Annotated in this window: 98 protein-coding genes, 2 tRNA genes and 3 pseudogenes (2 of these 103 only partly in view); 44 read left to right on the top strand and 59 right to left on the bottom strand. The window is 69.8% G+C overall.

The genetic code is table 11. The annotated features are described in order from the left end of the window. Window positions 1-478: the 5' end (the start) of an alpha/beta hydrolase gene (locus tag ACIPEK_RS23390; protein ID WP_401999221.1), read on the bottom strand. It extends 644 nt beyond the left edge of the window; only the first 478 of its 1,122 coding nucleotides appear in the window; it begins with the start codon at window positions 476-478; its stop codon lies beyond the left edge, outside the window. 139 nt (window positions 479-617) lie between these two features. Here ACIPEK_RS23390 and ACIPEK_RS23395 point away from each other — a divergent pair, with 139 nt between their 5' ends. The 6 genes from ACIPEK_RS23395 to ACIPEK_RS23420 all read left to right on the top strand — a co-directional run bounded on the left by ACIPEK_RS23395 (window position 618) and on the right by ACIPEK_RS23420 (window position 5,555). Then, window positions 618-2,459 carry a phosphatidylglycerol lysyltransferase domain-containing protein gene (locus tag ACIPEK_RS23395; RefSeq protein WP_401999224.1) on the top strand — a complete coding sequence of 614 codons (1,842 nt, stop codon included), beginning with the start codon at window positions 618-620 and terminating at the stop codon, window positions 2,457-2,459. Between the two features lie 94 nt (window positions 2,460-2,553). Further along, a complete protein-coding gene (folP, locus tag ACIPEK_RS23400) occupies window positions 2,554-3,351 on the top strand; it encodes a dihydropteroate synthase (protein WP_401999492.1) in 798 nt (265 codons plus the stop codon). Then, window positions 3,348-3,830 carry a nuclear transport factor 2 family protein gene (locus ACIPEK_RS23405; protein ID WP_327274493.1) on the top strand — a complete coding sequence of 161 codons (483 nt, stop codon included), beginning with the start codon at window positions 3,348-3,350 and terminating at the stop codon, window positions 3,828-3,830. The genes folP and ACIPEK_RS23405 overlap by 4 nt, the downstream gene beginning before the upstream one ends. Before the next feature lie 191 nt (window positions 3,831-4,021). Further along, the gene (gene folB / locus ACIPEK_RS23410; protein ID WP_189546133.1) at window positions 4,022-4,381 is read left to right on the top strand and encodes a dihydroneopterin aldolase; all 360 of its coding nucleotides are present in this window, start codon (window positions 4,022-4,024) and stop codon (window positions 4,379-4,381) included. After that, window positions 4,378-4,989, top strand: a complete 612-nt coding sequence (gene folK / locus ACIPEK_RS23415) for a 2-amino-4-hydroxy-6-hydroxymethyldihydropteridine diphosphokinase (protein WP_401999228.1) — start codon at window positions 4,378-4,380, stop codon at window positions 4,987-4,989. The genes folB and folK overlap by 4 nt, the downstream gene beginning before the upstream one ends. An 83-nt stretch (window positions 4,990-5,072) precedes the next feature. Next, a complete protein-coding gene (locus ACIPEK_RS23420) occupies window positions 5,073-5,555 on the top strand; it encodes a DUF3180 domain-containing protein (RefSeq protein ID WP_383067325.1) in 483 nt (160 codons plus the stop codon). Window positions 5,556-5,592: 37 nt separating this feature from the next. On the opposite strand, the gene folE is transcribed toward ACIPEK_RS23420, so the two are convergent. From folE to dacB, 6 genes are all read right to left on the bottom strand, one after another. Next, on the bottom strand, window positions 5,593-6,198 hold the full coding sequence (gene folE, locus ACIPEK_RS23425) for a GTP cyclohydrolase I FolE (RefSeq protein ID WP_327274490.1): 606 nt from the start codon (window positions 6,196-6,198) through the stop codon (window positions 5,593-5,595). 154 nt (window positions 6,199-6,352) lie between these two features. Then, complete coding sequence (gene ftsH, locus ACIPEK_RS23430; protein WP_383067322.1) at window positions 6,353-8,383, bottom strand: ATP-dependent zinc metalloprotease FtsH; 2,031 nt, start codon at window positions 8,381-8,383, stop codon at window positions 6,353-6,355. 224 nt (window positions 8,384-8,607) lie between these two features. Further along, the gene (gene hpt, locus ACIPEK_RS23435) at window positions 8,608-9,147 is read right to left on the bottom strand and encodes a hypoxanthine phosphoribosyltransferase (protein WP_072487175.1); all 540 of its coding nucleotides are present in this window, start codon (window positions 9,145-9,147) and stop codon (window positions 8,608-8,610) included. A 99-nt stretch (window positions 9,148-9,246) separates the two neighbouring features. Further along, window positions 9,247-10,329, bottom strand: a complete 1,083-nt coding sequence (tilS, locus tag ACIPEK_RS23440) for a tRNA lysidine(34) synthetase TilS (RefSeq protein ID WP_383067320.1) — start codon at window positions 10,327-10,329, stop codon at window positions 9,247-9,249. 199 nt (window positions 10,330-10,528) lie between these two features. Beyond that, window positions 10,529-11,662 (bottom strand): zinc-dependent metalloprotease, encoded by a 1,134-nt coding sequence (locus ACIPEK_RS23445; RefSeq protein ID WP_401999232.1) that lies wholly within the window; start codon window positions 11,660-11,662, stop codon window positions 10,529-10,531. A 49-nt stretch (window positions 11,663-11,711) separates the two neighbouring features. After that, window positions 11,712-13,217 (bottom strand): D-alanyl-D-alanine carboxypeptidase/D-alanyl-D-alanine-endopeptidase, encoded by a 1,506-nt coding sequence (gene dacB, locus ACIPEK_RS23450; protein ID WP_401999235.1) that lies wholly within the window; start codon window positions 13,215-13,217, stop codon window positions 11,712-11,714. 86 nt (window positions 13,218-13,303) lie between these two features. Here dacB and ACIPEK_RS23455 point away from each other — a divergent pair, with 86 nt between their 5' ends. Further along, window positions 13,304-13,798, top strand: coding sequence for an inorganic diphosphatase (locus ACIPEK_RS23455; RefSeq protein ID WP_003968257.1), 495 nt, complete (start codon window positions 13,304-13,306; stop codon window positions 13,796-13,798). A gap of 227 nt (window positions 13,799-14,025) precedes the next feature. Beyond that, entirely contained in the window at window positions 14,026-15,741 is a 1,716-nt protein-coding gene (locus ACIPEK_RS23460; protein ID WP_383067314.1) for a threonine/serine exporter ThrE family protein, read from the top strand. Between the two features lie 214 nt (window positions 15,742-15,955). On the opposite strand, the gene ACIPEK_RS23465 is transcribed toward ACIPEK_RS23460, so the two are convergent. Beyond that, window positions 15,956-16,669, bottom strand: coding sequence for a DedA family protein (locus ACIPEK_RS23465; protein WP_383067312.1), 714 nt, complete (start codon window positions 16,667-16,669; stop codon window positions 15,956-15,958). Window positions 16,670-16,817: 148 nt separating this feature from the next. Between ACIPEK_RS23465 and ACIPEK_RS23470 the strand changes: the two genes are divergently transcribed. Further along, window positions 16,818-17,183 (top strand): YbjQ family protein, encoded by a 366-nt coding sequence (locus ACIPEK_RS23470; RefSeq protein WP_327274483.1) that lies wholly within the window; start codon window positions 16,818-16,820, stop codon window positions 17,181-17,183. Window positions 17,184-17,210: 27 nt separating this feature from the next. Here the strand turns inward: ACIPEK_RS23470 and ACIPEK_RS23475 are convergent, their stop codons facing one another. Continuing rightward, complete coding sequence (locus ACIPEK_RS23475; protein WP_401999240.1) at window positions 17,211-17,921, bottom strand: TipAS antibiotic-recognition domain-containing protein; 711 nt, start codon at window positions 17,919-17,921, stop codon at window positions 17,211-17,213. On the opposite strand from ACIPEK_RS23475, the pseudogene ACIPEK_RS23480 reads away from it, so the two are divergent. The 3 genes and pseudogenes from ACIPEK_RS23480 to ACIPEK_RS23490 form a co-directional block, all read left to right on the top strand. Further along, window positions 17,829-18,146 (top strand): annotated as a pseudogene (locus tag ACIPEK_RS23480) (ion channel protein); the annotation flags it as partial. The gene ACIPEK_RS23475 and the pseudogene ACIPEK_RS23480 sit on opposite strands and share 93 nt — an antisense overlap. 135 nt (window positions 18,147-18,281) lie before the next feature. Further along, entirely contained in the window at window positions 18,282-18,905 is a 624-nt protein-coding gene (gene wrbA / locus ACIPEK_RS23485) for an NAD(P)H:quinone oxidoreductase (protein ID WP_401999243.1), read from the top strand. A gap of 69 nt (window positions 18,906-18,974) precedes the next feature. Next, a complete protein-coding gene (locus tag ACIPEK_RS23490; protein ID WP_401999246.1) occupies window positions 18,975-20,399 on the top strand; it encodes a glutamate decarboxylase in 1,425 nt (474 codons plus the stop codon). A 16-nt stretch (window positions 20,400-20,415) separates the two neighbouring features. On the opposite strand, the gene ACIPEK_RS23495 is transcribed toward ACIPEK_RS23490, so the two are convergent. The 6 genes from ACIPEK_RS23495 to ACIPEK_RS23520 all read right to left on the bottom strand — a co-directional run bounded on the left by ACIPEK_RS23495 (window position 20,416) and on the right by ACIPEK_RS23520 (window position 25,920). Next, window positions 20,416-21,201, bottom strand: a complete 786-nt coding sequence (locus ACIPEK_RS23495; RefSeq protein WP_383067302.1) for an ABC transporter permease — start codon at window positions 21,199-21,201, stop codon at window positions 20,416-20,418. Further along, window positions 21,198-22,145: an ATP-binding cassette domain-containing protein gene (locus tag ACIPEK_RS23500; protein ID WP_401999496.1), complete on the bottom strand. Its 948-nt coding sequence runs from the start codon at window positions 22,143-22,145 to the stop codon at window positions 21,198-21,200. Before ACIPEK_RS23500 ends, ACIPEK_RS23495 begins: the two co-directional genes overlap by 4 nt. 77 nt (window positions 22,146-22,222) lie before the next feature. Beyond that, window positions 22,223-22,864 carry a PadR family transcriptional regulator gene (locus ACIPEK_RS23505; protein ID WP_401999250.1) on the bottom strand — a complete coding sequence of 214 codons (642 nt, stop codon included), beginning with the start codon at window positions 22,862-22,864 and terminating at the stop codon, window positions 22,223-22,225. Between the two features lie 18 nt (window positions 22,865-22,882). After that, window positions 22,883-23,434, bottom strand: coding sequence for a DinB family protein (locus tag ACIPEK_RS23510; RefSeq protein ID WP_401999253.1), 552 nt, complete (start codon window positions 23,432-23,434; stop codon window positions 22,883-22,885). Between the two features lie 92 nt (window positions 23,435-23,526). Further along, window positions 23,527-24,984 carry an aldehyde dehydrogenase family protein gene (locus ACIPEK_RS23515; RefSeq protein ID WP_401999256.1) on the bottom strand — a complete coding sequence of 486 codons (1,458 nt, stop codon included), beginning with the start codon at window positions 24,982-24,984 and terminating at the stop codon, window positions 23,527-23,529. Window positions 24,985-25,038: 54 nt separating this feature from the next. Further along, window positions 25,039-25,920 carry a helix-turn-helix domain-containing protein gene (locus ACIPEK_RS23520; protein ID WP_401999499.1) on the bottom strand — a complete coding sequence of 294 codons (882 nt, stop codon included), beginning with the start codon at window positions 25,918-25,920 and terminating at the stop codon, window positions 25,039-25,041. A 326-nt stretch (window positions 25,921-26,246) separates the two neighbouring features. Here ACIPEK_RS23520 and ACIPEK_RS23525 point away from each other — a divergent pair, with 326 nt between their 5' ends. After that, window positions 26,247-26,747 carry an ATP-binding protein gene (locus ACIPEK_RS23525; RefSeq protein ID WP_401999259.1) on the top strand — a complete coding sequence of 167 codons (501 nt, stop codon included), beginning with the start codon at window positions 26,247-26,249 and terminating at the stop codon, window positions 26,745-26,747. Window positions 26,748-26,807: 60 nt separating this feature from the next. Here the strand turns inward: ACIPEK_RS23525 and ACIPEK_RS23530 are convergent, their stop codons facing one another. Continuing rightward, window positions 26,808-27,050 carry a DUF397 domain-containing protein gene (locus tag ACIPEK_RS23530; protein WP_037690973.1) on the bottom strand — a complete coding sequence of 81 codons (243 nt, stop codon included), beginning with the start codon at window positions 27,048-27,050 and terminating at the stop codon, window positions 26,808-26,810. Window positions 27,051-27,302: 252 nt separating this feature from the next. Here ACIPEK_RS23530 and ACIPEK_RS23535 point away from each other — a divergent pair, with 252 nt between their 5' ends. Then, window positions 27,303-27,764 carry a hypothetical protein gene (locus tag ACIPEK_RS23535; RefSeq protein ID WP_401999261.1) on the top strand — a complete coding sequence of 154 codons (462 nt, stop codon included), beginning with the start codon at window positions 27,303-27,305 and terminating at the stop codon, window positions 27,762-27,764. A gap of 20 nt (window positions 27,765-27,784) precedes the next feature. Here ACIPEK_RS23535 and ACIPEK_RS23540 read toward each other — a convergent pair whose 3' ends face one another. Both ACIPEK_RS23540 and ACIPEK_RS23545 read right to left on the bottom strand, forming a co-directional pair. Further along, the gene (locus ACIPEK_RS23540; protein ID WP_401999263.1) at window positions 27,785-29,938 is read right to left on the bottom strand and encodes an FUSC family protein; all 2,154 of its coding nucleotides are present in this window, start codon (window positions 29,936-29,938) and stop codon (window positions 27,785-27,787) included. 101 nt (window positions 29,939-30,039) lie between these two features. Further along, window positions 30,040-31,230 carry a DUF2786 domain-containing protein gene (locus tag ACIPEK_RS23545; RefSeq protein WP_401999265.1) on the bottom strand — a complete coding sequence of 397 codons (1,191 nt, stop codon included), beginning with the start codon at window positions 31,228-31,230 and terminating at the stop codon, window positions 30,040-30,042. A 107-nt stretch (window positions 31,231-31,337) separates the two neighbouring features. Here ACIPEK_RS23545 and ACIPEK_RS23550 point away from each other — a divergent pair, with 107 nt between their 5' ends. The 6 genes from ACIPEK_RS23550 to ACIPEK_RS23575 all read left to right on the top strand — a co-directional run bounded on the left by ACIPEK_RS23550 (window position 31,338) and on the right by ACIPEK_RS23575 (window position 40,377). Then, entirely contained in the window at window positions 31,338-32,150 is an 813-nt protein-coding gene (locus ACIPEK_RS23550; RefSeq protein WP_401999267.1) for an ABC transporter ATP-binding protein, read from the top strand. 62 nt (window positions 32,151-32,212) lie between these two features. Continuing rightward, the gene (locus ACIPEK_RS23555) at window positions 32,213-34,408 is read left to right on the top strand and encodes an FtsX-like permease family protein (RefSeq protein ID WP_401999269.1); all 2,196 of its coding nucleotides are present in this window, start codon (window positions 32,213-32,215) and stop codon (window positions 34,406-34,408) included. A gap of 92 nt (window positions 34,409-34,500) precedes the next feature. Next, window positions 34,501-35,502: a DUF1259 domain-containing protein gene (locus ACIPEK_RS23560; protein WP_401999270.1), complete on the top strand. Its 1,002-nt coding sequence runs from the start codon at window positions 34,501-34,503 to the stop codon at window positions 35,500-35,502. A gap of 238 nt (window positions 35,503-35,740) precedes the next feature. Beyond that, window positions 35,741-36,946 (top strand): cytochrome P450, encoded by a 1,206-nt coding sequence (locus ACIPEK_RS23565; RefSeq protein ID WP_401999273.1) that lies wholly within the window; start codon window positions 35,741-35,743, stop codon window positions 36,944-36,946. 485 nt (window positions 36,947-37,431) lie between these two features. Beyond that, window positions 37,432-38,487 (top strand): type III polyketide synthase, encoded by a 1,056-nt coding sequence (locus ACIPEK_RS23570; protein ID WP_401999276.1) that lies wholly within the window; start codon window positions 37,432-37,434, stop codon window positions 38,485-38,487. 195 nt (window positions 38,488-38,682) lie between these two features. Then, window positions 38,683-40,377: a bifunctional 3'-5' exonuclease/DNA polymerase gene (locus ACIPEK_RS23575; protein ID WP_401999279.1), complete on the top strand. Its 1,695-nt coding sequence runs from the start codon at window positions 38,683-38,685 to the stop codon at window positions 40,375-40,377. Window positions 40,378-40,392: 15 nt separating this feature from the next. Here the strand turns inward: ACIPEK_RS23575 and ACIPEK_RS23580 are convergent, their stop codons facing one another. Together ACIPEK_RS23580 and ACIPEK_RS23585 are read right to left on the bottom strand one after the other, a co-directional pair. After that, entirely contained in the window at window positions 40,393-40,638 is a 246-nt protein-coding gene (locus tag ACIPEK_RS23580) for a hypothetical protein (protein ID WP_401999282.1), read from the bottom strand. 123 nt (window positions 40,639-40,761) lie between these two features. Beyond that, window positions 40,762-41,320: pseudogene (locus ACIPEK_RS23585) on the bottom strand (carbohydrate-binding protein); the annotation flags it as partial. Between ACIPEK_RS23585 and ACIPEK_RS23590 the strand changes: the two are divergent. Beyond that, entirely contained in the window at window positions 41,280-41,507 is a 228-nt protein-coding gene (locus ACIPEK_RS23590) for a DUF2804 domain-containing protein (protein ID WP_401999285.1), read from the top strand. The pseudogene ACIPEK_RS23585 and the gene ACIPEK_RS23590 sit on opposite strands and share 41 nt — an antisense overlap. A 38-nt stretch (window positions 41,508-41,545) precedes the next feature. Further along, on the top strand, window positions 41,546-42,226 hold the full coding sequence (locus ACIPEK_RS23595; RefSeq protein ID WP_401999288.1) for a phosphotransferase: 681 nt from the start codon (window positions 41,546-41,548) through the stop codon (window positions 42,224-42,226). 32 nt (window positions 42,227-42,258) lie between these two features. Here the strand turns inward: ACIPEK_RS23595 and ACIPEK_RS23600 are convergent, their stop codons facing one another. The 13 genes from ACIPEK_RS23600 to ACIPEK_RS23660 all read right to left on the bottom strand — a co-directional run bounded on the left by ACIPEK_RS23600 (window position 42,259) and on the right by ACIPEK_RS23660 (window position 60,946). Next, complete coding sequence (locus ACIPEK_RS23600) at window positions 42,259-42,384, bottom strand: hypothetical protein (protein WP_401999291.1); 126 nt, start codon at window positions 42,382-42,384, stop codon at window positions 42,259-42,261. A 183-nt stretch (window positions 42,385-42,567) separates the two neighbouring features. Next, window positions 42,568-43,722: a glutathione-independent formaldehyde dehydrogenase gene (locus tag ACIPEK_RS23605; RefSeq protein ID WP_401999294.1), complete on the bottom strand. Its 1,155-nt coding sequence runs from the start codon at window positions 43,720-43,722 to the stop codon at window positions 42,568-42,570. Window positions 43,723-44,091: 369 nt separating this feature from the next. Beyond that, window positions 44,092-44,165: transfer RNA gene (locus tag ACIPEK_RS23610), tRNA-Thr, on the bottom strand. A 119-nt stretch (window positions 44,166-44,284) separates the two neighbouring features. Continuing rightward, a complete protein-coding gene (locus ACIPEK_RS23615; RefSeq protein WP_401999297.1) occupies window positions 44,285-45,811 on the bottom strand; it encodes an alpha/beta hydrolase in 1,527 nt (508 codons plus the stop codon). A gap of 93 nt (window positions 45,812-45,904) precedes the next feature. Next, window positions 45,905-47,110, bottom strand: a complete 1,206-nt coding sequence (locus ACIPEK_RS23620) for a DNA polymerase III subunit delta' (protein WP_401999300.1) — start codon at window positions 47,108-47,110, stop codon at window positions 45,905-45,907. A 171-nt stretch (window positions 47,111-47,281) separates the two neighbouring features. Beyond that, window positions 47,282-50,455 (bottom strand): dTMP kinase, encoded by a 3,174-nt coding sequence (gene tmk, locus ACIPEK_RS23625; RefSeq protein ID WP_401999303.1) that lies wholly within the window; start codon window positions 50,453-50,455, stop codon window positions 47,282-47,284. A gap of 241 nt (window positions 50,456-50,696) precedes the next feature. Further along, window positions 50,697-53,552, bottom strand: a complete 2,856-nt coding sequence (topA, locus tag ACIPEK_RS23630) for a type I DNA topoisomerase (protein ID WP_401999306.1) — start codon at window positions 53,550-53,552, stop codon at window positions 50,697-50,699. Window positions 53,553-53,882: 330 nt separating this feature from the next. Next, window positions 53,883-54,080: a hypothetical protein gene (locus ACIPEK_RS23635; protein ID WP_401999309.1), complete on the bottom strand. Its 198-nt coding sequence runs from the start codon at window positions 54,078-54,080 to the stop codon at window positions 53,883-53,885. Window positions 54,081-54,450: 370 nt separating this feature from the next. Next, window positions 54,451-55,965 carry a methyltransferase gene (locus tag ACIPEK_RS23640; protein ID WP_401999312.1) on the bottom strand — a complete coding sequence of 505 codons (1,515 nt, stop codon included), beginning with the start codon at window positions 55,963-55,965 and terminating at the stop codon, window positions 54,451-54,453. 92 nt (window positions 55,966-56,057) lie between these two features. Continuing rightward, window positions 56,058-56,675: a small secreted protein gene (locus ACIPEK_RS23645; protein WP_401999315.1), complete on the bottom strand. Its 618-nt coding sequence runs from the start codon at window positions 56,673-56,675 to the stop codon at window positions 56,058-56,060. A gap of 306 nt (window positions 56,676-56,981) precedes the next feature. Continuing rightward, window positions 56,982-59,423, bottom strand: a complete 2,442-nt coding sequence (locus tag ACIPEK_RS23650) for a sodium-translocating pyrophosphatase (protein WP_401999318.1) — start codon at window positions 59,421-59,423, stop codon at window positions 56,982-56,984. A 294-nt stretch (window positions 59,424-59,717) separates the two neighbouring features. Then, window positions 59,718-60,200, bottom strand: coding sequence for an ATP-binding protein (locus tag ACIPEK_RS23655; protein WP_401999321.1), 483 nt, complete (start codon window positions 60,198-60,200; stop codon window positions 59,718-59,720). Between the two features lie 392 nt (window positions 60,201-60,592). Continuing rightward, window positions 60,593-60,946: an STAS domain-containing protein gene (locus ACIPEK_RS23660; RefSeq protein WP_003967428.1), complete on the bottom strand. Its 354-nt coding sequence runs from the start codon at window positions 60,944-60,946 to the stop codon at window positions 60,593-60,595. Between the two features lie 78 nt (window positions 60,947-61,024). Here ACIPEK_RS23660 and ACIPEK_RS23665 point away from each other — a divergent pair, with 78 nt between their 5' ends. Then, a complete protein-coding gene (locus ACIPEK_RS23665; protein WP_401999324.1) occupies window positions 61,025-63,562 on the top strand; it encodes a DEAD/DEAH box helicase in 2,538 nt (845 codons plus the stop codon). Here ACIPEK_RS23665 and ACIPEK_RS23670 read toward each other — a convergent pair. Genes ACIPEK_RS23670 through ssd form a run of 7 tightly spaced genes read right to left on the bottom strand, consistent with a single transcriptional unit; the run spans window position 63,444 to window position 68,478 of the window. After that, window positions 63,444-64,055: an Rv3654c family TadE-like protein gene (locus ACIPEK_RS23670; protein ID WP_401999327.1), complete on the bottom strand. Its 612-nt coding sequence runs from the start codon at window positions 64,053-64,055 to the stop codon at window positions 63,444-63,446. The two genes, ACIPEK_RS23665 and ACIPEK_RS23670, sit on opposite strands and share 119 nt — an antisense overlap. Then, window positions 63,947-64,357, bottom strand: a complete 411-nt coding sequence (locus ACIPEK_RS23675) for a TadE family type IV pilus minor pilin (protein WP_401999330.1) — start codon at window positions 64,355-64,357, stop codon at window positions 63,947-63,949. Before ACIPEK_RS23675 ends, ACIPEK_RS23670 begins: the two co-directional genes overlap by 109 nt. Next, entirely contained in the window at window positions 64,344-64,544 is a 201-nt protein-coding gene (locus ACIPEK_RS23680) for a DUF4244 domain-containing protein (protein WP_327274451.1), read from the bottom strand. The genes ACIPEK_RS23675 and ACIPEK_RS23680 overlap by 14 nt, the downstream gene beginning before the upstream one ends. Before the next feature lie 58 nt (window positions 64,545-64,602). Further along, window positions 64,603-65,397, bottom strand: coding sequence for a type II secretion system F family protein (locus tag ACIPEK_RS23685; RefSeq protein ID WP_401999335.1), 795 nt, complete (start codon window positions 65,395-65,397; stop codon window positions 64,603-64,605). Beyond that, the gene (locus ACIPEK_RS23690) at window positions 65,394-66,275 is read right to left on the bottom strand and encodes a type II secretion system F family protein (protein ID WP_401999338.1); all 882 of its coding nucleotides are present in this window, start codon (window positions 66,273-66,275) and stop codon (window positions 65,394-65,396) included. The genes ACIPEK_RS23685 and ACIPEK_RS23690 overlap by 4 nt, the downstream gene beginning before the upstream one ends. After that, window positions 66,272-67,420, bottom strand: coding sequence for a TadA family conjugal transfer-associated ATPase (locus ACIPEK_RS23695; protein WP_401999341.1), 1,149 nt, complete (start codon window positions 67,418-67,420; stop codon window positions 66,272-66,274). Before ACIPEK_RS23695 ends, ACIPEK_RS23690 begins: the two co-directional genes overlap by 4 nt. Next, window positions 67,417-68,478: a septum site-determining protein Ssd gene (ssd, locus tag ACIPEK_RS23700; RefSeq protein ID WP_401999502.1), complete on the bottom strand. Its 1,062-nt coding sequence runs from the start codon at window positions 68,476-68,478 to the stop codon at window positions 67,417-67,419. The genes ACIPEK_RS23695 and ssd overlap by 4 nt, the downstream gene beginning before the upstream one ends. A gap of 567 nt (window positions 68,479-69,045) precedes the next feature. On the opposite strand from ssd, the gene ACIPEK_RS23705 reads away from it, so the two are divergent. After that, window positions 69,046-69,885, top strand: a complete 840-nt coding sequence (locus ACIPEK_RS23705; protein WP_351259950.1) for an HAD-IB family hydrolase — start codon at window positions 69,046-69,048, stop codon at window positions 69,883-69,885. 529 nt (window positions 69,886-70,414) lie between these two features. Here ACIPEK_RS23705 and ACIPEK_RS23710 read toward each other — a convergent pair. Further along, window positions 70,415-71,239, bottom strand: coding sequence for an oxidoreductase (locus ACIPEK_RS23710; RefSeq protein WP_401999344.1), 825 nt, complete (start codon window positions 71,237-71,239; stop codon window positions 70,415-70,417). 102 nt (window positions 71,240-71,341) lie between these two features. On the opposite strand from ACIPEK_RS23710, the gene ACIPEK_RS23715 reads away from it, so the two are divergent. After that, window positions 71,342-72,337, top strand: a complete 996-nt coding sequence (locus tag ACIPEK_RS23715) for an ATP-binding protein (protein WP_383072465.1) — start codon at window positions 71,342-71,344, stop codon at window positions 72,335-72,337. Window positions 72,338-72,453: 116 nt separating this feature from the next. Here the strand turns inward: ACIPEK_RS23715 and ACIPEK_RS23720 are convergent, their stop codons facing one another. Beyond that, window positions 72,454-73,797 carry a hypothetical protein gene (locus tag ACIPEK_RS23720; RefSeq protein ID WP_401999348.1) on the bottom strand — a complete coding sequence of 448 codons (1,344 nt, stop codon included), beginning with the start codon at window positions 73,795-73,797 and terminating at the stop codon, window positions 72,454-72,456. Between the two features lie 283 nt (window positions 73,798-74,080). Here ACIPEK_RS23720 and ACIPEK_RS23725 point away from each other — a divergent pair, with 283 nt between their 5' ends. The 6 genes from ACIPEK_RS23725 (at window position 74,081) to ACIPEK_RS23750 (ending at window position 82,655) form a co-directional block, all read left to right on the top strand. Further along, entirely contained in the window at window positions 74,081-76,852 is a 2,772-nt protein-coding gene (locus ACIPEK_RS23725) for a bifunctional SulP family inorganic anion transporter/carbonic anhydrase (RefSeq protein WP_401999351.1), read from the top strand. Between the two features lie 204 nt (window positions 76,853-77,056). Next, on the top strand, window positions 77,057-79,057 hold the full coding sequence (gene acs / locus ACIPEK_RS23730; RefSeq protein WP_401999354.1) for an acetate--CoA ligase: 2,001 nt from the start codon (window positions 77,057-77,059) through the stop codon (window positions 79,055-79,057). Window positions 79,058-79,275: 218 nt separating this feature from the next. Beyond that, window positions 79,276-80,685, top strand: a complete 1,410-nt coding sequence (gene nhaA / locus ACIPEK_RS23735) for a Na+/H+ antiporter NhaA (protein ID WP_401999357.1) — start codon at window positions 79,276-79,278, stop codon at window positions 80,683-80,685. A 47-nt stretch (window positions 80,686-80,732) separates the two neighbouring features. Further along, on the top strand, window positions 80,733-81,266 hold the full coding sequence (locus ACIPEK_RS23740; RefSeq protein WP_401999360.1) for a phage holin family protein: 534 nt from the start codon (window positions 80,733-80,735) through the stop codon (window positions 81,264-81,266). Beyond that, window positions 81,263-82,354, top strand: coding sequence for an alpha/beta fold hydrolase (locus tag ACIPEK_RS23745; protein ID WP_401999363.1), 1,092 nt, complete (start codon window positions 81,263-81,265; stop codon window positions 82,352-82,354). Before ACIPEK_RS23740 ends, ACIPEK_RS23745 begins: the two co-directional genes overlap by 4 nt. A 106-nt stretch (window positions 82,355-82,460) precedes the next feature. After that, complete coding sequence (locus ACIPEK_RS23750; RefSeq protein WP_383072458.1) at window positions 82,461-82,655, top strand: hypothetical protein; 195 nt, start codon at window positions 82,461-82,463, stop codon at window positions 82,653-82,655. Between the two features lie 117 nt (window positions 82,656-82,772). Here ACIPEK_RS23750 and ACIPEK_RS23755 read toward each other — a convergent pair whose 3' ends face one another. The 3 genes from ACIPEK_RS23755 to nth form a co-directional block, all read right to left on the bottom strand. Then, window positions 82,773-83,978 carry a MarP family serine protease gene (locus tag ACIPEK_RS23755; RefSeq protein WP_383072457.1) on the bottom strand — a complete coding sequence of 402 codons (1,206 nt, stop codon included), beginning with the start codon at window positions 83,976-83,978 and terminating at the stop codon, window positions 82,773-82,775. Between the two features lie 88 nt (window positions 83,979-84,066). Beyond that, the gene (locus ACIPEK_RS23760; protein ID WP_401999367.1) at window positions 84,067-84,897 is read right to left on the bottom strand and encodes an NUDIX hydrolase; all 831 of its coding nucleotides are present in this window, start codon (window positions 84,895-84,897) and stop codon (window positions 84,067-84,069) included. Between the two features lie 62 nt (window positions 84,898-84,959). Beyond that, on the bottom strand, window positions 84,960-85,979 hold the full coding sequence (gene nth, locus ACIPEK_RS23765) for an endonuclease III (RefSeq protein WP_401999370.1): 1,020 nt from the start codon (window positions 85,977-85,979) through the stop codon (window positions 84,960-84,962). 184 nt (window positions 85,980-86,163) lie between these two features. Between nth and ACIPEK_RS23770 the strand changes: the two genes are divergently transcribed. Further along, entirely contained in the window at window positions 86,164-86,838 is a 675-nt protein-coding gene (locus tag ACIPEK_RS23770; RefSeq protein WP_014046869.1) for a Crp/Fnr family transcriptional regulator, read from the top strand. A gap of 87 nt (window positions 86,839-86,925) precedes the next feature. On the opposite strand, the gene ACIPEK_RS23775 is transcribed toward ACIPEK_RS23770, so the two are convergent. The 4 genes from ACIPEK_RS23775 to ACIPEK_RS23790 all read right to left on the bottom strand — a co-directional run bounded on the left by ACIPEK_RS23775 (window position 86,926) and on the right by ACIPEK_RS23790 (window position 89,551). Further along, window positions 86,926-87,756 carry an MBL fold metallo-hydrolase gene (locus tag ACIPEK_RS23775; protein ID WP_401999373.1) on the bottom strand — a complete coding sequence of 277 codons (831 nt, stop codon included), beginning with the start codon at window positions 87,754-87,756 and terminating at the stop codon, window positions 86,926-86,928. After that, complete coding sequence (locus ACIPEK_RS23780) at window positions 87,753-88,661, bottom strand: NUDIX hydrolase (RefSeq protein ID WP_401999376.1); 909 nt, start codon at window positions 88,659-88,661, stop codon at window positions 87,753-87,755. Before ACIPEK_RS23780 ends, ACIPEK_RS23775 begins: the two co-directional genes overlap by 4 nt. A gap of 261 nt (window positions 88,662-88,922) precedes the next feature. Further along, a complete protein-coding gene (locus ACIPEK_RS23785) occupies window positions 88,923-89,393 on the bottom strand; it encodes a RidA family protein (RefSeq protein WP_114245273.1) in 471 nt (156 codons plus the stop codon). Beyond that, window positions 89,393-89,551, bottom strand: coding sequence for a DUF4177 domain-containing protein (locus ACIPEK_RS23790; RefSeq protein ID WP_003967454.1), 159 nt, complete (start codon window positions 89,549-89,551; stop codon window positions 89,393-89,395). The genes ACIPEK_RS23785 and ACIPEK_RS23790 overlap by 1 nt, the downstream gene beginning before the upstream one ends. A gap of 71 nt (window positions 89,552-89,622) precedes the next feature. Between ACIPEK_RS23790 and ACIPEK_RS23795 the strand changes: the two genes are divergently transcribed. Both ACIPEK_RS23795 and ACIPEK_RS23800 read left to right on the top strand, forming a co-directional pair. Beyond that, on the top strand, window positions 89,623-90,609 hold the full coding sequence (locus tag ACIPEK_RS23795) for an ArsA family ATPase (protein WP_401999379.1): 987 nt from the start codon (window positions 89,623-89,625) through the stop codon (window positions 90,607-90,609). Next, window positions 90,606-92,009 carry an ArsA family ATPase gene (locus tag ACIPEK_RS23800; protein WP_401999382.1) on the top strand — a complete coding sequence of 468 codons (1,404 nt, stop codon included), beginning with the start codon at window positions 90,606-90,608 and terminating at the stop codon, window positions 92,007-92,009. The genes ACIPEK_RS23795 and ACIPEK_RS23800 overlap by 4 nt, the downstream gene beginning before the upstream one ends. A gap of 13 nt (window positions 92,010-92,022) precedes the next feature. On the opposite strand, the gene ACIPEK_RS23805 is transcribed toward ACIPEK_RS23800, so the two are convergent. Beyond that, on the bottom strand, window positions 92,023-92,373 hold the full coding sequence (locus ACIPEK_RS23805; protein WP_401999505.1) for a WhiB family transcriptional regulator: 351 nt from the start codon (window positions 92,371-92,373) through the stop codon (window positions 92,023-92,025). 386 nt (window positions 92,374-92,759) lie between these two features. Between ACIPEK_RS23805 and ACIPEK_RS23810 the strand changes: the two genes are divergently transcribed. Continuing rightward, window positions 92,760-95,003 (top strand): transglycosylase domain-containing protein, encoded by a 2,244-nt coding sequence (locus tag ACIPEK_RS23810; RefSeq protein ID WP_401999385.1) that lies wholly within the window; start codon window positions 92,760-92,762, stop codon window positions 95,001-95,003. 96 nt (window positions 95,004-95,099) lie between these two features. On the opposite strand, the gene ACIPEK_RS23815 is transcribed toward ACIPEK_RS23810, so the two are convergent. Beyond that, the gene (locus ACIPEK_RS23815; RefSeq protein ID WP_327274430.1) at window positions 95,100-95,564 is read right to left on the bottom strand and encodes a GatB/YqeY domain-containing protein; all 465 of its coding nucleotides are present in this window, start codon (window positions 95,562-95,564) and stop codon (window positions 95,100-95,102) included. Window positions 95,565-95,643: 79 nt separating this feature from the next. Between ACIPEK_RS23815 and ACIPEK_RS23820 the strand changes: the two genes are divergently transcribed. After that, window positions 95,644-96,582 carry a metallophosphoesterase gene (locus ACIPEK_RS23820; RefSeq protein ID WP_327274429.1) on the top strand — a complete coding sequence of 313 codons (939 nt, stop codon included), beginning with the start codon at window positions 95,644-95,646 and terminating at the stop codon, window positions 96,580-96,582. Between the two features lie 101 nt (window positions 96,583-96,683). After that, window positions 96,684-96,757, top strand: a tRNA-Pro gene (locus tag ACIPEK_RS23825). A gap of 269 nt (window positions 96,758-97,026) precedes the next feature. On the opposite strand, the gene ACIPEK_RS23830 is transcribed toward ACIPEK_RS23825, so the two are convergent. The 7 genes from ACIPEK_RS23830 to ACIPEK_RS23860 form a co-directional block, all read right to left on the bottom strand. Continuing rightward, the gene (locus ACIPEK_RS23830; protein WP_401999389.1) at window positions 97,027-99,327 is read right to left on the bottom strand and encodes an MMPL family transporter; all 2,301 of its coding nucleotides are present in this window, start codon (window positions 99,325-99,327) and stop codon (window positions 97,027-97,029) included. A 133-nt stretch (window positions 99,328-99,460) separates the two neighbouring features. Continuing rightward, window positions 99,461-99,730, bottom strand: a complete 270-nt coding sequence (locus ACIPEK_RS23835; protein WP_383072447.1) for a hypothetical protein — start codon at window positions 99,728-99,730, stop codon at window positions 99,461-99,463. Continuing rightward, the gene (locus tag ACIPEK_RS23840; protein WP_401999392.1) at window positions 99,727-100,056 is read right to left on the bottom strand and encodes an ArsR/SmtB family transcription factor; all 330 of its coding nucleotides are present in this window, start codon (window positions 100,054-100,056) and stop codon (window positions 99,727-99,729) included. The genes ACIPEK_RS23835 and ACIPEK_RS23840 overlap by 4 nt, the downstream gene beginning before the upstream one ends. A gap of 847 nt (window positions 100,057-100,903) precedes the next feature. Then, window positions 100,904-102,298, bottom strand: a complete 1,395-nt coding sequence (locus tag ACIPEK_RS23845; protein ID WP_401999395.1) for a hypothetical protein — start codon at window positions 102,296-102,298, stop codon at window positions 100,904-100,906. 63 nt (window positions 102,299-102,361) lie between these two features. After that, window positions 102,362-103,318, bottom strand: coding sequence for a class I SAM-dependent methyltransferase (locus ACIPEK_RS23850; protein ID WP_401999398.1), 957 nt, complete (start codon window positions 103,316-103,318; stop codon window positions 102,362-102,364). Beyond that, window positions 103,315-103,992 (bottom strand): DUF2064 domain-containing protein, encoded by a 678-nt coding sequence (locus ACIPEK_RS23855; RefSeq protein ID WP_401999401.1) that lies wholly within the window; start codon window positions 103,990-103,992, stop codon window positions 103,315-103,317. Before ACIPEK_RS23855 ends, ACIPEK_RS23850 begins: the two co-directional genes overlap by 4 nt. Further along, on the bottom strand, window positions 103,989-104,735 hold the full coding sequence (locus tag ACIPEK_RS23860) for a glycosyltransferase family 2 protein (protein WP_401999404.1): 747 nt from the start codon (window positions 104,733-104,735) through the stop codon (window positions 103,989-103,991). Before ACIPEK_RS23860 ends, ACIPEK_RS23855 begins: the two co-directional genes overlap by 4 nt. 114 nt (window positions 104,736-104,849) lie before the next feature. Here ACIPEK_RS23860 and ACIPEK_RS23865 point away from each other — a divergent pair. Beyond that, window positions 104,850-105,143, top strand: a pseudogene (locus tag ACIPEK_RS23865) (response regulator); the annotation flags it as partial. Here ACIPEK_RS23865 and ACIPEK_RS23870 read toward each other — a convergent pair. Next, a complete protein-coding gene (locus ACIPEK_RS23870; protein WP_401999508.1) occupies window positions 105,119-106,204 on the bottom strand; it encodes an NAD-dependent epimerase/dehydratase family protein in 1,086 nt (361 codons plus the stop codon). The pseudogene ACIPEK_RS23865 and the gene ACIPEK_RS23870 overlap by 25 nt on opposite strands. A gap of 356 nt (window positions 106,205-106,560) precedes the next feature. Between ACIPEK_RS23870 and ACIPEK_RS23875 the strand changes: the two genes are divergently transcribed. The 6 genes from ACIPEK_RS23875 to ACIPEK_RS23900 all read left to right on the top strand — a co-directional run. Further along, window positions 106,561-107,382 (top strand): hypothetical protein, encoded by an 822-nt coding sequence (locus tag ACIPEK_RS23875; protein WP_401999407.1) that lies wholly within the window; start codon window positions 106,561-106,563, stop codon window positions 107,380-107,382. 398 nt (window positions 107,383-107,780) lie between these two features. After that, window positions 107,781-109,784 carry a hypothetical protein gene (locus ACIPEK_RS23880; protein WP_401999410.1) on the top strand — a complete coding sequence of 668 codons (2,004 nt, stop codon included), beginning with the start codon at window positions 107,781-107,783 and terminating at the stop codon, window positions 109,782-109,784. Window position 109,785: 1 nt separating this feature from the next. Next, window positions 109,786-111,552: a hypothetical protein gene (locus ACIPEK_RS23885; protein ID WP_401999413.1), complete on the top strand. Its 1,767-nt coding sequence runs from the start codon at window positions 109,786-109,788 to the stop codon at window positions 111,550-111,552. 15 nt (window positions 111,553-111,567) lie between these two features. Next, window positions 111,568-112,245, top strand: a complete 678-nt coding sequence (locus ACIPEK_RS23890; RefSeq protein WP_327274417.1) for a hypothetical protein — start codon at window positions 111,568-111,570, stop codon at window positions 112,243-112,245. Window positions 112,246-112,601: 356 nt separating this feature from the next. Next, a complete protein-coding gene (locus ACIPEK_RS23895; RefSeq protein WP_401999416.1) occupies window positions 112,602-113,573 on the top strand; it encodes a protein phosphatase 2C domain-containing protein in 972 nt (323 codons plus the stop codon). Continuing rightward, window positions 113,570-114,821: the 5' portion of a hypothetical protein gene (locus ACIPEK_RS23900; RefSeq protein WP_401999419.1), read on the top strand. It continues 401 nt past the right edge of the window; only the first 1,252 of its 1,653 coding nucleotides appear in the window; the start codon lies at window positions 113,570-113,572; the stop codon falls past the right edge of the window. The genes ACIPEK_RS23895 and ACIPEK_RS23900 overlap by 4 nt, the downstream gene beginning before the upstream one ends.

Consider the following 114,821-nt stretch of genomic DNA (forward strand, 5'->3'; position numbering starts at 1 on the left):
CGGTGAGGACGACGACCGCGGGGAACTTCCGGCGGGCGAAAGCCGCCTGGAAGTACTCCGGCGGGAGGTACACATACGCCGAACTCTCGATCTTCGACTTCCGCCCTGATATCACGACCTTGTCGATCCGGCCGCCCATCGTGGGCCGCGAGCCGCCCGGCACGTCCGGCCGCTGCATCCCGACCCGCACGATGTTTTTCGATGCCAGTGTTCCGGCCGCCTGGTCCGTGACCACGCCCAGATCCTGCTTCTGGCCGAACAGATCGGCCCAGGAGCCGTAGAAGAGGAACGAGTTGTTGGCCACCAGACCGACGGAGACGAAGACCGCCACCTGAGTCGCCAGCAGCAGGCCGACCCTGCCGAACACCGCGGACACGCTTCGCCGGGCCAACCGCGGCCAGAGCCAGACCGTGGCGGCGAAGAACACCACGGCCAGCACGATGGCCATGGCCAGAAATGTCTTGCTGGTAAGACCCATGGGGGGTGAGCTTTCTTATCGGGAAATTTCCGGTCGGCGGGTGAACCTTCGCCCCGGAAGCCTCGTCCTACAGATCGCACATCGTCCGGAAGGCCTCGGCCGAAGGACTCAAGAATCTCTCGCGGAACCACGGGAAGCGATGTCTGTCACGCTAGATGGGGATAAATCAGGATCGGTTCCGAGTCCTGTACGCAAGTTCGTACGCGGCCCGCGTCCCGAATCCGTACCGACGCTGGTCGGTACCGCCTGCGCCGTCGTCGGCCTGATCGATGTCGCCGCGGGCGTCTTCCCGCGCTTCCGGCACAGCCGGATGCACACTCTCGCCGAGGTGCTCCCCGGCGCCCTCGGACCGTTCGCCGCCGCCCTCTCCCTGAGTGCGGGCGTCCTGCTGCTGCTTCTCGCGCACGGGCTCAAGCGGCGCAAGCGGCGGGCCTGGCGCGCGGCCGTCGCACTCCTGCCCGCCGGTGCGCTGGCGCAGTTCGTCTACCGGCACTCGGTCATCGGCACGCTCGTCTCGCTGGCGCTCTGCCTGCTGCTGCTTCGCCATCGCGGTGAATTCGCCGCGCTCCCCGACCCCAGGAGCCGCTGGCGGGCCCTGGCCAATTTCGTGCTCCTCGGCGCGGGTTCGCTGGGTCTGGGCCTGATCATCGTCAGCGTCCACCCCGGCCGGGTCGTGGGGAACCCCAGCATCGCCGACCGGCTCCAGCACGTGCTGTACGGACTGTTCGGCTTCGAGGGCCCCGTCGAGTACGCCGGAGTCACCTCCTGGACCGTGGCGTTCTCGCTCGGCGCCCTCGGTCTGCTGACCGCCGTCACCACGATCTACCTCGCCTTCCGGCCCGAGCACCCGGCCGCCCGCCTCACCGAGGACGACGAGGCCCGGCTGCGCGCCCTGCTGGAGAAGCACGGTGGCCGCGACTCGCTCGGCCACTTCGCGCTCCGCCGCGACAAGGGCGTCGTCTTCTCGCCCAGTGGCAAGGCCGCCGTCTGCTACCGCGTCGTGTCCGGGGTGATGCTGGCGAGCGGCGACCCGATAGGCGACGTAGAGGCCTGGCCCGGTGCCATCGAGCGCTTCATGGACGAGGCCAAGGCCCATTCCTGGACCCCCGCCGTGATGGGCTGCAGCGAGACCGGCGGCGAGGTCTGGACCCGCGAGACCGGACTCGACGCACTGGAACTCGGCGACGAGGCGGTGGTGGATGTCGCGGATTTCTCGCTCGCCGGGCGCGCGATGCGCAACGTACGCCAGATGGTGAAGCGCATTGAACGTCTTGGCTACGAGACGCGGGTCCGGCGCATCCGCGACATCGGCGAGGCCGAGCTGGCCCGCATCCGGCGGGCAGCCGCCGACTGGCGCGGCACCGACAACGAGCGCGGCTTCTCCATGGCGCTCGGCCGCATAGGCGACCCGGCCGACGGGGACTGCATCATCGCCACCGCCCACAAGGCCGACGAACACACCGCCGACTCCCCGTACGGCGACCTGAAGGCCGTACTCCACTTCGTCCCGTGGGGCAGGGACGGCATGTCCCTCGATCTGATGCGCCGCGACCGCTCCGCCGACCCGGGCATGAACGAGCTGCTGATCGTCGCCGCCCTGCAGGCCGCCCCCCAGCTCTCCGTCGAGCGCGTCTCGCTGAACTTCGCGATGTTCCGCTCGGCACTCGCCCGCGGCGAGAAGCTGGGCGCGGGACCGGTGCTGCGGACCTGGCGCGGACTGCTGATCTTTCTGTCGCGCTGGTTCCAGATCGAGTCGCTGTACAAGTTCAACGCCAAGTTCCGGCCCCGCTGGGAGCCCCGCTTCGTCGTCTACCGCGCCGCTCGTGACCTGCCGCGCATCTCCCTCGCGGCCATGCAGGCCGAGGGCTTCGTGAACCTCGCGCTGCCCCGCCCCCTCGCCCGCCGGTTCCCGCGCCGCCGGCCCCGCCCCTGCGCCCACACCCCGGCGTCGGGCCAGGAGCACCACGCCCGCGCGGCGTAACGGCATGCCGTACGGGGCCTACGCTGGTCGCATGAGTACCTTGCGTGGACGAGGCACGGTCCTGGGCCTGCCGGAGTGGGACCGCTGTGCGGTCATGGGTGTCGTCAATGTGACCCCGGACTCCTTCTCCGACGGCGGCCGCTGGTTCGACACCACGGCCGCGATCAAACACGGCCTCGGCCTGGTCGCCGAGGGCGCCGACCTGATCGATGTGGGCGGCGAGTCCACCCGCCCCGGCGCCAGCCGGGTGGACGCGTCGGAGGAATTGCGACGCGTGGTCCCGGTGGTCAAGGGCCTGGCGTCCGAAGGGGTCACGGTCTCCGTGGACACCATGCGGGCCCGTGTCGCCGAGGAGTCGGTCGCGGCCGGAGCCGCCCTGGTCAACGATGTGAGCGGCGGCCTCGCCGACCCGGACATGGTCGGGGTCGTCGCCGCGGCCGGCACGCCGTTCGTCGTGATGCACTGGCGCGGCTTCAGCGAGTCCATGAACAGCCGGGCGGTGTACGAGGACGTCGTCGCCGAGGTCGTCGCGGAGCTGCGGGAGCGGATGGACGCCGTGATCGCGGGCGGTGTCGCCCGGGAACGGATCGTGATCGACCCCGGTCTCGGCTTCGCCAAGGACGCCGGCCACGACCTCTCCCTGGTCGCCCACCTCGACGAGCTGCGCGCCCTGGGCCGCCCGCTGCTGGTCGCCGCCTCCCGCAAGCGCTTCCTCGGCCATGTGCTGGCCGGCGAGGGTGCCGTACCGCCGCCCGCCCGCGAACGCGACGCCGCCACTGCGGCAATCTCCGCGCTCTCCGCCCGCTCTGGTGCCTGGGCCGTCCGTGTCCACGAGGTACGGGCCACGGCCGACGCGGTACGGGTCGCCCGCGCCGTCGAGGGAGCCGCGTGAGCGGGCCCCGCGACGAGCACGCGGAGGCGGCCGCCGACATCGCGGCCGTCGAGCAGGCCAACACCGCCTTCTACGAGGCGATGGAGCGCGGCGACTTCGACGAGCTCTCCGGGCTCTGGCTGCCGGGCGAGGACCTCACCGTCTCCTGCGTCCACCCCGGCTGGCCGGTCCTCACCGGCCGCGGCGAGGTGTTGCGCAGTTACGCCCTGATCATGGCGAACACCGAGTACATCCAGTTCTTCCTGACCGATGTCGGGGTCGCGATGACGGGCGACACGGCCCTGGTGACCTGCACGGAGAACATCCTCAGCGGCGGCCCCGCGGAGGACGGCAACGCGCTCGGACCGCTGGTCGGCCAACTCGTCGTGGCCACCAATGTGTTCCGGCGCACACCGGACGGATGGAAGCTCTGGTCCCACCACGGCTCGCCCGTCCTCACCGAATCCGGAGAGGACGAGGACGAGGACACATCCTCCTGACCGAGGCATCCGCCCGACAGGGGTTGGAATCCGGAACCGCGGGTAGAAGCGGCTACCAGCCCCGCAAGGTCCTGTCCATAGCCCCGCGGGCGGGCACTGTCGGTGCTCGCAGGTAGATTCGAAAGAGGGCACCCAGCCGTCCGCACGCGGCACCGTGTCTCTACGCCCCAACGACAGCAGGAGTGATTCGCGTGGATCGTGTCGCGCTGCGCGGCCTCAAGGCCCGTGGACACCATGGCGTCTTCCCCCGAGAACGGGAAGAGGGCCAGACGTTCATCGTGGACCTGGTGCTCGGCCTCGACACCCGCCCCGCGGCAGCCGCCGACGACCTGACGAAGACCGTGCACTACGGCATCGTCGCGGAGGAAGTCGTCGACGTGGTGCAGGGGGAACCGGTCGATCTGATCGAAACGCTCGCGGAGCGCATCGCCCAGAAGTGCCTCAAGCACGAAGGAGTCGAGGAGGTGGAGGTGGTGGTGCACAAGCCGGATGCGCCGATCACCGTCCCCTTCGACGATGTGACCATCACCATCACCCGGAGCCGAGTATGAGTGCATTTTCTACCGAGGGGCGGAGCGACCCGACCGTACAGCCGGTTCCCGCCTCCGTGGTCGAGCAGGTGGACGCCGCGGACGTCACCCTCTCCAACCCCAAACGCGCCGTGATCTCCCTGGGCTCCAATCTGGGCAACCGCCTGGAGACCCTCCAGGGCGCCATAGACGCCCTGGAGGACACCCCCGGCCTGCGGGTCAAAGCGGTCTCCCCGGTGTACGAGACGGAGCCCTGGGGCGTCGCTCCCGGCTCCCAGCCCTCGTACTTCAACGCGGTGATCGTCGTGAAGACGACGCTTCCCCCGTCCTCCCTCCTGGAACGCGGCCAGGCCGTCGAAGAGGCCTTCGACCGGGTCCGTGAGGAACGCTGGGGCCCGCGCACCATCGACGTCGACATCGTGGCGTACGCGGATGTCGTCTCCGACGACCCGGCGCTCACCCTGCCTCACCCCCGTGCCCATGAGCGTGCCTTCGTGCTCGCCCCCTGGCACGACGTCGACCCCGAGGCTCAGCTGCCCGGCGCCGGCCCCGTCGCGGAGCTGCTCGCCGGTGTCGGCCGGGAGGGTGTTCTGCCCCGGGCCGATCTGGAACTCCGTCTGCCCGAGTAGTCGTTAGGCTCAACGGAAACGGATCACTGGCTACACGGACCACTGGTGACACGCACCACTGGCGGCGAAGGGCGGATCACTCGGTGAAGCAACTACGGCTCGGGGTACTGGCCGGCCTCTTCGCCGCAGCCGGGGTGCTCTCCTGGGGCGGTGCCCGCCTCTGGGACTCCCTGGGCAGTCTGCCGAGCGTTCCCCTCGCCGCGCCGATCGTGCTCGCGGTGATCGCCGCCATCCTGCTCGCGACGGCGCTCTCCATCCGTTCCCGGCTGCGCGCCCAGCGTGAGCGCCGGCCGGGAGCCAAGGGCGTCGAGCCACTGATGGCGGCCCGCGCAGTCGTCTTCGGCCAGGCCAGCGCGTTGGTCGTCTCCCTGGTCTCCGGCATGTACGGCGGCACGGGCGTCTTCCTGCTCGGCTCGCTCGACATCCCGGCCCGCCGCGACCAGGCGATCTACGCGGGCTTCGCGGTCCTGGCCGGCATCGCGGTGGTTGCCGCGGCCCTCTGGCTGGAGCGCATCTGCAAACTCCCGGAGGACGAGGACAACGACAAGAGCTCGGCGGCCGCGTAGCGGTCACCGAGCTCTCCCCTCACAACCGCTCCGGAACTCAGCGCGCCATGATCAGGCTCATGGCCTCGGCGCGCGTCGCGGGGTCGCGGAGCTGGCCGCGTACCGCCGAGGTCAGCGTCTTCGCACCGGGCTTGCGGATACCGCGCATCGACATGCACATGTGCTCGCACTCGACGACGACAACGACCCCGCGCGGCTCCAGAATCTCCATGAGCGAATCGGCGATCTGCGTGGTGAGCCGCTCCTGGACCTGCGGGCGCCGGGCGAAGACATCGACGAGGCGGGCCAGCTTCGACAGACCGGTGATCTTGCCGCTGGTCGCCGGGATGTACCCGACATGCGCGACACCCCGGAACGGCACCAGGTGGTGTTCACAGGTGGAGAACACCTCGATGTCCTTGACCAGCACCATCTCGTCGTGGCCGAGATCGAACGTGGTCGTCAGAACATCCTCGGGCACTTGGTAGAGGCCCGCGAATATCTCCTTGTAGGCCCGTGCCACCCGCCCCGGCGTCTCGCGCAGTCCCTCACGGTCCGGGTCCTCGCCCACGGCGAAGAGGAGTTCGCGTACGGCCGCCTCGGCCCGCTTCTCGTCGAACTCACCGATCGAACCCTGGCCGTCCAACGTCACCGGGTCGGTCATCTGTGCCTCGTTCCTCTGAGCTGTCACCCGCGCAAGCCTCCGCACGGGCGTACGAAAAAGCCGCGCCCCCACAGGCTAGAACCTGCGGGGGCACGGCATCCATTCCGGGTCCGGTGCGGGTCCCGTGACAGGGGCCACACCGGGGTCGCGGAACTCAGCTCTCGGTGCGGTCCTCCGGAAGCACCTCGGTGGCCGGGACGGTGTCCGTAGGGACGACCGAGCCGTTCGCCGTGGTGGCGCCGTTGGTGAGGGCGAGCTCCTTCGGCGAGAGCACCGGCGGCCGCGTCGACGGGGTGCGTCGGGCGGAACCGGTCCATGCCGGACGGGACGGACGCTTCACGATCGGGGCGAAGATCTCGGCGATCTCCTCCTTGCCGAGCGTCTCCTTCTCGAGAAGCTGGAGAACCAGGGCGTCCAGCACGTCGCGGTTCTCGACGAGGATCTCCCACGCGTCGTTGTGCGCGGTCTCGATGAGCTTCTTGACCTCTTCGTCGACGAGGGCCGCGACCTCTTCCGAGTAGTCGCGCTGGTGGCCCATCTCCCGGCCCACGAAGGGCTCGGTGTTGTCGCCGCCGAACTTGATCGCGCCGAGCCGCTCCGTCATGCCGTACTGCGTGACCATCGCGCGGGCCGTTGCGGTGGCCTTCTCGATGTCGTTCGCAGCGCCGGTGGTCGGGTCGTGGAAGACCAGCTCCTCGGCCGCGCGCCCGCCCAGCATGTAGGCCAGCTGGTCGAGCATCTCGTTGCGCGTCGTGGAGTACTTGTCCTCCTCCGGGAGCACCATCGTGTAGCCGAGGGCGCGGCCGCGGGAGAGGATCGTGATCTTGTGGACCGGGTCCGACTGGGGGGAAGCCGCCGCGACCAGGGCGTGTCCGCCCTCGTGGTACGCGGTGATCTTCTTCTCCTTCTCGGACATGATCCGGGTCCGCTTCTGCGGACCCGCCACGACGCGGTCGATGGCCTCGTCGAGCATCTTGTTGTCGATCAGCTTCAGGTTGCCGCGCGCCGTGAGGAGCGCCGCTTCGTTCAGCACGTTCGACAGGTCGGCACCGGTGAAGCCGGGCGTACGACGGGCAACGGCGCCGAGGTCGACGTCCTTTGCGACCGGCTTGCCCTTCTGGTGCACCTTGAGAATCTCGAGACGGCCCTGCATGTCCGGCCGGTCGACCGCGATCTGCCGGTCGAAACGGCCCGGTCGCAGCAGCGCCGGGTCGAGGATGTCCGGCCGGTTCGTGGCGGCGATCAGGATGACGCCGCCCTTCACGTCGAAGCCGTCCATCTCGACGAGCAGCTGGTTCAGCGTCTGCTCGCGCTCGTCGTGACCGCCGCCCATTCCGGCACCGCGGTGCCGGCCGACGGCGTCGATCTCGTCGACGAAAACGATCGCCGGAGCGTTCGCCTTGGCCTGCTCGAAGAGGTCACGGACCCGGCTGGCACCGACACCGACGAACATCTCGACGAAGTCGGAACCGGAGATCGAGTAGAACGGGACGCCCGCCTCGCCCGCGACAGCGCGTGCGAGCAGCGTCTTACCCGTACCGGGAGGCCCGTAGAGCAGGACACCCTTCGGGATCTTGGCACCGACGGCCTGGAACTTCGCCGGCTCCTGGAGGAACTCCTTGATCTCCTGGAGCTCCTCGACGGCCTCGTCCGACCCCGCCACATCGGCGAACGTCGTCTTCGGGGTGTCCTTGGTGATCAGCTTCGCCTTGGACTTCCCGAACTGCATGACCCGGGAGCCGCCGCCCTGCATCTGATTCATCAGGAACAGGAAGACGACCACGATCAGGACGAAGGGCAGCAGCGAGAGGAGGATCGAGATGAACGGGGACTGCTTCGACGGCGAGACAGTGTAGCCCTTGTCGATCTTGCCGCTCTCGAACTTCTGCTGCAGCCTGTCGGCCAGCTGGACACCCTGGTCGCCGATGTAGCTCGCCTGGAACTTGCTGCCGGACTCGCCCGAAAGCTTCTGGCCCTTGTTCAACTCGATCTTGATGATCTGTTCGTCACCGGTGGTCAGCTTGGCCTGCGCCACCTGGTCCTTGCTGATCGCCTGGATCACCTTGCCGGTGTCCACCGATTTGTAGCCGCCCGACGAGCCGACGACCTGCATCAACACGACCACGGCGAGGACGGCCAGCACGATCCACATGACCGGCCCACGGAAGTATCGCTTCACGTCCATCCATACGGGGCGATGACGCCCCGTCCCTCCTGCCCGTAGGTAAATGCTGCTGTGAGAAAAGACTGTTCTTCGGACGGTACCCCAGCATTGTCGCCTGCGGCTGCCGAGGACGTCTGTCAAAACCCGCCTTCAAAGGCTCAACGGCGGGAATCCGGTGAAAGGTTCCCGTCGTCCGCCCCGGACGGGCCGGGCACCCCGGCCGGGCGAGAGGTGCCGGGAGGCGGTCAGCCCCCGTAGACGTGCGGAGCGAGCGTGCCGACGAAGGGCAGATTGCGGTACTTCTCCGCGTAATCCAGCCCGTATCCGACGACGAACTCGTTGGGGATGTCGAAGCCGACCCACTTGCAGTCGAGCGCGACCTTGGCCGCGTCCGGCTTGCGCAGCAGGGTGCAGATCTCCAGGGACGCCGGCTCACGCGAGCCGAGGTTCGACATCAGCCAGGACAGCGTCAGGCCCGAGTCGATGATGTCCTCGACGATCAGGACGTGCTTGCCCTTGATGTCGGTGTCCAGGTCCTTGAGGATCCGGACCACTCCGGAGGACTGGGTGCCCGCGCCGTACGACGAGACGGCCATCCAGTCCATGGTGACGGGGGTGGACAGCGCGCGCGCCAGGTCCGCCATCACCATCACTGCGCCCTTGAGGACGCCGACGATGAGCAGGTCCTTGCCCGCGTACTCCGCGTCGATCTTCGCGGCCAGCTCGACGAGCTTCGCGTCGATCTCTTCCTTGGTGAGGAGCACCGACTGAAGGTCGGTGCCCATGTCCTTCTCGTTCACCCGCGTCTCTTTCTTTGCCTGCCGGATCCGGGGTATTGACCCGGATCTGCGCGGCCGCTCGCCTGCATGTCAGCCGCTCGTGCTTCAGCTCTGCCGAATCACCAGTCTGCCACCCTGCCGCATGGCTTCGACCCGGCCCGGCAGGTTGATGGCCCGCTGGCCGCGCCAGCCGGTGATCAGACGGTCGACTTCCTCGATGTGCCGGGCGAAAAGCGAACCGGCCGGGGAGCCCGCCTCCATGGCGGCCCGACGCAGTACCCGGCGGCGCACGGCGGGCGGCAGCGCGTACAGCTTGGCGCACTCCAGCCGGCCCGCGTCGTCCCGCACGGCGCGGTCGGCCTCGGCGGCCCAGGTGTCCAGGGCGTCGGCGTCGTCGCGGGAGAGCTGCGCCGTCCGGGCCAGGGCCTCGACGACGCCCTTGCCCAGCGCCTTCTCCAGGGCGGGCAGGCCCTCGTGGCGCAGTCGGGAGCGGGTGTAGGCGGGGTCGATGTTGTGCGGGTCGTCCCAGACGGGCAGCGACTGGACGAGGCAGGCCTTGCGGGCGGTCTGCCGGTCGAGCTGGAGGAAGGGGCGGCGGTAGCGGCCGGCCGGGCCGGATGCGGCGGCCATGCCGGAGAGGGAGCGGATGCCGGAGCCGCGGGCGAGGCCCAGCAGCACCGTCTCCGCCTGGTCGTCACGGGTGTGGCCGAGCAGGACGGCGGCGGCGCCGTGCCGCTCGGCCGCCGCGTCCAGGGCGGCGTAGCGGGCGTCGCGGGCCGCGGCCTCGGGTCCGCCTTCCTGGCCTACCTGAACGGCGACGGACTCGACCGGGTCGAGGTGCATGGCGGTGAGGCGGTCGACGACCTCGGCGGCCCGGGTGTCGGATCCGTCCTGGAGGCCGTGGTCGACGGTGATGCCGCCGGCCCGGACGTCGAGTTTGCGGGCCTCGAAGGCGAGGGCGGAGGCGAGCGCCATGGAATCGGCGCCGCCGGAGCATGCCACCAGCACCAGCGGGGTATCGGGGCCTTCGGGGAGTGCGGCGCGCTGCCTGCCCGCACCGGCTTCGGCGAGCTCGGGGTGCGGGGTGCGCCGGGTGTGCTCGGCGCTCCGGGTGTGTTCGGTGAGTACGTCGTGGAGTACGCGGCGGACCGCCAGGCGTATCGCCGCGACCGCAGGATGGGGACCCATGTCCGGTGCCCTTCGTGAAGTTTTGGGAGGTGCCTCGGAGTGCCGGGACAGGAAAAGTGCCGTCACTCAGAGTGCGTCGATGGTGACAGAGGCAAGCCGTCCATCGAGCATTGCACGCCTTCCCATGCCTCTACGGTCCCTCGGATGGGTGAATACCGGCGCGTTCGTGTCCTGTCGTCCGTCGTCGGGCCCGTCGTGATCAGGACTCTGCCTTACGGTGCACCCTCGCGATCCAGTCAGCCGGTTTCGCGATCTCCGCCTTGGTCGGGAGGGTGTTCGGCGAGGTCCAGACCCGGTTGAAGCCGTCCATGCCGACGTTGTCGACCACGGCACGGACGAATCGCTCGCCGTCGCGGTACTGGCGCAGTTTGGCGTCGAGTCCGAGAAGCTTGCGCAGCGCCTGGTCGAGACGGCTCGCACCGCGCGCCCTGCGCTGCTGGAACTTCTCCCGGATCTCGCCGACGGAGGAGACGACCTCGGGGCCGACGCCGTCCATCACATAGTCGGCATGGCCTTCGAGCAGGGACATCACGGCGGTGAGCCGGCCGAGGATCTCGCGCTGGGCGGGTGTCTGGACCAGTTCGACGAGGCTGCGGCCGCCGTCCTCCCCGTCCTCGCCCTCGGGGCGGCCCCCGGCCAGGGACTGGGCGGCCTCACGGAGCCGTTCCAGCACGGTCATCGGGTCGACGTCGGTCTCTTCGAGGAACGACTGGATCTCACCCTGCAGATGGTCGCGGAGCCAGGGCACACCGGTGAACTGGGTGCGATGGGTCTCCTCGTGGAGGGCGACCCAGAGCCGGAAGTCGTGCGGGTCGACCTCGAGTTCGCGCTCGACATGGACGATGTTCGGGGCGACGAGCAGCAGCCTGCCGCCGCCGTCGGCCGAGGCCGGGAACTCACGGGTGGCGGGGGCGAACGTCTCGTACTGGCCGAGGACCCGGGAGGCCAGGAACGACAGCAGCATCCCCACCTCGACGCCGGTCACCTTGCCGCCGACCGCACCGAGCACGGCGCCGCCGGGGCCGTTGCCGCGCCGGTCCTGCATCTTCCCCAGGAGCGGGCGGAGCAGTTCGCGGAAGCCCGCGACATTGGCCTTGATCCAGCCGGCCCGGTCCACGACCAGGACCGGGGTGTCCTCCGGTTCGGTCCCCTCAGGGATCATCCGGGTGAAGGAACGGACGTGCTCCTCCGCGGCCTTGGCATGCCGGCGCAGCTCCGCGACGACCTCGCGGGCGTCCTCGCGGCTGATCTCGGGCCCCGGCCGCACAAGTCGGGTCGCGGTCGCGACCGCGAGATTCCAGTCGACCATCTCGGCACCACCGATGCTCGTCATGCGTCAACCGTACGTGCTCGGGTGCGTCCGCGGTGTGGTGTTGACCGGCTCATCGGGTACGGGCGGCGAGGCTGGTGGCGAGGGCGTCGAGGGAGGACTGGGCCTCGGACGGGGATGTCGTACCGGATGCCAGGAAGGCGAAGGCGAGCAGCCGGCCCTGCCTGTCGACGACCGTCCCGGCGAGGGTGTTCACACCGGTGAGGGTGCCGGTCTTGGCGCGGATCAGGCCGGTGCCTGCGGACTTCTGGGTGTACCGGCCGCTGAGGGTGCCGCTGAACCCGGCCACCGGGAGGCCGGTGAGGACGGGGCGCAGTTCGGGGTGGTCCGGGTCGGCGGCGCGGGCGAGGAGGCCGGCCAGCAGTCCGGCGGTGACCTTGTCCTTGCGGTTCAGCCCGCTGCCGTCGGCGAAGTTCGCACCCTTCAGCGGCAGGTGGAGCTTCTTGAGCTGTGCGGTGACGGCCCGTCGGCCGCCGTCGAAGTCGGCCCGTTCGCCCGCGGCCAGGGCGGTCTGCCGGGCGAGTGCCTCGGCGATGTCGTTGTCGCTGTTGGTCAGGGCCCTTTCGACCAGTGCGGAGATCGGGGTGGAGAGGTGTTCGGCGACCGGCCGGGACTTGGCGGCCGGCCGGCCGGGCACAGGGCCGGACCGGGTGGCGATCCCGGCATCGTCGAGCAGCTCGCCGAAGGACCGGGCGGCGTCACCGGCCGGGTCGTCGCTGCGTGGGGCGGGTCCGCTGTCGGTGCTGTCCAGCCTGCCCTCATCGGTCATCAGGGCGCTGACGGGCGCGATGTTCTCGTTGGGGCCGATCGGGTGCCGGGCCGGGCCGGAATAGCGGGAGGTGTCGTACGTGAGGCGGACCGTCTTTACGCCCCGGTCCTTCAGGGTGCGGGCGGTGTCAGCGGCCAGTGCGCGCAGGGCGGCCTTGTCGAGGGTGGGGTCGCCGCCGCCGACCAGGGCGATGCTGCGGGAGTCGGGGGACGCCTGGACCGTCGTGGCAATGCGGTGGTCGGGGCCGAGCGCGCTCAGGGCGGCGACCGCGGTGGCGATCTTGACGGTGGAGGCGGGTGTCATGGGCGTGTCGGCGCCCTGGCCGTACAGCCGCTCGCCGGTGGCGGTGTCGATGACGACGGCGGTACGCACGGTGCCCAGGGCGGGGGCCTTCAGCAGCGGGCCCAGGGTGGCGCGGAGGGCGGCCGCTGCGCCGTCCGGGGCGTCTCGGGCGTCCGGGGCGGCGTTGTCGACGACGGAGGAGAGGGGCGCGAGGACGGCCGGGGCGCTGGGTGCGGGCTCCGGTCCGGACGGTGCGCCGGGTTCGTGATGTACGCCACCTGTGCGGCTCCGGGCGGCAGCCCAGTCCCGCTCGGCCTTACGCTGACCCGAGTCCCAGGGGCCGGCGGCAAGGACGACGCCGGCTGCGAGCGCCAGGCCGAGGCCGGCGGAGACAGCCGTGAACTGCCGATCGTTCAGCCCCTTCGACCTGATCACGCTGGCCTGCCGGGTGAGCCTGCTCAGCTTGTCGAGCGGATCGACCGACGGTCTTTTCACCGGCTCGTCCACCGTTGACCAGCCCCTTTCGCGAGCACACATCTGCGTGGGGGACACTTAATCACCAGTCTTATGTCTTGATCATGGAGGAGCCACCCGTGGAGTTCGACGTCACCATCGAGATTCCGAAGGGTTCGCGGAACAAGTACGAGGTGGACCACGAGACCGGTCGGATCCGCCTGGACCGTCGACTCTTCACCTCGACCAGCTACCCGGCGGACTACGGCTTCGTCGAGAACACCCTCGGCGAGGACGGTGACCCGCTGGACGCGCTGGTCATCCTGGACGAGCCGACCTTCCCCGGCTGCCTCATCAAGTGCCGCGCCATCGGCATGTTCCGGATGACGGACGAGGCCGGCGGCGACGACAAGCTGCTGTGCGTGCCGGCCTCCGACCCCCGGGTGGAGCACCTGCGCGACATCCACCACGTGTCGGAGTTCGACCGCCTGGAGATCCAGCACTTCTTCGAGGTCTACAAGGACCTGGAGCCCGGCAAGTCCGTCGAGGGTGCCGACTGGGTCGGCCGCGCCGAGGCCGAGGCCGAGATCGAGGCCTCCTACAAGCGCCTTGAGGCACAGGGCGGCGCGCACTGACCCAAGGGTCGCGGCCGGATTCCGGCCGGGATACATCGCGCGGTTCCGTTTACGGTTCCGCGCCGGAAACGGGCGGCACTCCATCCCACAGGGCGCCGCCCGTTTCGTATGCCCGCCCGCGTGTCAGTCCGGTCCGGTTCCGCCCGCCTCGCATCCGCACCCTTGCCCGTGGCCATACTGGGCAGAGGCGCAACCGAAGACGCGCAGCCGATGAGGAGCGAGGTCGAGTGGTGGCGGAACCGGGCGGTCCGGAGGACCAGAAGCCCCAGTCCGACGAGGCGCGCAGCGCCTTCGTCCCGCCGGCCGGGGTAGGGAGGCCCACGTCTGCCTCCGACGACGACCACCCGACGTCGGAATTCGCCATTCCGACCGGTCTGACAACCGAGCCCCAGGGGTCGGCGACAGGTTCCGCTTCGGGCTCCGGATCGGGTTCCGGTCCGGCCTCAGGCCCGGACACGATCGGCTCCGCCTTCGCCCCGCCGCGCACCTACAGCGCCCAGCATCCGCCACCCGCGTTCACTCCGGCGCACGGCAGTCCGATGATCCGGCTGACCAAGGAGGCCCCTTGGCAGGACCGGATGCGCACGATGCTGCGGATGCCGGTCGCCGAGCGCCCGGCACCCGAGCCGGTGCAGAAGCCCGACGAGGCGGGGCCCGCGGTGCCGCGCGTGCTCGACCTGACGCTGCGTATCGGGGAGCTGCTGCTCGCCGGCGGTGAGGGCGCCGAGGACGTCGAGGCGGCGATGTTCGCGGTGACACGCAGCTACGGCCTGGACCGCTGCGAGCCCACGGTCACCTTCACCCTGCTGTCGATCTCGCACCAGCCGTCGCTGGTCGACGACCCGGTGACGGCGAGCCGTACCGTACGCCGCCGCGGCACCGACTACACCCGGCTGGCAGCCGTCTTCCGGCTCATCGACGACATCACCACCGAGGATGTCGAGGTCTCGCTGGAGGAGGCCTACCGGCGCCTGGCAGAGATCCGGCGCAACCGGCATCCGTACTCCGGCTGGGTGCTGACGCTGGCCGGCGGCGGTCTTGCGGGGGCGGCATCGGTGCTGGTCGGCGGTGGTCCGCTGGTGTTCCTGGTGGCGGCGATCGGCGCGATGCTCGGCGACCGGCTTGCCTGGCTCTTCGCCGGGCGGGGGCTGCCGGAGTTCTACCAGTTCGTGGTGGCCGCGATGCCGCCCGCCGCGATGGGCGTGGCGCTGACCCTCACCCACTGGTCGGACGTACGGCCGTCCGCGGTCATCACCGGTGGGCTGTTCGCGCTGCTGCCGGGGCGGGCCCTGGTGGCGGGTGTGCAGGACGGGCTGACCGGTTACTACATCACCGCCGCCGCGCGTCTGCTCGAAGTCATGTACTTGTTCATCGGCATCGTCGTCGGTGTGCTGCTGGTCCTGTATCTGGGACTTCAGCTGGGCGCCCAGCTGAACCCCGAGGCCAGGCTCATCGCCCCCGACCGGCCGGTGGTGCAGATCCTGGCATCGATGGCGCTCTGTTTCGCCTTCGCGATCCTGCTCCAGCAGGACCGGTCCACGGTGCTGGCGGTGACCCTCAACGGCGCCGTGGCCTGGGTGATCTACGGGGCGATGGCCAGGACCGGCGGCATCTCGCCGGTGGCGGCGACCGCGACGGCGGCCGGTCTGGTGGGCCTGTTCGGGCAGCTGCTCTCGCGCTACCGGTACACCTCGTCGCTGCCGTTCATCACGGCGGCGATCGGCCCGCTGCTGCCCGGCTCCGCCACGTACTTCGGTCTGCTCGGCATGGCACAGGGCAACGTGAACACCGGGCTCGCCTCGCTGTCGACCGCGGTGGCGACCGCGCTGGCCATCGCGATCGGGGTGAATCTGGGAAGCGAGATCTCCCGGCTGTTCATGCGGGTGCCGGGGGCGGTCGGCGGGGCGAACCGCCGCGCGGCCAAGCGGACGCGCGGCTTCTGAGAGCCTGTCGGGTGACCTCCGATCGGATAGCGGACGCGGTCTGGTGCGTGCGGTTCCAAGGCGGAGGAGGGAGTCGTGAAGGGGGTCCCCCATGCCTTCAGCTATGGGGGAGTCGGTGACTGACGACAACGCGGGAAGCGTGCGTGCCAGGGCGTGGCCGCCCGGTCGGAGGTCACCCGACAGGCTCTGAGGCTGCCGCCGGTACGGCTCCGGGTCAGCGCTTGGCGTGGCGGCCGCGCTGGCCGGAGACCGGGCTGCCGCCGGCGGACGGGCCATGGCCCTCGCCGCCACCGGCCGCCGCTTCCTTCTTCGACTTGGAACGGGCCCGCAGGAACTCGATCGCGATCGGCACCACCGAGATGAGCACGATCAGGATGAGCATCGCCTCGATGTTCTCGTGGACGAAGTCGATCTTGCCGAGGGCTGCGCCGAGCAGCGTGACCCCGACTCCCCAGAGCACACCGCCGATGATGTTGAACGTGATGAACGAGCGGTAGTTCATCCGGCTCACACCGGCGATGATCGGCGTGAATGTACGCACGATGGGCACGAAGCGGGCCAGGATCAGCGACTTCGGTCCGTACTTCTCGAAGAACTCGTGGGCCTTCTCGACGTTCTCCTGCTTGAAGAGGCGGGAATCCGGGCGCTTGAAGAGCGACGGACCGACCTTGCGGCCGAAGAGATAGCCCACCTGGTCGCCGATGATCGCCGCCAGCGCCACCAGCACGCAGACCAGCCAGAGCGGAGACTTCAGCTGGCCCGTGGTCACCAGCAGACCCGTGGTGAACAGCAGGGAATCGCCGGGAAGGAAGAAGCCGATCAGCAGTCCGGACTCGGCGAACACGATGAGGAGGACGCCGGGAAGTCCGAAGGTGTTGATCAGATAGTCCGGGTCCAGCCAGCTCGGTCCGAGCGCAAGCGTATTCAAGGGTCCGGGCTCCTGGATCGATCGATGGCGGCTGTGTGGCCGCCCAAAGCTATCAACGCAGGATGACATCCCCGGGTTCCAGTGGCCCGTGCGAGGATGCACACCCCGGCGAACCGGGGAAAAAGCTTTCTCCAGGAGGTGCCACACGATGGGCATTGAAGAATACGGCGGCGGACAGCCGGCCCAGTCCGATGTCCTGGTCGTCACCACGAACGACGTACCGGGCTATCAGGTGACCCAGGTGATCGGTGAGGTGTTCGGCCTGACGGTCCGTTCCCGCCACCTCGGCAGCCAGATCGGCGCCGGGCTGAAGTCCATGATCGGCGGCGAGCTGAAGGGGCTGACCAAGACCCTCGTCGAGACCCGTAACCAGGCGATGGAACGGCTCGTCGAGCAGGCGAAGGCCCGGGGTGCCAACGCGGTGCTGATGATGCGCTTCGATGTGACCGAGGCGGCCGACGTGGGCACGGAGGTCTGTGCGTACGGAACGGCCGCCGTGATCAGCAGGAGCTGAGCGGCGCGGGCACGGGGGTGAGGGCCCTCACCCCCGTGCCGGTTGCACGAGGCGCTCCGCGTTGGCGTCGATCGCGTCCCGCAGGTGCTCGGCCAGGCCCGGCCGCATCGACTCGTAGTACGCGCGGAACTGCGGGTCGGACACATACATCTCGCCGAGTCCCCGGTGGATCTCGGCGGTGCACTCGTAGAACCACTTGGTGATGTGGAGCCGGTGGGCCTCGGCGAGGTCCATCGCCCGTTCCCCGGTGGCCGGTTCACCGGCCTCCATCAGCGCGTTGCAGGCGGCGCCCCAGTGGGCGACCTCCGCCTGCATCCGCTTCCAGTCGTCCTTGGTGTACCGGGCGACCCGGCGCTGCGACTCGGCGTACGTGGCAGTGCCGCCCCAGCGGCGTTCGGCCTCCTCCGCGTGCTCTTCGGGGTCCTTGCCCCCGAAGACCTCGAACTTCTCCTCGGGCGTGAGGTTGATGCCCATCTTCCGTGCCTCCATGGCTGTTTCGACGGCGGCGGCCATCTTTCGCAGTTCGGCGATCCGGTCGGACAGCAGCCGGTGCCGGCGGCGCAGATGCTCCTGCGGGTCCGCGTCCGGGTCGTCGAGCAGTACCGCGATCTCGTCGAGCGGGAAGCCGATCTCCCGGTAGAACAGGATCTGCTGCTGGTCGCGGCGGGCTGCGGCTTCCGGGGCGGGCGGATCTTCCCCGCCGTCTTCGTGGGTGTCGCGCTGGGGCTGTGCGCCCATGCCCTGGTCACGTCGGTGCCGATGGCGCTCGCGGTGGCCTGTGCGGTGCTGGGGGTGCTGCTGGCCGTCACCCGGCAGGGCTGGCTGAGTCTGTTCACCGCGGTGGTGCTGGTCGGTGACACTGCCCTGCTCCCGATGCTGTGCATCGCCTCGCTGCCGGCCTGGCTGCTGGTGACCGGGCGGCCGCAGATGCAGCTGGGCGAGGACGGTACGCCGCTGAGGTGAGCGCGGACCCGACCCCCCTTGCCCGACCCCTGATCCCCACCGCTCGACGCGCCGGATGCCCCTGCTTTCCGTATCGTCACATCCGTATTGATTCGCATGGATACGTCCCGTAAGGCCCTGTCGGAGGATTCCGCAATGCCCACGTCCGTCAACGTCGCCGTCATCTACTACTCCTCGACCGGCACCGTCGCCGCGATGGCCAAGGCCATCGCGCAGGACACCGAGAAGGCCGGTGCGGAGGTACGGCTGCGCAAGGCCGGCGAGCTCGCCCCGCGGGCGGCCATCGACTCCAATCCGGCCTGGGCCGCCAACGTGAAAGCGACCGCGGACATCGCCGAGGCGTCGAAGGACGACATGCTCTGGGCGGACGCAGTGATCTTCGGTACGCCGACCCGGTTCGGCAATGTCGCCGCCCAGCTCAAGCAGTTCATCGACACCCTCGGCAGCCTCTGGCAGGCGGGCCGTCTCGCCGACAAGGTCTACAGCGGCTTCACCTCCACCAGTACCGCGCACGGCGGCCAGGAGTCCACGCTGCTCGCGCTCTACAACACGATCCACCACTTCGGCGGCATCCTGGTCGCCCCCGGCTACACGGACCCGTCGAAGTTCGTCGACGGCAATCCGTACGGCACTTCGCATGTCGCGGGGCAGGGCGACATCCCGGTCGGTGTGCAGACCCTGACCGCCGCCCGGGTCCAGGCCGAACGGGTCGTGAAGTTCACCCGGGCCATCAAGGACGGCCTCGCCGCCGAGAACTGAACCACCGCACACCGACAGGACCGTCGCGGGTCACGATGACCGCCGAGAGCCGAGAAGGGCTGTCCGCCGATGCCTCTCCACAAAGGTTCACCCAAGGGCACGGAGCCGTCCGAGGAGCGCCGCAGGCTGGCCCTCAACCCGTTCTTCGGGGAGGCCGACCCGACCGCCGGGATGGAGTCGGCACCGCCCCGGCACCGGCTGCCCGACGGGCCGATGCCGCCCTCGACCGCGTACGGCCTGGTCCATGACGAGCTGATGCTCGACGGCAATTCGCGGCTCAACCTCGCCACCTTCGTCACCACCTGGATGGAGCCCCAGGCCGGGATACTGATGGGCGAGTGCCGCGACAAGAACATGATCGACAAGGACGAGTACCCGCGCACCGCCGAGCTGGAGCGGCGCTGTGTGGCGATGCTCGCCGATCTCTGGAACGCCCCCGACCCTTCGGCCGTCGTGGGCTGTTCGACCACGGGCTCCAGCGAGGCCTGCATGCTCGCCGGCCTGGCGCTGAAACGCCGTTGGGCGGCCAGGAACGCCGACCGCTACCCGGCGGCCGCCCGGCCGAACCTGGTCATGGGCATCAATGTGCAGGTCTGCTGGGACAAGTTCTGCAACTTCTGGGAAGTCGAACCGCGCCTGGTCCCGATGGAGGGCGAGCGCTTCCACCTCGACCCGCAGGCCGCGGCCGACCTCTGCGACGAGAACACCATCGGCGTCGTCGGCATCCTCGGTTCCACCTTTGACGGTTCGTACGAGCCGGTCGCGGAGCTCTGCGCGGCCCTGGACGCCCTTCAGGAGCGCACCGGTCTCGACGTCCCCGTCCATGTGGACGGGGCGTCCGGCGCGATGGTGGCGCCGTTCGTGGACGAGGACCTGGTGTGGGACTTCCGGCTGCCCCGGGTCTCCTCCATCAACACCTCCGGGCACAAGTACGGCCTGGTCTACCCGGGCGTCGGCTGGGCACTGTGGCGCTCGCCCGCACAGCTGCCCGAGGAGCTGGTCTTCCGGGTCAACTACCTGGGCGGCGACATGCCGACCTTCGCACTGAACTTCTCCCGGCCCGGCGCACAGGTGGTGGCGCAGTACTACACCTTCCTGCGGCTGGGCCGGGAGGGCTACCGGGCCGTTCAGCAGGCGTCCCGGGATGTCGCCTGCGGGCTCGCGAAGCGGATCGAGGAGCTCGGGGACTTCCGGCTCCTCACCCGCGGCGACCAGCTGCCCGTCTTCGCGCTGACGACCGCGCCGGATGTGCGGGCGTACGACGTCTTCGACGTCTCGAGGCGGCTGCGCGAGCACGGCTGGCTGGTGCCCGCGTACACCTTCCCCGCCAACCGGCAGGACCTGTCGGTGCTCCGGGTGGTGTGCCGCAACGGCTTCTCGTCGGACCTCGCCGAACTGCTGCTTGAGGACCTCGGGCTGATCCTGCCCGACCTGCGCCGCCAGCCACACCCGTTGAGCCGCGACAAGCAGGCGGCGACATCCTTCCACCACTGAGAGCCGGGCAGCGGCCCTAGCGATCGATCCGGGCGAACCTTCGCACCGCCAGCGGGAAGAAAACCGCGACCAGCGCCAACGGCCAGGCCACTGCCAGCAGTTCGGCGTGGCCGGACGCCCAGGTGCCGCCGGGCCCGCCCGGGTTGCCGAACAGGCCGCGTACCGCCGTGGCCGTGGCCGACATCGGATTCCATTCGACGACCGCGCCCAGCGGGCCCGGCATCGACCCGGGGGTGGCGAAGACGTTGGAGAGGAAACCGACCGGCCAGACCAGGATCTGCACCGCCTGCACCAGCTCCGGCTTCCCGGCCACCAGCGCCAGCTGGATGCCGATCCACAGCATCGCGAAGCGCAGCAGCAGAAGCAGCCCCAGCGCCCCCAGCGCCGCGGCCGGCCCGTGGTGCCAGCGCCAGCCGACCGCGTATCCGACGCCGGTCATCACGGCGAGCGCGGCGGCCGACTGGAGCATGTCCGCGACGCTGCGGCCGACCAGCACCGAACCGGAGACCATCGGCATGGCGCGGAACCGGTCGATGACGCCCTTGTTGAGGTCCTGGGTGACCGCGAGCATGGTCGACTCCAGGCCGAAGGCCATGGTGAGCGCGAGCATGCCGGGCACCAGGAACTCGGTGTTGTCGCCGTCGACGCCCTGCCCGCCGCCGACCAGGTAGTTGAACATCAGCAGCAGCATCACGGGAAAGACCAGGCCGACGACGATCCGCACCGGCTGCCGCGCCCAGTGCGCCAGTTCACGTCGCGTCATCGTCCAGGAATCGGACACCGCCCAGCTCATCGCGCTCATGCCGTCACCTCCGCGTGCTCCGGCCTCCGGTCGGTCAACGAGAGGAAGACCTCGTCCAGTGTCGGGCGCCGCACCGCGATGTCCTCCGCCTCGATGCCCGCCTCCTCCAGCGCCCTCACGGTCCGGGTCAGGGTCGCCATCCGGTCCGGTGCCGGCGCCCCGATCAGCCGCCGGTCCGCGTCGACGACCGCGCCGTCACCCAACAGCAGGGCAGCGGCCGCCAGTTGCGAACCGTCCCGGACCACGACATCGATGCGGTCCCCGGCCACCATCGCCTTCAGCTCGTCGGCCGTCCCCTCGGCGGCCACCCGTCCGGCGTCGATCACCGAGATCCGGTCCGCCAGCTGATCGGCCTCCTCCAGATACTGCGTGGTCAGCAGTACGGTCGTGCCGCCGCCCACCAGTGAGCGCACCGCCGACCACACCTCGGCCCGGCCGCGCGGGTCGAGTCCGGTGGTCGGCTCGTCCAGGAAGAGCACCTCCGGGTCGGTGATCAGCGAGGCGGCGAGATCGAGCCGTCGCCGCATGCCGCCGCTGTACTCCTTGACCGGCCCCCGGCCGGTGTCCGCGAGCCCGAAGCGGGCCAGCAGTTCGTCCGCCCGCGCACCCGCTCTGCGTACGCCCAGGTGGTACAGACGGCCGAACATCTCCAGGTTCTGCCGGCCGCCGAGCTCCTCGTCGACCGCCGCGTACTGTCCGAGCAGCCCGATGCGGCGCCGGACCTCGCCGGCCCGGTCCCGTACATCGAACCCCGCCACCTCGACCCGCCCCTCGTCGTGCCGCAGCAGCGTCGACAGGATGCGTACGGCCGTGGTCTTGCCCGCGCCGTTGGGGCCGAGCACGGCATGGACGGCGGAGCGGCGGACCGTGAGGTCCAGGCCGTCCAGGGCGAGCTTCTCCCCGTATCGCTTGCGCACACCTTCGACAACGATCGCGTCGGTCAAAATCGCCACACCCTCCCGTAGTCAAACTTGACTAGCGGGTCGAAGATAACCGCACCGATCCCATTCGTCAAACTTGATTACTCGTCGTCGCCGGGATCATGGACACCCGTCGCGTACGGGTTCTCCTGCCCCTCGGCGAGCACGCCGACGAAGGGTTCACCCTCCCCCGCGAAGGTGTACGCCCCGCCCTCGATGCGGGCGATCAGCCCGCGCGTCCACTCGGCCCCGGCATCCGCCGAGTTGACCCACATGTTCATGATTTCGCCGATGTGACCGATCGACTCGAGCCCGGCCTCCGGCGTGTAGTACTCGGTGACCGAGGCCCGCCAGGCCGCGAGGCCGGCCACTCGCTCCTTGAGCAGCGCGACCGCCTCGGACCGCTCCAGGTCGACGATGCCACCGAGGCCCGCCGACAGCACGTCCAGCTTCTGGTCGTACGAGGTCAGCGCCGCGCGCAGCAGAGTGAGGTACTCCTCGTTGCCCCGTTCGGTGATCTCGTACTCGGTACGGGGCGGGCCGCCCGCCGCACTCGGAGCGGTCTCATGCGCGACCAGCAGCCCCTGCTTCGCCATCTGCTTCAGTGCGTGGTAAACCGACCCGGGCTTGGCGTTGGACCACTCGTGAGCGCCCCAGTACTCCAGGTCGTTGCGGACCTGATAGCCGTGCGCCCGGCCGTGCTGACGCACGGCGCAGAGGACCAGCAGCCGAATCGCGGACATGTCACGCACCCTTTCTATTCAACTTTGATTAGAGTATCCCCCCGCCTCGGCGACCAGCTCGAACGCCGTTCGGCCGTCCAGGGACTCCCGGATGATGTCGGCGTGCCCGGCGTGCCGGGCGGTCTCCTCGACGAGATGGACCAGCAGCCAGCGCATCGAGCAGTTCCCGTCCTTCGGGAACCAGGGCGCCTCGGGCAGCGGGAACGTGTCGTTCATGCTCTCCACCGAGTGGATGAACTCCTCGGTCTCCGCCGCGACCTTCGCCCAGAACTCCAGCATCTGCGGGACGGTCTCGTCCCCGACGAGACGGAAGCTGTCCGCCCAGGTCTCCTGGGTGCGGGCCTTCTCGTTGGGGCGCTGCTGGGCGAGGCGCAGCCAGTTCAGCTCGGTCTCGGCGACGTGCTTGAGCAGCCCGGAGAGGGAGAGTTCACTGGCGCTGGGCCGGCTCGCCGCCTGCTCCTCGGTCAGCCCGATGAGCGAGCGCCGGATCGCGCCGCGCTGCGCCTCGACGAAGGAGAGGAGGGCGCCGCGCTCGTCGCCGGAGGCTTCTGCGGGAACGTGAGTGACCATGATGTCCGCCTTGGGGAACCGTGTCGGTTTCTTCCTGACACCGGCCAAGCTACGGACTCTTGCGGTCAGCTCCTGTCCTCAACTCATCGGTGTCAGAAGGGGAATGCAGTCCGGCCGTGCTGAATGGACATCCACTTCTGGGTGGTGAAGGCGTCCACGGTCGCCTCGCCGTTCAGCCGGCCGGTCCCGGAGGACTTCTCGCCCCCGAAGGCCACCAGCGGATCGTCCTGGACGGTGGAGTCGTTGACGTGGAACATCCCGCTGACGACGCGCTGCGCGAACCGCACACCGCGTTCGGTGCTGCGGCTGTGCACAGCGCCGCTGAGTCCGTACGGGGTGTCGTTGGCGATCCGTACGGCATCGTCCTCGCCGTCGAACGTCACCAGCAGCGCCACCGGCCCGAATATCTCCTGGGACAACAGCGGGGAGTCCTCGGGGAGCCCGGTGAGCACGGTCGGTTCGACGAGGTTGCCGCGGGTCCGGCCCCGTACGAGCGCGGTGGCCCCCTCGGCGAGTGCCTGGTCGACCAGGGCGGTCAGGGCGTCGGCCTGGAAGGTGTTGATGACCGGGCCGATCTGGGTCTCCGGGTCGCGCGGGTCGCCGGTCCGCAGCGCGGCCACCCTGGCGGTGAATTTCTCGGCGAACTCCCGCTCGACCCGTCGGTCCACCAGGATGCGGTTGGCGGCCATGCAGACCTGCCCCTGGTACACGAAGCGGCTGAAGACGGCCGCGTCGACCGCGTAGTCGATATCGGCGTCTTCCAGCACCACCAGGGCGCTGTTGCCGCTGAGTTCGAGGATCGTCCGTTTGAAGTGTCCGGCCGCGATCGCGCCGACGTGGCGGCCGACCCGGTCCGTGCCCGCGAAGGAGATCACCTTGGGCACGGGGTGCTCGATGAACGCGTCCCCTATCTCGGCGACATCGGTGATCAGGATGTTGAGGAGTCCGGCAGGCAGTCCGGCTTCCTCGAAGATCTTGGCGATCAGCCCGCCGCCGACGACCGGGGCATTCTGGTTGGGCTTGATGACGACCGCGTTGCCGAGCGCGAGGGCCGGTGCGACGGATTTCATCGTCACCAGGAAGGGGAAGTTGAAGGGGCTGATCACCCCTATGACGCCGACGGGCTGCCGGAAGAGACGGTTCTCCTTGCCGTCCACCGGGGAGGGCAGGATGCGGCCCCGGGGGCGCAGCGCCTGCCGGCTCGCGTCGCGCAGGAACTCCTGGGCGACGCGCACCTCGTACTCCGCCTTGAGACGGGTGCCGCCCAGCTCGTCGACGATCGCCTCGACGATGTCGTCGTGCAGCTCCTCGGTGATGCGCAGGGCGCGTTCCAGGACGCTGCGGCGCTCGTACGGGCCGGTGGTGGACCAGGACCGCTGGGCGCGCTCGGCGGCGCGGTAGGCCAGGTCGACCTCCTGCGCGGTCGCGATGGTGATCGCGGCGAGTTTCTCCCCGTTGTAGGGATTGAAATCGATGACGTCCCACGAGCCGCTGCCGGTCCGCCACTCACCGTCGATGTACTGGTCGGCCAGCTCGTAGAAGAAGGACATGCGATCCCTTAACTCAGGTGCAGACTCCCGTCGAACCGCCATCGTACTGATGAATCAGATGAGTTGGAGTAGACCACGGAGCAGATCGCGGCTCTCCTCGGGGCCGGGGCTGTCCTCGTGCAGCCGCACCATGGCCTTTTCGTACTGAGCGACTTCTTCGGCCTTGTCCAGATAGAGCGCACTTGTCAGCTGCTCCAAATAGACAATGTCCGACAGATCGGATTCCGGGAATCGGAGCATCGTAAAAGAACCGCCCTCCCCCGCATGCCCGCCAAAACTGAAGGGCATCACTTGAAGAGTGATGTTGGGCTGTTCCGACATTTCGATCAGATGCCGCAATTGTCCGCGCATCACTTCACGGTCGCCGTACGGCCGGCGCAGCGCCGCCTCGTCCAGCACGGCGTGGAAACGGGGTGCGCGTTCGGAGACGAGGGCCTTCTGACGCTCCAGCCGCAACGCAACCCGGCGGTCGATCTCGACGGCCGGGGCGTCACCCATGCCCCGGGTGACGACCGCGTGCGCGTAGGACTCGGTCTGCAACAGGCCGTGGACGAACTGGACTTCGTACACCCGGATGAGCGACGCCGCCCCCTCCAGACCGATGTACGTCTGGAACCACCCGGGCAATACATCTCCGTAACTGTGCCACCAGCCCGCCACATTGGCCTCGCGGGCCAGGCCGAGCAGGGCGTCGCGCTCCGCTTCGTCCGTGACGCCGTAGAGCGTGAGCAGGTCCTCGACATCCCTGGCCTTGAAGCTCACCCGTCCCAACTCCATGCGGCTGATCTTCGATTCGGAAGCCCGGATGGAGTAGCCGGCCGCCTCGCGGGTGATCCCACGCGAGTCGCGCAGCCGCCTGAGCTGCGAGCCCAGCAGGATGCGCCGCACCACAGATCCACTCGACTCGCCTGCCGCCACTGGTCCGGTCCTCCCCATCGCTTCCTGGACACCGGGGCTCCCCCTGAACCCCAAGTGCCGGATTCTGCCATCAAAACGCTTCAGCCCGTACTCATTCGATTACGGAAATGAGAAGACTCCCAGAAGGCTACGAAAATACACCCAGGAAGAAATGACCAAGAACCGGCATGGGTTCGGACAGGTCAGGCGCGTGCACGTGCATCTGCCCTTGCATCTGCCCTGCGCATTCGGAAGCATGGTCCTCGCGCACCTGCGTGCTCGTTCGTGTTGTGCCGCTGTACCCCGCAGTACCGATACAGCCACGAATCCTGGGAGTGCCTCGCATGGGGACGAATGGATCGACGATGCTCGAGCCGTTACGGCAGGGGCTTCCCCCCATCGATCCCTCAGCCGTCTCCGGATCGGCCACCTGCACCCTGCCCGCCCGCTACGAAGCCGTAGGCGGGGCACGGCAGTTCACCAGGACGACGCTGAACGGATGGGGACTGGACGAGCGCTTCGACGACGTCGCACTGGTCGTCTCCGAACTGGTGACCAATGCTCTGCGGCACGCCCTGCCTGCGGACACCGCACCGGAGCCTCAGGAACCTCCCGTACGGCTGCACTTGATGCGCTGGAGCTCACGCCTGGTGTGCGCCGTGCGCGACCCCAGCCAGGAGAGCCCCATAGCCTCCGAGGCTCCCGACTCGGCGGAGTCGGGCCGCGGCCTCTTCCTGGTGGAGTCCTTCAGCGACTCCTGGGGCTGGCACCCCTCTCCCGCTCCGGGAGCGGACAGCCCGAACGCCGCGGCGATACCGCGCGGCAAGGTGGTCTGGGCGCTGTTCCGGCTGTCCGACGACGTGTGACCCGCGCGGCAGCCGCGCGGGCTGCCGGCGGGTGGTGGGACACCGCCCTGCGGGACGCGGTCAGCCGCCCGCTATGAGGTGGTCGAACTCCCCGTCCTTCACCCCGAGCAGCAGCGCCTCTATCTCTGCCGGCGTATAGACCAGGGCCGGCCCGTCGGGGTGGCGCGAATTCCGCATCGCCACATCCCCGTCGGGCAGTTTCGCGAACTCCACACAGGATCCCTGGGAGTTGCTGTGTCTGCTCTTCTGCCAGACGACTCCGCGAAGCTCTGTGGCCGCCATGCCGTTGTACACGTGGTGCACAGGACGCTCCCCGAGTTGCAAGGTGCAAGTGTCAACAGTCTCGGATCATAGCTCTGTTCAATTTTCCCTGCATGAGCAGATGCATGAGCGGATGCACGTGCACACGGGGTGTTCCCGCGATTACAGCTTTGGACGCAGGGATAGACGTACGGGATGCCTGTTCGGCTCCGCCTACCCCGAGTTGGGCCGTCCATCCCGGTGGCGCGCGCTGGTAGCTTGGCGCGGTCTTTTGCCGACAAGGGGGAATTCCACATGCCCGAAGCCGTACGTACCGGTGCCGTAATCATCGCCGGACTCGTCACCGCCGCAGCACTGACCGGCTGCAGCATCGACGGCAGGAAGAGCGACCCGGACGGCAGCTCCGACGCCGCGAAGTCCAGTCGGGCTCCCGGCGACAGCGGCAGCGACGCCGCGGCGCTGGAGGGCGGCTGGGCCGGGAAAACCGACGGCAAGGCCGTGGTTCTGTCCATCGCGTCCGGGAAGGCCGTGCTCGTCACCGAGCAGCGTGCCTGCACGGGCACCGTGAAGGGCACGGGGAAGGTGATGCTGGCGTTGAAGTGCGCCGACGGCGACACCGACCGCACCATGGGGTCCATCGAGTCGAACGACGGCAGGACCGTCGTCGTGTCCTGGGACGGCGGGACGAAAGACACCCTGGCCAAGACCGAACCGGGTGCGATCCCGTCGGGTCTGCCGGACCTGCCGGCACCCTGACGGCCGGCCGCCCCGTCGCCTCAATCGGCTCGATCCGAGGGAGGGTTCTGCTTCGACGTCCCGTCCAGTCCCCGGGAGAACTCCTCCAGGGCTTCGAGGAGGAGGCCGGCCCCGTTCCGTACGAACGGATCCGCCTCCTCCTCGCCCGTCCGCTGCTGCTCGTCCCACTGGGCCAGCGCCTCACGTACCTCCGCCCAGTCCGGTACGCGCCGCTCCCGCACCTCCTTCGCCCCCTGTTCGGTGGCCCGGCGCAGCGCCTCGGCCAGGCGCGCTGCGGCCGGTACGGGGGTGGCGCTGCCGCACGGGAGGTGGGCCTCCAGCAGCATCGCGACCCGGCCGAGCTGGGCGAGGGCGTGCTGGCTGTCATCGGCGGCGGCGCGGGAGAGGCCGCGGTTGCGCACCGGTTCGTGCTGGGCGGTGGCAAGCGCCTCCTGCCAGGCGACGCGGGCCTCGCGGGTGTCGAGCAGGGCGGAACGGACGTCGTCCTGGCCGCGCTCGGCCGGTTCGGCGTACTGGTCGACGACCACGGCCGCGTACCGCCCGTCCGCCTTCAGCCAGTCGCCGAGCCTGCCGCGAAGCCTCGGGGTCTCCCACGCCGGGTAGGCGGCGTACGAGATCATCGCGAGGAGGCCGCCGACGAGGGTGAGGACGACCCGTTCGTGTACGGTCTGCGACCAGTTGTCGCCCGCCATGCCGAGCAGGAAGACGACGTACGCGGAGACGCACGCCTGGCCGACCACGTACCCGGTGCGCATCAGCAGATACATCAGCAGGGCGCAGAGCACGGCGAGCATCGCGGACCCGGTCACACCGGGGTCGGTGGTCCGGCCGATCGCGGTGGCGAGCGAGACGCCGACGATCGTGCCGCCGAAGCGGGCCACGGAACGCCCGTACGTCTGGGAGAACTCCGGCCGCATCACCATGACGGCCGCCATGGGCGCCCAGTAGCCGTGGCCGAACGGCAGCGCGGCACCGATGAGATAGCCGACGGCGACGACGACGGAGACCCTCACGGCGTGCCGCAGGATCGGTGAACCGGGGCGCAGTTCGGCGCGCACCGCCCTCCCGACGACGGGGACCAGCCGCAGGAGGGTGGGGCGGCGGCGGTGCGGAGCGCCGGGTGTCCCGTCCCCGGTGGCCCTGATGGTCTCGGCGGCCTCCTCGGCCTCCGCCTGTTCCTCCTTCGTCCCCTCGCCCTCGGCCGTCTCGATGACATCGGAGAGCAGCGCGCCGAGCCGGGCGGCGGCGCGGCGGGACGGGCCGGTGAGAAGAGTGCCGGTGTCGGGGGTCTTCAGCGCGGCGACGGCGGACGGAGAGAGCTTCACCGGGTCGCCGCCCCGGATCGCCCGGGCCGCCGAGTCGAGCACGGATCCGGCGGCGGCGAGGAGCTCGCGGACCCGGTCCCGTTCCGGACCCTCGGACGGGACGCCCATCGCCGGGTCAGCGAGCGAGGCGAGCACCGGTCTGATCCGTTCGGCGACGCCGCGGGAGCCACGCAGCTCGGGCGGCCGGTGGCGGGCCTGCCGCGGGGTGACCGCGGCCGCGCTGCGGGCCGTCATCAGCGGTACCGGATCGAAGGCGGCGAGCGGGTCCTGGCGCAGCCGGCGGGCGTAGTCGGCCTCGGCGGTCAGGGCGTCGGCGAGGGCATCGCGCTGGGCGCCCCATCTCCGTACCGGGAACAGGACGATCAGCGCCGCCTGCACCACACCGCCGAACAGGATCATCACGACATGCACGGCCGAGTTCGTGACGGAGGTGGGCAGGGTGACCGTCACCAGCATGATCGCCACGTTGGACGACGCGATGAGGCCGCCCGTCGGTCCCGCCGCCCAGGCCAGGCCCGCGAGGAACGTCCAGAGCACCAGCAGGGCCACGAACAGAGGCATTCGGGGGCCGGCGAGATAGCCGAGGAATGTCGATACGGCGAGGCTCGCCCCGGAGACCAGGGCGAGGACGGGCCGGGGGCGCCAGCTGCGCTGGAACGTGGCTATGGCCGCCTGGAACGCGCCGAACGCGGAGCTCGCGGCGACCACCGGCCCGAAGAGCGCGAGGCCGACCCCGATGACGAGGGCGAGACCGGCCGCACCGCGGATCGCGATGAGCGGTTCGAGACGCCGCCGCTCGATCGTCAGCCCCGAGCGGGCGGTCTGCTTCAGCGCCCGCAGCCAGCTCATGTCCAGAGCCTAGCCGGAATCACCGATAAGCCCGAGTTGCCCTAATTCAGGAGGCATCTGAGGTTTCTACCGGCTCCTGATTCAGAAGGCATCCGAGGTTTCTACCGGTTCCTGCGCCTGCCGTGGATCTCCGGCCCGGTCCCGCTCATCCTCGCCCGGTCCGCGGCAGCCGTTCCATGGGTCCATCCGTCGAGGTCCGTGGCACCCCGGACACGCGTGGTCGTGGTCTCGGGGAACATCCGCCCGGCGGTGTCCGTGACGGCCATGTCGCGGGCGGCGAGGACCGGGAGCAGATGGGGTGCTGCCACCCCTGCGGCTTCGGCTTGGGTCTCGGCTTCGGCGGCCGCTGTGACGCGGGCGGTGTCGGCGGCGAGCCGGCTGCCCAGGCGCTGGGCGTACGCCATCAGGAAGGACTGCCGGAACGTCTTGGTCCGCTTGCGTCCGCCGGCCCGCTGGCCCGCCTCCGCCTTCGTCATCGCCACCGTGCCCTGGACCAGCAGGGAGGTGTACAGCAGCTCCACGGCCTCCAGGTCCGGCTCGAAGCCGACCGCCGTGGAGAAGCCGAGGTCACTGTTCCACACCGCACGGCAACGGTTCGCGGAGGCGACCGCGTCGAGCAGGATCGCCTTCGCCGTCTCGTACGGGGCATCGACCCCGATCCGGCACGCTCCCGGCGCCTCCTTGCTGTGGCTACGGGCGGCGAGCAGGGCCTCGTCGATGGAGTGCCGGGCCATCAGCTCCTGCGCCTTGGTGGTGAGGGCCTCCGCCTCCTCGGGGAAGCCGGTCGCCTCCGCCTTGGCGAGCAGGGCACGGATCCGGGTCAGCATCCGGGGTTCGTCGTGCGCGGGCGGCAGGTGGAGCCCGTGCGGGGAAGTGCCGGGCGGCGGACCGACCGGTTCGATGGCGGGGAGCCCGAGCAGCAGCCGGTACAGGCCGAGGAGCGCGGAGACGTAGGAGAACCGGTCGGGCCGGTTCCGGGGCGGCGCGGCGGGGAGCCCGTCGAGCTGGGACCGCCAGCGGGGCGGCAGCTGCTCATACCGTCCGGTCTCCGATGCGATCAGCCCGGCGGCGAGACCGACCGCGGTCTCGTCGAGTTCACGGCGGACGACGCGTACGACATCGGCGGGCTGCCAGCCGCGCCCCCAGGCACGGCGGACGAACTCCTCGCCGCGCCGGAACAGTTCCGTGTCGGCCGTCGGATCGGCGGCCAGGAGGGAGGCTCCGGTGTCGAGACCGTCGTCGCCCTCGGAGTAGAGGGCTGCCGCGAATGCCTGGTCGATCACCGGTTCCATGAGGCCAGGGTAGGCAGGGGCAGTGCGGCCGGGTATGCCTGGCCCCACCCCGAGGACGGGCTCTGGTGGTCGTGATCGCGGAGCGCGGAAACGGTTCGATCGAGAACATGACTTCCCCGCATGCGTCCGCTGCATCCGCGAGTGCCACCGATGCCGTACGGCTCCGCTCCGTACGCCGTACCTATGGTGAGGTCGACGCCCTCGACGGCATCGACCTCACCGTCCGCTCCGGCACCTTCACCGCCGTCATGGGCCCGTCCGGCTCCGGCAAGTCCACGCTGCTGCACTGCGCGGCCGGACTGGACCGGCCGACGTCCGGCACCGTCGAGGTGGGCGGGGTGGAGCTGACCGGGCTGAGCGAGCGCCGGCTGACACTGCTGCGCCGGGACCGGATCGGCTTCGTCTTCCAGGCGTTCAACCTGGTCCCTTCGCTGACCGCCGCCCAGAATGTCGCGCTGCCGCTGCGCCTCGCGGGCCGCCGCCCGTCCCGTACCGAGGTGCGTGCATCCCTGGCCCGGGTCGGTCTCGCCGACCGGGCGGGGCACCGGCCGGCCGAAATGTCCGGCGGACAGCAGCAGCGGGTGGCACTGGCACGGGCCCTGATCACCCGGCCCGCGGTGCTCTTCGGCGACGAGCCGACCGGTGCACTGGACACCGCGACGAGCCAGGAGGTGATGGTGATGCTGCGGGAGCTGGTGGACCGGGAGGGACAGACGATCGTGATGGTCACCCATGACCCGATGGCCGCGGCCTGTGCGGACCGGGTGGTCTTCCTGGTCGACGGGCGGGTGGCGGACGATCTGACCGGGCTGCCGGCCGGGCGGATCGCGGCCTGGATGGCGTCGGGACGTACCGCGGCACGCCGCACGACGGCCGCCGTAGCAGGTGTCGCGGGCCGTGCGGGGGTGGCATCGTGCTGACTGTCGCGGGCCGTGCGGGGTGGCATCGTGCTGACTGTCGCGGGCCGTGCGGAGGTGGCGTCGTGCTGACCGTCGCCCTGGCCACCCTTCGTACCCGCTGGACCACGCTCATCGGCACCTTCGTCGCGCTCGCGCTGGGCGTGGGGCTGATCGCGGCCATGGGCCTCGGCCTCGCCTCGACCTTCGACGCCCCGGACCGGGCGCCGCAGCGGTTCGCCGGATCGCCGGTGGTGGTGATGGGCGACGACACCTTGACCGTGGAGGTGCGGCGCGGGCCGTCCACGACGGAGGCCAGCCGCAGGCTCGCTCATCCACACCCTGTGGATATCGCACTCCTGCGCGACCTCCGGGCGCTCGGCCAGGTGACCCGGGACGACGGAAACGGAGCGCACCGCGGCCCGGACGCCGTCGGCGTGGACGCGCCCGTCGCCGAGGTGCGCCGCGTCGTCGGCGACCGCGCCCTGGTCCTCACCGGCGACGGCCGCCGCCGCGCCGACCCGGCCACGGAGCGGGACGCCGAGGGGCTGCTGACCGTGAACGCCCTGCTCGGCACGGCGGGCGGCGTCACCGCCTTCGTCTCGGTCTTCGTCGTCGCATCGACGTTCGCCTTCGCGGTGGCGCTGCGCCGGCGCGAGTTCGGGCTGCTGCGCACGGCCGGCGCCACGCCGGGCCAGCTGCGGCGGCTGCTGCTGACGGAGGCGGCCGTGGTCGGCACGCTCGCCTCGGCTGCCGGGTGCGCGCTGGGCCGCTGGGTCGCGCCGCTGTCGGCCGGGCTGCTGATCGACGAAGGGATGGCGCCGTCCTGGTTCACCGTCCGCCCGGTTGCCTGGCCGCTGCACGCCGCCTTCTGGACCGGCCTGATCGTGGCGTTCGCAGGGGTCTGGGCGGCCTCGCGGCGGGCGGGCAGAACCGGCCCGGCCGAGGCGCTGCGCGAGGCCGATGTCGATACGGGCGTGCTGCCGCCGGCCCGTCGACTGCTGGGTTTCGCCCTGCTCGCGGGAGCCGCGTTCCTCATGGCGAAGTCCCTCGCCACGGACCCGTCCGCGCTGCTGAAACGGAAGACGTACACCACTCAGCCGATGGTCCTGATCACGGCCGCTGCCCTGCTCGCGCCGCTGCTGGTACGCCCATTGGCCCGGCTGATCCGGCTGCCCGGGGCGACCGGAATGCTCGTGACCGCGAACACGTCGGCTTCGCTGCGGCGTACGGCGGCAGTGGCCGCTCCGGTGCTGATCACCGTGGCGCTGGCGGGTTCGGTGGCCGGCTCCGCGATGACGGTGTCGGCGGTGAAGGCCGCCGAGGCGCGCGAGCACACCCGGGCCGATCTGGTCGTGACGGGCGAGGAGTTGAAGGTACGGCCGGTGCGCGGCGCAACGCTGTCCGCGTCCGCCTCGACAGCCGTCTACGTACGCGAGGAGGACACCGCTCTGATCACTTCCGAGGCGCGGGCGGTGGACGACGCGAAGGCCCTCGCGACGGTCGGGCGACTGCCGGTGGCGGCGGGCGACATCCGGGATCTGGACGACCGCTCGATCGTGGTGAACGAGGAGTGGGAGCAGCACACGGTGGGCTCGACGGTACGGGTGTGGCTCGGCGACGGACGGCCGGTCGCGCTGCGGATCGCGGCGGTGCTGGCGCGCGGGACGGGGAACAACGGGGCCTATGTCACGAGGGCGAACGCGCCGGCGGCTCCGGTGGACCGGATCGACGTACGCCTCTCGCCGGGCGCGAACCGGGCCGCTGTCGCAGCACAGTTGCGCGACACCGGCGGCGAGGTGCGGTCGACGGAGCAGTGGCTGGCCGCGACACACCCGCGTACGAGTCCGCAGACCCGGCTCGGCCTGACCGTGATCCTGGGGATCGCGCTGGTGTACACGGCGATCGCCCTCGCCAACACGATGCTGATGGCGGGGTCCGTACGGTCCTCGGAGCTGAACGCCCTCCGGCTGGCCGGGGCCGCCCGGCCGCGGGTCCTCGCGGTGGTGGCCGGGGAGGCCCTGTTCGCGGTCGGGCTCGGGGCACTGCTCGGACTGGCCGTGACCGCGGTCAACCTGGCGGGCCTCGCCGCCGCGCTGGCCTCGCTGTCCGCACCGGTGGAGATATCGGTGCAGTGGCCGCTGACGGCCGGGGCGGCCGGGGTGTGCGCGGTGGTCGCGGCCGGAGCAGCGCTGTTGCCGAGAGCGGTGCGGCGCCGCTCGGTGCCGGTGCGCCGAAGGTCCGGACGGGCTGTACGGAACCGGTCCGGACAGCGCGCTTAGTCCATCCAGCCCTACCCGCTGACGATGCGTCCGCTTTCATCCTTTCATCCATGTTTCGCATGGTTTCATCTCGCCATGGAGGCGAATAAGTGATGACTGGGGACCGACAGCAGGACACGAATACACGGGCGATCACGTCGCGGCGACGCGTACTGGCCGCAGCCGCACTCGCACCGATGCTGACCGCCGCGGGGCCGGCCGCCGCTCGCGCCCTGCCCCACGGGACGACCGGGCCGGGGCACGGCAGGCGGGTCAGGCCGGTGCCGACCGGCCTGACGGACTGGGCGGGCGTGGCGAGAGCGCTGGGCCGCACCGGCAACATGCTGCGCGGAACGACCTACCACACGGGCTTCCCCCGTCGGGACCTTCACGTGGTCTCCGACGGCGTGGTCGTCACACCCGGGCTCGCGCTGGGCACGCATGTGGCCTTCGTCCGTTACGCCGACGGCAGCACGATGCTGATGGGCGACGTGGTGGTCACCGAGGACGAACTGCAATGGGTGACCGATGCCTGGCAGGCGCACGGAATCGAGCAGACCGCGCTCCATAAGCACCTGCTCGCCCAGACCCCCGACATCTGGTGGACCCATGTCCACGCACACGGTCACGACGCGGTTGCCCTGGCCCGCGGTCTGCGCGCCGGATTCGACCGCACCGGAACCCCGCCCGCCCTGCCGCCGGGACCGCCGACCCCGGTCGATCTGGACATCGCCGGAATGGAGGCGGTACTGGGCGCCAAGGGTTCCATCGAGGACGGGCTCTACAAGAGCATCTTCGTCCGCCGCGAGACCATCGCGGACGGCCATCTGATCCTGCCGCCCGGCCTGGGATCGACCAGCGCGTTCAACTTCCAGCCGCTGGGCGGCGGCCGGGCCGCGCTCAGCGGTGACTGCGTCATGCTCGCCAAGGAGGTGCCGAACGTGCTGAAGGCACTGCGGCGCGGCGGGATCAAGCTCGTCGAGCTGCACAACCATCACCTGGCGGAGGACCCCCGCCTGTTCTTCACCCACTTCTGGGCCGTGGGCGACGGCGTCGAGCTCGCCCGGGCGGTGCGCCCCGCGGTGGACGCCACCGACGTCGTACCTTCCGGCTGAGACCGGCCGTTCACTCCGATCCCGGCGAACGCGCCGACCCCGCCGGACAGACCGGACAGACCGGAGACGGTCGCTGGACCGATTGCGCCGGTCCAGCGACCCCGGCTGTCGAATCCGTTCTGCATATGGACCAATCGGCCCGGAGTGGCGCGTGCCTGTGCGGGTGACCGGGCACCCATGTCCCGTCCAGCCCGCAGATTCCTCGAACCGCCCGTCAGATCCCCCTCTGGAGCTCCGTATGGAACCAGTCGCCGGCGCACGGCACTGCCCGTTCGACTATGCCGAGGCCCTCGAATTCGACCCGGTGCTCAGGCACTTGATGACCGAAGAACCCGTCTCCCGCATCCGGCTGCCGCACGGCGACGGCGAGGCATGGCTCGTCACCGGCTATGACGACGTGCGCACGGTGACCACCGACCGGCGCTTCAGCCGGAGCGCCATCATCGGCCGGAACTTCCCGCGCATGACCCCCGAGCCGATCGTTCAGGACGAAGCGATCAACGTGATGGACCCGCCGGGCAGCAGCCGCCTGCGCAGCCTGATCTCCAAGGGCTTCGCGCCTCGTCACATGGAGCGCATGAAGGTGCGTACCCAGCATGTCGTGGACGAGCTGCTGGACCGGATGGAGGAGCACGGAGCCCCCGCCGATCTCTTCGAGCATCTGGCGGCCCCGCTGCCCCTGACCACCATCTGCGAGGTCCTCGACATTCCCGACGCCGACCGCGCTCAACTGCGTGCCCATGCCCGGACCATGATGGACACCACCGTCGAGAACAAGGACGCCGCGGTACGCGCCAAGGCCGATCTCCGCGCCTACTTCCAGAAGCTGACGGCCGAGCGGCGCGCGGACCCCGGCGACGACCTGATCAGCGCGCTGGCCACGGCTCGCGACGGGGACGAGATCCTCAACGACCAGGAACTGACCGTGATGGCCATGGTGCTGCTCATCACGGGCCAGGACACCACCACGTACGAGATCGGCAACATCGCCTACACGCTGCTCACCAGGCCGGCCGAGCTCGCCATGCTGCGCGAGCGCCCCGGCATGCTCCCGCAGGCCATGGAGGAACTGCTCCGCTTCATCCCGTTCCGCAAGGGCGTCGGCATCCCCCGGGTCGCCTTGGAGGACGTGGAGCTGAGCGGGGTGCTGATCCGGGAAGGGGACATCGTGCACGTCTCCTATCTGACGGCCAACCGCGACCCCCGGAAGTTCGACCGGCCCGACGAGCTGGATCTGGAGCGCGAGAATCCGTCCCACATGACGTTCGGCTGGGGCGGACACCACTGTCTCGGCGCGCCGCTCGCCGCCACGGAGCTCCAGGTCGCCATCGGAACCCTGCTGGAGCGCTTCCCCGCTCTGAAGCTGGCGACGCCGGCCGAGGAAGTGCGCTGGAACAAGACCTCGATCTGGCGCTATCCCCTCGAACTGCCTGTCACCTGGTGACAGGGGAGGTCCGGCAACGCACCGGGCCTCTGTGCACGGACAGTGATGCTCATTGATGATGCGTCGCACCAGGGCGCCCGGCAACCCGGAACAATCCCGGGGCACCGGGCGCCTCGCATTGCCCTGCTGCGCACCGGGCGCCTCGCTTTGCCCTGCTGCGCACCGGGCGCCTCACTGTGTCCTGCTGCGCGCTGTGCGTCGGCTCGACATGCGGCTCCGATCCGCCTGCCGTAACGTGATCCCGACGGCCACCCACCCAAGCCGTGGCGGATCAGTATCCGCCCATGAACGGCTAGAACTCAGTCTTCGACGGTCGGCCCGTCCGCGCCCGTATCAGGGGTACCGAACCCGGCGCAGGAATCCACCAAAGTTCTGCGCGCGCAACCGCGCGTGCGGAGCCGTGGTGGCCACTCCCGCGTCGGCGGACACCCCGTAACCGTTCCGGGCCCGGCGGTGTGGACCAAAAGTCCGCTAGGAGGAGTTCCATGGCGGTTCTCTGCAAGCCGGCAATCGAGGTTCCCGAGTATGTCATCACCAACGAGGAAACCCTGGAGCTGGCCCAACGGTTGCACGGCGACCATCCGCAGATCGACCTGGTCCTTCGTCTGATCGAACATACCGGGGTGCAGAAACGGCACCTGATCCAACCGATCGAGAAGGTGCTGCAGCACCCGGGCTTCGACGCCCGCAGCATCACCTACGAGCAGCAGACCAAGGCCAGGGTACCGGCGGTGGTACGCCGGGCACTCGATCAGGCCGGACTGGAGCCGCGGCAGATCGACTTGATCGTGTACGTCTCCTGCACCGGCTTCATGATGCCTCCGCCGACCGCGTGGCTCATCGGCAAGATGGGCTTCCGTCCGGAGACGCGACAGCTGCCGATCGCCCAACTCGGCTGCGCAGCGGGCGGCGCAGCCGTCAACCGGGCCCACGACTTCTGCACGGCGTACCCCGACGCCAATGTGCTGATCGTCGCCTGCGAGTTCTGCTCGCTGTGCTACCAGCCCACCGATCTGGGTGTCGGATCCCTGCTGTCCAACGGCCTGTTCGGCGACGGCATAGCCGCTGTCGTGGTCCGCGGCAGCGGTGGCACCGGAGTCCGACTGGAAAGCAACGGCTCGTACATCATCCCGGACACCGAGGACTGGATCTCCTACGCGGTCCGGTCCACCGGATTCCACTTCCAGCTCGACAAGCGTGTGCCAGGAACCATGGAGCCCCTCGCCCCGGCCCTGAACGCCGTCGCGGAGGAGCACCAGTGGAACGCCGGGAAGATGGACTTCTACATCATCCACGCGGGCGGCCCGCGCATCCTCGACGACCTGAGCCGCTTCCTCGACGTGCCGCCGGAAGCGTTCCGCTTCAGCCGCGCCACGCTCACCGAGTACGGCAACATAGCCAGCGCGGTGGTGCTCGACGCCCTTGGCCGCATGTTCGACGAGGCTTCGGTCCTTGACGGCCACCGCGGCCTCATGGCGGGCTTCGGCCCCGGCATCACCGCCGAGATCTCCCTGGGCACCTGGACGACGGACTCCGATTAGGTTTCGGCCCGTCCGGCGCTTGTGGCTCCGGCCCCTCCAGCCCGTCCGGCGTTCGAGGACCGGGGTCCTGGGCAGAGCCCTCGGTTTCGGGAAAGGGCGGGGGTGGGGTGAAACCCCGCACAGCGGCCCACCCCACCCCGCGCCCCCGCCCCACGCCCCACGCCCCTGTCAGTGCCGGGTGCCAGACTCGACAACATGACCGAACGTTGGGCTCTGGCCACCACGGAGACCGGCGGCGCCCTCCTCGCCCCGCTGGACTCCACCGGCCTGCCCACCGCCCCGGTCCTGACCGAACCCGACCTCGTGGAGGCGGTCCGCTCCCGGCCTGATGTCACACGCTGGGTCTGGCGGTCCACCGCCGAGATCTACCCGCGTCTGCTCGCCGCCGGCGTCCCCGTGGCCCGTTGTTACGACATCGAGGTCGCCGAATCCCTCCTCCTCGCCCACGAGGGCCGTCTCGGCGAACCCCGTTCCGCAGCCGCCGCCCACGCCCGCCTGCGTAACGCCCCCGTACCCCCCGATCCTCCGCCCCGCTCCGCCGAGCCCGGCTCACAGTCCTCCCTCTTCGAACCGCAGTCCGGCACGGACCTGCCCTTCGACGACCTGCTCCAGGTGTACGCCGACCAGCTCCGCCGCCACGACGCCACCGCACACCCGGGCAGGATGCGCCTGCTGACGGCCGCCGAATCGGCCGGCATGCTGGTCGCCGCCGAGATGAACCGGTCAGGCCTCCCCTGGCGCGCCGACGTGCACCGGGACGTGCTCCACGAACTGCTCGGCGAGCGTTACGCGGGCGGCGGCGAGCCCCGCAGGCTGGCCGAGCTGGCCGACGAGGTGTCGGCCGCCTTCGGCAGACGGGTCCGCCCCGACCTGCCCGCCGACGTGGTGAAGGCGTTCGCACAGGCCGGCATCAAGGTGAAGTCCACCCGGCGCTGGGAGCTGGAGGAGCTGGACCATCCGGCGGTGGAACCCCTCATCCAGTACAAGAAGCTGTACCGGATCTGGACGGCGCACGGCTGGGGCTGGCTCCAGGACTGGGTGCGCGACGGCCGTTTCCGCCCCGAGTACCAGCCGGGCGGCACGGTCAGCGGCCGCTGGACGACCAACGGCGGAGGAGCGCTGCAGATCCCCAAGGTGATACGGCAGGCGGTCGTCGCCGACGAGGGCTGGCGCCTCGTCGTCGCGGACGCCGACCAGATGGAGCCCAGAGTGCTGGCTGCGATCTCCCGCGATCGCGGTCTGATGGAGGTGGCGGGCCATGACGGCGATCTCTATACGTCGCTTTCGGACCGGGCCTTCCACGGCGACCGGGACCACGCCAAGCTCGCCCTGCTGGGCGCGATCTACGGCCAGACCTCGGGCGACGGCCTGAAAAACCTGGCAGCCCTGCGCCGCAGATTTCCGCTGGCCGTGGCCTACGTCGACGATGCGGCAAAAGCCGGCGAGGAAGGACGTCTCGTACGGACGTGGCTGGGCCGGACCAGTCCACCCGCGGCCGGGAGCGAGGAGAACGACGAGGCCGGCATCCCGCAGGAGAACACGGAACAGCCCTCCGCCGAGGGTGAATTCACCCCTGGTTACGCATCGTCGAACGCTCGCGCGCGGGGCCGCTTCACCCGTAACTTCGTGGTGCAGGGCAGCGCGGCGGACTGGGCGCTGCTGCTCCTGGCCGCCCTGCGCCGGTCGCTCGGCTCCGCCTGTCTCCGGGCCGAGTTGGTCTTCTTCCAGCATGACGAAGTGATCGTGCACTGTCCACAGGAGGAGGCAGAGGCGGTCGTGGAGGCGATCCGGGCGGCCGGCGACCTGGCCGGGCGGACCGCCTTCGGGGATACGCCGGTGCGTTTTCCGTTCACGACGGCGGTGGTGGAGCGCTACTCGGACGCGAAGTAGCCCGCCACCTGCGGATCACCCGCCAGGGCCGGGCGTACCGGGCCCCCCCGGCCCTCCGCTCCCCCGCTGTTCGCCCGAACCCCCCGGGGCAGGTCCCGGAGCAGGTCGTGCGTCCGGTCCGTCGTCGAACCCGGCCAGCCCGTGATCGTAGTGCGCGGGACGCAGATGCTGATGCCGATGCCTGGCATTGAGCATGTGGATGACGAACGCTGCGATCGCGATCATCGCGAGGACGACCACGACGGTGACCAGGGTGTCCATGCCGTACCGGCCCCCTTCGATGCGCAGGCCGACAAAGGCGGCTCACCGGGAGCCGTACACATCCAGGCTACTCCGCAGACCGGTACCCGCCCCCGGACAGCGGCCCCACCGCGTGCGCCGTACCTACCCGCGTTCCCGCAGCGCGGGGACGTTCGGCGACTCCCAGCCGATCATGGCCGAGTGCGCCGGCAGACAGCGGTACGTGACCCCGCCGTACGTGACCCGGTCTCCCGCGTTGCAGAACGCTCCGGCCGCCCGGTCGGAGCCGCCCGGGTCGGTCGGCGGGTCCCTCGGGTCAGTGGGCGGGTCCGTCGGAGTGCCGCTGGTGACCAGGGTGAGCCCGTACGCCTGGAGCGCCGGGTTCACCGGCTGGAAGTACGTCGTACCCGCCCTGGGAGCAGTTGCCGGAGCCGCCGGAGGTGACGCCCTGCGCCTGGCTGCCGGAGATGAACGAACCGCCGGAGTCGCCCGGTTCGGCGCACACATTGGTGCGGGTGACCCCGGAGACGGCGCCCTCCCGGTAGGTGACGCCGGTGTTGCGCTGCCGGACCGTTCCGCCGTGACCGGCGCCGACGAGACCGGACTGGCTGCTGCCGCGCTTCACGGGGAAGAAGCCGATGGAGCAGCGCCCCGAGCCGTTCATGCAGTACGCGTCACCGCCCGGCCGGTCCGCGGACGACCGGCCCCTGGTGGACCTCACCTTCACCCCCTTCCACAACCGCTCCACCCGCACCGGCGCCGGCCTGATCGCCAACCGCACCGGCCAATGCTTCGGCCACTGCACCGGCCGCATCCGGGACGACAAGGGCCGCGAGATCGCCGTGGACCGGCTCCTCGGCTGGGCCGAGGACGTCCATATGCGCTGGTGATCTCCCCGTGCCGCCGCCCGCACCCATAAGTTCGTCCCATGCGAATAGGTGAGCTGCTGGGTGCCGGACGATCCGCCGATGTGTACGCGCTCGACGAGAAGTGGGTCCTGCGCCGCTACCGCGACGGCATGGACACCACCCACGAGTGGACGGTCATGTCCTACCTCAGCGCCCACGGCTACCCGGTCCCCCGCCTCGGCCCCCGCAACGCCGAGGCGGCGCCCGGCGAACTGGTGTTGCAGCGCCTGACCGGCCCGACGATGCTGCAGTCCCTGCTGTCCGGCGATCTCTCTGCGGCCGAGGCCGGCACCATGCTGGCCGGTCTCCTCGCCGAACTGCACAGCGTCCCCGCCCGGCTCTCCCCGCACCCCGAGGACCGGATCCTCCACCTCGACCTGCACCCGGACAATGTGATGCTGACGGACCGGGGCCCGGTGGTGATCGACTGGAGCAACACCAGGGAGGGCGTACCGGCCGCGGACCGGGCCATGTCGACCCTGATCCTCGCCCAGGTCGCGGTCGACGCCCGTGCCCCCGCGTCGGCGGGCGCCCGCGCCCTGCTGGATGCCCTGTTGCCGCACTTCTCCGCCTCCGGCGGCATCTCCCACCGCCACCTCGCCGAAGCCGCCTCGCACCGCGCGGCCAACCCGACGATGACCCCGCACGAGGTGGCCCTCATCGGCCGGGCGACGTCACTGATCACCGAGTTGACGGACTGAGCACCGGACCGCCGACCGGCCCACCGACCCGTTCACCGCCCCGCCGACTGGGCCGGCAGTGTGTAGATGTGCTGCGGGGTCACGACGCGGGTGACCACCTCACCGAAGAGGGTGCTCGGTTCGGAGCCCTGGTGATCGGTGTCCGTGTTGAGGTGCACAACCAGCGTCCTCGGTCCTGTCGCTCGCCGTCCGGTCGGTGTATCCGTGGGCGTGCGGGGCCGGGAACTCCGCTCCCCGCGGCAGGAACGTGTGATTCAACAGAACAGAACCCGGGACCCAAACCCCCGAAGCCCTCCACAAGAAACGTGGGCCCGGCCCCCGAGCGGGCGACCCAGCCGGATTCAGCCCATGCCGCCGGGGTGGAGGACGACCTTGGTCCAGCCGTCGTCCCGGTTGTCGAAGTGCTCGTAGCCCCGCGCCGCTTCCGAGAGCGGAAGCTCGTGGGAGACGATCCACGACGGCTTGGCCTTGCCCTGCTGGATGAGGTTGCACAGCTGGCGGTTGTAGGCCTTGACGTTGGCCTGGCCGGTACCCATCGACTGGCCCTTGAACCAGTACATGCCGTAATCGAAGGCGATCTCTCCTTCGTCCTTGTAGAGCTTGTCCGGGCTGCCGGGGTCATGAGGGAGAAAGACGCCGACCACGCCGATGGTGCCGGTGAACTTCACCGACTGCACCAGATTGTTCAGCGTCAGGTTCGGCTGCTCGTGCCCCTGGGCGTCATGTGCCTGGTAGCCCACACACTCACAACCGCGGTCCGCACCCAGCCCGTTGGTGTGCTCGTTGACCTGATCGATCGGTGAGCCCTTGGAGTCGTCGATGGGGATGGCGCCGATCTCCTCGGCCAGACGCAGCCGGTCCGGGTGACGGTCGACAACCATCACCTTGGCGGCGCTCTTGAGGTTCGCCGACAGGGCGGCCATCAGACCGACCGGCCCGGCACCATAGATGACGACGGTCTCGCCCGGCCGCACACCCGCGAGTTCGGTGCAGTGCCAGCCGGTCGGGAAGACATCGGACAGCATCACGTAGTCGGTCTGCTTCTCCCGCGCCTCTTCCGGCAGCACCAGGCAGTTGGAGTCCCCGTACGGAACCCGCAGGAACTCCGCCTGGCCGCCGTTGTACGGGCCCATTCCCGCGAAGCCGTACGCGGCGCCGGCCATCCTCGGATCCGTCGGCGTGGTCAGACAGAACGCCGTCAGCCCGTTGTCGCAGTTGCGGCAGAACCCGCAGCTGATGTTGAACGGCAAGCAGACCAGGTCTCCCACTCTCACCCGGTCCACGCCGTCACCGACCTCGATCACCTCACCCATGTTCTCGTGGCCCAGGACGCGCCCCGTCTCCATGTCGGTGCGCCCCTCGTACATGTGCAGGTCAGAACCGCAGATGTTCGTCGAGGTGATCCTCACCAGCACATCCGTCGGCCGTTCGATCCTCGCGTCCGGCACGTCCTTGACGCTCACCGAACGCGGTCCGTCGTACACCAGTGCCTTCATGGAATTGCCTCCGTATTCCGCATTCCCCGATCGCGCCCTCCGCGTCCACCGCGTTGAAAGGTCTGGCGAGGAAAACCGGCCACGCAAGGATGAAGGAAGGCATGCACTGCCGTCGGATCCCCGGAGTGCGGATCCGACGGAACTCCGGATCACTGGATCGTTGGATCACTGGATCCGCAAAAGCCGCGAGCCGCTGCTCCCGGTGGCCGTCCGACCGCTCCGGACATATCGGTCTCGGGCGGGGCTTGACGCCTCTTCCACCCTCCCACCGGGTCGCCGCATGTCAACCGGAGGCCCCGCGCTGCAGTAGTCGAACAAGCGCATAAGAAAAACCCCAGGTCACGGCGAGTGAGTCCTGGGGTTAATCCGAGCCGCCTTCGGGATTCGAACCCGAGACCTACGCATTACGAGTGCGTTGCTCTGGCCAACTGAGCTAAGGCGGCACGCCCTGTCGCACCATGGTGCGATCAGCAGCGTCGCCAAGTCTACACAGATTCCCAGGGTGCTCCGTACCAGCCCGGTTTTGGCCCGTTTTCGCAGGTCAGCGGCAGTCCGGATGCGATCAGGAGCACATCTTGCCCTCGGTCGGCGGGGTGCCGTCCAGGAGGTAGGTGTTGATCGCCGTGTCGATGCAGTCGCTGCCGCGGCCGTACGCCGTGTGGCCGTCGCCGCGGTAGGTGAGGAGGGTGCCGGAGGAGAGCTGGCCGGCCAGGGACTCGGCCCACTTGTACGGAGTGGCCGGGTCGCGGGTGGTGCCGACCACGAGGATCGGGGCGGCGCCCTTCGCCTCGATGCGGTGGGGGGTGCCGGTGGACCGGACCGGCCAGTGGGCGCAATTCAGGGCGGCCCAGGTGAAGGTCCTGCCGAAGACCGGGGATGCCTTCTCGAAGACGGTGAGTGCCTGGGCTGCGGCATCGGCGTCGGCGAAGGCGGGCGGCAGATCCAGGCAGTTCACGGCGGCGTTGGCGAACATCAGGTTCGCGTATGTGCCGTTCGGCTCGCGTTCGTAATAGCTGTCCGACAGGGAGAGCAGGCCGGAGCCGTCGCCCTTTTCGGCCCCGGTGAGGGCAACGCGGAGCTGGGGCCAGGCCGACTCGTCGTACATGGCGGCGATGACTCCCGTGGTGGCGAGGGATTCGGTGAGCTCGCGGGAGGCGCCGGTGGGGATCGGCCTGGCGTCGAGGCCGGCGAAGAGCTGCTTCAGGCGGGTGGCCGCGTCGGTGGCGGAGGTGGTGCCGAGCGGGCAGTCCGCCTTCTTCACGCAGTCGGCGGCGAAGGACTGGAACGCGGTCTCGAAGCCCGCGGTCTGGTCGCGGTTCGCGTCGACTGCGGGGAGCGACGGATCCATCGCGCCGTCCAGGACCAGGCGGCCGACCCGGGCGGGGAAGAGCTCGGCGTACGTCGCGCCGAGATAGGTGCCGTACGACGCCCCGACGTAGTGCAGCTTCTCGTCACCGAGCAGGGACCGCAACATGTCCATGTCGCGGGCCGCCTCGGCGGTGGAGACATGCGGGAGAATCTTGCCCGAGCGCTGCTCGCAGCCGCTGGCGAACTCTTTGTAGGCGTCGCTCAGCCTGCTGACCTCGGTGGCGTCGTCCGGGGTCTGGTCGACCTGGGTGTAGGCATCCATCTGCGAACCGGTGAGGCATTCGACGGGCTCGCTGCGGGCCACTCCGCGCGGGTCAATGGCGACCATGTCGTAACGGGCCCGGACCTGGGCGGGATATCCGATGGCCGCGTAACTCTGGAGATAGCCGACGGCCGAACCGCCGGGGCCGCCCGGATTCACCAGGAGGGAGCCGATCCGCTTGCCCGGCCCGGTGGCCTTCTTACGGGAGACGGCCAGCGCGATGTCGCCGCCGTCCGGCTTCGCGTAGTCCAGGGGCGCCTTCATCGTCGTGCACTGGAACCCCTCGACGCCGCAGTCCCGCCAGTTCAGCTGTTGTGCGTAATACGGCGCGAGCGCGGCGGGGACGGATGCGGCGGACGGCGAGGTGCTCGTCGAACTGCCACTGCTGCAGCCGGAGATGAGGAGGCCGGCAGTGCCGAGCGCGGTGCCGAGGATGCGGAGCGGGCGCCTGGTGTCCATCCCCGGAGCGTAGTCGCCGCGTGACGGTTCGCCCGCTTGTCTGCTCGTACGGGTGAAAAAGCAGTGATAAGCGGCGATAAGCGATGAGTGGGGTCAGCCCGCTCGGAGCGCCATCGTCATCGCCTCCACCGCGAGCAGCGGCGCCACATTGCGATCCAGCGCCCGGCGGCAGGCAATCACCGCCTCTATCCGGCGCAGGGTGCGCTCGGGCGTGGAGGAGCGGGCGATGCGGTCGAGGGCGTCCTGTGCGTCCGCGTTGGCGATGGCGATCCGCGAGCCCAGCTGGATGGCCAGTACGTCGCGGTAGAAGCCGGTCAGATCGGTGAGGGCGAGATCGAGGCTGTCGCGCTGGGTACGGGTCTTGCGGCGCTTCTGTCTGTCCTCCAGCTCCTTCATCACCCCCGCCGTGCCGCGCGGCATCCGCCCCCCGGCGGCAGCGCCGAGGGCGGCCTTCATCTCTTCCGTCTCCTTGGCGTCGACCTCCTCCGAGACCTGTTTGGCGTCATCGGTGGCGGTGTCGATCAGCTCCTGGGCGGCCTTGAGGCAGCCTCCGATGTCCTCAACCCGCAGCGGGAGCTTGAGCACGGCGGCGCGACGGGAGCGGGCCCTCTCGTCGGTGGCGAGGCGGCGGGCCCTGCCGATGTGGCCCTGGGTGGCACGGGCGGCGGACGCGGCCCGCTCCGGATCGATGCCGTCGCGCCGGATCAGGACATCGGCGACAGCGTCGACCGGGGGCGTGCGCAGCGTGAGGTGACGGCAGCGGGAACGGATGGTGGGCAGCACATCTTCGAGGGAGGGTGCGCAGAGCAGCCACACCGTGCGCGGCGCGGGCTCCTCGACGGCCTTCAGCAGGACGTTCCCCGCGCCTTCGGTGAGCCGGTCGGCGTCCTCCAGAACGATGACCTGCCAGCGGCCGACGGCCGGGGAGAGCTGGGCGCGGCGGACCAGCTCGCGGGTCTCCTTCACACCGATGGAGAGCAGATCGGTACGGACCACCTCTACGTCGGCGTGCGTACCGATGAGGCTGGTGTGACAGCCGTCGCAGAAGCCGCAGCCCGGTGCGCCGCCCAGGGCGCGGTCGGGGCTGGTGCACTGGAGGGCGGCGGCGAAGGCCCGGGCGGCGGTGGAACAGCCGGAGCCCGGCGGGCCGGTGAACAGCCAGGCGTGGGTCATCTTCGACCCCGGAGGCACCTGCTCCCCCGCGGAGTGGGCGGTGACCAGCGCATCGGCGTCCCGGGCGGCGGCGCCGAGCTGCTCCTGCACCCGGTCCTGACCGACCAGGTCGTCCCATACGGTCATGGGTCACCGCCCTTCCGGTGGTGTGCGGCTGCGCGGCTGCTCTGCGATGCGGCCGCACAGCTGTGATGTCACTGCTTGTCGATCCGGCTCCCATTGTGGGGGACGGGTCTGACAATCCCGGCAGCACCGCAGTCCGGCTGCCGGGCAGACCCGCCCGGCAGCCTCCGCGGATCAGCGGCGCGGGCGCCGTCCCCGGCCCGAGGGGCCTGAGTCCTCGTCGTCACGGTGGTCGCCCAGCAGCTCGTCCGCCAGCGTCGGAAGATCGTCCAGCGGTGTCTCCTCGGCCCAGTCGGGACGAGGGCGCCGGCCCCGGCGCTCCTGGTGTTCCTGACCGTCCCAGTGGTCCTGAACCGGCTGCGGAGCGACCGCATGCGGGTCGCCGATCTGCGGAAGCTCGCGCGTGCGCTCGTTCTCGCTCTCCCGGACGGAGTCCGCCGGGCGCTCGTCACGGAAGATGCCCCGCGGAACCCGGTCTGCCGGATTCGCGTCCCGGGCGTCACGAGCGGCCCGGGCGTCGCGTACGTCCTGTACCGGGGGAAGAACCGCCGTCTCGTCCGCGGCACCCGCCACGCCAGGGCGCTCGGACCGGTCATGGATCTTCGGAATCATTGCCGTCTCGGCCTCGTCGGAGGGCGAGGGCGGGGTGACCGGCGAAGGCACCGGCTGCGTCACATCGTTCGGGTTGACGATCGGTGTCGGCACCGTGATCTCGCTGTCCGGCACGGACGCCGCCGCAGCCGCCTCCGCCCGGGCTGCCTCCGCCGCCGCAGCCGCCTCGGTCTCGGCCTGCCGGCGGGCTTCCTCGGCCCGCAGCAACGCCTCTTCGGCCTTGCGCTGCTTCTCCAGCCGCCGCGCCTCGGCCTCCTTGCGCAGCCGGGCCTCCTCCTCGGCCTGCCTGCGCAGCCGGGCCTGCTCGGCCTCGCGGGCCGCTTCCTCGGCCGCCAGCCTGGTCCTCTCCTCCTCGGCCAGACGCCGGGCTTCCTCGGCCCGCTGCCGGGCCTCCTCCGCCTGGCGTTCGGCCTCGCGCTGGCGTGCCTCCTCCAGCTCGCGGCGCTTGCGCTCCTCCTCCTCGGCGCGGAGCTTGGCGAGCTGTTCCTGCCGCTCGCGCTCCAGCCGCTCCTCCTCGGCCTTGCGGGCCGCCTCTTCCTCGGCCTTGCGCCTGGCCTCTTCCTCGGCGGCCTTGCGCGCCTCCTCCTGGGCCTTGATCTCGGCCTCGGAGAGCGGGAGAAGCTGGTCGAGCCGGTGGCGTACGACCGTGGTGATCGATTCCGGATCCTGGCCCGCGTCCACCACCAGGTAGCGGGTCGGGTCGGCCGCGGCCAGCGTCAGGAAGCCGGACCGCACCCGGGCGTGGAACTCGGGCGGCTCGGACTCCAGCCGGTCGGGCGCCTCGGTGAACCGTTCGCGCGCGGTCTCCGGGTCGACGTCCAGCAACACCGTCAGATGCGGTACGAGTCCACTCGTCGCCCAGCGCGAGATCCGGGCGATCTCGGTCGGGGAGAGGTCACGGCCCGCGCCCTGGTAGGCAACGGACGAGTCGATGTAGCGGTCGGAGATGACGATCGCGCCCCGCTCCAGCGCCGGACGGACGACCGAGTCGACGTGCTCGGCGCGGTCGGCGGCGTACAGCAGTGCCTCGGCCCGGTTGGAGAGCCCGGCCGACGACACATCGAGCAGGATCGAGCGCAGCCGCTTGCCGACCGGGGTCGCACCCGGCTCGCGGGTGACGACGACCTCGTGGCCCTTGGCACGGATCCACTCGGCGAGCGCCTCGACCTGGGTGGACTTGCCGGCGCCGTCGCCGCCCTCCAGGACGAGGAAGAAGCCGGTCGCGGCGGGGGCGACGGCCGGGTCGCCGCCGCGCAGTGCCTCGCGCAGATCACGGCGCAGCGGCACTCCGGAGCGGTCGTCCGTCTTGGCGAGGACGATCACGGAGACGGGCAGCAGCAGTGCGCCGATCAGCATCAGCGCGAAGGCCGCCCCACCGTGGGCGAAGACGAAGCCCCCGGAGGTCAGCCGGTGCTCGCCGATCGCGGCGGCCAGCAGCGGGCCCGCGAGCGCGCCGAGCGCGATGAGGACCCGTACGACGGCCTGGAGGTGTTCGGTGGTCCTGGCCCGGCGGAACTCCTCGGTCTCCTGGTCGACCAGGACATGACCGGTGCCGGCCGCGACACCCGCCGCGTATCCGGCGAGCACCGCGATCATCAGCACGGTCGCCGTGTCCGGCACGAGTCCCATGGCAAGGAGTGCGATGCCCGTGACGGCGATGGCCAGCGCGAGCAGCCGGCGCCGTGACAGCGCGGGCAGCACCTTCCCCGCGGTTCGGATGCCGACACCCGTGGCTCCGGTCAGGCCGAGGATCAGCAGGGCGAAGGTGGCGGGGCCGCCGCCCAGGTCGACGGCGTGGAGTACGGCGACGGCGGCAGCGGCGGCAATGGCTCCGGCGACTGCGGCAGAGACGCCGACGATCAGCGGCACGGATCCGGTGCGGCCCTTGTCGGGTCCGCTGCCGGTCGACGGCCGGCGCAGGCCCTCCAGCGGCGAGCGCGGGCGGGGCGTCTGCGAACCGGGCAGTTCCAGGAAGTACAGGGTGGAGACCGAGGCCGAGAAGAGCCCGGCCGCGACGTACGAGCCGAGGGCCGCCTGGTGGAGTGAGAACCACTCAAGGCCCGAGCCCAGCAGGTTGCCGATGAGCGTGGCGATCAGCAGGACGGCCGCGGCGGCCGGAATGGCGGCGAAGTCGGTACGGATGGAGAGCCGGCGCAGTGCGCCGAGATGGTCGGGCAGCGGACGTACAGCGGCGCCTTCGGGGGGCGGGGCGGGCAGCAGCGCCGGGGCGGCACCGTCCTTCGCAACCGTCCACAGGCGTTCGGCTGCGCCGATGACGAAGACGGTGATGAGGATCATCATGAGCGCCTTGTCGGGCATCCAGTCGATCCACAGCGGTGCGACGACCAGCAGCGCGAGCCGCAGCCCGTCCGTCCCGATCATCAGCCACCGCCGGTCCAGCGGTCCTCCTGGCGCGGTGAGCGTCGTCAGCGGCCCCAGGAGTACGGCTCCGAAGAGCAGGGTGGCAAGGATCCGGGCACCGAACACCGCGGCGACGGCAAACGCCGCCCCTCGGTACCCGGCTCCGAATGAGCCCTCAAGGACCGCCGCTTGCAGCGACATCAGCACCAGCACGAGAAGGGCGAGTGCATCGCCGATACTGCCGACGAGCTGGGCGCTCCACAACCGCTTCAGCGGGGGAACACGCAACAGGGCTCGTACGGCACGCTCGCGTGAGTCTGCGGCAAGTGTGTCGGAGGTGGGGCTCACGACCGTTGGCTGCTCGGCTCGCGTCATCCGCCCAGCCTATCCGGAGCGGCGGGGTCCCCGGAGGCCCCGCCCGAACATATGGGCGTCCCGGGGGGTGAGCGTCTCCAGCACCGCCGGCGATTGAGAGGCATTCCCAGCCTCTCCGGTGCTTGAGGAGCGGGGTCCGGGGCAGAGCGCCGGTTCCGGGAAAGGGCGGGTAGGTGACCAGCCCCGCCGCAGGCGCCGGAGGAGCTGGAAAGCCCAGCCCCTCCGGCGATCGGTCGTACGGTCAGTCCTCCACGGACGCCGCAGTCGTCTTCTTCGCCGCAGTCGCCTTCTTCGCGGTCGTCGTCTTCTTCGCGGTCGTCTTCTTCGCCGCGGTCTTCTTGGCTGCCGCAGTCGTCTTCTTGGCCGCCGTCTTCTTCGCGGTCGCCTTCTTGGCCGGGGCCTTCTTGGCCGTCTTCTTCTTGGCGGGCCCCTTGGCACGCTTCTCGGCGAGCAGCTCGTAGCCGCGCTCCGGCGTGATGGTCTCGACGCTGTCGTCGGTCCGCAGCGTCGCGTTGGTCTCGCCGTCGGTGACGTACGCACCGAAGCGCCCGTCCTTGACCACGACCGGAGCCCCGCTCACCGGGTCGGTGCCCAGTTCCTTCAGCGGCGGCTTGGCGGCGGCGCGGCCGCGCTGTTTGGGCTGGGCGTAGATCGCGAGGGCCTCTTCGAGGGTGATGTCGAAGAGCTGTTCCTCGGAGGTCAGCGACCGCGAGTCCGTGCCCTTCTTCAGATACGGGCCGTAGCGGCCGTTCTGCGCGGTGATCTCGACGCCGTCGGTGTCCTCGCCGACGACACGCGGCAGCGACATCAGCCTGAGCGCGTCGGCCAGCGTCACCGTGTCCAGCGACATGGACTTGAAGAGCGAGGCCGTCCGCGGCTTGACCGCGTTCTTGCCGGTCTTCGGGGTGCCCTCGGGCAGCACCTCGGTGACATACGGGCCGTAACGCCCGTCCTTGGCGATGATCTGGTGCCCGGTGACCGGGTCCGCACCGAGCTCGAAGTCGCCGCTCGGCTTGGCCAGCAGCTCCTCCGCGTACTCGACGGACAGCTCGTCGGGCGCCAGGTCCTCCGGCACGTCCGCGCGCTGGTGCCCCTCGGAGTCCTTCTCGCCGCGCTCGATGTACGGGCCGTACCGGCCGACCCGGAGCTTGATGTCGTTGCCGACGGCGAAGGAGGAGATCTCGCGCGCGTCGATCGCGCCGAGGTCGGTGACGAGCTCCTTCAGACCGCCGAGGTGGTCGCCGTCGCCGTTGCCCGCGTCGGAGGCCGCCCCCGCTCCGGCGGTGTCGCCGGCGCCCGCACCGAAGTAGAAGCGCTTCAGCCACGGCACGGACTGGGCCTCGCCGCGCGCGATGCGGTCGAGGTCGTCCTCCATCTTCGCGGTGAAGTCGTAGTCGACGAGCCGGCCGAAGTGCTTCTCCAGCAGGTTGACCACGGCGAAGGAGAGGAAGGACGGGACGAGCGCGGTGCCCTTCTTGAAGACGTAGCCGCGGTCGAGGATGGTGCCGATGATCGAGGCATACGTCGACGGGCGGCCGATCTCGCGCTCTTCGAGCTCCTTGACCAGCGAGGCCTCGGTGTAGCGGGCCGGCGGCTTGGTGGCGTGGCCGTCGACCGAGATCTCCTCGGCGGACAGCGCATCACCCTCGGTGACCTGCGGGAGGCGCCGCTCACGGTCGTCGAGCTCGGCGTTCGGGTCGTCGGCGCCTTCGACGTACGCCTTCATGAAGCCGTGGAAGGTGATCGTCTTGCCGGACGCGGAGAACTCGGCGTCCCGGCCGTCGCTCGCCCGGCCGCCGATCTTGACGGTGACGGAGTTACCGACCGCGTCCTTCATCTGGGAGGCGACGGTCCGCTTCCAGATCAGCTCGTAGAGCCGGAACTGGTCGCCGGTGAGGCCGGTCTCGGCAGGGGTGCGGAAGCGGTCGCCGGAGGGGCGGATCGCCTCGTGCGCCTCCTGCGCGTTCTTGACCTTCCCGGCGTACGTGCGCGGCTTCTCCGGCAGGTAGTCGGCGCCGTACAGCTGCGTGACCTGGGCCCGGGCCGCGGAGACCGCCGTGTCCGAGAGGGTGGTGGAGTCCGTACGCATATAGGTGATGAAGCCGTTCTCGTACAGCTTCTGCGCGACCTGCATGGTGGCCTTGGCCCCGAAGCCCAGCTTCCGGCTCGCCTCCTGCTGGAGGGTCGTCGTGCGGAACGGGGCGTACGGGGAACGACGGTACGGCTTCGACTCGACCGACCGTACGGCGAACGTGGCCTCGGCGAGCGCGGCGGCCAGGGCGCGGGCGTTCGTCTCGTCCAGGTGCAGCACCTGACCGGAGCCGGACTTCAGCCGCCCGTCCGGACCGAAGTCACGGCCCTGGGCGATGCGGCGGCCGTCGACCGCGCTGAGGCGGGCGGTGAGGGTCGACGGGTCTGAGGCGTCACCGGTGCGGCCGGTGGCGAAGGTGCCGGTCAGGTCCCAGTACTCGGCGGAACGGAAGGCGATGCGCTCGCGCTCCCGCTCGACGACGAGACGGGTCGCCACGGACTGGACGCGGCCGGCCGACAGGCGCGGCATGACCTTCTTCCACAGGACCGGCGAGACCTCGTAGCCGTAGAGACGGTCGAGGATTCGGCGGGTCTCCTGGGCGTCGACCATGCGCTGGTTGAGCTCGCGCGGGTTGGCGACGGCCTCCCGGATCGCGTCCTTGGTGATCTCGTGGAAGACCATCCGGTGAACCGGGACCTTGGGCTTCAGAACTTCCTGCAGGTGCCACGCGATGGCTTCGCCCTCGCGGTCCTCATCGGTGGCGAGGAAGAGTTCGTCGGACTCGGCCAGCAGCTGCTTGAGCTTCCTGACCTGCGCTTTCTTGTCCGCGTTGACGACATAGACGGGCTGGAAGTCATGCTCGACGTCGACGCCGAGCCGACGGACCTCGCCGGTGTACTCGTCCGGCACCTCTGCGGCGCCGTTCGGCAGGTCGCGGATGTGCCCGACGCTCGCCTCGACGACGTATCCGGGGCCGAGGTAGCCCTTGATCGTCTTCGCCTTGGCAGGCGACTCGACGATGACGAGTCGGCGGCCGCCCTGTGCGGTCTCGCTGGTCGGGGACAACTTCGCTCTTCTCTCCGGTCGACACTCAGTGGGCATCCGGGCAGCGCGATGACGCTGCCGACGGTGCTGTCGCTGCGGAGTGTGACGGTACAACCCGCCCCCGTGTCAAACGGCAAAAGCCCGCAACGGCCACTCGAACGGTAACCCGACTTCCGCCATTCCTGCCGCCCGGACTGCCCGGTCCGCCGCGCACACGGCCGCTGCCTGCGGGTTTCTGGTTGCTGTGGCGGCGCTGCCGGCACCGGCGGTGAGAGGCGGACGGTCCGGGCGTGTTCCCTGCCACTGGCCGCCGTGACCTGCGGTTCCCGGCCCGGTCCGGCGGGGAGTGGATCAGATGCGGGTGAAGCTCCACACACCGAGGACGAGAAAAAGTACGCCGAACACAGTGGCGAGAGCCGCGGAGGCGACGGGGCTCACACCGTGCGCCACCGGCGCGCGGTGCAGCACGCGCGCCCCCGTCCACAGCAGCAGCGCGGCGCCGAACAGTGCGAATGCTGTTCCGGCGAAGACCGCAGGTCCGCTCTCCATGTCCGTACGCCTCCCTGTCCCTGCTCGGCCGGGGCCCGTGCCATCCGGTCAGGGGGAGGGTGCCATCCCAGGGCGTCGTGCACGCGAACCCCCGGTGAATGGCCGGATTCGCACATCCCGGAAGCGCGAGGCCGAGGCCCCGGGGCAACACCGGTCCGCCGGCCAACCGGAATCCACGGCCTCTGCGGCCCCAGCCAGGCGGTGAGCATGAAGACGCTGATGGTGAGCCCGTTCATTACATACGGCAGCACGTGCCCGGGCCGGAACGGAGCCCGGTGCCGGAGACAGCCGCGGTGGCAGAAGTCGGCAGCCGCCCCACCCCGGGACCAGGGCCGGCGCTGGAGCTGGGGCTGGCACCAGAGCAACGCCATCAGCCCGCCGACGGCACCGGCTCCAGGAAGCCCTCCTCCACCAGTAGTCGGATCGCCTGCGGGGTGCGGTCGCGCAGCAGCACGGGGTCCTCGTTCATCAACTGGGCGATCGCGTCCAGGATCCGGCCCGCGGGCAGCGTTCCGTCGCACACGCCCGCGAAGCCCGCGCCGACGGCGTCGACCTTCGTTGCACGCCGCATCCCGCGGTTCTGACGGAGCACCACATGCTCGGGGTCCTCCGCGCCCGGCAGTCCGACCTGCTCCTGCACGACCTCGGCGGCGAGTGCGAAATGGCCGGCCAGGAGCGCCGCGTCGTCCTGTTCGCGCAGGTAGTCCTGGCGGGCGAAGTGGGCCTGGACGGCCGGCCCGAGCGGCTGCTCCACCGCATGCGGCCACTCCTCGATCACGACGGACGGGTTCCCGGCGGCAGCCGGGGCGGACTTCCGCAGGGTGATCCAGCCGAAGCCGACGCCCTTGGTCTTGCGGGCCTCGAACTCGTCCAGCCAGGCGTCGTACCGTGCGGCGTACTCTGCTGGGTCCGTGCGGTGGTCGCCGCTGTCGCGCAGCCACAGCTCCGCGTACTGCGTGACGTCCTGGACCTCGCGCTGCACGATCCAGGCGTCGCAGCCGCGAGGCACCCAGGAACTCAGCCGGTTCTGCCACTCCTCGCCCTCGACGTGCTGCCAGTTGGCGAGGAAGTGGGCATATCCGCCTTCGTTCAACCGGTCGCCCGACTGCTGCACCAGAGTCCGGCACAGATCGTCGCCGCCCATGCCGCCGTCGCGGTAGGTGAGGCGGGCACCGGGCGAGATGACGAACGGCGGGTTGGAGACGATCAGGTCATACGTCTCGGTTCCGACCGGCTCGTACAGGGAACCCTGGCGCAGCTCGGCCGGGGCAGCGCCGGACAGGGCGAGCGTCAGTCGGGTGAAGTCCAGCGCACGCGGGTTGAGGTCGGTGGCCGTGACCCGGGTGGCGTGCTGCGAGGCGTGCAGCGCCTGGATGCCGGAGCCCGTACCGACATCGAGCGCGGAGGCGACAGGCGTACGGACGGTGATCCCGGCGAGCGTGGTGGACGCCCCGCCGACTCCGAGGACCACGCCCTCCTCGCGGGAACCGATGCCGCCCGCGCCGCCGACCGCGCAGCCCAGGTCGGAGACGATGTACCAGTCCTGCCCCTCGGGCCCGCTGTACGGGCGTACGTCGACCGTGGCCCGCACCTCGTCGCCGGTCCGGGTCACCCAGCCGTCCTCGATGCACTGGGCCAGTGGGAGCGCGGCGCGGGCCCGCTCGTACGGGACGGAGTACTGGAGCAGGAAGAGCCGCACCAGTATTTCGAGGGGGGAGTCTCCCCTGGTGGCACGCAGCGCCGGAACCGTCTCGCTGCGGGCGAGCGCGGCATAGGCCGGCGCACCGAGCAGGTCGAGGAGTCCGTCGGCGGTGAAGGCGGCGGCAAGCAGGGCTTCGCGGAGCCGGGGCGAACGGTCGGGCGCGGGAAGACTGGTCGTACTCACCCACCCATTGTGGCCGTTACCGCTGACAACGGCAGCGGCCCGGCGCCCACCGTGGCCGCCGGGCCGTCCGTACAACCCCTGCTTCCGTTCGGTTACGGCTTCTTGCTGGGAGAGGCGGACGGGGAGGCCGCCTTCGAGGAAGCGGTGTTCGGCGGCACCGAGGCCGTCGGCTTCTGGCAGCCCTTCTGCTTCGCCATGGCGGTGCCGACCTCGCCGGACTGGAGCCTCTTCAGCGCCTCGTCACCACTGGTGCCGATCTTGTTCAGCTCGTCCGCGATGCCCTTGAGACCGTCGGCGAACTTCGCCTGGTCCTTCGTATTGAGGGCGTCGACCTTCGTCTGCAGGTTCGCGTACGCCACGGAGGAGGCGTTGAGCTCCTTCACAGCCTCCTTCTGCGTGGTCTCGCCGCCGTCGACCGGCGGCGCGCCCGCCGAATCGACAGCCGCGCCCAGCGCCTTGTACGCCTGCGAGATCTGCTGGAAGGCGGCCGAGTCGGTCTTCTGGACGTCGGCGGGCTTGCTGTTGTCGGCGGTCTGCTGCTGGATGGCGGCGTTGGCGTTCGCGATCTTCTGCAGTTGGGGCTGGACCTGGTCGCATACCTTCTTGGCCCAGGCGTTCACCTTCTCGCTGTTGTCGTCGCTGCTGCAGCCCGACAGCGTAAGTACCAGTACCGCACCGCCGGACAGCGCGGCCGCAAGCTTCTTGTTCACCGGATCGGTCCCTTCCAAGGCTCTCGGCCCCGGAACTTACACGTCGAGCGCCCTCCATCCGGGTGTCAGACGTCCGATGAGTGTCTTTTTGCGGCCATTTGCACCAAGGGAAATGAGGGAGATACAACTCACCCACACAGCCCTCCGAACGCTGGAACACCTGTACGAGCAAGCGCACGGACGGGCGTACCGACCGGCGCACCGACACCGGAACACGACCGGGCGGACGACACATCAGAGTGCGTCGTCCGCCCGGTCGTTGAGCCGGAGCCGGCTACATGCCACCGGCCTCTTCCCGTCGCCGTTTCACGAAACAGCCGCCTGGTCGGCCGATTTGGCGGGTCCCCCGCCGCTGTCCGCGGGGTCCTCCTCGTCCCCCACGGCAATCCCGCGCCGCTTGGAGACGTAGACCGCGCCGATGATGACGACGACGGCGAGCACCGCCACCACCGCTCGCACGCCGGCGCTCGCGTCCTGCCCGTAGCTGAACTGCACCACCGCCGGGGCGATGAGCAGCGCGACCAGGTTCATCACCTTGAGCAAGGGGTTGATCGCCGGTCCCGCCGTGTCCTTGAACGGGTCGCCGACCGTGTCCCCGATGACGGTCGCGGCATGGGCCTCGCTGCCCTTGCCGCCATAATGACCGTCCTCGACGAGCTTCTTGGCGTTGTCCCACGCACCACCGGAGTTGGCCAGGAAGACCGCCATCAGTGTGCCGGTACCGATGGCGCCCGCGAGATACGAACCCAGCGCCCCGACGCCGAGCGTGAACCCGACGGCGATCGGCGCCAGGACAGCGAGCAGGCCGGGCGTGGCGAGCTCACGCAGGGCGTCCTTGGTGCAGATGTCGACGACGCGCCCGTACTCCGGCTTCTCGCTGTAGTCCATGATCCCGGGATGCTCGCGGAACTGCCGCCGCACCTCGTAGACCACGGATCCGGCGGACCGGGACACCGCGTTGATCGCCAGCCCGGAGAAAAGGAAGACGACCGCGGCACCGAGGATCAGGCCCACCAGGTTGTTGGGCTGCGAGATGTCCAGACTGAGTGTCATCTCCCCGGCCTTGGCCCCCACGCCGTCGACCGCTGTGGCGATCGCGTCGCGGTACGAACCGAAGAGCGCCGACGCCGCCAGGACGGCCGTGGCGATGGCGATGCCCTTGGTAATGGCCTTTGTGGTGTTGCCGACGGCGTCCAGGTCGGTGAGGACCTGAGCACCGGCGCCCGTGACGTCACCGGACATCTCGGCGATGCCTTGCGCGTTGTCGGAGACCGGGCCGAAGGTGTCCATGGCAACGATGACGCCGACGGTGGTGAGCAGCCCGGTCCCCGCCAGGGCCACCGCGAAGAGCGCCAGCATGATCGACGTACCGCCGAGCAGGAACGCCCCGTAGACGCCCAGACCGATCAGTAGTGCCGTGTAGACGGCGGACTCCAGACCGATGGAGATACCGGCGAGTACGACGGTGGCCGGACCGGTCAGCGAGGACTTGCCGATGTCCCTGACGGGCCGCCGGTTGGTCTCGGTGAAGTAGCCGGTCAGCTGCTGGATCAGGGCGGCGAGCACGATGCCGATGGCGACGGCGACCAGGGCGAAGACCCGCGGGTCGCCGACGTGCGAGGAGATGGCGGTGTCGGTGACGCCGTCCAGATCCGCGTACGAGGACGGCAGGTAGACGAAGACCGCCACGGCCACCAGGACGAGCGAGATCACCGCGGAGATGAAGAATCCGCGGTTGATGGCGGTCATTCCGCTGCGGTCGGCGTGCCGCGGGGCGACCGCGAAGATCCCGATCATCGCGGTGACCACGCCGATCGCCGGGACGATCAGCGGGAAGGCCAGTCCGGAGTCGCCGAAGGCGGCCTTGCCGAGGATGAGCGCCGCGACGAGCGTCACGGCGTACGACTCGAAGAGGTCGGCCGCCATGCCCGCGCAGTCACCGACGTTGTCGCCCACGTTGTCGGCGATGGTGGCGGCGTTGCGTGGGTCGTCCTCCGGGATGCCCTGCTCCACCTTGCCGACGAGGTCGGCGCCGACGTCCGCGGCCTTGGTGAAGATACCGCCTCCGACCCTCATGAACATGGCGATCAGCGCGGCACCGAGACCGAAGCCCTCCAGCACCTTGGGCGCGTCGGCGGCATAGACGAGGACGACACAGGAAGCACCGAGCAGCCCGAGGCCCACAGTGATCATGCCGACCACGCCACCGGTACGAAAAGCGATCTTCATCGCCTTGTGCGAAACAGCGGTGAGATTCCTTTCGGGTTCCCCTTCCGCCGGAGTCGCCTCACGCGCAGCAGCAGCCACACGGACATTACTGCGTACGGCGAGCCGCATCCCGATGTATCCGGTGGTCGCCGAGAAAAGCGCACCCACCAGGAAGAACAACGAACGGCCTGCGCGCTGCGACCAGTTGTCGGCCGGAAGCAGCAGAAGCAGGAAGAAGACCACGACGGCAAAGATGCCGACGGTACGCAGTTGCCGGGCCAGATAGGCATTCGCGCCTTCCTGGACGGCTGCCGCGATCTCCTTCATACGGTCGGTGCCCTCACCGGCCGCCAGCACCTGGCGCACCAGCAGCCGGGCAACGACCAGCGCGGCGATGGCGACGACCGCGACGACGATCACGATGACGCGGTTGTCATCGGTGAGTACCGCGGCCGCGAGAGATGCAGGCCGACCGGAAGGTGTGGAAAGTGCGGAATCTTGCGTCAGTCCTGCCAGTGGGGTGTTGAAGAACTCCGCCATACGTCCTCCTTGACGCTCAGCGCTCAAGACGTGGACGGATTGTAGGGAGCGGGAGCTGATCAAAACAGTGCGCGGTAAATGTAATTGACCTCAACGGCGGATCGGCAAATGACCGCGGCCGCGGATCGACCCGAATGCAGTAATGGGGCAGGAACATTTTCTGTAGATCAATGATCACACAGAAATGAAAAAAGGCCCTGCTCAGCAGGGCCTCAAAAGAGGGATCAAGAAATGGATCGGGGGATGGATTCGGGGGATCGGGACGGCCGGACCGCCCGTGACGCCTGCGGCGCCTCAGGGAAGCACCGTCACGGGCGTCTTCGGCCAGCTCATGCGGATCACTCCGCCATTGGCCCCCGATCTGACTTCCACATCATCGACGAGGCCGCTGATGACTGCGAGACCCATCTCGTCCTCGCCGTCGGCGTCGGCCTCTGAATCCGGACCATCGAGTCCTACGCCGGGCGTGGCGCCGCGTGTCGCGGAGGCTCCAGCGGGTCCGGCGGGAGCGGGCTCGGCACCCGGCCCGGGCACCTCGTCACCGACCTCGATGGAGAAGGACTTCTCCTCCTCGGTCAGGACGACGGAGACGGGAGCGGTGATGCCATGGCTGCGGTGCAGCCCGACTGCGCGGCTGCAGGCTTCACCGACGGCGAGTCTGACCTCGTCGAGCACGGCTTCATCGACCCCCGCCCGGCGCGCCACGGCGGCTGCCACGAGGCGTGCCGTCCTGACGTGTTCGGGCTGGGCGCTGAAGCGGAGTTCAACGGTGGCCATGCGATCCCCCTCAGACGTACGGGCGTGCATCCCAGGGACCCGGGCGGGCTGCCCGACACCCCTGCTCTTCTTCCGGCCTTCTTCCGGAACCGGCGAAGCCGTCGGCCGACCGGCCTGGTCGCCGACCGCCGGCCCACTGACGGACAGCTGTCGACTGACCGACAGGCGCCCGAACCGGCAGACGGCTCACTCCCAAGCGGCCGAATACCGAACAGCCGATCGACAAGCAGCCGACCGACAGACCGGACGCCGACCGGTTGCCCAGCAGTCGGGGCACTGGCTACCAGGTCCCGACCGCTGACTGCCCGACCGGCCGGCTGCCTGTCTGAGGCAACCGGCGGTCAGGCCGCCCGCGAGTCACGGCTACCGGTGCACCGGCCGCGGCCCGACCGTCAGTCGGTGGCCGCAACTGCCTCGTCGACCGTGGTGTGAATCGGGAACACCTTGGTCAGACCAGTGATCCGGAAGATCTTGAGAATGCGCTCCTGGTTGCAGACCAGGCGCAACGAGCCCTCATGGGCCCGGACACGCTTCAGGCCGCCCACGAGCACGCCGAGGCCGGTGGAGTCGAGGAAGTCGACGCCTTCCATGTCGACAACCAGGTGGTAGCTGCCGTCATTCACCAACTCGACCAACTGCTCGCGCAGCTTGGGCGCGGTATACACATCAATCTCGCCACCGACCTCGACGACCGTACGGTCGCCACCAGGGCCGGACACATTGCGAGTCGACAAGGACAGGTCCACGGATCCTCCAGCACCTTGCTATCGAGCGGTCGCCCCTCGGTCTCCCCGGCGGAGCCAGGGGACGGATCGCCAGCCGCGATGGCATTCAATCACTTACCAGCAGCCATGCACGACGCCTTGGGACCATTGTCCGTCACGCCAGTGACACACTCGGTCCCGATGGCCAAGAATCACCGCCCCAGTCGACCACCCGAGAACAGGGACTCCCGCCCCTCTCCCGCCATGGTCCTCGACCGGCTCGCCGCAGCGGCGGGCCGGTCCGCGCGCATCACTCATACGGAGCACTTGCCCCCGCGTACGGGAACCCATGCCATCTGGCCCGATCGCATCCGGCCAGAAGTGATCGCCGCGATCCAAAAAGCCGGAATCGACCACCCTTGGGCGCACCAGGCGGCCGCCGCCGAGCACGCCCTGGACGGCGAATCCGTGGTCATCGCCACCGGCACGGCGTCCGGCAAGTCGCTCGCCTACCTCGCTCCGGTGCTCACCGCACTGCTCGACGGCTCCGAGGCCCCGAACGGCCGTGGCGCGACCGCCCTGTATCTCGCCCCCACCAAGGCCCTGGCCGCCGATCAGAGGCGTGCGGTGAAGGAACTTGCGGCACCGCTCGGCACCGCCATCAGGCCCGCGGTCTACGACGGCGACACCCCGGTCGAGGAACGCGAGTGGGTGCGCCAGTACGCCAACTACGTCCTGACCAACCCCGACATGCTGCACCGCGGGATACTCCCGTCCCACCCCCGCTGGTCCTCCTTCCTACGCGCCCTGCGCTTCGTCGTCATCGACGAGTGCCACACCTACCGGGGTGTCTTCGGCTCCCACGTCGCCCAGGTGGTGCGCCGGCTACGCCGTCTGTGCGCCCGGTACGGAGCGGATCCGGTCTTCCTCCTCGCCTCGGCCACCGCGGCGGAGCCGGCCGTCGCGGCGGGCCGCCTCACCGGTCTCCCGGTCACGGAGGTCTCCGACGACGCCTCTCCACGCGGCGAAATGGTCTTCGCCCTGTGGGAACCGCCCCTCACCGAGCTGCACGGCGAGAAGGGTGCGCCCGTGCGCCGTACCGCCACTGCCGAGACAGCCGACCTCCTCACCGATCTGACCGTCCAGGGCGTCCGCTCGGTCGCCTTCGTCCGCTCCCGGCGCGGCGCCGAACTGATCTCCGTCATCGCCAAGGAACGCCTCGCCGAGGTGGACCGTTCCCTGCCCGCCCGGGTCGCCGCCTACCGCGGGGGTTATCTCCCCGAGGAACGCCGCGCCCTGGAGCGCGCCCTGCACTCCGGTCGGCTGCTCGGCCTGGCCGCCACCACCGCTCTCGAACTCGGCGTCGATGTCTCCGGCCTGGACGCCGTCGTCATCGCGGGCTATCCCGGCACCAGGGCGTCGCTGTGGCAGCAGGCGGGCCGCGCCGGGCGCTCCGGCCAGGGCGCCCTGGCTATCCTGGTGGCCCGCGACGACCCGCTGGACACCTTCCTCGTCCACCATCCCGAGGCGCTCTTCCAGCAGCCCGTGGAGTCGACCGTCCTCGACCCGGACAACCCGTACGTCCTCGCCCCGCACCTGTGTGCCGCCGCTGCGGAGCTCCCGCTCACCGGACCCGATCTGGAGCTCTTCGGCCCGGCCGTGGCCGAACTGCTGCCACAGCTGGAGGCCGCGAAGCTGCTGCGCAAACGCGCATCGGGCTGGCACTGGACCCGCCGCGAGCGCGCCGCCGATCTCACCGATATCCGCGGCGAGGGCGGCCGCCCCGTCCAGATCGTCGAGGAGGGCACCGGCCGACTGCTGGGCACCGTCGACGAATCGGCCGCGCACACCGCCGTCCACGAAGGCGCCGTCCACCTCCACCAGGGCCGCACCTATCTGGTCCGGAAGCTGGATCTGGAGGACTCGGTGGCCCTGGTCGAGGAGGCCAACCCGCCGTACTCGACGACCGCACGCGACACCACCGCCATCACCGTCCTGGAGACGGACACCGAGATCCCGTGGGGGGACGGGCGGCTCTGCTATGGCTCCGTGGAAGTCACCAATCAGGTCGTCTCCTTCCTGCGTCGCAAACTGATCACCGGCGAGGTCCTCGGCGAGACCAAGCTGGATCTGCCTCCCCGCACTCTGCGCACGCGCGCCGTGTGGTGGACGGTCACGCAGGACCAGCTCGACGCCGCCCGTATCAACCCGGAGATCCTGGGCGGCGCCCTGCACGCCGCGGAACACGCATCTATCGGGATGCTGCCGCTCTTCGCCACCTGCGACCGATGGGACATCGGTGGCGTCTCCATGCCGTTGCACCCGGACACCCTGCTGCCCACGGTCTTCGTGTACGACGGTCATCCGGGCGGTGCCGGATTCGCCGAGCGGGCCTTCCACACCGCCCGTACGTGGCTGACCGCGACCCGCCAGGCCATCGCGTCCTGCGAGTGCGAGGCGGGCTGCCCGTCCTGCATCCAGTCCCCCAAGTGCGGCAACGGCAACGATCCGCTGCACAAGCGGGGCGCCGTGCGCCTCCTCAGCGAACTCCTCCGGTCCGCGCCGCCGGCCCCGGGGGAGCCGGGCCCTCCGGAACCGTCGGGGGCGACGGATCAGGGGAGCCGGGAGCAGCCGCCGGAGGGCCGGCCCGGGACCTGACCGCCGGTTCGTACGGCCCGAAACTCACCCGGGCCGTCACATCGGCGATCTCCCCACGCACCGTGCACCGCACCACCACCGCCCCCTGTGCCGCGGCCACGTCCTCGGCCGCCCCGCACGCTTCCCCGGGCCCCTGCAAGGCCCGGTCGGCCGCGGCCAGGGCTGCCAGGTCCGCCGCACCGCCGGCCCGGTGCCGGGCGACCATCACCTGTCCGAGCGCCAGCACGACCGCGAACGCCGCGCACAGCGTGGCCGTGGTCATCGCCACCCACACCGTCGCCAGGCCTCTGTCCCGGTCCGGGGCCCGACCTCGATTCCGACCGTGACCCCCACTCCTGTGCAGCCACCCGAGGACGGCCTCCCGGGCTCCCTCTCCTGTCCCGGTCACGGCGTAACCCCCACCGTGTCCTCTGCAAGCGCTGCCGCCTCCGCATGGAGCTTGAGGGCCAGGGGACCGGGTCCGGGCATCGGCGCCGCCACTCGTACCCGCCACAGCTCCCCGGCCCGCTCCATCGCGACTTCCGCCCCGTGTGGTGCCGCCGAACGAGTGGCTTCCAGCACCTGCGCCTCGGGTTCCGAGCGGGCGGCCGCCCTCGCCCCGGCCCGGGCCGCGTCCACGCAGCGGATCTGGGCGGAGGCGGCCATCAGCGCCCAGACCAGCGCCAGGGCGAACACCGCCAGCACCGGAATCGCCATAGCCGCTTCCGCCGTCACCGCCCCCCGGTCTCCGCCCCCGCACACGGTCTTGGAACGACCTCCGGCGTACGCCCCGGAACTGCTCCTAGAACTTCGCATCGAGCGCGTCCTTGAGCAGTGACTGCAGTGCGGACATGACCGGCTGGCTGGTGACCACCTTGTAGAGCACCGCCGCGAACGCACAGGCCGCGATTGTCCCCACCGCATATTCGGATGTCGTCATTCCGTTGTCCGACCGGACTCGGCGCACCATGCTCCGCACCCAGCCCCTGATTCGCTGTGCCATTTCAACCCCCGCGAAATTCATAAGTCATATTGAATAGATACTTACTAGTACTTTTCTGTCACCCGTTGTGAAGCAGACCGGTCGCCAGACCGATCACCACCGGCGCCACTCCGACCGCAAGGAAGGCGGGCAGAAAGCAGAGCCCGACCGGCGCGGTGATCAGCACGCCTGCCCGCTGGGCGCGCGCCACGGCCGCGCTCGCCCGCTCCGCCCGCATCGCCTCGGCCAGCCGCGCCACCGGCTCCGCCGCCGGAGCCCCGGTCGATCCCGCCCGGTCCAGGCAGCGGGACAGCGCACCCGCGCCCTGTATCTCCCCGAACCGCGCCCAGGCCACCGCAGGTTCACCACCGAGCCGGATCTCCGCAGCCGTCCGCGCCAGACGCACGCCGACCGGTCCGCCCAGCGACTCCCCCACCGCCTCCGCCGCCTCTCGAGGCCCGGCTCCGGCAGAAATGCAGGCCGCCAAGAGGTCAGCTGCCAAAGGAAGTTGACGTGAGACCTGCGCCGCTTCCACAGCGCCGACCCCCGGTTTGCGTCTGCGCCGGACCCGCTGCCATCTCCAGGCGCCGTACGCCCCTGCCACCCCGGCCGCGAACCCTGGCAGGCCGCCGATCAGGACCACGCCTGTCGCCAAAGCACCCAGTGGCGCGATCCATTCCTTCACCCGGGAACCGGAATCCGTCCGCCCGCGCCGACGCTTCTCCGGGCCGATGGCCAGCAGCACCGCACCCCGACGGTGTACCGTCCGCCTCCGCCGCCGTCTCGCCAGCGCGAGGGCCAGATACGCGACCGTGCCCAGAACCGCCCACACTGCTGCCGCCCGGTGGACGACTTCGCCGGTGACCCCGTTCACGCCGCCTCCCCCGCCCGTACGATCCGGCCGGCCCAACAAAGCCCGGCCGCTTCCAGCAACCCACCCGCCACCAGACAGACCAGCCCGGCCGGCGTGTGCAGCAGCACCCTCAGCGGATCGGCCCCGAGCGCCGCCCCCAGCCCCAGACCCAGCACCGGCAGCAGCGCCAGCACCGCCACCGTCGACCAGGCACCGGCCAGTTGGGCCCGTAACTCCTCCCGTCTGCGTCGCTCCGCCCGCAGCGCACCCTCCAGGCGGTCCAGGCCCGCCGCGAGCCCGGTCCCGCCGTCCACCGCCACCCGCCAGCAGGCCGCCACCCCGGCAAGCCCGTCCAGACCCGGCTCCCGAGCCGCCTGCCCGAGCGCCCCCGGCACATCGCCGCCGAACCGCGCGGCAGCGGACACAGCAGCCTCCGCCGTTCCCATCACCCCGGCCCCGCGGACAGCGACGAGCAACGCCTGCCCCGGCTCGTGCCCGGCCCGCAGCTCACCCACGACGGCGCCGCACAGCGCCACCACCCCATCGGCCCGGCGTTCGCGCTCCTGCGTCAGGGCTCGTCTCCGCAACCACCGCCGCACCAGAGGCACCGCCACCGCCACCGCCAGCACCGGCAGCACGGATTCCCCCAGCACGGCGATGGCCAGCGCCACCGGCAGGCAAAGCCACTCCCGCCGCGTCCGCAATCGCTCCTGGAACCAAGCCCGAATCCGCTCCAAGCGCTCACGGAGCGGCGGCTGCATCACCCCGTCGAACAACAACACCCGCGCTCGCCGACGCCCCTGGTCCTGCACCACCACCAGCCAGGCCGCCACCCCGACGCACAAGGCCGCCGCACAGCTCGCACCGGGGGCCGGACCCACCGTCGCGGCACCGCTCACAGCGCACCCCCGGTCATCGACCGCAGCCGTTCCCAGCCCCGCTCCTGCACAAATCCGTCGGTGCCCCAGCGCAGTGCCGGCACGGTCACCACCAGCCCAGCCGCATCCCGCTCCAGGACCTGCACCTCAGCAATCCGCCGCTGCCCGGCCCGGTCCCGTACGAGATGGACCACCACCGACAGCGCAGCCGCCAACTGGCTGTGAAGTGCGGTCCGGTCCAGTCCCGCCGCCGTCCCCAATGCCTCAAGGCGGGCCGGGACGTGCTCGGCTGCATTAGCATGAACCGTCCCGCAGCCGCCCTCGTGGCCAGTGTTCAGCGCGGCCAGCAGTTCGGTGACCTCGGCGCCCCGCACCTCCCCGACCACCAGCCGGTCGGGCCGCATCCGAAGCGCCTGCCGCACCAGGTCCCTCAGGGTCACTCGCCCCGCCCCCTCCTGGTTGGCAGGGCGCGACTCCAGGCGCACCACATGCGGATGGTCCGGCCGCAGCTCCGCCGAGTCCTCGGCAAGCACGATTCGCTCACGCTCCCCGACCGCACCCAACAGACTCGACAAGAGGGTCGTCTTCCCGGCCCCCGTCCCCCCACTGATCAGATACGAGACCCGGGCTTCCACCAACGCCCTCAGCACCCGGTCACCACCCGGCGGCACGGTCCCCGCCGCGACCAGCTCCGTCAGCGAGAAGGCCCTGGGCCGCACCACCCGCAGCGACAGGCACGTCGAGCCGACGGACACCGGCGGCAGCACGGCATGCATACGGGTGCCGTCCGGCAGCCGCGCGTCCACCCAGGGCCGGGCGTCGTCCAGCCGCCGCCCCGCCACGGCCGCCAGCCGCTGTGCCAGTCTGCGCACCGCGGCGACGTCCGGAAAGGTCACCCCGGTGAGTTCGAGCCCGCCGCCCCGGTCCACCCACACCCGGTCCGGCGCGGAGACCAGGACATCCGTCACGGCCGGGTCGGCGAGCAGCGGTTCCAGCACCCCGGTGCCGACCAGTTCGCCGCGCAACTCATCGGCCGCGCCGAGCACTTCGGCATCACCGAGCAGCCGTCCCTGGGCCCGAAGAGCTGCCGCGACCCCGGCCGGGGTCGGCGCCGCGCCGCTCTGTGCCAGCCGTTGCCGTACGGCGTCGAGCAGCGTCTCCGTCATGACGCACCCCCACCGGCGCGTCCCCCTGCAGCCTCCGGGGCGAGTGCCCGCTCCCAGAACGCCGCGCAGAACCTGGCCAGTGGACCGCGCGCACTGCCGCCGGGCGGTGCGCCGCCATCCTGGGTGGCCAGCAGCCCGGCGTCGAGCGGTAGTTCACCGGCAAGCGGCAGCCCCAGCGCCTGTGCCACCCACCGCTCGTCGAGGCCCGCCGCGTACGGGCCACGGGCCACCACCCGCAGGTCGTCCAGCACCATCCCGGCCATCGACGCCACCCGCTTCGCCGCCGCGACTGCGCGAAGCTCTCCGGGGACCACCAACAGCCCGAGATCCAGCTGTGCGAGCGCCTCGGCCACCGGCTCGTCGACCCGGCGCGGCAGATCGACGACCACCACCCCTCCGAGCCTACGCGCGGCGGCCAGCACGGCCTGTATGGCCTGTGGCGGGATGACCACCCAGTCGTCGCGGCCCCAGCTGAGCACCCGCAGGCCGTGCAGTGCGGGTAGCGACTCCTCCAGTGCGCCTCCGCCGACCCGCCCTTTGGAATGGGCGAAATCCGGCCACCTCATTCCCTCGACCCGTTCGCCACCGAGCAGCACATCGATCCCCCCGCCGAGCGGGTCACCGTCGATCAGCATGGTCCGCCGTCCGGCCCTGGCCGCGGTCACCGCGAGGGCGCAGGCCAGTGTGGATGCACCGGATCCGCCCCGTCCGCCGATCACCCCGACGGTGAGTGCCGGCCGGCCCACACCTTCCGCCGCATTGGCGATCTGGTCGACGAGCCAGCCCTCCGAATCGGGCAGCCTCAGCACATATTCGGCCCCGATCTCCACGGCGCGGCGCCAGACATCCGGGGCGTCCTGGTCCCGGCCTACGAGCATCACACCGCGCCTGCGTGCCGCTCCACGGCACCGCTGGGCGGCATCGTCTCCCACGAGAACCATCGGGGCCTGCTCCCAGCCGCCTCTGCGTTCGGGCAACGAGTGATGAACTTCTGGCTCCGCTCCGGCGGCTGCGCACAGCCGCAGCAGATCGTCGAGGAGTTCCACATCCTCGGTCACGATCAACGGTCCGCTCCGCCGCACCCCGACGGTCGGCAGACGATCCCGTGCGATGGATTCAGCCACGATCTCCGCCCCCTTCTCGCTACACCTTCATCGCGGTTCGCGGTGATCTCGGAGCGTTCCGAGATCGGCGATTCCACAAGCCGCGGACTTCGCGACCGGAATCACCGTGCAGCACTTCGGGAAATCGTGTGGATCTTGCTCAAAAACTGTGGACAACTCTGCCGTTGTGAATATCTCTGTCGCTCATACCGGCGACTTCCGGAGAGCAGCACTTCCGCTACGCACCGTGACGAGTCAAGATGGTGAGAGACGGAACGAGAAGTGGGCCATCGCGGCCGAAATGGAGGCAGAATGCTTGATTCCGAACGGCAGAAACGCGTCCGGACATGCGACGACCCCCGCCGGGGGGGAGAGCGGGGGTCGTCCCCACGGCCGACTCGGGGGGGGGAGGAGCCGGACCGGGTTAGCACGGTCGCGAACGATCCGTGACTTCCATGGTGTACCCGAGAGCCTTCTCAGGCAAACCCACGCGCCAGAGTTTACGCCGAATGGTGGGCCCCTATGCTCAGCCTTGTGGAAAACCGCTTCTTGCCGCGCACAGCAGCCTTCTTTGACCTGGACAAGACGGTCATTGCGAAGTCTTCGACGCTGACCTTCAGCAAGTCCTTCTACCAAGGCGGACTGATCAACCGCCGCGCTGTACTGCGCACTGCGTACGCACAGTTCGTGTTCCTTGCCGGAGGTGCAGATCACGACCAGATGGAGCGGATGCGGGAATATCTCTCCGCGCTCTGCAAGGGTTGGAACGTCCAGCAAGTGAAGGAAATCGTCGCCGAGACCCTGCACGATCTGATCGACCCGATCATCTACGACGAAGCGGCGACGCTCATCGAGGAGCATCACACCGCCGGACGCGATGTGGTGATCGTCTCGACCTCGGGCGCCGAGGTCGTCGAGCCGATCGGCGAGCTGCTCGGCGCCGACCGAGTCGTCGCCACCCGGATGGTCGTCGGTGACGACGGCTGCTTCACCGGCGAAGTGGAGTACTACGCGTACGGGCCGACGAAGGCCGAGGCGGTCAAGGCCCTCGCAGTGTCGGAGGGATACGACCTGTCGCGCTGCTACGCCTACAGCGATTCCGCGACCGACGTACCGATGCTGGAGTCGGTCGGCCACCCGCACGCAGTGAATCCGGATCGCGCTCTACGGCGCGAAGCAACCCTTCGCGAATGGCCGATTCTCGCCTTTGACCGACCGGTCCGACTCAAGCAGCGACTGCCGACGTTCTCGATGCCGCCGCGCCCGGCGTTGGTTGCTGCGGCAGCGCTGGGCGCAGCCGCCGTCACAGCGGGACTGGTCTGGTACACCTCCCGCCGCCGCACCACCACGACCTCCGCCTGATGTATGAGCCGGGCGGCGGCGCCCCTACTCACACCCTGGGCCCCGCCGCCCGGCCCGATCAATGGGGTCAAGCAGGGCGACCGATCAGCCCAATTCATCCGACCGAACCGAGTTGTCCAACTCGCCCGTAATTGAACCTAAAAGTAAAGAAGTGTGGCCAGCACTACCGCTCGCCCCGGCCCTGGAGTACAAAGGACTCAACGGCCCGCGAGACCAAGGACATCCGAGAGGATTACCTGATAACGCAGAGAAGGCCCCACGGACCGAGCATGAAAACCGAGCACCCACGCGACGTCGACCCGTCGATTACGGGCCAGCCGCACCAGGGAAACGGGCAAAGCCCCCGACCTGATGGGCACATATCGAGGACGCATGGTAACTGGGTAGACATGCCAGCGGCGGTACCGAAGACGGTACCGCCGCAACCCTTTTACCGGGCAGTGAAGTTACGGCAGTGGAGTTACCGCGGTGAAGTCATCGATTAGCCGCACCCGCTTGTCGTACCCGGCCCGCGAGACTACGCGCCCTGCTACGCAGCGCCGCGCTGCAGCGCTTCGCACACCGCCGTCGATTCCCTGACGCCCAGCTCCACGGCGCGCCCGCAGTGCGCGATCCAGGCCGCCATCCCCTCCGGTGTCCCCGACAGGTAACCCTCGAACGCAGTGATGTACGCCGCCCGCCCCTGCTCGGCGTGGCCCACCTCGGCGGGGCAGATCGATTTGGGGTCGAGGCCGCTCCCGATCAGTACGATCCGCTCGGCGGTACGCGCGACGAGGCCGTTGTACGAACCGAAGGGACGCAGAGCCAGCAGTTCACCGTGCACGACCGCCGCCGTCACCAGCGCGGGCGCCGAAGTGCCCGAAAGGATCAATCCAGAGAGCCCTTCCAGCCGCCCCACCACTTCCTCGGCGTCCGGCAGCGGCGCTTCGATCAGCGGCTCCTCCACGGGTTCGCCTGCCAGCCGTGGCCGACCGACAGTGTCCTCGGGCGCCGCGCCGCCGGCCGCAACCAGATGCAGCCGCGCCAGGACGCGCAGCGGCGACTGCCGCCAGATGGAGAGCAGTTGACCCGCTTCGGCGGTGAGCCTCAGGGCCGCTCCGATCACGTGCGCCTCACCGTCACCGCTGAAGTCGGTACGCCGGCGCACCTCCTCCAGATTCCAGTCGGCACCTGACAGCGCCGCCGAGCCACGGGCGCCGCGTAGCGCCGCTTCAGCGGTGACCTCGTTGCTGCGGCGCCGCATGACGCGGTGACCGTAGACCCGGTCGACGGCCTTGCGTACGGAGTCCACCGCGTCGGCGACCCCCGGCAGGGCGCCCAGGGTGGCGAGCGGATCAGAGGCAGTCGTACTCATAAGCAGCGAGGCTACGCGCCCCCTACACCGATGCCGCCCGAGAGTGGCCTTCTTCACGAAGCGTGACAGCAGACCGCAATCGTGCCGCTACCCTAGGTGAACATGAAGATCGCTTTCGTAGGGAAGGGCGGCAGCGGCAAGACCACACTGTCCTCGCTCTTCATCCGCCACCTTGCCGCCAATGAAGCCCATGTCGTCGCGGTGGACGCCGACATCAACCAGCACCTCGGGGCCGCGCTCGGCCTCGACGACCAAGAGGCTGCGGCGCTGCCTGCCATGGGAGCCCAGCTGCCTCTGATCAAGGAGTATCTGCGCGGCAGCAATCCCCGTATCGCCTCCGTCGAGACGATGATCAAGACGACTCCGCCCGGCGAGGGCTCACGGCTGCTACGGGTCCGCGAGAACAACCCGATCTACGACGCCTGCGCCCGCACGGTCCGGCTCGACGACGGGGAGGTCCAGCTGATGGCCACCGGGCCATTCACCGAGTCGGATCTGGGTGTGGCCTGCTACCACTCCAAGGTCGGTGCGGTCGAGCTCTGCCTCAACCATCTCGTCGACGGCCCCGACGACTATGTCGTCGTTGACATGACAGCAGGTTCGGACTCCTTCGCTTCCGGGATGTTCACCCGCTTCGACATGACGTTCCTGGTCGCCGAGCCGACCCGTAAGGGCGTCTCGGTCTACCGCCAGTACAAGGAGTACGCCCGGGACTTCGGGGTCGCGCTGAAGGTCATCGGCAACAAGGTGCAGGGCGAGGACGATCTGGACTTCCTGCGCGCCGAGGTGGGCGCCGATCTGCTGGTCGGCGTCGGGCACTCCGACTGGGTACGGGCCATGGAGAAGGGCAGGCCGGCCCGCTTCGAGCTGCTGGAGGCGGACAACCGGATGGCCCTGCAGGCGCTGCAGAACGCCGCGGAGGATTCGTATGAGCAGCGGGACTGGGAGCGTTACACGCGGCAGATGGTGCACTTCCATCTGAAGAACGCGGAGAGCTGGGGCAATGAGAAGACGGGCGCCGACCTGGCTGCCCAGGTCGACCCTGCCTTCGTGCTGGACGAGCGGTACGTGCAGGACGGCGCCGCTCAGCCCGCCTGATCCGTCGGCGCCCGGGCCGGGAGGACGCCCTCGTTCCGGCCGGGGCACCATGGCGCCCTCAAGCGGCAGTCGCAGCCGAAGGACGTGCAGCTCGGTGACCCAGCACGGTCACCGAGCTAGCGACCAGCCCGATCCGCGCCGGATCCGGCGTGAGCCTTTCCGGCCCCCGACGCCCGGTCGGCGTCCGGGCCCGAAGTCGCGACCTCGTCGAGGAAGTCCGTCCAGCCTTTCGCCGGGGCCTGGCCGACACCGAGCCTGCCGAGCTTCGCCAACGTCGCCGGGTCCTGTGCGTCCAGCCAGTCGGCCAGCTGCCGGAAGGACACGCAGCGGACGCCCTCCTTGGTGCAGACCGTCGCGATGGTCTGCTCGACGGCCCGCATGTACGTGCCGCCGTTCCAGGACTCGAAGTGGTTGCCGATGATCAGCGGGGCACGGTTGCCGTCATACGCGCGATCGAAGGCCTGGATCAGACCGTCGCGCATCTGGTTGCCCCAGTACCCGTGTCGGCCCGGATCGCCCCGTGTCGTACCGGACTGGTTGAACATGAAGTTGTACTCCATCGACAGGGTCTCGAACTCGCGCCCCGGAACCGGGACGAGCTGCATCGAAAGATCCCAGATGCCATCCTTCTTCTCGGGCGAGACCTGGTTGTTGACGCCACTGGAGTCGTAGCGGAAGCCCATCGCCCGCACTGCGGCCACCGCATTCTTCTGCCCCTCCAGACAGGGCGTGCGGCCGCCGATGAGCTCCTTGTCGTAGTCGAAGGGAAGCGGCTGCTCGCTCTTGAGGTCGGGGTCGTTGGTCTTCCAGCTCTTCACAAAGGTCTTGGCCTGGCCGATCTCGCTCTTCCACTGATCGACGGACCAGGTGCCGACGCCACCGTCGGGGCCGCAGAAGTGGCCGTTGAAGTGCGTGCCGATCTCGTCGCCGTCCTCCCAGGCGCCGCGAACCTGGGTGATGGTGTTCCGGATTCCCTCGGTGTCGTTGAAGCCGATGTCAGAGCTGCCGACGCTGTGCTTCGGCGGGTCGTAGAGCTCCCGCTTACCCTCAGGCAGCAGGTACACGCCGCTGAGGAAGTACGTCATGTTCGCGTGGTATTTCTCGCCCACCTCGCGGAAGTGCGAGAACAGCTTCTGGCTGTCCTCTCCGGCGCCGTCCCACGAGAACACCACGAATTGCGGGGGCTTCTGGCCAGGTGCCAGGCGCTGCGCCACGGGCTGCTTCGGCTGACTGCCCGTGAAGGCGGTGGAGCCGTCGCCGATGAGGCGGAAGATGCCTTCGGGTGCGGCTCGGGGGACGTTCTTCTTCGCTCCGGCGTCCCGCTTCGCGGCAGCGGGGCCGGCGGCTCCGGTTCTGGAATCCGCGCGGGAGGAGCAGCCGACCACTCCTGCGGCGAGTGCAACGGCCATGACACCCGGGGCGACCCGCTCGGCGGCGCCCCTCTTCGCGGCGCCCATCATCCGCCCACCCTCTTCCTTGCAGGAAATTTGCGTTGAAGTGCAGACGTGGCGAGGTCAAGGTCACACAGACATGCCGGAATTAGTACGACAAGCCGAATGAAAAGCTATTCATTCACCCGAACAGGTGAATGAATGAGCCATTTGATCGCAAGCATGGACAGACATCTTTACTCTCCATTACGATCTATTTACTGAGAGTTGAGAAATCCCGCCGCTGCACGCCGTGACCCACGGCCGCGTCCCCCACGTTCCGCGACCGCGCTGCCCCGGAGGAGACGGGAACATGTCTGCTTGCGTCCCCACTCGCCATGACCGCACATCCCGCAGTTCGCGCCCACCCCGCGCCTCGGGAATCAAACGACCGCACAGCCCGCCACCGCGTGGCGGACGATTCCGCATCGCGGGCGCCGACCTATCCGCATCGATCACGGTCTTCCTGCTCGCCGTCCCCATGTCGCTCGGCCTCGCCGTCGCCATGGACGCCCCGCTGGAGGCCGGCCTCATCTCCGCCGCGATCGGCGGAGTCGTCGCCGGGCTGCTCGGCGGCACACCCCTCCAGGTCAGCGGACCGTCCGCCGGACTGACCGTGGTCACAGCCGAGTTGATTCAGATCTACGGCTGGCGCACCACCTGCGCGATCACCATCGGCGCGGGACTTCTGCAGATCCTGCTGGGCTCGTTGCGGGCGGCGCGCAGCGCCCTTGCCGTCAGCCCCGCCATCGTGCACGGCACCCTCGCCGGCATCGGCGTGGCCATCGCACTCGCCCAGCTGCAGATCGTGCTCGGCGGCTCGCCTCAGAGTTCGGCCGTCGCCAACGCCCTCGCCCTTCCGGACCAGTTGGGGCGGGTGAGTCCGGCCGCGCCGCTGATCGGCGTCCTGACCATCGCCGTCCTGGTCCTGTGGCCGCGGATTCCGGGGCGGATCGGCCGGGTGGTACGGCGGATTCCGGTTGCCCTCGCTGCGGTGGTGACCGCGACGGCGGTGGCCGCGATCACGGCGCCCGGAATCGCCCGGGTCGATCTGCCGTCCTGGCGCTCGCACGCACTGCCGGAGATGCCGCACGGCCCGGTACTCGCTCTGGCCACCGCTGTGTTAACAGTGATGTTGGTGGCCAGTCTGGAGTCGTTGCTCGCCGCGGTCGCCGTGGACAAGCTGTCGGCCGACCGTGCCGGCGGGCAAGCGGCCGCCCGGTCCAAAGCCGACTTGACGTCGGCCTCGTCCTCGGCCTCGGGTCCGGTTTCGGTTTCGGTTTCGGCCCAGGGCCCGGGTCCGTCCTCTCCGTCCCCGCCGGACCCGCCGGACCCGCCCGTCAGGCGCTCCGATCTCGACCGTGAGCTGCGTGCCCAGGGCATCGCCAACACCCTGTCCGGGCTTGTCGGCGGGCTGGCGGTGTCCGGCGGCGCGGTGCGCAGTTCGGCGAATGTGCGGGCCGGAGCGACGGGCCGCGCCTCCACCGTGCTGCACGGCGTCTGGGTGGTGCTCGCCGCAGGGCTGCTGGTCACCGCCCTGGAGCAGATCCCGCTGGCCGCGCTCGCCGCGCTGGTCATGATGGTCGGCATCCAGATGGTGAGTTTCGCCCACATCCGCAATGTCCATAAGCACCGGGAATTCCTGGTGTACGGGGCGACGATCACCGGCGTGCTCCTCTTCGGTGTGCTCAAGGGTGTAGTGATTGGCATCGCGGTGGCGGTGGCCGTCGCCCTGCACCGGCTGGCCCGGACCAGGATCACCGTGACCGAACAGGACGGTCAGCATCTGGTGGTCGTACAGGGCCAGTTGACGTTTCTCGCGGTGCCCCGGCTCAGTCGGGTGCTCGCCCGGCTGCCCCAGGACGGGGATGCCGTCGTCGAGCTGGACGGCTTTTTCATGGACCATGCGGCGTACGAGACGATCCAGGACTGGAGCATTGCCCAGACGGCCCACGGCGGCCGGGTCGTCTTCACCGGCAGGTCCGGCGGCCGGATCGCCGAGCCTGCCTCGGCTGCGCATTCCTGTTGCCGCCCCTGGACGCCGTGGCGCAACCATCACTGCCACGACCGGCCAGGCCAGACGCCCGAAAGCCACCACGCCCGCCTCGGCACGGGCCCCGCCCGCGACTCCGGATCCAATTCCGTCGAGGACCGCTCCCCCGAGCACCACACGTCCCACAACGCCCTCGGAGCCCACAGCACCCCCGGCCCGGCCGACTCACCCACCGCCGCCCCGCGCCGGACCGGCGGCAACCGCCTTTTCAGCGGCCTGAGTTCGTTCCAGCGGAACACCGCTCCGCTGGTACGCGAGGAGCTGGCCCGGTTGGCCCGCGAGGGTCAGCGCCCCTCCCAGCTCTTCATCACCTGCGCCGACTCCCGCCTGGTCACCAGCATGATCACGGCAAGCGGCCCGGGGGACCTGTTCACCGTACGGAACATCGGCAATCTGGTGCCCCCGCCGGACGCCGAGTCGAGTGACGACTCGGTGGGCGCCGCGATCGAGTACGCGGTGGATGTGCTGAAGGTGGAGTCCATCACCGTCTGCGGGCACTCCGGCTGCGGCGCGATGCAGGCTCTGCTCGGCTCCAAGCCGGACCCGGACACTCCGCTGACGTCCCTGTGGCGCTGGCTGAGACATGGGCTGCCGAGCCTGGAGCGGATGGCGTCCCGGCATCATGCCTGGGCCCGGATCTCCGGCCGTCTTCCGGCCGATGCGGTGGAGCAGCTCTGCCTCACCAATGTGGTCCAGCAGTTGGACCATCTGCGGGCCCATGGACCGGTGGCGCGGCGGCTCGCCGAGGGCACGCTCCAACTGCACGGGATGTACTTCCATGTGGGCGAGGCGCAGGCCTATCTGCTGGCCGAGGGCGCGAGCGCCGGGCTCGCACTCGACGAGGTATTCGACCGCGTGGACCCTGGTGACGCCCACGCCTCCTCCGATTCCCACACCCCGGCCGATTCCCATGCCCTGGCCGGTTCCCACGCCCCGGCCGGCTCCCGCTCCCCCGGCGACGCCGACACCCCCAGGCCCGCCGCCCCGGGTGATCCAGCCGGTTCCGGCGAGTTGGAACGTACCGGCGTCTGAACCACATTCGCCCCCGGTCCGTGAGACCTTGTGGTCCCGCCTCCGTGTCGCTCCATACCGTTCCGTGTCGCTGTGCTCCGCACTGGGGTGCACCGCGCCGCACCGGACCGCACGTGTAAGCGGGACCGTGTCTCCATACACGAGACACAGGTCTAAACCAATTCCGGGCAGACACTTGTCACCCGGCCTTTGGCCTGATGAGCTATGCCCCGGGACACAACGGACACCCTGGGAATGGGAGATGTCGTGAGCAACGAAAGCTTGGCCAATCTGCTTCGTGAGGAGCGGCGGTTCGCACCGCCTGCCGATCTGGCCGCGAACGCCAACGTCAAAGCGGAGGCGTACGAGCAGGCCGAGGCGGACCGGCTGGGCTTCTGGGCCGAGCAGGCCCGTCGCCTGACCTGGGCCACGGAGCCGACCGAGACGCTCGACTGGAGCAACCCGCCCTTCGCGAAGTGGTTCGCGGACGGCAAGCTCAACGTCGCGTACAACTGCGTGGACCGTCATGTCGAGGCCGGCCATGGTGACCGGGTCGCCATCCACTTCGAGGGCGAGCCCGGGGACAGCCGCGCCATCACCTACGCCGACCTGAAGGACGAGGTCTCCCGCGCAGCGAACGCCCTCACCGAGCTCGGTGTCGGCAAGGGCGACCGGGTCGCCGTCTACCTGCCGATGATCCCCGAGGCTGCCATCGCGATGCTGGCCTGCGCCCGCATCGGCGCGGCGCACTCTGTGGTCTTCGGCGGCTTCTCCGCCGACGCCATCGCCGCCCGTATCCAGGACGCGGATGCCAAGGTCGTCATCACCGCCGACGGTGGCTACCGCCGCGGCAAGCCGTCCGCACTCAAGCCCGCCGTGGACGACGCCGTCTCCCGTTTCGACAGCGTCGAGCATGTCCTCGTCGTGCGGCGCACCGGCCAGGACACCGCGTGGACCGAGGGCCGCGACGTCTGGTGGCACGAGATCACCGGCCGGCAGTCCACCGAGCACACCCCCGAGGCGTTCGAGGCGGAGCAGCCGCTCTTCATCCTCTACACCTCCGGCACCACGGGTAAGCCGAAGGGCATCCTGCACACCTCCGGTGGCTACCTCACGCAGGCCGCGTACACCCACAACGCGGTCTTCGACCTCAAGCCGGAGACCGATGTCTTCTGGTGCACCGCCGACATCGGCTGGGTGACCGGCCACTCGTACATCGTCTACGGACCGCTGGCCAACGGCGCGACGCAGGTCATGTACGAGGGCACGCCCGACTCCCCGCACCAGGGGCGTTTCTGGGAGATCGTGCAGAAGTACGGCGTCACGATCCTGTACACCGCGCCGACCGCGATCCGTACGTTCATGAAGTGGGGTGACGACATCCCCGCCAAGTTCGACCTGAGCAGTCTTCGGGTCCTCGGTTCGGTCGGTGAACCGATCAACCCCGAGGCGTGGATGTGGTATCGCAAGCACATCGGCGCCGACAAGTGCCCGATCGTGGACACCTGGTGGCAGACCGAGACCGGCGCCATGATGATTTCGCCGTTGCCGGGCGTCACGGAGACCAAGCCCGGAAGCGCCCAGCGCGCCCTGCCCGGTATCTCCGCCACGGTCGTCGATGACGAGGCCAACGAGGTTCCCAACGGCGGGGGCGGCTACCTCGTCCTCACCGAGCCGTGGCCGTCGATGCTCCGCACCATCTGGGGCGACGACCAGCGCTTCATCGACACGTACTGGTCCCGCTTCGAGGGCAAGTACTTCGCGGGCGACGGCGCCAAGAAGGACGAGGACGGCGACATCTGGCTGCTCGGCCGGGTCGACGACGTGATGCTCGTGTCCGGGCACAACATCTCGACCACCGAGGTCGAGTCGGCGCTCGTGTCGCACCCCTCGGTCGCCGAGGCTGCCGTGGTCGGCGCCGCGGACGAGACGACCGGCCAGGCCATCGTCGCCTTCGTGATACTGCGCGGTACGGCTGCCGCCTCGGACGAGCTCGTCGCGGAGCTGCGCAACCACGTCGGCGCCACGCTCGGCCCGATCGCCAAGCCGAGGCGGATCCTGCCGGTCGCCGAGCTGCCGAAGACCCGCTCCGGCAAGATCATGCGGCGTCTACTGCGTGACGTCGCCGAGAACCGCGAGCTGGGCGATGTCACGACGCTCACCGACTCCTCGGTGATGGACCTCATCCAGACCCAGCTGCCGTCCTCCTCCTCGTCCGAGGACTGACCGAGGCGAGTACGTCCCCGAGGGGCATCCGGCAACGCGCCGGGTGCCCCTCGGGCATTTAAGGTGAAGATCACTTCTTACCGCCCCGCGCACCCCGGGTACAGTGGCAGCCGCGTCAACAAAGCAATAAGAAATCTCCACAGGGTGTGCCGGGAAGTCTGGTCGGCAAGTGCATCAGCCATGCCATCGCTGCCGTACCGCCCCGGAGGTCCTCACTCGTGGCCACGCCCACCCCCACACCCTCTTCTTCCTCCCGCCGCACTTTTCTGGCGCGCCTGTCCCTCCCCGAGCGGAACTACCTCGCGGATGCCCTGCGTACCGAGACCGTCGGCGGAGTCATCCTGCTGGTCGCCGCGATAGCCGCCCTGGTGTGGGCGAACACCTTCGGTTCCAGTTACGCGGCCGTCAGCGACTTCCACTTTGGTCCCGGGTCGCTGGGCCTCAACCTCTCCGTGGAGCACTGGGCGGCGGACGGGCTGCTCGCGATCTTCTTCTTCGTCGCGGGCGTCGAGCTCAAGCGGGAACTGGTCGCGGGCGAACTGCGCGACCCCAGGGCGGCCGCTCTCCCGGTCGTCGCCGCGCTGTGCGGAATGGCGGTTCCGGCCGTCGTCTACACACTCGTGGCTGTGACCGGCGGGGGTTCCACGCACGGCTGGGCCGTCCCCACCGCCACCGATATCGCCTTCGCGCTCGCTGTCCTCGCGGTCATCGGCACCTCGCTGCCGAACGCGCTGCGCGCCTTCCTGCTGACGCTCGCCGTCGTCGACGACCTCTTCGCGATCCTGATCATCGCGGTCTTCTTCACCGAGCAGATCAACTTCATGGCGTTGACCGGCGCCTTCATCGGCCTCGCCGTCTTCTATCTGCTGCTGCGCAGGAACGTGCGCGGCTGGTACATCTACGTACCGCTCGCCCTGGTCATCTGGGGCCTGATGTACAACAGCGGCATCCACGCCACCATCGCCGGTGTCGCCATGGGCCTGATGCTCCGCTGCACCCGGCGGGACGGCGAGACCCACTCCCCCGGCGAGCACATCGAGCACCTGATCCGCCCGCTGTCGGCCGGTATCGCCGTGCCGCTGTTCGCCCTCTTCTCAGCAGGTGTCTCCCTCTCCGGCGGCGCGCTGGCGGGCGTCTTCACCCGGCCCGAGACGCTCGGTGTCGTCCTGGGGCTCGTCGTCGGCAAGACGATAGGCATCTTCGGCGGTACATGGCTGGCCACCCGCTTCACGAAGGCGGAGCTGAACAAGGACCTGGCCTGGGCGGATGTCTTCGCGGTCGCCTCGCTCGCCGGGATCGGCTTCACCGTCTCGCTGCTCATCGGTGAACTGGCCTTCGCCGGCGACGAGGACATGATCAACGAAATCAAGGCCGCCGTGCTGCTCGGCTCGCTGACAGCCGCCGTACTCTCCGGTGCACTGCTCAAACTCCGGGTACGCAGATACCGGACGCTGTACGAGGCGGAGGAGCTCGACGAGGACGAGGACGGCGTGCCCGACGTCTACGAGCAGGACGACCCGGAGTACCACCTGCGGATGGCCGCGATCTACGAGAAGAAGGCGGCCGAGCACCGCCGCCTTGCCCAACTGGCGGGGGCAGCGAGCAGCAAGCCGGACAGTCCGGCATGATCTGACACCAGATGTGTTGAGCAGGAGAGCAGGAGAGGGAGTCAGGGATGAGCGACCCCGGCAACAACGCGGGCAGTGCCGACCGCAGTCTCGGGCAGCTGGTCGCCGCGGCGACGGCCGAGATGTCCGCACTGGTGCACGACGAGATCGCCCTGGCCAAGGCCGAAGTGCGGCAGGACGTCAAGCGTGGCGTGACCGGGAGCGTGGCGTTCATCATCGCGGGCGTGCTGGTTCTGTTCGCGATCCCGGTGCTGAGCTTCGCGGCGGCGTACGGAATCCACTACCTGGGGCTCGGCCTCGCCGTGTCGTTCACGATCGTGGGCGTCGCCTTCATCGTGCTGGGTGTGTTGCTCGCGCTGTTCGCCTTCGCCAAGTTCAAGAAGGTGAAGCCGCCGGAGAGGTCCATCGCTTCGGCCAAGCAGACGGCGGCCGTGCTGCAGGGCGTCAAGCCGCACCCGCGGCCCGCTGTCACGGCGGGGGCGAGCCGTCCGGCCGCCGTGGGCAGCGCGCCGGCGGACAAGGCCCTGGAAAAGTCTTCGGTGCAGGACAAGGCGCCCGCTGTGGCACGCTCGTCCACATGACGGTCCCCGATTCCAGTGCATCCGGCCCAGTAGGCCCGGAAAGTCAGGCAGGTCCGGAAGGCCGGGTAAGCCCGAACGGCCAGGCGGGCCCGGACGGCTCCGCGGGCTCGACCGGCCACTCAGGCCCCTCGGGCCCCTCCGACCTGTCGAGTTCACCCGGCCCGGCCGGCTCCGGTGGGCCTGTACGGCTCGACGGGCCGTGGACCCACCGGGACGTGGCGGCCAACGGCGCCCGGTTCCACATCGCCGAGCTCGGCGAGGGGCCTCTGGTGCTGCTGCTGCACGGCTTCCCGCAGTTCTGGTGGACCTGGCGCCATCAGCTCACCGCACTGGCCGACGCCGGTTTCCGGGCCGTGGCAATGGATCTGCGCGGGGTCGGCGGCAGTGACCGTACGCCCCGGGGTTACGACCCCGCCAACCTGGCGCTCGACATCACCGGCGTGATCCGCTCGCTCGGCGAACCGGACGCCGCCCTGGTCGGCCACGACATGGGTGGCTACCTCGCCTGGACGGCTGCGGTGATGCGGCCGAAGCTGGTGCGCCGCCTCGTGGTCTCCTCGATGCCGCATCCGCGCCGCTGGCGTTCCTCGATGCTCTCCGACTTCGCGCAGTCCCGCGCGGGCTCGTACATCTGGGGCTTCCAGCGCCCGTGGGTGCCGGAGCGTCAGCTCGTCGCGGACGACGCGGCGTTGGTGGGCCGGCTGATCCGTGACTGGGCGGGCCCCCGGACCCCTGAGTTCCCCGACGATGCGGCGGTCGACGTCTACCGGCGCGCGATGTGCATCCCGTCGACGGCGCACTGCTCGATCGAGCCGTACCGCTGGATGGTGCGCTCCCTGGCACGTCCGGACGGAATCCAGTTCAACCGGCGCATGAGGCGGCCGGTGCGGGTACCCACACTGCATCTTCACGGTTCACTCGATCCGGCGATCCGTACGCGGAGCGCGGCGGGGTCCGGCGAGTACGTCGAAGCCCCGTACCGTTGGCGACTTTTCGACGGTCTGGGGCACTTCCCCCACGAGGAGGATCCGGACGGGTTCTCGGCCGAACTCATCAACTGGCTCCAGGATCCCGAGCCCGACCGGTAGCGGTACGGGCACAGTTGTCCGACGAGCAGCCAATTGCCCGGCGCATAGGCCAATTGGCTGGCGGATGGGCGGTTACCGACCATGAGGCACGGGCAGACGTCGGGGTATGGGCTGGACGCACGACTTCGGTGACGCAGCAGGCAACCGTCGCTCGACCGCCACGGCGAGTCCGAGCACTCATGAGGGGGGCGGCCCCCAGGGCCGGGTGCACGATATGCATGATCCCCGGCTCGGTATTCCGCGCATCCTGCGCCGTCGGGCCCGCTGGGTCTCGGCGCGGCTGCGCCATCCCCGCGGATGATGTCCGCCCCGGCCGACCGGTGAGCGTTCACCGGCCGGGCAGGACTTCCACGACTCTCCCGGCTGCCGCGGGGCAGCACGCCCAGGGCCTGTCCGGCGGATCGGGGCCGGAGAGGCTCTAGAGGGCGCACGCCTGGCTGTCGACCTGCTGGTTCGCGGTGCGGCCGTGCGCGATGTCCTGGCGGATCTCGTCGGCCGTCAGCGCATAGCCGGTGTCGGGGTCGTCGAGCGACTTCGCGAAGACGACTCCGTACACCTTGCCGTCGGGGGTCAGCAGCGGTCCGCCGGAGTTGCCCTGGCGGACGGTCGCGAAGAGCGAGTACACATCGCGGCGGACGGTGCCCCGGTGGTAGATGTCCGGTCCGTCGGCGTCGATACGGCCCCGGACACGCGCGGCCCGTACGTCGTACGAGCCGTTCTCCGGGAAGCCCGCGACGATGGCGCTGTTCCCGGTGTCGGCGTCGTGATCGGTGTCGGTGAACTTCAGCGGCTTCGCGTCGAGGTCCGGTACGTCGAGTACGGCGATGTCGCGCTGCCAGTCGTAGAGGACGACCTTCGCGTCGTACAGCCGCCCCTGGCCGCCGATCTGGACGGTCGGCTCGTCGACGCCGCCGACGACATGGGCATTGGTCATCACCCGGCGGTCGGAGAAGACGAAACCGGTGCCTTCGAGGACCTTGCCGCAGCTCGGGGCCGTACCGACGACCTTGACGATGGACTTCTTGGCGACGGCCGCCACGGGGCTGCCGACCAGCGCCGGGTCCGGGGCCTGTACCTCGGTGATCGGCTCGTTGACGAAGGGGCTGAAGACCTGCGGGAAGCCGTTCTGCGCAAGGACCGAGGAGAAGTCCGTGAACCAGGTGGAGGCCTGGGTCGGCATCACCCGGGAGACGCCGAGCAGGACCGACGAGCTACGGACCTCCTTGCCCAGCGTAGGCAGCGAGGTGCCGGCCAGTGCGGAGCCGATCAGCCAGGCGACCAGCAGCATCGCGACCACATTGACCAGGGCACCGCCGGTGGCATCGAGAGCGCGCGCGGGCGACCACGTGATGTACCGGCGGAGCTTGTTTCCGAGATGGGTGGTGAACGCCTGGCCCACCGAGGCACAGACGATCACGATGACGACGGCGACGATGGCTGCCGTCGACGAGACTTCGGAGCCGTTCGTCAGCTGGTCCCACAGGACCGGCAGCAGATAGACGGCTACGAGACCGCCGCCCAGGAACCCGATCACCGACAGGATGCCGACGACGAACCCCTGGCGATAGCCGATGACCGCGAACCACACGGCGCCGGCGAGCAGCAGGATGTCCAGCACGTTCACCGTCTATAGCCTCGCAGATTCGTCACCGGGCCTGTTTCTTCGACTGGGTCCGGGCAGGGCCGGACAGTGCAGCACGGGAGTCAGCCTGTCATGCGCGCCAGTCGAGCGGCACCTGCTTGGCGGTGTCCCACGGGCGCTCCCAGCCCGCGAAGTGCAGGATCCGGTCGATCACTCCGGCCGTGAAACCCCAGACCAAGGCGGATTCGACCAGGAATGCCGGGCCTCGGTGACCGCTCGGATGGACCGCGGTCGCGCGATTGGCCGGGTCCGTGAGATCCGCCACGGGGACGGTGAAGACCCGGGCTGTCTCACCCGGATCGACGACGCCGACCGGGCTCGGTGACCGCCACCAGCCGAGGACCGGTGTCACGACGAAGCCGCTCACGGGGATGTAGAGCCGGGGCAGCACTCCGAAGAGCTGCACTCCGCGCGGATCGAGGCCGGTCTCCTCCCGGGCCTCCCGCAGAGCAGCCCTGAGCGGCCCTGTAGTGGCTTGGTCGCCGTCCCCCGGGTCCAGGGCGCCGCCGGGGAAGGAAGGCTGCCCAGCATGGGAACGCAGGCTTCCGGATCGCTCCATGAGGAGCAGCTCGGGACCGCGCTCACCCTCCCCGAACAGTACGAGTACGGCGGACTGCCGCCCGGCGCCGCTCTCCGGCGGCAGAAAGCGGCTGAGCTGGTCCGGCTCGATCGTCCGCGCGGCACGGGCCACGGGGTCGAGCCAGTCCGGCAGGCCCTCGGTCGTGACGGTGATGGCTCCGTCGTGACCTGCGCCTGCCGTGGTGGCGGCGGCCGCTGCGACCGCCGCCGCAGGGCTCACGGCCGCCGGGTTGAGCACAGCGGGGCTGACCGCCGCGGGCGCGGCTGCCGCTGCCGCACTCTGTTCGTGCGTGCTCTGCGTGCTCTGTTCGTGCGTCTTCATAGGCACCCCTCGTCTCACAACGCCTGTCCTCACGCATTTCGTTCCGGAGCGAGCGCCGGGCGTCAGTCGGCCCCCAGGGCCGGCGCGGGCTTGCCCGGGTAGTCCGCCGGCGGGCTCAGCCGCTGACCGGGCTGACCGCCCATCTCGTACTTCAGCAGCTTCCTGGCCTTCTCCGGGTCCGTCTCACCCTCCCCGTACGCCGGGCAGAGCGGGGCGATCGGACAGGCGCCGCAGGCGGGCTTGCGGGCATGGCAGATGCGGCGGCCGTGGAAGACGACGCGGTGCGAGAGCATCGTCCACTCGCTCTTGGGGAAGATCGCGGCGATCTCGGCCTCGACCTTCTCCGGGTCCTCCTGCTCCGTCCACTTCCAGCGGCGGACCAGGCGCCCGAAATGGGTGTCGACCGTGATGCCCGGTACGCCGAAGGCATTCCCGAGCACGACATTGGCGGTCTTGCGGCCCACCCCCGGAAGCGTGACGAGATCGGCGAGCCGACCCGGCACCTCACCGCCGAACCTGTCCCTGATCGCCATGGAGAGGCCTATCAGCGACTTGGTCTTGGCCCGGAAGAAGCCGGTCGGCCGAATGAGCTCTTCCATTTCCTCCGGGACGGCCGCGGCCATGTCCTCGGGGGTGGGGTAGGCGGCGAAGAGGGCAGGGGTGGTCTGGTTGACCCTCAGATCGGTGGTCTGGGCGGAGAGGACCGTGGCGACGAGAAGCTCGAAGGGGTTCCTGAAATCCAGCTCGGGGTGGGCGTACGGATAGAGCTCGGCGAGCTCGCGGTTGATCCTGCGGGCACGGCGAACCATCGCCAGATGCGATTCCGGTTTCGCACCGGGCTTCGCTCCGGATTTCGCGCGTTTCGCGGTGGCCTTCTCGGTGGACTTGGCTGCGGCCCTTGCGGCGGACTTCGACGCGGGGTTCGCTGCGGTCTTCATTCCGGCCCTCGGGACCTGCTCACCCACAAGGCGTTTTGTCGCTTTTGTCGGGCGACTCGCAGCCTGTTCGCCCACAGCGGAATCACGGCCTTCCGACACCCCATCAGCCCCCTTGGCCTGCGCTCTCACCGGCGATTTGGACACCCGGCCAGCCTAGAGCCACGCGCTGACATCCGCCCCGGTCACCGCGTATCCACCCCCGATCGGCCCCCTGCCTCACGGTTCGGCACGCCCGTGCGTCAAACTGGTTTGTGATTGATCGCACTGTTTTACCGTCCGGCATGATGGGGACCACGGTTCCCTGAACAGGCCGACAAGGAGAGAACTCGTGGACGACGTTCTGCGGCGCGCCCCGCTTTTCGCGGCGCTCGATGATGAGCAGGCCGCGGAGCTCCGCGCCTCGATGAGTGAGGTGACCCTCGCACGCGGCGACGCGCTCTTCCACGAGGGCGACCCGGGCGACCGCCTCTATGTGGTCACCGAGGGCAAGGTGAAGCTCCACCGCACCTCCCCCGACGGGCGCGAGAACATGCTGGCGGTCCTCGGCCCCGGCGAGCTGATCGGTGAGCTGTCGCTCTTCGACCCGGGCCCGCGCACCGCCACCGCGACCGCGCTGACCGAGGTCAAGCTCCTCGGTCTCGGCCACGGCGACCTCCAGCCCTGGCTGAACGCCCGCCCCGAGGTGGCCACGGCCCTGCTGCGTGCCGTCGCCCGCCGACTGCGCAAGACCAACGACCAGATGTCCGATCTGGTCTTCTCGGACGTACCGGGCCGTGTCGCCCGCGCCCTTCTCGACCTGTCGCGCCGCTTCGGCGTCCAGTCCGAGGAAGGCATCCATGTCGTCCACGACCTGACCCAGGAAGAGCTGGCCCAGCTGGTCGGCGCCTCCCGCGAGACGGTCAACAAGGCGCTCGCCGACTTCGCCGGACGCGGCTGGCTGCGCCTGGAGGCGCGCGCCGTGATCCTGCTGGACGTGGAGCGCCTGGCCAAGCGGTCCCGCTAGCCGGCCCGCCGGTCGGCCCCGACCGGACGCCATCTCCGTACGCAAGGCCCTGCCGCACGGCGGGGCCTTGCGCATATCCGTTCCGTCCTAGATCAGCCCGTGCTCGCGCAGGTACTCCAACTGCGCCAGAACCGAGAGTTCCGCCGCGGGCCACAGGGACCGGTCCACGTCCGCGTACACCTGCGCCACCACCTCCGATGCCGTCCGGTGTCCGGCCTCGACCGCCGTCTCCACCTGGGCCAGCCGGTGCGCGCGGTGTGCGAGGTAGAACTCGACCGCGCCCTGCGCGTCCTCCAGCACCGGGCCGTGCCCCGGCAGCACCGTGCGCACGCCGTCGTCGACCGTCAGCGAACGCAGCCTCCGCAGCGAGTCGAGGTAGTCGCCGAGCCGCCCGTCCGGATGCGCGACGACCGTGGTGCCGCGTCCGAGGATCGTGTCCCCCGTCAGCACCGCCCGGTCGGCGGGCAGATGGAAGGAGAGCGAGTCCGCGGTGTGCCCGGGGGTCGGCACGACGTGCAGCTCCAGGCCCCCGGTGGTGATCACATCGCCCGTGGTCAGGCCCTCGTCGCCCAGGCGCAGCGCCGGGTCCAGGGCGCGCACCTCGGTACGGGTCAGCTCGGCGAAGCGCGCCGCGCCCTCCGCATGGTCCGGATGCCCGTGGGTGAGCAGGGTGAGCGCGATCCGGCGGCCCGCCCGCTCGGCGGTGCCGATGACGGCCCGCAGATGTGTGTCGTCCAGCGGGCCCGGGTCGATGACGACCGCCAGGTCGGAGTCGGGCTCGGCGACGATCCAGGTGTTGGTGCCGTCCAGCGTCATCGCCGAGGCGTTGGGGGCGAGGACGTTGACGGTACGGGTGGTGGCGGGGCCGGACAGCACCCCGCCGCGTGGCTGGCCGGGCAGCGCGGCCGCGTCGCTCATACGGCTTCACCTCCCGCGCCACCTGCACCTGTCGGCCCGCTCGGGATGTGCTTGGTGAACTCGTCGTGTCCCGGCCAGCTCAGCACCAACTCGTCACCCTCCAGCCGCGCCTGTGCCAGTACGGGCGTGAGGTCCTGGGAATCCGCCGCCTTCAGGGCCTCGGCGGCTGTTCCGTACGGCCTGAGCGTCCGCAGCGTCGACACGGTCGGCGGCATCATCAGCAGCTCGCCCCTGTCGTACCCGTCGGCGGCCTCCCCGGGCGCTGTCCACACCGTGCGGTCGGCCTCCGTGGAAGCGTTGCGGGTGCGCTGGCCCTCGGGGAGCGCGGCGACGAAGAACCAGGTGTCGTAACGGCGCGGTTCGAACTCGGGGGTGATCCAGCGCGCCCAGGCACCCAGCAGATCGGAGCGCAGCACCAGACCGCGCCGGTCCAGGAACTCGGCGAAGGAAAGCTCGCGGGCGACCAGTGCCTCGCGGTCGGCCTCCCAGTCGGCGCCGGTGGTGTCGCTGACGACCGTGTCGGCGGTCGGGCCGGCGAGGAGGACGCCCGCCTCCTCGTACGTCTCACGGACCGCCGCGCAGACGATGGCCTGCGCCTCGGCCGGTGTATCGACACCGAGCCGTTCCGCCCAGCTCTCCAGCGCGGGGCCGGCCCAGCCGACGAGCCGGTCGTCGTCGCGCGGGTCGACCCCGCCACCCGGATAGGCGTACGCCCCGCCGGCAAAGGCCATGGAGGCGCGGCGGCGCAGCATGTGGACGGCGGGGCCGCCCCCGGTGTCAGCGGCAGGATCCCGGAGCAGCATCACGGTGGCGGCCCGCTTCGGGGTCGCGGCCGTCAGCTCGCCTGCGGCGAGTGCCCGGATCCGGTCGGGCCATTCCGGTGGGTACCACTGACCATTGGACATGGCCGGAGGCTATCCGGAACCGCGACGATGTTCGAGAGGCACGTTGATCCGTACATGCCCCGTACACACATGATCCCGCCCGGTCATCACGACCGGACGGGATCGGAGAATCGACAGCGGACGGCAGCGAGCGCCCGAGGGCCACGGCGGGCGTACGGCTCAGGCCCTGAGGACCGCAGCGCACGGCAGCGAGCGACCGCCTGCGGCCCGCAGCAGACGCACGGCTCGGGCCCGGCGGACCACCCGCAGCAGACCTACGGCTCAGGCCCCGACCAGCTCGACCTGGACCTCGACCTCCACCGGCGCGTCCAGCGGCAGCACCGCGACGCCCACGGCGCTGCGCGCGTGCACGCCCTTGTCGCCGAGGACCGCGCCCAGCAGCTCGCTGGCGCCGTTGATCACGGCGGGCTGCCCGGTGAAGTCGGATGCCGAGGCGACGAAGCCCACGACCTTCACGACTCGTGCGATCCGGTCCAGGTCGCCCGCGACGGACTTCACGGCGGCCAGTGCGTTGAGCGCGCAGGTCTTCGCCAGTTCCTTGGCCTCGTCGGGCGTGACCTCCGCACCGACCTTGCCGGTGACGGCGAGCTTGCCGTCCACCATCGGGAGCTGGCCGGAGGTGTACACGTACACCCCCGACTGCACGGCCGGCTGGTAAGAGGCCAGCGGCGGCACGACGTCCGGCAGCGTCAGCCCGAGCTCGGCGAGCTTCGCCTCGACGGCGCCCGCCACTACGCCTTCTCCCGCTTCAGGTAGGCCACGAGCTGCTCGGGGTTGTTCGGGCCGGGAACGACCTGGACCAGCTCCCAGCCGTCCTCGCCCCAGGTGTCCAGAATCTGCTTGGTCGCGTGCACGAGAAGGGGCACGGTCGCGTATTCCCACTTGGTCATGGCCCGACTGTAATGCCTGGCACGCACAGCCTCGTGCGTAGCCCGCGGCCCGACTGGTTAGGCTCGAATACGTGAGCAGGTTCCAGGTCGTCAGCGGCAAGGGTGGTACCGGTAAGACCACGGTCGCCGCCGCCCTCGCGCTCGCCCTCGCGACCGAGGGCAGGCGGACCCTCCTCGTGGAGGTCGAGGGCAGGCAGGGCATCGCCCAGCTCTTCGAGACGGAGCCCCTTCCGTACGAGGAGCGCAAGATCGCCGTCGCGCCGGGCGGCGGCGAGGTGTACGCCCTCGCGATCGACGCCGAACGCGCCCTTCTCGACTACCTCCAGATGTTCTACAAGCTCGGCAGCGCGGGCCGGGCGCTCAAGAAGCTCGGGGCGATCGACTTCGCCACCACGATCGCGCCCGGTGTACGGGACGTACTGCTGACCGGCAAGGCCTGCGAAGCCGTACGCCGCAAGGACAAGCAGAACCGGTACGTCTACGACTACGTGATCATGGACGCGCCGCCCACCGGGCGCATCACCCGCTTCCTCAATGTGAACGACGAGGTGGCGGGGCTGGCCCGGATCGGCCCGATACACAATCAGGCGCAGGCCGTGATGCGGGTGCTGAAGTCCCCGGAAACAGCTGTCCATCTGGTGACACTGCTCGAGGAGATGCCGGTCCAGGAGACCGCGGACGGCATCACGGAGCTGCGGGCCGCCGAACTGCCTGTCGGCCGGGTCATCGTGAACATGGTGCGACCGCATCTGCTGGACGAGGACGCGCTGCGCACCGCCTCGGGCGGCCGCCGCAAGGAGATCGCCAAGGCGCTGACCCGGGCCGGCGTGACCGGCTCCGCGGGGCTCGTACGCCCCCTGGTCGAGCAGGCGGCCGAGCATGCCCAGCGGGTCGAGCTGGAGCGCGAGCAGCGCGAGGTGCTCGCGGGCCTGGAGCTGCCGGGGTACGAACTCCCGCTGATCGGCGAGGGCATGGACCCGGCCGGGCTCTACGACCTGGCGACCGAACTGCGCAAGCAGGGCACGGGTGACGGGGTGGGACAAGGGGTGGGTGGATGACACAGGGCACGGACGCGGACACGGCCACAGACACGGACTCGGACTCGGCCGCAGACAGGGCCACCGCACCCGCACCCGCGCTGGACACCGACGCACTGCTCGACGACCCCGGCATCCGGATCGTCGTGTGCTGCGGTTCGGGCGGCGTCGGCAAGACCACGACCGCCGCGGCGCTGGGCGTACGGGCGGCCGAGCGCGGCCGTAAGGTCGTCGTCCTCACCATCGACCCGGCGCGCAGGCTCGCCCAGTCCATGGGCATCGACTCGCTGGACAACATCCCGCGCCGGGTGTCGGGCATCGATGGCGAGGACGCCGGGGAACTGCACGCCATGATGCTCGACATGAAGCGGACCTTCGACGAGATCGTCGAGGCGCACGCGGACGGCGAGCGGGCCCGCGCGATCCTGGAGAACCCCTTCTACCAGTCCCTGTCGGCCGGTTTCGCGGGCACACAGGAGTACATGGCGATGGAGAAGCTCGGGCAGCTGCGCGCGCGCAACGAGTGGGACCTGATCATCGTCGACACCCCGCCGTCGCGCTCCGCGCTGGACTTCCTGGACGCACCGAAGCGGCTCGGTTCGTTCCTGGACGGGAAGTTCATCAAGCTGCTGATGGCCCCGGCGAAGATGGGCGGCCGGGCAGGAATGAAGTTCCTCAACGTGGGCATGTCGATGATGACCGGCACCCTCGGCAAGTTGCTCGGCGGTCAGTTCCTCCGCGACGTACAGACCTTCGTGGCAGCGATGGACACCATGTTCGGCGGCTTCCGCAACCGGGCCGACGCCACGTACAAACTGCTGCAGGCGCCCGGCACGGCGTTCCTCGTCGTCGCGACACCGGAGCGTGACGCGCTGCGCGAGGCGGCGTACTTCGTGGAACGGCTGGCCGCGGAGGAAATGCCGCTGGCCGGTCTGGTGCTCAACCGTGTCCATGGCAGCGACGCCGCCCGGCTCTCCGCCGAGCTCGCACTTGCGGCCGCAGAAAATCTTGACGGGGTCGGCATTGTGGATCAGACGGCCGGGAAGGCTGGACTTCGTGACCCGGCCGACCGGTCGGTCGCCTCTCCCGAAGCCGTTGCCGATCCCGATCCTTCCGAGCACGAGGCCATCGAAGACCGCGAGCCAGATCCCGAACCGGCTCCCGAAGTCGCAACCAGGACCGAGACCGTGACCGAGGCCGCTTCCGTCGAGCAGCTGACCGCAGGTCTGTTGCGGCTGCACGCGGAACGGATGCAGGTGGTCGCGCGCGAGCAGCGCACACGCGACCGCTTCACCGCCCTGCACCCCGAGGTCGCCGTGACCCAAGTGGCCGCGCTGCCCGGTGACGTACATGACCTCGCGGGGCTTCGGGCCATCGGGGGCCGGCTCGCGACCGGTTCCACCCCGGCCGGAGCTGCGTAGCCGCCCGTCCGCTCTACCCCACCGCGGCGTACCTCTCGTGCAGTTCGTCGTCGTCCAGTCCGATCGCCACGGGCAGGATGCCCGTGGACTGCTCGTACTCGCTGCGCGCGGTCTCCAGCAGCCGGCGCCAGGACGTGACAGTGGGCCGCCTGCGCAGCAGTGCGCGGCGCTCCCGCTCCGTCATTCCGCCCCATACGCCGAATTCCACGCGATTGTCCAGCGCATCGGCCAGGCACTCGGTCCGCACCGGGCATCCGGTGCACACCGCCTTGGCCCTGTTCTGCGCTGCCCCTTGTACGAACAGTTCATCCGGATCGGTAGTGCGGCAGGCTGCCTGCGCACTCCAGTCGGTTTCCCAGCCCATCACGGCGCCGTCCTCTCCCGAATCGAGGCTCCCCCACGGCGGTAGCGGCATATTCACCGCTGCCAGTTGAGGACGTTACGGAAGGCAGCGACAGCACAACACCCCCTTCGGGCCCAATCTTGAATGGCCCGAACGGACTATGCGTATGCGGCAGGTCACCCAGGGGAGTGAGGTGAGGACATACCTGAATGCCCCGGCAGAATCGCGACAGTTCACCTGGATCACAACGGACGTTCGATGACACAGGAGGTGAATTCGGGAGTGCCTGAACTCATGGCCGGATCGTGCACGGGGGTTGAGACGCAACGGGACCGCTGTGACAGTTGTGAGCAGCTTAGGCCAAGGCATATACGTGTGTCCGGCGAATGAGAACGTAGGCTGCCCCCATGCCAAAGAAGCGCTCGGGCGGGGGTCTCACGACGACCCAGCAGGCCGCCAAGTTCCTCGGTGTCGCCGCACTTTCCGGAGTTGTGCTCGCGGGCATCGCACTGCCGGCCGCCGGAGCACTGGGTCTCGCCACCAAGGGGACGGTCGAGGGATTCGACGAGATCCCGGCCAATCTCCGTACTCCACCGCTGAGCCAGCGGACCACGATCCTGGACAGCAAGGGCGGAATGATCGCCTCCGTCTATTCGCGCGACCGCACGGTGGTCGATCTGAAGGACATCTCGCCGTACATGCAGAAGGCGATCGTGGCGATCGAGGACGCCCGCTTCTACGAGCACGGGGCGATCGACCTCAAGGGCATCCTGCGCGCGCTGAACCGCAATGTGCAGGAGGGCGGGACCGCGCAGGGTGCCTCGACCCTCACGCAGCAGTACGTGAAGAACGTCTTCGTCGAGGAGGCCGGCGACGACCCGGACAAGGTCGCGCAGGCCACTCAGCAGACCATGGGCCGCAAGATCCAGGAGCTGAAGTACGCGATCCAGGTCGAGGAGAAGCTCGGCAAGAAGCGCATCCTGACGAACTACCTGAACATCACTTTCTTCGGGCAGCAGGCGTACGGCGTCGAGGCCGCCTCGCAGCGCTACTTCTCCAAGCACGCGAAGGACCTGACGCTGGAGGAGTCCGCGCTGCTGGCCGGCATCGTGCAGTCGCCGAGCCGCTACGACCCGGTCAACGACGCCGCCGAGGCGACCAAGCGCCGCAACACCGTGCTCCAGCGCATGGCCGACGTCGGTGACATCTCGCAGGCCGAGGCCGACAAGGCGAAGTCGAACCCGATCAAGCTGAAGGTCAAGAAGCCGCAGAACGGCTGCATCACGGCCGTCAGCGGAGCCGGTTTCTTCTGCGACTACGTACGCCAGGTCTTTCTCTCCGACCCGGTCTTCGGCAAGACCAAGGAGGACCGGGCCAAGATCTGGAACCGGGGCGGTCTGACGGTCCGGACGACGCTCGACCCGCAGTCCCAGCAGTCGGTGCAGAGCTCGATCAAGAGCCACGTCTACAAGTCGGACAAGGTCGCGACGGCCGTGACGCTGGTCCAGCCGGGCACCGGCAAGATCATGGGAATGGGCCAGTCCAAGCCGTACGGTTTCGGGCCCAACGAGACCCAGTACAACTACTCGGTCAACAAGAGCATGGGCGGCTCGAACTACGGTTTCCCGACCGGTTCGACGTTCAAGCCGTTCCTCGCCGCCGCGGCCATAGAGGGCGGCAAGCCGGCCACGCAGACCTACCCCTCCCCGTACGAGATGGACTACCCGGACACGGTGCAGTCCTGCGGGAAGCCATGGGTCAACGACGGCACGCCGAAGTATCACCTGGAGAACGAGAGCGAGTCCGAGAGGGGCCCGTACCCGCTGAAGGTGGCGATGGAGAAGTCCGTCAACACCTACTTCGTGCAGATGCTCCAGGACATCGGCATGTGTCCGGTCTCGAAGATGACCGACAAGCTGGGCGTGGTGCAGGGCGACGGCACCAAGCTGCCGCAGAACCCGTCCACACTGACCCTCGGTTCCAATGGCCTGTCGCCGCTGACGATGGCCAGTGCCTACGCCGCCTTCGCCAACCGCGGTACGTACTGCACACCGATAGCCATCGAGTCGGTGAAGACGGCGGACGGCACCTCGCTGCCCGTGCCGAAGACCACCTGCTCGCAGGCGATGTCGCAGACGACGGCGGACACCATCAACACCCTGCTGCGCGGCGTGGTCGACTCCGGTACCGGTCAGGAGGCCGGCCTCCAGAGCCGCGACAACGCGGGCAAGACCGGTACGACCGACGCCCGTAAGAACGCCTGGTTCGTCGGCTACACGCCGAACATGTCCGGCGCGGTCTGGGTCGGCAGCCCGACCCAGAAGGTCGAGATGGAGCACATCACCATCGGCGGCGTGTACCAGGACAAGGTGTACGGCGGACAGGTCCCCGGACCGATCTGGCGCGACGCGATGACGGGCGCCCTCAATGGAGTGCCCGCCCCCGCCTTCAACACCGTCAACATCCCGGACCCGCCGGAGCAGCACGGCGATGACGAGGACCACGGCAGGCCGGGCCCCGGGGGCAAGAAGCCCGGCAAGAAGCCCGGCGGCAAGAATCCGTTCCCCGGCATGAGCATCCCGCCGGACCTGATCGGCGGGAACACCGGCGGCCGCGGTGGTCAGACCAACGACGGTACGCAGGGTCCCTGACCCTACGGTTCACGCACATGAAGGTGGGGCGCCCCGGATCGGTCCCGATCCGGGGCGCCCCACTTCGTACATCCCTGTCCGCGCGCCCCCGCGACCTCAGCCCGCCAGGAGCTTCTTCACCGCGGCGGCCACCCGGCCGCCGTCCGCGAGCCCCGCGACCTTCGGGTTCACGATCTTCATGACGGCGCCCATCGCCCGCGGCCCCTCGGCCCCGGCGGCCTTCGCCTCCTCGACGGCGGACGCCACGATCGCACCCAGCTCGTCGTCGCTCAGCTGCTTCGGCAGGTACGCGTCGAGCAGCTCACCCTCCGCCTTCTCGCGCTCGGCCTGCTCGGTCCGGCCGCCCTGGGCGAAGGCCTCGGCCGCCTCGCGGCGCTTCTTCGCCTCCTTGGCGATCACCTTCTGCACCTCGTCGTCGGAGAGCTCGCGCGCCGTCTTGCCGCTGACCTCCTCCTTCGTGATGGCGGTGAGGGTCAGCCGGAGCGTGGACGAGGTCAGCTCGTCACGCGCCTTCATGGCCGTGGTGAGGTCTTCCTTGAGCTTGGACTTGAGCGTGGTCATGTGCTGATTGTGGCAGGTGCGGGGCGCCCACCGCCCGCCGGTTTTCTTCCCGCCGCACCGTGTCTGCGACGATGGGCGCATGCGCGCACGCTACGGAGTACCCCTGAAAGTCACGGCAGTCGGCGCAGCGGTCGGCGCTGTCGGCCTCGCCTACGCCGCCGGATTCGAGGCCCGCTCGTTCCGCCTGCGACGGGTCACCATCCCCGTACTCCCGTACGGGGCACGACCGTTGCGCGTACTCCAGGTCTCCGACATCCACATGGTGAGCGGCCAGCGCAAGAAGCGCGCCTGGCTGCAGTCGCTGGCCGGCCTGCGCCCTGACTTCGTCGTGAACACCGGCGACAACCTCTCGGACCCCGAGGCCGTACCCGAGCTGCTCGACGCGCTCGGTCCGCTGATGCAGTTTCCAGGTGTATACGTCTTCGGCTCCAACGACTACTACGGCCCCAAGCTCCGCAACCCTGCCCGCTACCTCTTCGAGAAGGCCCAGGGCAAGCACGGCCTCAACGGGAACGCCCCCGCGGTCGGCGTCGTCCACAACCCGTGGGAGCCGATGCGCGACGCCTTCGACGAGGCGGGCTGGCTGGGCCTGTCCAACACCCGCGGCCGCCTCAAGATCGACGGTCTGGAGATCGCCTTCACCGGCCTGGACGACCCACACATCAAGCGCGACCGCTACGCGGAGGTGGCGGGCGGCCCCGAGACGGGCGCCGACCTCTCCATCGGCGTGGTCCACGCCCCCTACCTGCGCTCCCTGGACGCCTTCACGGCGGAGGGTTACCCCCTGATCCTGGCCGGTCACACCCACGGCGGCCAGCTCTGCATCCCCTTCTACGGTGCTCTGGTCACCAACTGCGACCTGGACACGGACCGGGTCAAGGGCCTCTCCACCCACTCCGTCGAGGACCACCGCGCCTACCTCCACGTCTCCGCAGGCTGCGGCACCAACCGCTACACCCCGGTCCGCTTCGCCTGCCCGCCCGAGGCGACCCTGCTGACCCTGACGCCCCGGGACTGAGCGCCCATGGCCCCGTCGCCCTCCGCAGCACATAAACCGGATTTCGTCTGCGGGCGCGGGTGGGCTAAAGTAATCGATGTCGCCGGGATACCGGCGGCGATCGGGGTGTAGCGCAGCTTGGCAGCGCGCTTCGTTCGGGACGAAGAGGTCGTGGGTTCAAATCCCGCCACCCCGACAGCTGAAATACCAGGTCAGAGGCCTGATCCACTTAGTGGATCAGGCCTCTGAGTGGTTTCTGGAGATCGCTTGGGAGAAATCCGGGAGAAGGCCTCGGCCATGACGCGGCCGTGGCAAGCCAGGCGTTGCCGTGGCCGCCGGGTTTCAGGAGGTCCGCCACTGCCGCCGTGCAGCGGGATGCCGCCCGAGCAGCAGACACGGCGGTCACCCGTTCAACGCCGACGGTCGGCGTTGAACGGGCTGGGCCCGCCGCGCCCTCGGCCGGCGCTAAGCCCCGGCCACCCGGGAAGGCTCCGCCGACGGAGCGCGCGCGATCAAGCCGGTCCTGCGGCTCCAGGCCCGCTCTCCGAGCAGGGACATCGCTGCAGGCAGCAGCACACCACGTACAACGGTGGCGTCGATGAGGACGGCCAGTGCCATGCCGAGGCCCAGCATCTTGTACTCGATGGCGGACAAGGTCATGAAGACCGTGAAGACACCGGTCATGATGAGCGCCGCGCTACTGACGACGCCCGCACTGGCCGCTATGCCTCCGACGACCGCCTCACGCGGCTCCATGCCCGCGAGCCACCGTTCCCTGATCCGGCTGAGAATGAAGATGTGGTAGTCCATGCTCAGGCCGAACAGGATGATGAACATGAACAGCGGTAGCCAACTCACCACTCCCCCATAGGAGTTGAATCCCAGCAACGACTCCAGGTTGCCGTCCTGGAAGACCAGGGTCAGCACCCCGTAAGCAGCGCCGATGGACAGCAGATTGAGCAGGATCGAAGCCAGCGGGATGGTCCATGACCGGAACGTCACCGCGAGCAGGAGGAACGCGAGGCCGAGGACGAACGCGAAGACGATCGGGGTCCGGCTGTTCACCTGCTTCGCGAAGTCGTACGGCATGGCGGTCTTGCCCGCGACCGCGTAGTCGACACCCTGCACCGTGCCGAGAGTGGCGGGGAGAACCTGGTCGCGCAGGGTCGCCAGGGCCCGATTCGCAACGGGATCGGTGACGGCGCCCTCCAGCGGCACGCGTACCACCATCGCGTCGCCGACCGGCACGACCGTGATCGGTTCCCGCAGCGCACCACGGCCGACCGCGGCCTGTCCGTGGAGCCCGTCGATCGCCTCTCGTACCTCGGGCGTGTCGGCCGACACGCCGTCTGCACGGTCGATGACCACCTGGGCCGCGGTCGCGGCCCCCGGGAACTCCTGCTGCATAGTGGTCGCGGCGTCCACCGCGGTCGAGACACCGGGCGGCAGGCTGGCGGTCACTGCAGCGTCCTGCAACCGGATCCCGAGCGCGGGCAGCGCCATGAGCAGCAGGGCCACGGCTGCCGTAGCGCCGGCCGCCACGGGCCGCCGTACGACCGCCCGTGCCACCCGCCTCCAGAGGTGAGACTCCTTCGCCGCGATCCTGCGCCGGCCGAGCCAAGGGATACGAGCCTTGTCGACACCGTCGCCGAGTGCGGCGAGCAGCGCGGGCAGGACCGTCACGGAGCCGAGCACCGCGAGGCCGACCACCAGGACGGTGCCTGCGGTCAGGCCCTTGAAGACATCCACACCGGTGAACAGCAGGCCGATCAGGCAGACCATCACGGTCGGGCCGGAGGCCACGACGGCATGGCCCGAGGTGCGTGCCGTTATCCGCAGCGCCTCCCGCACGTCGTGCCCGGCGGCCCGTTCCTCCCGCACCCGACGTAGGTAGAACAGCGAGTAGTCGATGCCGACAGCCATGCCGATCAGCAACACGATGGCGGAAGCGGCGCTGTTGAACGGTACCCACTGGCTGACGAGTTGCAGCAGACCGAACGCGGCCGCCACGGTGGTCGCCGACAGCAACAGCGGGATGCCGGCGGCGATGAGAGAGCCGAAGGCGACGAGCAGGATCAGGAGCGTCAGCGGCAGAGAGGTCGTCTCGGCGCGTTTGAGGTCGTCCTTGATTCCGTCGTTGACCGCCTCGGAGAGGCTGTGGTCGCCCGCCTGGGCGAGCCGTACCTGCGGATGGCGCTCCTGCACCCGCTTCACGGCCTTCACCGCAGCCGTGTAGTTGGCCTCGAACTGCCCCTCGCTGATGGCCACTTCGAAGGTGACCAGACCGGAGCGGCCGTCCTGCGACACCCAGCGCTCACCATGCGCCACCAGCGGGGAACCGACATCGCGCACCGCGCCCGGTGTCCGGCGCAGCTCGGCCACCAAATCCCCCGCGACCTCGCGTAGTTCGGGGTCGTCCGCGAACCGGCGGTCGCCCCTGGCGTCACGCGACCGGATCAGCACGTTCTCCCGGATGGAGCCGCCGCTGTCCTGCGCCCGCACCATCTGCTGGGCGCGACCGGCCTCTCCGGGATCGACCGAGCGGGCACCGTCCCCCGTCGCAAGTGCGCTGGACAGTACGGCGACCACTACGAGTGCGAGCCACCCGGTGATCACCAGGGCGCGGTGCCGGGTGGACCAGTCCGCGACAGCAGCTATCACGCCGGAGCGGTCGGGCCCGGCCGTATCGGAGTGGGGCGGTAAGCCCCCTGCGCCCGTATCGGGGCCGTCGGGCGGGCGGGGGACGGACTTGCTCTTGGGCAGCATGAGCTGCTCTCCTCTTCATCGGTGGGGTGTTCCTGCGCAAACTCGCCTGCGGCGAGGTGGTTCGTCTCCCCATGCCTGGGCCGTCGAGTTGCCGCTCGACGGCCCAGGGCTCTACGAGAGCCCCCGCGCGGGGTTACTCGACGTCTTTGAGGACCCGCTCGATCGAGTCCGTGCGGCCCTGCAGCTCCGAGACCTGGCCACCGATCTCGGCCAGTTTCCGCTCGATGTTCTGCTGCCCGGCGACAGCGGCTTCGGCGAGCTGCTTGTACTCGCTCTCGCGCGCCAACTGAGCCTTGGCCCGCCAGCTGATGGCGCCCTGCCAGATGATCGTGACAACCACGGCGGTGAGCAGGACGAAGATGCCGATGGTTCCGATGACTTCCTGCCACTCGTGATCGTTCATCGCTGTGATCCCCTCTCGATGGTCAGCGTCTCTACGGCGCTCTCGATGCACTGCGGTGTCAGGTGGACCGAGAAAGGGCTCACCTCGTAGAACTTCATTGCCTTTCCGTCCTCCGACAGCTCCAGCTGCGAGGAGACCAGACCGGCCGCCTCCAGCTTCTTCAGATGGACCTGGAGCAGCGCCCTGCTGATGTCCAGCTCGCGCGCCAGTTGGCTCACGTAGTTCCGTCCCCCCGCGAGGGCGGCGACGACCCGCAGCCTGTGCGGGTTGGACAGGGTGGCCAGCACCCGCACCAGGTCGTCGCCCGTCGGCGCGGGGTCTCTCATGTCAACATCCAGCACATGCCAAAAAATATTAGCAGGTGCCTTCACATCTAGGCATGCCCCGAAGGTGCGCCGCCACGAGCCGACGCTCACTCCGGGAACGCCGCCAGTCCCTGACCCGACCAGGACCCGCAACGTCCCAGGTGATCCGTACCGGAACCCGATCCTCGCGGCTGCCGGGCGCGCCACCGGCGGCGAACCCTGTCCGATGTGTGCGGAGCCCGTACCGAGGAGCGCTCACTGGGAGCACCGAGACCGGCACGTCTGCTCCAGCTGGTGCAACAACACGCTCAAGCGCCGTACGGCGGCCGGGATCCGGCGAGGGGAGATCGATCTCGCGTCGATACCGGATCACGGCGATCGTTCCTCCATCGACGCGGACCAACGCGCGCTTCAGCGAGGAGCGTCAGCCGGGGGTCTTTCGCACAACGCACACACCGGTTCGGCCACTCGTTCCTCTCCTGTTGACCATCGCCCACCCGAGACCACGGCCCTGGACTTCGCCACGCATCCTGCAGCGCTCGTGGAGCCGCTGATCAGGCGGAGCGCAGCCGATACCCTGCCACGGCCCGACCGCGCCACCCGGATCTCTTCGCCTCTGGTCTTCAAGCGGGATTGTTCTCCTTGCTGTCCTCGGCCGAGCGCCGCGCAGGCAATGTGCCGGGGTTCTCGAGGATGCCTGCCCGAAGTCCGAAAGAGCGTCGCCGTTGAGAATGCGTGTGGCCGTGCAGTGGGCAGGGCTCCGCGACACCTCAGGTGACGGCACCCGTCGGTGCTTGTCGGCGTACCGGAACGTCAACGTGGATTCGTCTGTACCCCGCGGCGGATGGGTTCAACGGTCTCTTTCTCGTCACCACCCGGTCCACAGCAGGTGGTTGACGAGCAGGGCGACGACGGCCTGTGCGGTCAGCCAGCCGCGCCGGGTGCCGGTGGGCAGAAGGGCGGCGGCGGGCAGCAGCCAGAGGATGAAGGGCTGCCAGATGCGTTCCGTCTCCGCCTTGCTCATCCCGGACAGGTCGGCGGCCAGGAGTGCCAGGAGCGCCATCAGGGCGAGCAGAATCAGCCGTTGGGGTGCGCAGGTGGTACCGGTGCGCAGGGCGCGTACGGCACCGGGGGTGCCGGCCGCGGCGCGGCGGAGCCCGGCCACCGTGGCGAGGCCCGCGGCGATCGTGGTGCAGGCGAGATTCGCCCAGACCCAGTAGGAGTACGGGCGGAAGCCACCCGCGCCCTGGTAGTAGCGCTCGACCAGCAGCCGGTAGCCCTCCCACCAGTTGTAGCCCGCCAGGGTGAAGAGGACCGGGACAACCAGCGCTCCGGCGAGGAAGAGGGGGACGGGGCGGGCGGTACGGGCGAGGACGAGGACGGCCAGGAGCAGGAACGCGATCAGCGTCAGACCGTAACTGAGGTAGCAGGTCAGCCCGTACAGCAGACCGGAGGCGAATGCGGCGGCGCGGGGGAGGCGGACCGTGTGGGTCGCTGCCAGGGCGAGGAGGGCCACGGACCAGGCGGCGACGGCGGCGAAGTAGGCGTCCGCCGAGGTGCCGGTCCACACCGCGACCGGTGCGAGGACCAGGAACGGGGCGGCACGGCGTGCGAGGCGCTCGTCGGCCAGGGCACGGAGCGCGACCAGGGCGGCCGGGACGGCGGAGCTGCCCACCACGATGCACCAGACCCCGGCCCAGGCGCCGCCGCCGAGCCCGATGCGGTCGAGCAGGACGAAGGTGAGCGTGGCGCCCGGCGGGTGCCCGGCAACATGGGTGGGCCAGTTGTCCGGGGAGCCGAGCAGGATGTGGTCGTCGAAGCCGCGCAGGGCCGCACCGATGTTCTGGAAACGGTCGATGGCCTGCAGATATTCATGCTTGGTGGTGAGCCGTTCGGCGATGCCCCGGCCCCAGCCGTCGATCAGCGCCAGCGAGAAGACCCAGGCGAGCGACGCCGCCCAGGCGGCCGGGAGCAGCGCCCGCCGACGGATACGGCCGGCCAGCGGCGGCCCGTACGCGACGACGGCTGCTGCCACGACGACGGCGGCCGGGGTGCCGGGGCCGGTGTGCGGGTACCAGGACGCCAGCAGGGGAGGCCAGTGGACGTAGAGGCTTCCGTCGGCGTCCTGGATCGACCGGCCGACAAGCACGGCGACGGTGACGAGCAGAACGCCCGCGGCGGCGGCGATCAGGTCGCGGCGGCGGCCTGTGCGGTGCCCGATGTCGTCCGTGGTGGGATGTGCTGTGCGGTCCTCGGTCTTCACGCAGGAACGCTATGCACAGCAGGGCGGTTACGCGTGATGCCACAGGATCGTGTCACCGAACCGTCAGATCTTGCTCCGGCTGCCCGCTCCGGGGTGTGACGTCAGAGATTCGTCAGGAGTCGTACGCCCTGCGCTCAGGCGTCCCGGGCATAGCTTCGGGACATGGGTGACAGACGTTTCGGAAAAGGCTTCCCCTTCACGCTTCCCGGCTCGGCATCGGGTCGTGGCCCGGCCTTCACCGGGCGGCTTCCCTCCGCGCCCGGGTTCTGGCGTAGCCCGGTGCGCGGTGTCCGGTTCACGGCGCAGGGACACGAAGGGGCGGCCGTCCGCCTCCCACTGATCGACGGGCTGCCATCTGTACGCCTGCGCGTACCGCAGCAGGGCCGGTGTGCCGAGCCGGGCCCAGGGGAACAGTGAGGCGGTCGCGGGTCCGGAGGCGCCAGTGCCGGCGGGCGCTGTGCCTCGTCCGTCGTCCAGCCGGACCTGGAGTCTCTCGTCGATGTCCTGTGGTGTCGTCTCGGCGATGAGCAGACCGCCCGGGGCGAGCAGGTTGGCCGTGCGGCGCAGGAGGAGAGGTGGGTTCCCGCCGATGCCGATGTTGCCGTCGAGGAGCAGGACGGTGCCCCAGCGGCCCTCGCCCGGCAGCGGGTCGAAGACGGAGCGGTGCAGCGCCGCTCCGCCGAGTCGAAGGGTGTGGGCGACTGCGGTCTCACTGATGTCGATGCCGAGTGCGCGATGACCGCGGACGGCGAGCTCGGCGACCAGCCGGCCGGGCCCGCAGCCGATGTCCAGAACGGGGCCTTCGCAACGGCCCAGTGCCGACAGGTCGGCGGCATCGGCGTTCGCGCACCAGCGTTCGACGTCCAGGGGCAACAGCCGGCCGTCGCTGCGGCGGAGGAAGAGCGGTCCGTGACCGTTGCGCAGCGCGTCGGCGTACGGATCGGTGCCCCAGGACGTGGTGCCACGGTCGGGGGACGGGGGTGACGTGACCAGCCTGCTGCGGTGAGGGACCGGGGTCATCGGGCCTCCGCCGGGGTCAGCAGGGCGAGCGTCGCGGCGAACCGGCCGTGCGGCGCCGCGGCGGCAACGGCGACGGCGTCCTGTGCGGTGTCCACATCACGCAACTGCGGAAGGTCGCGCACGGTCAGCCCGGCGTCGACCAGGCGTCGGCGCTGGACCGCGCCGGTCTCGGGTACGGACATGGGGACGCCGAGCAGGAGTTCCGGGGCGGGGACGGCCAGGCCCAGCGCCCAGAAGCCGCCGTCGTCGGCCGGTCCGAACCAGGCGTCGCAGCCGTCCCAGGCGGCGGGACGGAGCGCGGCGGCCAGATGGGCGGCGGTGATCTGAGGGGTGTCCATGCCGATGAGGAGAGTCGGCCCGGTACAGCAGGCGAAGGCCGCGGCAAGCCGTTCGTCGAGGCGGCCGGTGCCCTGCGGCAGCACCTCGATGCCGGGCGGCAGCCACGGTCCCGGCCGTCCTTCGAGGACGACGGCGCGGCGCCGGGCGGGCAGGGTGCACACGGTCCGCAGAGTGTCACCGAGCGCCGCCTCGGCAAGCCGGGCGGCCTGGGCGGGTGTGAACGGCGGTGTGAGCCGGGTCTTGACCCGACCCTGCAGCGGTTCCTTGGCGATGACCAGCACGGTCGTCGGGCCGGACAAGCCCTCGGCCGCACCGGGGCCGGCTGGGGCGCTCACCGGGGCACCCCCGGGCGCACGGTCCCCGGTGCCGTCCCGGCCGGTGGCTGAAGCAGCACCGCGCGCATGTCGCGCACCGCCTGCCAGGTACCCCGCCAGGTGCCGGTGACCTTCGACTTTCCGCTGCGAGGGAGATACGGGACGTCGGTCTCCGTGACCCGCAGTCCGGCGTCCGCCGCGCGGACCACCATCTGCAGCGGGTAACCGCTGCGCCGGTCGGTAAGACCGAGCGCCAGCAAATCCGCCCGGCGCCCGGCCCGCATCGGGCCGAGGTCGTGCAGCCGCAAGCCGGTGCGGCGGCGCAGCATCCGGGCCAGCGCGAAATTGCCGGCGCGGGCGTGCAGCGGCCAGGCACCGCGGCCCTCGGGGCAGCGGCGGCCGAGCAGCAGGTCGGTCTCGCCGTCGGCGATCCGGCGTACGAAGGCGGGGAGCAGGCCGGGGTCGAGGGAGCCGTCGCAGTCGCAGAAGCAGACGAACTCCGCCTCGGCGGCGAGCAGCCCGGCGTGGCAGGCGGCACCGAAGCCGCGCTGCGGCTCGTGCACGACAGTCGCACCGAGCGAGCGGGCCAGTTCGGCCGAGCCGTCGGTGGAACCGTTGTCGACGACGATCGCGCGCCAGCCGTCCGGGACGGCGGTCAGCACCCGGGGCAGGGCCGCGGCTTCGTCCAGACAGGGCAGGACGACGTCGGCACTCGGCGTAGGGATATGGGCGGACGGAGGGTCCGCCAGGGGGGAATCGGTCACGCCGCTCACCCTACGGAGCAGAAACCGACATTTCGGGCTCCATTTTCTTACGAAAAATGGATGTCGGCCCAGTAGCAGCGGACGGGTGCCGCGCGTGCATGCCTGGGTGGTGAAGTGGAGAACATCCCGGACGATTCAGGCCCAGGTACTCACTCCTGCCCCGGTACCGAACGCGGCCACGTCCTCGTCGTCGACGACGATCCGACGGTCGCCGAGGCCGTCGTCAGCTACCTGAACCGGGCGGGGTACGACGTCGAGCGGGCGGACGACGGTCCGACGGCGCTGGAGTGCTTCGCCGGACGCCGGCCGGACCTGGTCGTCCTCGATCAGATGCAAATGCTGCCCGGCACGGACGGGTTCGAGGTCTGCCGCCGGACGCGGGCTCATGGTTCCGTGCCGGTTCCGATGTTTGGGCGCATTCCTCGCAACGGGGCTGTCGCAAACTCCGCCATTCCCTTCGCGAACCCTTCTTGCGGTTTCCAGCCCAGCTCGTCTCGCAGTCGTCGTGAGTCCGCGGTGACATGGCGTACATCACCGAGCCGGTATTCGCCGGTGACCTTCGGAGCAGGGCCACCATGTGCCGAAGCCAGTGCCGAGGCCATCTCGCCGATGGTGCGGGGATCCCCACTCCCCGTGTTGTAAACAGCAAAACTGCCCGGCCCGTGACCTTTGACGGCTTCCAGTGCCAATACGTTCGCGGCCGCCACATCCCGTACATGGACAAAATCCCTCCGCTGGCAGCCGTCCTCAAAGACCTGGGGGGCCTCTCCACGGGCCAGCGCCGAGCGAAAGAAAGAGGCGACACCGGCGTACGGTGTGTCGCGCGGCATCCCCGGCCCGTACACGTTGTGGTAGCGCAGCAACACCGCGGACCCGCCCGTCGCGCGCGCCCAGGCCGCGGTGAGATGTTCCTGGGCGAGCTTGGTGGCCGCGTACACATTACGCGGGTCCGTGGGCGCGTCCTCGGTGACCAGGCCAGGCGCCAACTCCGCGCCACAGCATGGACAGTGCGGCTCGAACCGGCCCGCTTCCAGGTCAGCCGCCGCCCTCGGTCCCGGCCGGACCGTGCCGTGGCGAGGACAGTCGTAGCGTCCTTCGCCGTAGACCACCATCGAACCGGCCAGGACCAGGCTTCGCACACCCGCCTCGGCCATCGCCGCAAGCAGCACCGCTGTCCCGAGATCATTACACCCGACGTACTCGGGCGCGTCCGCGAAGTCATGTCCCAAGCCGACCATCGCTGCCTGATGACACACGGCGTCGATGCCCCGCAGGGCCCTGTCCACCGCCTCCCGATCGCGGACGTCCGCGATGATTCGCTCGGCGTCGCAATCTGCGGGGGCCACGGCCGCGCCGTGTACCGAAGACAGCAGCGCGTCGAACACGACTGCCTGATGCCCGGCCGATGTGAGGGTATGGACGATCTCCGACCCGATGAATCCGGCTCCACCGGTAACCAGTACGCGCATGGCACCCACGCTAGGCCGCCGGCGAATCACATGGCCGGATCCGGCGCGGCACGTCACGGGATCGTAAGAGATGTCCTACGGACGCCTGCAGACGAGACGAACGCGAACTCGGGAACATGGAACTCGACTGCCACGGCGCCGAACTCCGATTCCAGGACGTGACCGAACGCTTCTGGCGCTAGTCACGAGCCGCTGACCAGCACTTGTCCCCGATCTGACCTCCTGGGACCCCGACTGGATACGGAAGCCCGGCTTCCCGCTGTGGGTCAATTGGCGTAGACCCACAGGACTTCGGTGTCATACAACTGGGGCGACTGATCGAGTAGTTGCTGTCTAAAGCCCTTGGGGAGATCGCCATGTCTGGTGAAGCCACGCACTGCTGGGTCGTGGTGCTGGACATAGAGAACTTCAGTTCCCGGCCCGATCCGATCCAGCGTTCCCTGCGAAGCGGGATGTACGAGGTGCTCCGTGAAGCGCTTGTACGGGCCGGGCTGTCGGCCGATGGCATCGTCACCGAGGACCGTGGCGACGGGGTCCTGATGATCGTTCCTGCGGCCGTCTCACCGATCGTTCTGGCCGGACCGTTCGTACGCGCCCTTGACGACGAGCTCAAGCATAAGGCGGTCGTCTACAGCCCCGCTCACGCGATGCGGTTCCGGGTCGCTATGCACCAGGGGCTTGCCTCGCGAGACGGTGAGGGCTGGTCCGGAGACGCCGTCAACACCGCCTGTCGGCTGGTCGACGCGGGGCCGTTGCGCGAGGTCCTGGCCGCGTCGGCTTCGTCGCGGATGGTCTTCGTCGTGTCGGACGAGATCTACCGGGCGGTCGTCCGGCACGGGCACCGCTCCATCGACCCCGCCGCGTATCTGCCGATGCCGTTCCGGACCAAACACGGCGAGCTCATCGAGAGCTGGGTAACCGTGCCCGGATCTCCGGCCCCAGCCGGTCTCCCCGCGGCGGCACTGGATCCTCCCAGGCAGGCCGGGCCCCCGGAGACGGGCGGACCCGAGGCCGGCGGTCCTCAGGCGGCCCCGGACGGGCAAGGGGGAGCAGCAGCCGGCCCGGGCGACCGGGTAACGCCGAACGGAGCCGGTATCAGCGTCGGAACCGTCCACGGTGATGTGTTCCAGGGCAACAAGACCGTCAATGTCAACACGAACGGCCCAGTCCGGCCATGACAACACCGACGGGGGGAACGCCGGCCGCAGGCGGCGCCGCGGGAGCAGCACCGCCCGCGGCCGGTACGGGGGGCGGGGCCGGGGGGGGGGGGGGGGGGGCCCCCCCCCCCCCCCCCCCCCCCCCGGGGGGGGGGGGGGGGGCCCCCCCCCGGGGGAGGGGCCGGCCCGTACCCGCCGCCCCCCGGGCCCCCCCCCCCCCCCGGGGGGGGGGGGGGGGGGGGGGGGGGGGGGGGGGGGGGGTACCCCCCCCCCCCCCCGGCCCGGCGCAGGCTGCAGGTGAGGGACAGCCCCAGTCCGCAGACGGCGCGTCGGGTGCGCAGGGCAACGGGGAGGGCGGCGTCCAGGGCGAGCCTCCGCGTTCCGGCCCCGGAGCCGAGTCCTTCGAGGCCACCGGCCGGATGGGGCAGGGGTCTCTGCGCCACGACCGGGTACGCAACGCCTTCGCCAACGTCGAGGGCGATGTCTTCGGCGGCGACAAATATGTCCTGCTCCTGGGCGGCGCCCAGCGGCGCCTGCGGACCATCTCGCCGCTCCTGGACGAACGGGTGCGCTTCGCATACCAGGAGCCTCCTGGTCTGTCGGCCGCCCGGGAAGCGCTGGCGGGCCGGCATCTGCTGATCCTGCGCGGCGCCCCCGGCCACGGGAAGACGGCCATGGCCGTCCGCCTGCTCCAGGCCATGGGTGCCACCGCCAAGTACCACCTGGACAGTGATGTCGACTTCGCCTCCCTCGTCGACCTTCTGGAGCGCGGTGGGGACTCCATCGAGCGCGGTGCGGCTTTTCTGCTCGACCAGCCGTCCGCGGTCGCCGGGCTGCGCGGAGAGGTGTACGAGAAGGTGCAGGGCGCACTCGCCCTCGCGGGCGCGTGGCTGGTGATGACCGTCTCCAGCACCGAGGTCGCGGACAGCGAACTCCTGACGGCGGTCGTCGACGTCACCGAGGCGCCCGACCAGCGCGGCATCGTCTCCTCGCATCTGCGCTGGCGTCTGGGCGACGCGGTCCGCGACCGGCTCCTCGCCGACGACGGCATCGGGAAACTGCTGGACGAGCTGCTCGACGGCGACCCCGCCTGCAAGCAGGCAGCCGATCTCGCGGCGGCGATCACCGAGGAGTGGGAGACCGGACAGCTGGACCCTGAGGGCATCAAGAAGCGCCGTGCCCGCCAGGCCGACGAGGACTTCGACATCTGGGTCGAGAGCCTGCGGGAGCCCGCCGCCCGGAGTCTCGCGATCGCCCTCGCCGTGCTCAACGGCCTGCCGCAGGAGTACATAGCCACCGCCGCCCGTGCCCTGCGCGAGCGGCTGGAGGACGACCGCCCGCATGTGCTGATGGCCGGGCCCAACGGTGAACCGCCCCGCATCAAGGACCCCTTCGCTGCCCCGCGCCGCACGCAGCTGACCCGGCTGCGTGCCCGTGACATCGGCAAGGAGAACGGCGAGCCGGGCCGCGCGCTGGAGTACAAGGACCCCTCCTATCCACGACGGATCATCCGGCACGCATGGATCCAGTACGAGATCCAGAACGAACTGCTCGACTGGCTGTCGGCTCTGGTCGTGGACCCGGCCGAAGAGGTCCGGGTCTACGCGGCCGCGGCCCTCGGGGTAATCGCCGCGGAGTCGTACACCTACCTCTGCGACCAGGTCTTCCATCAGTGGGCGCAGAGCGAGAACCCGCTGCGGCGCGACGCCGTCGCCTATGCCCTTCAGATCGCCTCGCGCGACCCCTGGATCAGGGAGCAGGCTGACATGCTGGTGGAGGGATGGTTCGCCGATCGGAGACGGCCCTATGCGCAGGCAACGGCGGCACGGGTGTACGGCATGGGTGAGGACCCCGAGCTCGCCGTTGCAACGCTGGCCCGCCTCACCGTCGTCGACCGGGCAACCGTGGCCGTGGCCGTCGGTCGCAGCCTGACTGATCTGCTCGCGCAGAACACCGACTCGGCGGGGCTGGTGCTCCGCACCCTCCACGAGCGGTCCGCCGACCACCGAAGGCGGCCGACAGCGCTGCTCTCGTTCCTGATCGTGGCGGCCCAAGTAGTGGTGGGCAGGGGCGAGTCGGGGACCGACGGTTACATGGAGCAGTGGCCGGCCCTCCTCTATCTGGCGCACCACCGAGAGGAGTTGCGTGCACCGTTCATCGCCCTGTGGCGTGAGTCGCTCAACCAGGCGGAATTCGCTGAGGAGGCCCAGCAGGTGCTGCGCAATTGGGCCGCGGTCGCCGAACGCGATCCGTCTCTGCGTGCCATGTTCCAGCTGATGGTGGGCGCAATCGCGTACGGGGACCCGAGGACCGGCCGGATCCTGCGGCGGTGCGCGGCCGACTGGGTCGACCCGGACGAGCTGGCACCGCTGCCCCTGACTACTGCCGTCGTCCATGCTCAGCTCGATCTGGAAAGGGTGTGACATGACAGTCTCACTGATCCTCAACAACCGTCCGGTGTCACGCGGTCAACTCGCCACCCTGCCCAATCTTCCGCCGAACTTTGCGGTCGTCTATCCCCTTGACGGCGGTGGCTGGGAGGTCGAGTCGCCCAAGCACCGGACGATGACTCAGCGGTGGCTGGGCAAGAACAAGCTCTGCTACGTCGTGGACCTGGGTGATCACCGGCGAACGGCCAAGCTCACCAAGACCCCGTTGACCTGCAAGGACCAGGCGCACCGGTTCGAGGCGACGATCGACGTCGGATTCCGGGTGCATGATCCGGTCGCGGTGGTGCGGAGCAATCTCCCCGATGTGCTCAGCGCCGTCTATCCGCATCTGGTCAGCAAGATCCGGCCGCACGCGGCGCAGTTCGCGATCGAGGAGGCCTTCGAGGCCCAGGCCAGGATCAACGGGGCGCTGGCGCTGCCCATCCCGCTGCCCGAGGGCATGACGCTGTACCACTGCGATGTACAGCTCGAACCCGACCAGGCGGCTCGTGAGTTCATCCGCAGCCGCACCAAGGCGGGCCGAGACTCGGAGATGGGCCGCATGCAGCACAAGGCTGCCGTCGGGAACACCCGCCACCAGGAAACGATCAAGAACATCGAGCAGGAGGCCCGGATCGAGCGGGACAAGAGGGAACGCGCCGCCCTCGCCTCCGTACAGCTCGACTTCCGCAGCCTTGTCCTCGAACACCTGGCGAAGCACCCGGACGACACCGAGAAGGCTATGGATCTGCTGATGCGCTGGGAGGAGGGACGACAGCTGCGAGCCCTGGACCAGGAGCAGCGGCAGGTCGAGATGGTCCGGTACATGATCGACAAGGGCATAGTGCGGGAGGTGGATCTGCCCGGCCTGCGCGAGGGTGTGCTCGGGCCGTCGGCCAGTGTCTTCGGCGGGATGCTGCCGCCCGCTACCGGGGCGCTTGCGCAGACGGCTTCGGTGGCCCCGCAGGCGCTACCGCCGGTAGCGCAGACGGCACCGCCCGCGCCCCAACCGTCGGCGACCCCGCCGTGGGGCGGGACCCGTCCCGACGCCGCGCAGCGGTCCGGTGGCATCCCGTCTGCCCCGCCGCCTGACATCCGCCCGACGACGGTCGGCCTCGCTCCGGTCTACGTCGTCCTGGACACCTCCGCGTCCGCCGCCGGCTGTGTCACCGAACTCCGCGACTCGCTCCGGTCATTGCAGACCCTGCTCGCCAACAGCCCGGATGTGACCTCGGCCGTACGGCTGTCCGTACTGACCTTCTCCGACACGGCCGACGTCCGGATGCCGCTTACGCAGGTGTCGTGGCAGACCGGCGTCCCCGACCTCCAGGCAGGAAACGGCTGCCGGTATGAACCCATCTTCCGCCGCCTGCTGGAGCTCGTACCTCTGGAGACGGAACGGCTCAAGCAGCAGGCGCCGCGTGTGAACCGCCCCACCGTCTTCCTCCTCGCCGCGGGCGACCCGGAGGACGGCGGCCAGTGGCAGGCCGCACACCAGCAGCTGATGCAGCACCAGTACCGGCCGAACATCGTCGCCTGCGGCATCGGTGCGATCAACCGGCGGACGGTGGCACGGATCGCCAGCCCCGCCGAATTCGCTGTCGCGGCGAACGCACACGCGGACCTGGCGGAGTCGGCAGCGCAGTTCTCGATGCTCCTCCAGAACACCGTGCTCCACCTGGGGCGGAGTGCAGTCGCCGGCTCCTCCGAGCTGCGACTGGAACGCCCGCAGGGACTGAGCCCCATCGAAGATGTCGAGTAGAGAGAGTCGAACGAAATGGCCGAAACCCTCGGGCAGTTGCTGCCGGTTTATGTACTGGCGGATGAGTCCGGTTCCATGCATCCCTACGTCGGTGACCTCAATGCCGGACTCGCCTCGCTCCACCGGGCGATGCTCGGCGAGCCGATGGCCGCGGCGAAGGTCCGCTTCTCGGTGCTGGGGTTCGCCAACAGTGTGACCGAGCGGCTGATACTCGCCGATCTGCGGGCCGAGAACGAGCTGCCGCGCCTTACGGCGAGCGGCGGCACGAGCTACGAGGCGGCCTTTACCGCCCTGCTGAGACGGCTCCCGCAGGATGTGGACACGCTCAAGAGCCAGGGTTACCGCGTTCACCGGCCCGCGGTGTTCTTCCTCAGTGACGGACAGCCGAACTTCGGAGAGGCGTGGCAGGACAGACACCGGGAGCTCACCGACCGCTCGGTGACCAAGGCGGCGCCCAACATCATTGCCTGCGGCATCGGCCAGGCCGAGGCCGAGACGATACTCAGCGTCGCCACACAGTCGGAGTTCGCCTTCATCTCGGTGCCCGGTGCCCAACTGGGCGAGTCCATCGCTCAGTTCTTCACCGCGCTCACCAAGAGCGTGGTGGAGTCGGGCAATGCGATGGCGTCGGGCCAGGCGGAGCTGGTGGTCGAGCGGCCGGAAGGCTTCCGGCTCGCGATTGACGAGGTGTGAGCGTGGCGCGTTTCTTCGGGCGGCGACGGGAGGACGAGGGGGAGCCCTCCGAATCCTCCGGCGCCGCCGAGTCCCCGGCGGGGGACCCAATGCCGGACGCCCGGGCCTCGGCCATATCCAGGGACGGCCGGCCCCCCGCTCTGCCACCGGCTGACAGACCGCATTCCGGGCCGCCGACGCCGGGACACGGGTCGGCGCCGGGACACGGGCCCGCGTTCCCGGCGCGTCACGCGCCTCCGCCAGGGCAGGGAGTATCCACCGGCTATGGGCCGTCGGCCGGTCACCGGCCTCCGCCGGGCCAGGCGCAGCGGGCGGCGCCCGTCCTGCCCCACCAGCATCCCGACCGCGGTTCCCCGGTGCCCGCACAGAAAACACGGGAGCCCCGGCTCCCAGGGGCACAGCCGCCGGCCTGGGCCCGTTTCGTGCTCGGCCGGCCGACCGCCCGGTTCGAGCCGAAGCCGCCGCCTGCGGACCCCTATCGCCCCGACACGCTGTTCGACGGCTGGTCCACACGGGGGCTCACCGTCCGGCTGGCCTCCGTACGCGGTGACGCGCACCGCTTCGGTGGGCAGCCGCGCCAGGACGACATCGTGGTGGCGGCGCACGAGCCTACCGATGCGGTGGTGTTCGCGGTGGCGGACGGCGTCTCAGCGGCTCCTCAGTCGCATGTGGGCGCCGCGCTGGCCTGCCGTACCGCCGTCGCCGACGTGCTGAGGCAGCTGGACGAAGGACGGCCGCAGGTCGACTGGAACCGGGCCGTCGCTGCGGCCGCGTACCAACTGTTCATGCGGGTGACCCGCGGTCCGGAGCCGACCCGGGAGCAGAAACAGGAAGCCCAGGCCCTGCTGGCCACGACCCTGGTGACGGGCGTCGTGCGGCTCACCGGGAGCGGACAGCTGGAGGTCAATCTGGTGCACGTCGGGGACAGCGGTGCCTGGATGCTCCATGAGAACCGATTCCACCAGCTGCTGGGCGGCAAGGAGGAGCGTGCAGACGGGGTCTTCTCCTCCGCGGTGTCGGCACTGCCGTGGGTGCCGCCGCAGATCGAGGGGACCTGGTACACGGTCCCCGAGGACGGGGTGCTGCTGATCGGGACGGACGGGTTCGGCGATCCGCTGGGCGACGGCACGGGGAGGATCGGGCAGGTTATCGCGTACGAGTTGGGCCGTCCCCCTCGTGAACCGCAGGCCGTCGCGCAACTGCTCGACTTCTCCCGCGAGACATTCGACGACGACCGGACACTGCTCGCGGTCTGGCCGCGTCACTGCCTCGACGAGAGCGGCGGCCCTGGAACCGCGGCGGCCCGGACAGGCGGAGCGCCGGGATGAGCGGGGCGTATCCGGGAGCCATGGACGCCGGCCGGGTGGTGAAGGGGCGGAAGTTCAACTCCGGCGGTCAGGGCTCGGTGTGGGCGGTCAAGGACCGGACCATCAACGGGACCTGGCCGGTGGCCTACAAGGAGTACCACACCAGGATCCGCCCCGAGCTCAAGCCCGAAGTCCTCGCCTCAATGGTCGACTTCATTCCGTCCCTGCCGCACGGCACCGGCCAGTGGCTCGCTGAGTGCACCGCTTGGCCGGCCATGCTGGTGACGGATTCCGCCGGGTTGAGTGGATTTCTGATGCGGCAGATCCCCGAGCGGTACTTCCACCGCTTCGACTTCGCGCCGGACGAGTCGCGGCCCGCGGGCTTCCAGTACCTGCTGAACCCCCCGGACTACTTCCAGAAGGCGGGCTTCAGCATCACACCCCGCCAGCGGTTCGAGCTGCTCCTGGACTTCGCCCGCACGCTGGGGCGGCTGCACGCCCTCGGCGTCGTCGTGGGCGACGTGTCGCCGAACAACGTGCTCTTCTCCCTGGACGGGACACCCAGTTGCTTCCTCATCGACTGTGATGCGATGGCGCTGCACGGCAAGTCGGCGCTCCAGACCGTGGAGACACCCAACTGGGATCTGCCTTCGGGCGAGCAGCTGGGCAGTGCGACGGGCGACGCGTACAAGTTCGGGCTGCTCGCCGCACGGCTCTTCGCAGGCGAGCAGGACGGCCAGGACCTGACGGTTCTGCGTGCTGCCGACCCGGCCGTGGGGCAGCTGGCCGAGCGGAGCCTGTCCGCCGATCCCGCCCGGCGGCCGTCGGCGGAGGAGTGGCTGAGCGCCCTGGCCGACGCGGCTACCACGGCGCCCGCGACGCTTCCGCAGGCCACACCGCCGCGAACCTCCGTACCGCGGAACACGGCGGGCACGGCGTCAGCACCGCCGGGTGCCGCACGGCCACAGCAGCCGCCGCGGACCGTGCCCAACACCCCGCCCGTGGCCCCCCGAACCCCCTATATGCCAAGGCCGACGCCACCCCCGCCGGGCAAGTCCAAAGCCGGCCGGCGGTTCGTCGCGATCGTGCTGATCATCCTGGCCTTCGTCTACGGTCCCGATCTCTACGAGAAGATTGAGAAAGGGTTCCAATCCGACAGCTCCGGCCAGTCGGGTCAGGGCATCGGGTCCAACAGCTCCGGCTCGTCCGCTCAGAACTCCGAAGAAGGCCAGGCACGTAGCCTGAACGGCCTGCTGCAACGGAACGAGG

This window comes from Streptomyces sp. NPDC088246 (assembly GCF_044741025.1).
GTDB lineage: Bacteria > Actinomycetota > Actinomycetes > Streptomycetales > Streptomycetaceae > Streptomyces.

Coding starts and splice junctions, on each gene's coding strand:
- ACIPEK_RS23395 (WP_401999224.1), top strand. CDS start 618: ATGTCTGTCACGCTAGATGGGGATAAATCAGGATCGGTTCCGAGTCCT.
- folP (WP_401999492.1), top strand. CDS start 2,554: ATGGGTGTCGTCAATGTGACCCCGGACTCCTTCTCCGACGGCGGCCGC.
- folK (WP_401999228.1), top strand. CDS start 4,378: ATGAGTGCATTTTCTACCGAGGGGCGGAGCGACCCGACCGTACAGCCG.
- folE (WP_327274490.1), bottom strand. CDS start 6,198: ATGACCGACCCGGTGACGTTGGACGGCCAGGGTTCGATCGGTGAGTTC.
- ftsH (WP_383067322.1), bottom strand. CDS start 8,383: ATGGACGTGAAGCGATACTTCCGTGGGCCGGTCATGTGGATCGTGCTG.
- hpt (WP_072487175.1), bottom strand. CDS start 9,147: ATGGGCACCGACCTTCAGTCGGTGCTCCTCACCAAGGAAGAGATCGAC.
- tilS (WP_383067320.1), bottom strand. CDS start 10,329: ATGGGTCCCCATCCTGCGGTCGCGGCGATACGCCTGGCGGTCCGCCGC.
- ACIPEK_RS23445 (WP_401999232.1), bottom strand. CDS start 11,662: ATGACGAGCATCGGTGGTGCCGAGATGGTCGACTGGAATCTCGCGGTC.
- ACIPEK_RS23470 (WP_327274483.1), top strand. CDS start 16,818: ATGGGCATTGAAGAATACGGCGGCGGACAGCCGGCCCAGTCCGATGTC.
- ACIPEK_RS23475 (WP_401999240.1), bottom strand. CDS start 17,921: ATGGGCGCACAGCCCCAGCGCGACACCCACGAAGACGGCGGGGAAGAT.
- wrbA (WP_401999243.1), top strand. CDS start 18,282: ATGCCCACGTCCGTCAACGTCGCCGTCATCTACTACTCCTCGACCGGC.
- ACIPEK_RS23490 (WP_401999246.1), top strand. CDS start 18,975: ATGCCTCTCCACAAAGGTTCACCCAAGGGCACGGAGCCGTCCGAGGAG.
- ACIPEK_RS23495 (WP_383067302.1), bottom strand. CDS start 21,201: ATGAGCGCGATGAGCTGGGCGGTGTCCGATTCCTGGACGATGACGCGA.
- ACIPEK_RS23505 (WP_401999250.1), bottom strand. CDS start 22,864: ATGTCCGCGATTCGGCTGCTGGTCCTCTGCGCCGTGCGTCAGCACGGC.
- ACIPEK_RS23510 (WP_401999253.1), bottom strand. CDS start 23,434: ATGGTCACTCACGTTCCCGCAGAAGCCTCCGGCGACGAGCGCGGCGCC.
- ACIPEK_RS23515 (WP_401999256.1), bottom strand. CDS start 24,984: ATGTCCTTCTTCTACGAGCTGGCCGACCAGTACATCGACGGTGAGTGG.
- ACIPEK_RS23520 (WP_401999499.1), bottom strand. CDS start 25,920: ATGGGGAGGACCGGACCAGTGGCGGCAGGCGAGTCGAGTGGATCTGTG.
- ACIPEK_RS23525 (WP_401999259.1), top strand. CDS start 26,247: ATGCTCGAGCCGTTACGGCAGGGGCTTCCCCCCATCGATCCCTCAGCC.
- ACIPEK_RS23535 (WP_401999261.1), top strand. CDS start 27,303: ATGCCCGAAGCCGTACGTACCGGTGCCGTAATCATCGCCGGACTCGTC.
- ACIPEK_RS23540 (WP_401999263.1), bottom strand. CDS start 29,938: ATGAGCTGGCTGCGGGCGCTGAAGCAGACCGCCCGCTCGGGGCTGACG.
- ACIPEK_RS23545 (WP_401999265.1), bottom strand. CDS start 31,230: ATGGAACCGGTGATCGACCAGGCATTCGCGGCAGCCCTCTACTCCGAG.
- ACIPEK_RS23550 (WP_401999267.1), top strand. CDS start 31,338: ATGACTTCCCCGCATGCGTCCGCTGCATCCGCGAGTGCCACCGATGCC.
- ACIPEK_RS23560 (WP_401999270.1), top strand. CDS start 34,501: ATGACTGGGGACCGACAGCAGGACACGAATACACGGGCGATCACGTCG.
- ACIPEK_RS23565 (WP_401999273.1), top strand. CDS start 35,741: ATGGAACCAGTCGCCGGCGCACGGCACTGCCCGTTCGACTATGCCGAG.
- ACIPEK_RS23570 (WP_401999276.1), top strand. CDS start 37,432: ATGGCGGTTCTCTGCAAGCCGGCAATCGAGGTTCCCGAGTATGTCATC.
- ACIPEK_RS23575 (WP_401999279.1), top strand. CDS start 38,683: ATGACCGAACGTTGGGCTCTGGCCACCACGGAGACCGGCGGCGCCCTC.
- ACIPEK_RS23580 (WP_401999282.1), bottom strand. CDS start 40,638: ATGGACACCCTGGTCACCGTCGTGGTCGTCCTCGCGATGATCGCGATC.
- ACIPEK_RS23590 (WP_401999285.1), top strand. CDS start 41,280: ATGCAGTACGCGTCACCGCCCGGCCGGTCCGCGGACGACCGGCCCCTG.
- ACIPEK_RS23595 (WP_401999288.1), top strand. CDS start 41,546: ATGCGAATAGGTGAGCTGCTGGGTGCCGGACGATCCGCCGATGTGTAC.
- ACIPEK_RS23605 (WP_401999294.1), bottom strand. CDS start 43,722: ATGAAGGCACTGGTGTACGACGGACCGCGTTCGGTGAGCGTCAAGGAC.
- ACIPEK_RS23615 (WP_401999297.1), bottom strand. CDS start 45,811: ATGGACACCAGGCGCCCGCTCCGCATCCTCGGCACCGCGCTCGGCACT.
- ACIPEK_RS23620 (WP_401999300.1), bottom strand. CDS start 47,110: ATGACCGTATGGGACGACCTGGTCGGTCAGGACCGGGTGCAGGAGCAG.
- tmk (WP_401999303.1), bottom strand. CDS start 50,455: ATGACGCGAGCCGAGCAGCCAACGGTCGTGAGCCCCACCTCCGACACA.
- ACIPEK_RS23635 (WP_401999309.1), bottom strand. CDS start 54,080: ATGGAGAGCGGACCTGCGGTCTTCGCCGGAACAGCATTCGCACTGTTC.
- ACIPEK_RS23650 (WP_401999318.1), bottom strand. CDS start 59,423: ATGGCGGAGTTCTTCAACACCCCACTGGCAGGACTGACGCAAGATTCC.
- ACIPEK_RS23655 (WP_401999321.1), bottom strand. CDS start 60,200: ATGGCCACCGTTGAACTCCGCTTCAGCGCCCAGCCCGAACACGTCAGG.
- ACIPEK_RS23665 (WP_401999324.1), top strand. CDS start 61,025: ATGGCATTCAATCACTTACCAGCAGCCATGCACGACGCCTTGGGACCA.
- ACIPEK_RS23675 (WP_401999330.1), bottom strand. CDS start 64,357: ATGCGAAGTTCTAGGAGCAGTTCCGGGGCGTACGCCGGAGGTCGTTCC.
- ACIPEK_RS23680 (WP_327274451.1), bottom strand. CDS start 64,544: ATGGCACAGCGAATCAGGGGCTGGGTGCGGAGCATGGTGCGCCGAGTC.
- ACIPEK_RS23695 (WP_401999341.1), bottom strand. CDS start 67,420: ATGACGGAGACGCTGCTCGACGCCGTACGGCAACGGCTGGCACAGAGC.
- ACIPEK_RS23705 (WP_351259950.1), top strand. CDS start 69,046: ATGCTCAGCCTTGTGGAAAACCGCTTCTTGCCGCGCACAGCAGCCTTC.
- ACIPEK_RS23710 (WP_401999344.1), bottom strand. CDS start 71,239: ATGAGTACGACTGCCTCTGATCCGCTCGCCACCCTGGGCGCCCTGCCG.
- ACIPEK_RS23715 (WP_383072465.1), top strand. CDS start 71,342: ATGAAGATCGCTTTCGTAGGGAAGGGCGGCAGCGGCAAGACCACACTG.
- ACIPEK_RS23720 (WP_401999348.1), bottom strand. CDS start 73,797: ATGATGGGCGCCGCGAAGAGGGGCGCCGCCGAGCGGGTCGCCCCGGGT.
- ACIPEK_RS23725 (WP_401999351.1), top strand. CDS start 74,081: ATGTCTGCTTGCGTCCCCACTCGCCATGACCGCACATCCCGCAGTTCG.
- acs (WP_401999354.1), top strand. CDS start 77,057: ATGCCCCGGGACACAACGGACACCCTGGGAATGGGAGATGTCGTGAGC.
- ACIPEK_RS23740 (WP_401999360.1), top strand. CDS start 80,733: ATGAGCGACCCCGGCAACAACGCGGGCAGTGCCGACCGCAGTCTCGGG.
- ACIPEK_RS23745 (WP_401999363.1), top strand. CDS start 81,263: ATGACGGTCCCCGATTCCAGTGCATCCGGCCCAGTAGGCCCGGAAAGT.
- ACIPEK_RS23750 (WP_383072458.1), top strand. CDS start 82,461: ATGGGCTGGACGCACGACTTCGGTGACGCAGCAGGCAACCGTCGCTCG.
- ACIPEK_RS23760 (WP_401999367.1), bottom strand. CDS start 84,897: ATGAAGACGCACGAACAGAGCACGCAGAGCACGCACGAACAGAGTGCG.
- ACIPEK_RS23775 (WP_401999373.1), bottom strand. CDS start 87,756: ATGAGCGACGCGGCCGCGCTGCCCGGCCAGCCACGCGGCGGGGTGCTG.
- ACIPEK_RS23780 (WP_401999376.1), bottom strand. CDS start 88,661: ATGTCCAATGGTCAGTGGTACCCACCGGAATGGCCCGACCGGATCCGG.
- ACIPEK_RS23790 (WP_003967454.1), bottom strand. CDS start 89,551: ATGACCAAGTGGGAATACGCGACCGTGCCCCTTCTCGTGCACGCGACC.
- ACIPEK_RS23800 (WP_401999382.1), top strand. CDS start 90,606: ATGACACAGGGCACGGACGCGGACACGGCCACAGACACGGACTCGGAC.
- ACIPEK_RS23805 (WP_401999505.1), bottom strand. CDS start 92,373: ATGGGCTGGGAAACCGACTGGAGTGCGCAGGCAGCCTGCCGCACTACC.
- ACIPEK_RS23810 (WP_401999385.1), top strand. CDS start 92,760: ATGCCAAAGAAGCGCTCGGGCGGGGGTCTCACGACGACCCAGCAGGCC.
- ACIPEK_RS23815 (WP_327274430.1), bottom strand. CDS start 95,564: ATGACCACGCTCAAGTCCAAGCTCAAGGAAGACCTCACCACGGCCATG.
- ACIPEK_RS23820 (WP_327274429.1), top strand. CDS start 95,644: ATGCGCGCACGCTACGGAGTACCCCTGAAAGTCACGGCAGTCGGCGCA.
- ACIPEK_RS23830 (WP_401999389.1), bottom strand. CDS start 99,327: ATGCTGCCCAAGAGCAAGTCCGTCCCCCGCCCGCCCGACGGCCCCGAT.
- ACIPEK_RS23835 (WP_383072447.1), bottom strand. CDS start 99,730: ATGAACGATCACGAGTGGCAGGAAGTCATCGGAACCATCGGCATCTTC.
- ACIPEK_RS23840 (WP_401999392.1), bottom strand. CDS start 100,056: ATGAGAGACCCCGCGCCGACGGGCGACGACCTGGTGCGGGTGCTGGCC.
- ACIPEK_RS23850 (WP_401999398.1), bottom strand. CDS start 103,318: ATGACCCCGGTCCCTCACCGCAGCAGGCTGGTCACGTCACCCCCGTCC.
- ACIPEK_RS23870 (WP_401999508.1), bottom strand. CDS start 106,204: ATGCGCGTACTGGTTACCGGTGGAGCCGGATTCATCGGGTCGGAGATC.
- ACIPEK_RS23875 (WP_401999407.1), top strand. CDS start 106,561: ATGTCTGGTGAAGCCACGCACTGCTGGGTCGTGGTGCTGGACATAGAG.
- ACIPEK_RS23880 (WP_401999410.1), top strand. CDS start 107,781: ATGGGGCAGGGGTCTCTGCGCCACGACCGGGTACGCAACGCCTTCGCC.
- ACIPEK_RS23885 (WP_401999413.1), top strand. CDS start 109,786: ATGACAGTCTCACTGATCCTCAACAACCGTCCGGTGTCACGCGGTCAA.
- ACIPEK_RS23890 (WP_327274417.1), top strand. CDS start 111,568: ATGGCCGAAACCCTCGGGCAGTTGCTGCCGGTTTATGTACTGGCGGAT.